The organism is Spirillospora sp. NPDC048823 (genome assembly GCF_043198445.1).
Lineage (GTDB): Bacteria > Actinomycetota > Actinomycetes > Streptosporangiales > Streptosporangiaceae > Spirillospora.
This window is the reverse complement of record NZ_JBICUT010000013.1, coordinates 54,636-167,124: the sequence shown is the minus strand read 5'-3', so window position 1 is coordinate 167,124 and position 112,489 is coordinate 54,636. Positions and strand designations below refer to the sequence as shown.

The window sequence follows — 112,489 nt, the reverse complement described above, 5'->3', positions numbered from 1 at the left end:
CCCAAAAGCTCTTCTCGCTGCGCCTCACCGCCCGCACCGCGTCCGCGCTGGCCGAGAGCGACCCCGCCCGCACCGTCAAGGAGCTGGAGCAGGTCGAGCGCCTCGCCGCCGGGGCCCTCAACGAACTGCGCGCCGTCATCTTCGAGCTGCGCCCGGCGGACCTCGCGGACGGTCTGGTCGCCTCCCTGCGCAAGCACGTCGAGGTCCTCGACCGGGCGCACGAGGCCACCGTGCGCATCGCCGCCGACGAGGCCGTCGTCCTGCCGGAGGACCATGAGGCCGTCGCCTTCCGCATCACCCAGGAGGCCCTCTACAACGCGCTGCGACACGCCGGGGCCCAGACGGTGGAGGTCCGCCTGGCCACGCAGGATGGACGCGCCGTCCTGGAGGTCGCCGACGACGGCTCGGGCTTCGACGCGTCCGACACGGCCGAGCCGCAGGGCGGGCTGGGGCTCGAGTCCATGCGGGACCGTGCGTACTCGATCGGCGGTGGCCTCACCATCGACGCCGCTCCGGGACGGGGCACGACCGTCCGGCTGGAGGTGCCGCTGTGACCGCGAACGGCGGCGGGCCGCGACATGGAACGATCAAGGTCCTGATCGCCGACGACCATCCGGTCGTCCGGCAGGGACTGCGCACCTTCCTCGGCATCCAGGAGGACATCGAGGTCGTCGGCGAGGCCGGGGACGGCGCGTCGGCCGTGACACTGGCCGAATCGCTGGAGCCCGATATCGTGCTCCTGGACCTCAAGATGCCGGGCGCCGACGGCTTGGCCGCGCTGACGGAGCTGCGGGCTCGTGGGGTGCCGGCACGCGTCCTCGTCCTGACCAGCGTCACCGAGCGCGGGCATGTGCTGCCGGCGGTCCAGGCGGGCGCGTCCGGGTACCTGTACAAGGACGTCGACCCGCAGGCGCTCGTGCAGGCGATCCGGGCGGTCCACGACGGGCACGTGCTGTTCGCGCCCGACGCGGCCGAGGCGATGCTGGCGGACGGTCCGGCGGGCCGTGGCGCCGGAGGTGACGACCGCGGCCTGGCCGCGCTGACCGAACGGGAACGGGAGGTGCTCGTGCACATCGCGCGGGGGAGGTCCAACCGGGAGATCGCCCGCGCACTCGTGGTGTCCGAGAAGACGGTCAAGACGCACGTCAGTAATCTGCTCATGAAACTGGGAGTCCAGGATCGGACGCAGGCGGCGCTGTACGCCGTCCGGCACGGCGTCGGCTCGTCCGGCGCACCCGGGGAAACCGGGGAAACCGGGGAAGCCACCGCCCGCGGCTGATACAACTCCTCTGACAGGATCGTCATCGAAATTGGTATGAACGTAGCAATCAGATACGCAGCAGGCAGCGACATCGGCTGTAACCGCGAGAACAACGAGGACTCGGGTTACGCCGGTGCGCGGTTGATCGCGGTCGCGGACGGCATGGGCGGCTACGCGGGCGGCGAGGTCGCCAGCTCCACCGTCATCGGCTCACTGCGCTCGCTCGACACCGATGCCCCTAAAGACGATCTTGTCGACATCCTGGGCCGCGCGGTGGCCGAGGCCAACGAGAAGTTGCGGATCGTCCGGGAGGAACGCCCGGACCTGAGCCGGATGGGCACCACGCTCACCGCCATGCTCTGGTCCGGCGAGTCCGTGGCGCTGGCGCACGTCGGAGACTCGCGCGGCTACATGCTGCGCGACGGCGAGCTCTACCAGATGACCCAGGACCACACGATGGACGAGCTGCTCAAGGCGGAGGCCGAGGCGGCGGGCCAGACCGCCGACCCGGCCGAGACGTCGCGGCTGTCGCACGTGCTGTACCGGGTGCTGGACGGGCGGGACGACCGCGAGCCCGACCTGCGCCTTCGCGACGCCCAGCTCGGCGACCGCTACCTGCTGTGCTCGGACGGGCTGTGCGGCCCGGTCGACGCGCAGAAGATCTACGAGGTGCTGTCCGCCGAGGCCGACCCGCAGCGCGCCGTCGACCGGCTGATCGAGATGGCCCGCGACAACGGAGGCCCCGACAACATCACCGCGGTCGTCGCCGACGTCGTGGAGTCCGATCACGTGACCGGCGCCGAACCCCCCATGGTCGTGGGCGCCGCCGCCCAGGCCTGACCTCCATTGCCCCGACTGGTGGACCGGGTGGCGAATTTCCAGACGATTCATGGAACTCGTCGGGTAAAAGAGTGCTCACGCAGGTGGCGATTTGTCCTACTCTTGCCGAGAGGTGATGTCACCGAGCACTGTGTAACGGTCCGATTGCAGACCGTTGCCAGGGCTTGACCAGCCTCGGGGTGCACCCGGTATACGGGTCACTCAGCTTTAGTCATCGAGGCGGAGGATTCGTGGGGGAAGCGCCCGGGGCGGCGGTCACCGGTGCACCGGACGGTGTGCTCGGCGGGCTCGTCAGCCGGACCCTCACCGCAGCGCGGCACGGACCCCTGGGTGCGGCTCTGCGTGTGTCGGCGATGGCCGTCGCGGCCATCGGCGCGTCATGGATCCACCGTGTCAACGACCCCGGCGTGCTCTGTCCCCTTCGGGCGCTCACCGGAATCCCGTGTCCCCTGTGCGGGGGGACCACCGTGTTCATCGAGTTCGGCTCGGGTCGTCCCGCCCAGGCCGTGCTCGCGAATCCGGTGGCCCTCACCGGCGCGATCGCCGTCGCGGTCGCGCCACTGGGGCTGGGAGGACGGTGGTGGGCACTCCAGCCGAAGACCCGTGCCTGGATGCTCGGCACCGCCCTCGTGGGGTCGGAGCTGTGGCAGCTCGTCCGGTTCGGTGTTCTGCGCGTTTGAGCCGCGGTCGATCGTCGGTCAGACTTGCGGAGCCCACCGGGTCCGGCGGGCGTCACATAACCACAGGGTCAATCAATAAGGAGCAAGTGTGGGTAACCCCTACGACCCGTACGGCCAGCAGCCGGGCTACGGGCAGCAGCAGCCCGGGTACGGCCAGCAGCCCCCGGCCCAGCCGGGCTACGGTCAGCAGCCCCCGGCCCAGCCGGGCTACGGTCAGCAGCCCCCCGCCCAGCCGGGCTACGGCCAGCCCCCGGCGCAGCCGGGCTACGGTCAGCCCGCGGCGCAGCCCGGGTACGGCCAGCAGCCTCCCGCCCAGCCCGGCTACGGTGCGCCGCCGGCGCCCCCGGCCCAGCCGGGTTACCAGGAGGTCCACCACCACCACTACGGCTCCGGCGGCCAGCTCGCCGAATGGGGCTCGCGTGCCGGTGGCTACATCATCGACTACCTGGTGATCGGCGCCCCGTTCTTCGTGCTGTACCTGATCGGCGCGCTGCTCGGCGGGTCCGGCAGCGGCGGCGCGGCCGTGATCGGCATGCTGTTCATCCTGATCGGGTTCGCCGTCTACCTCGGCGCCTTCCTGTGGATCTGCTACCAGGAGGGCACCACCGGCCAGTCGATCGGCAAGCGGCAGATGGGCATCCGTCTCGTCAGCGCGCAGACCGGCCAGCCGATCGGCTTCGGCATGGCCTTCGTCCGCAAGATCGCCCACGCCCTCGACGGCGCGCTCTGCTACATCGGCTTCCTCTGGCCGCTGTGGGACGACCGCAAGCAGACGTTCGCCGACAAGGTCTGCAACACCCTCGTGGTGCGCAACTGATCATCGGTTCGTGAGCGGGGCGTCCCTTCCGGGGGCGCCCCGTTCGCGTTCGAGGGACCGTTCCGCTCAGGGGACGTGGTCGAACGCGCTGTTGCACGCGGCCACGAGGGCCCGCCGGACGGCCCGGTCCAGCAGCCGCAGCGCCTCACCGCGGCGCCGCATCTGGTCGATGCCGAGGCCGCGGTCGTCCATCTGCCGGGCGAGCTCCACGACGAGGGAGAGCCGGCCGGCGAGCGCGGCGAGACGGTGCGCGCGGGCCGGGTAGCCGGGGGCGAGGGGATGGCCGCCGCGGTCCGGGTCGCGCATGTCGGCCAGCGCGTCGGCGATCTCCGGCGGCACGCCGGCGAAGTCGTCCACGGTCAGCAGCGCCTCGGTGGCGTCCCGCATCGCGAGGGTGAGCTGCCGGTCCGCCTCCGCGAGGGACGGGACGTCCGGCGGCGCGGGGGACGCGTCGTGGGTCGTCCAGCGGATGCCGACGTACGACGATCCGCGCCGGTCCTCGGCGGGCAGGAGGCCGATCGCCCGGTCGGCGCCGAGTACGGCGACGACGGCGGCGCCCGCCTCGATCGCCGCGCGGTTGAGGCCGGGCGGGCCGGTCAGCCCGAGCGGGTCGCCCGGTTCGGGGAGGGCCAGCCGCAGTGCCGTCATTCCGCCGACGCGCAGGTCGCCGAGCCCGCGACGCAGCGTCACCTCGGCGGGCTCGCCGCCCAGGATCTGCGGGCCCGCGTTCTTCTCGACCGCGTCCACCGCCTCGTCGAGACCGACGTGCCCGGTCAGCCAGGCGTTGCCCCAGGCGACCAGTGCCGTCGCGACGGCCGCGCTCATACACACTCCCCAACGGGCATGCGAACCACCATAAGCGTTCGGATGGCCGATGCCACCGGACGTAACCAACCTCTCGCGTCCAGGGTGCATACCGGGACCGACGTTTCGGTGGGGAGCCGGGAGGCGGCGGCCGCCCCGATCGCATAGGTTCTCTTCTGAGGATCAGGGACCACCGGGATTGGGGACGAAGGCGCGCGATGGCCGGCGAAGTACTTCAGCTCCGCGGAGTCGGGGTCAAGCGCGATGGGGCGACCCTCCTTCGCGACGTCACGTGGACGGTGAGCGAGGGCGAGCGGTGGGTCGTCGTGGGCCCGAACGGAGCGGGGAAGACCACCCTGCTCCAGATCGCCGCCGCGATGCTGCATCCGACCGAGGGCACGGTCGAGATCCTGGAGGAGGAGCTGGGCCGCACCGACGTGTTCGAGTTGCGTCCCCGTATCGGCCTGGCCAGCTCCTCGATCGCGGAGAAGATCCCGACCGGCGAGCGGGTCGTCGACCTGGTGCTGACCGGCTCGTACGCGATCCTGGGGCGCTGGCGGGAGGAGTACGACTCGACCGACGTGAGCCGCGCGGTCGCGCTGCTGGACGCGCTCGGCTGCGCCGACCTGATCCGGCGCACGTTCAGCACGCTGTCCGAGGGCGAGCGCAAGCGCGTCCAGATCGCCCGCGCGCTGATGCCCGACCCCGAACTGCTGCTGCTGGACGAGCCCGCCGCGGGCCTCGACCTCGGCGGGCGCGAGGATCTCGTCGCCCGGCTGGCCGCCCTCGCCGACGACCCGGACGCCCCCACGATGGCGATCGTCACGCACCATGTGGAGGAGGTCCCCGAGGGCTTCACCCACGCGCTGCTGCTGCGCGGCGGCGAGGTCGTCGCGCAGGGCAAGGTGGACGAGGTGTTCACCGCCGAGCGGCTGTCGGACACGTTCGGCCTCCCGCTCGCCGTGGACCGCCAGAACGGCCGCTGGTACGCCCGCGCCGCCCCCCGCTGAGGGGCGGCCTGCCGTACATGAGCCCCGCCATGCGGGATGCCGTACCGCATGACGCCGTTCACGTGCCCCGGTTTCCGGGTCGGTCCGTCCGGGTCTCTACCATCATGGAGCCCTTGCGAATTTCAGGTATCCGAACGGGTGAGATGTGGACGTCCTTGATGCGATCGCGGTGCTCGCCGCCGGGATCGCCGCCGGGGGGATCAACGCGATCGTGGGCTCCGGCTCGCTGATCACGTTCCCGACCCTTCTCGCGCTCGGGTATCCCCCGGTCGTGGCCAATGTGTCCAACAACCTCGGGCTGGTGACGGGCAATGTCAGCGGCGCCTACGGGTACCGGGAGGAGCTGAAGGGGCAGCGCGGCCGGCTGCTGCGCCTCGGCAGCGCCTCGCTCGCCGGTGCGATGGCGGGCGCGCTGCTGTTGCTGACGCTGCCGCCCGAGGCGTTCGCCGTGATCGTGCCCGGCCTGATCCTGGTCGCGCTGGTGCTGGTGGTCCTCCAGCCGAGGCTGCAGGCGTGGATGCGGGCCCGCCGGGACGAGCGTGCGGGGCACCGGCCGGACGGGGGTCCCGGGCTGTGGCTGGGCGTTTTCGGCACCGGAATGTACGGCGGCTATTTCGGTGCGGCGCAGGGGATCTTGCTGATCGCGCTGCTCGGGATCGGGCTGGACGACGACCTGCAGCGGCTGAACGGCGTGAAGAACGCGATGGTGTCGATCGTCAACGGCACGGCCGCGGTGCTGTTCATCGGGATGTGGATGCTCGGCCGGACCGAGATCGCCTGGTGGGCGGTGCTGCTGATCGCGGTCGGCTCGACGGTCGGCGGGCTGCTCGGCGCGAAGCTCGCGCGCAGGATCTCTCAGCTGCTGCTGCGCGGGGTGATCGTGGCGGTGGGGCTGGTCGCGATCGTCCAGCTGCTGTGGGGCTGACCCGAGCCCGCGCGGTTGCCCAGAGGCCTCCCCGGGTATATATCGAACATTCGTTCGGATGTCGGAGGGGTTGGCGATGAAGGGCGACTGGGTCGAGATCGTGGTCGACGTCGGCGGCGCGTCCACCAGGACCTACGAGGTGGCCGCGACCCGCGCCGGCCGCCGTGTGGAGATCGGCAACCGGCGGGGTGTGGTCGAGGTCAGCGAGGTGACGCGGACGGGCACCGCCGTCCGCACGGCCCGCTTCATGTCCAACCGTGTTCTGGCGCTGGTCGAGCATCCCGTGTCCGACGAGCGCGGAGGCCACGGGAACGACGGCACCGGCTGACCGCCGGCCGTCCCGAACCACGTTCACCTGCGGCGAGCCGCCCCCATGAGGCGGCCCATGGGGGCGACCCGCCGCAGGTCGACGTCACAGGTCGAGGGTCAGGCGGGGGGAGGTGCAGCGGCCCACGCAGATCATCATCGTCCGGCCCGCGGCCCGCTCCTCCTCGCTGAGCAGCGAGTCGCGGTGCTCGGGGTCGCCGGCCAGCACGCGCGTCTCGCACGCGCCGCAGTAGCCCTTCTCGCAGTCGTACGACAGGCCGGGCACGACCTCCTGGATCACCTCGATGAGCCGGCGGTCGGCGGGGACCCGCAGCGTGGCGCCGGTACGGGCGAGGTGGACGTCGAACTCGGTGTTGAGCGCCGGGTCGAACGCCACCTCCAGCGAGTCGTCGCCGGTGAAGCGCTCGACGTGCAACCGGGTCCGGATGCCCAGTTCGTCGCAGGCGCCCTCGGCCGCGGCGATCATCCCGGTGGGGCCGCAGCAGTAGATCGCCGTGTCCGGGCCGGTCTCCGCGAGGATGGCCTTCAAGTCCGGGATGCCGGTCTCGTCCTGCGGCAGGACGCGCAGCCGGTCGCCCGCGACGGCGGCCAGTTCGTCCCGGAAGGCCATCGACGCTCGGGTCCGGCCGCCGTACACGACCTGGAAGCCGGCGCCGCGTGCGGCCGCCGCGCGCACCATGGCCAGGATGGGCGTGACACCGATGCCGCCCGCGAGGAACAGGTAGGAGCCCGCTTCCACCAGCGGGAAGTGGTTGCGCGGGCCGCGCACACCGAACGTGACGCCGTCGCGGGCCAGCGCGTGCACCTCCTCCGAGCCGCCCCTGCCGTCCGTCTCGCGCAGCACCGCGATCCGGTAGTGCGAACGGTCCCCCGGGTCGCCGCACAGCGAGTACTGGCGCACGCGTCCTGACGGAAGCCGCAGCTCAAGGTGGGCGCCGGGTTCCCAGGCGGGTGTCTCGCCGCCGTCGGCGCGCGCCAGCGTCAGGGCGAGCACATCGTCGGCCGCCTTTTCGGCGCCCGTCACGGTCAGGTCGTACGAGGCGCCGAGGGTCGTGGCGGCCACGGTGCTCCCACCGGCGCGCGGACCCGGGGTGAAGACGGCCGGGAGCGCGTCCCAGCCCTTCTGGTTGCCGCTGGTCGGGTACTCGACGAGTCCGTCCTCCAGCACCTGGAAGTCCGGCAGCCGGGTCAGCACCTGCGTCATCATCTCGCGGAACATCGCGCGGGCCAGGTGGGCGCCGGCGCAGCGGTGCGAGCCGATCCCGAAGCTCAGGTGCCGGGACGCGTCGCGGTCGAGCCGGATCTCCTCCGGCTCGGGGAACACGGCGGGGTCGTGGTTGGCGGCCACCCACGGGAGCAGGACGCGCTCGCCCGCCCGGACCGGGCAGCCGCCGACCTCGGTGTCGGTGCGCGCCGTGCGGGCCATCGACTGGGACGGCGCGAACGCCCGCAGGAACTCCTCGGTGGCCCGTTCCAGCAGGTCGGGCGAGTCGATGAGGCGGCGCCGCTGGTCCGGGTCGCGGCTCAGGTGGACCAGCGTCGAACCGGTCAGCGAGGTCGTGGTGTCGACGCCGCCCGCGATGAGCAGCCCGATGACCGAGACCAGCTCGTCCTCGGTGAACGGCTCGCCGCCGGCGTTGCGGGCGGTGGCGAGCGCGCTGACCGCGTCCTGCCGGGGCTCGGCGCGTCGGTCGCGGATCAGCTCGCGGATGCGCTGCTCCATGTACGCGAGGCCCTCGGCTCCGCGCCGCTCCCGTTCGCTGCCGGCGGGGGCGGCGAAGATGTCGTGGATCGGCCCGGCCAGCGGCGCCCAGTCCTCCTCGGGGAAGCCGAGCCAGTCGAGGGTGACGGCGGCCGGTACCGGGTTGGTCAGGTCGCGGACGAAGTCGGCCGAGCCCAGTTCGATGAACGCGTCCACGGCCCGGGAGGCGTGGCGGGCGATCATCGGCCGCAGCCGCTCGACCGCCGCCGGGCTCAGCAGCGGGTTGATCAGGTCGCGGTAGCCGGCGGCCCGCGGCGGGTCGACCTCGATCGGGTACTGCTCCAGGCCCGGCCCGCTCGGGATGACGATGGCGACCGCGTCCACCCCGCTCGTCTCGCGCGAGGAGGAGAACGCGTCGTCGTCGCGGGCGATGCGCGTCACGTCGGCGTACCGCGTCGTGTAGACGAAGCCGCCGTGCGCGGAGGTGCGCCCGACGGGGCAGCCCTCCCGGTACGCGGCGTAGTACGCGACCGGGTCGGCGTTGCACTCGTCCGAGTGGTGGTCGAAGTGGTGGTCCTGCTGTGTCATGTGCTGCTGCGTCATTGGCACGACTCCAGATGCGCATGTCTTCCGCGCGGTGTTGCCCAGCCGCGCCTCTGGGAGATTCAGAAGGTCAGGACGGCCTTGCCGACCGTGCCCCGCTTGGCCGCCTCGACGGCCTCGCCGATCCGCTCGAACGGGAAGTGCCCGACGATCACGTCCACCGGGAACCGGCCCGCCGCGTTCAGCCGCAGCAGTTCGGGCACGAAGACCTGCGGTATCCCGCCGCCGCCGATGATGCCGGTGATCGTGCGCCCGTTCAGGACGCTGCGCCAGTCGAAGGTCATCTCCTCGCTCGGGCCGACGCCGATCACGCCGCAGCGGCCGAGCGGGGCGAGGGCCTCCACGGCGGTGCGGAGGACGTCCGCGCGGCCGGTGGTGTCGAGGACGAAGTCGAAGCCGTCCGGGGCGATCTGGTGCAGTTCGCCCGCGGCGCCCTCGCCGCCGGTGACGCCGTGCGTGGCGCCGAGGGAGCGGGCCGCGTCGAGGCGTTCCGCGTTGAGGTCGACGGCCGCGACGGTCGTGCATCCGCTGAGGACGGCCGCCAGGATCGACGCGACGCCGACGGCGCCGGCACCGAAGATCGCGATCGACGAGCCGGGCGAGGGCCGCAGCACGTTGAGGACGCCGCCGGCGCCGGTCTGGAAGCCGCAGCCGAACGGCCCGGCCAGGGTCAGGTCGGCGTCCTTGCCGATCGGCACCACGGCGCGGGCGGGCGCGATCACGTGGTCGGCGAACGACGACTGCCCGAGGAAGTGCGCGTTGATCTCGGTTCCGCCGAGCGAGACCGCGGAGGACCCGTCGGGGCGCCGCCCGCTGAAGTTGAGGGCGTCGAAGCGCAGGCAGTAGCCGGGCGACCCGGTCAGGCAGGGCCGGCACCGGCCGCACGAGGTGTACGACAGCGCCACATGGTCGCCGGGCGCGACCGAGGTGACCTGGTCGCCGGTCTTCTCCACGACGCCCGCGCCCTCGTGCCCGAGCACGGCGGGCGCGTCCATGAAGGTGGCGAACTCCAGGTCGGTGGCGCAGATGCCGACGGAGCTCAGCCGGACCAGGACCTCGTCGGGACGGGGCGGGCCGAGTTCCACGTCCCGCAGGGCCAGGGGCTCGCCCGGGCGGTCCAGGACGGCGGCGGTGACCCGCATGCGACCTCCCCAAGTCATTTCATAAAGAGATACGGCATCTTGACATGCGGGATAATTCCGGTCAAGGATTCCCGGTATGCCCGCACTTGAGATTCCGGCCGCCAGGCAGCTGATCGACGGAGCCTGGGTTCGCGCCCGTGACCAGGGAGAACTTCCCGTCCTGGACCCTGCGAACAGCAAGGCTATCCAGCAAATCGCGCGCGCCGGCCAGGCCGACGTGGACGACGCGGTCGCCGCCGCCCGGCGGGCCTTTCCCGGCTGGGCCGCGACCTCTCCGGCCGAGCGCGGCGCCCTGCTGGGACGCTGGGCCGCGCTGGTCATGAGGCGGGTCGAGGACCTGGCCCGGTACGAGGCGCGCGACGTCGGCAAGCCGCTGTCCGGCGGGCGGACGAACGCCTTCATCGCGCACGGGATCATCGAGTACTTCGCCGGCGCCGCCGACAAGCTCACCGGCGTCACGCTGCCCACCCGCACGCCCGACTATCTGGGCTTCACGATCCCCGAGCCGTTCGGGGTGTGCGCGGTGACGCTCCCCTGGAACGTGCCAATGCTGCTGTCGGCCGCCAACGCCGCGCCCGCGCTCGCGGCCGGCAACACGGTCGTGCTCAAGCCGTCCGAGATCGCCCCGCTCGGGCCGCTGGCGCTGGCGGAGCTGGCCCGCGAGGCCGGTCTCCCGCCGGGGGTCTTCAACGTCGTGACCGGCCTCGGCGCGGAGGCGGGCGTCGCGCTCACCTCCCACCCGGACGTCGACCACATCAGCTTCGTCGGTTCCACGGCCACCGGACGCGCGGTGATGCGCGCCGCGTCCGAGAACCTGGTTCCGGTCAAGCTGGAACTGGGCGGCAAGTCGCCCAACGTGGTGTTCGCGGACGCCGATCTCGACGTGGCGATCCCGGCGATCGTCGGCTCCATCACCGAGAACGCCGGCCAGAACTGCTACGCGGGCTCGCGGCTCCTGGTCGAGGAGTCGATCCGCGCCGAGGTGACCGAGCGCGTCGTGGCGGGCATGCGGGCCGTCCGGCTCGGTACCTGGGACCAGGACCTCGACATGGGGCCGCTGGTCAGCCGGGAGCAGTACGAGCGGGTGCTCGGCTTCCTGGAGGGCGCGCCCGCGGAGGGCGCCCGCGTGGTGACCGGCGGCGCGAAGGCCGAGGTGCCGGGCGGCGGCTGGTTCGTGGCGCCGACCGTCCTGGACGGGGTGGACTCCGGGATGCGGGTCGTCCGCGAGGAGGTCTTCGGGCCCGTCCTGGCCGTGCAGGGCTTCTCCGGCACCGGCCAAGCAGTCGACATGATGAACGACACTGATTTCGGGCTCCTGACCTGCATCTGGACCGACGACGTGTCGCGGGCGCTGCGCGTGGCCAAGGACGTGCGGTCCGGCCAGGTCGCGGTGAACCAGTTCCACGACGCGGGGGTCATCGGGTTCCCGTTCAACATGCAGAAGGACAGCGGGTTCAGCGCGGGCGGCGGGTACGCGGCGCTGCGCGAGTACACGCAGGAGAAGGCGGTGGCGGTGCGGCTGCTCGACCGCTGAGCGGCCCGCGCGAGGGGTGTCGCCGAGTTTCCGCCCAGGTGTTGACACATCCCGGAGGCGGGGTTCAGAGTTACCTCACATTGCGAACCGTCGGTTCACAATGCGAGATGAGTCCAGGGGTGTCCTGACCGGAGGTCACGGGTGAAAGCGCTGGTCCAGACGGGGTTCGGTGGCCCGGAGGTGGTGTCGCTGCGGCACATCGCCGACCCGGTTCCCGGTCCTCGTGACGTGCTGGTCCGGGTACGGGCCTGCGCGCTGAACCGGCTCGACGTCCTCCAGCGCCGCGGCCCCGCCGTGCTGCCCGGCTTCCGCCTCCCGCACATCGCCGGCATGGACGTGGCCGGGCACGTCGAGGCGGCCGGCGACGAGGTGCGCGGGATCGCCCCCGGCGACCGCGTCGTGATCGACCCGACGCTCGGCTGCGGAACATGCGGGCGCTGCGCAGCCGGGGACCCCGGCCACTGCGCCGACGTCCGCGTCATCGGCGGGAACACCGCCGGCGGCTTCGCCGAGTACGTCGCCGTGCCCGCGCGGCTCGCCCACCGCGTCCCCGGCCACGTCGGGCTCGCCGAGGCCGCCGCGCTGCCGTCCACCTGGAGCACCGCCTGGCACGCCACCCTCACGGTCGGCGCGGTGACCGCCGGTGAGACCGTCCTGGTGCAGGCCGCCGCCAGCGGGGTCAGCATCGCCGCCGTCCAGCTCGCCAAGCGCGCCGGGGCCCGGGTCGTCGCGGTCGCGGGCAGCGACGCCAAGCTCGCGCTCGCCGCGGACCTGGGCGCGGACCTGCTGCTGCACAACGACGCCGACGTCGTCCCGGCCGTACGCCGCTTCACCGGCGGCGAGGGCGCCGACCTCGCGCTCGACCATGTCGGCGCGGCGACCTTGAAGACGTCCCTGGACAGCCTGCGCGCGGGCGGGCGGCTGGTGACCTTCGGCAACACCACCGGCGACGAGGTCACGATCTCCCTCGCCGGCGTCTACCACCGCGGCCTGCGGCTGCTGGGCTCGGGCGCCTACACCGAGGCCGAGTTCTCCGCGATGCTGAGCGCCTACTACGGCGGCGGCCTGCGGGCCGTCCGGATGGCCGAGTACGGGCTGGACGAGCTGCCCGCCGCGTTCGCCGCCGCCGAGTCGCGCGCGGCCATCGGCAAGGTCCTGGTCCGGCCATGACCCATGACCCCCTCCTGATCACCGGCGCGACCGTGGTGACGATGGCGCCCGGACGCGAGGTCGTCACCGGCGCCACCGTCGCGGTCGCGGACGGCCGCGTCGCCGCGATCGGCCCGCACCGGACGCTCCGCGCTGACCACCCCGGCGCCGCCGAGCTGGACGCGAGCGGCTGCGTCATCGTGCCCGGCATGGTCAACGCCCACCAGCACTGCACCGTGGACCCGCTGATCCGCAGCGTGATCCCCGACGACATCGGCTCCCAGGAGGCGATCTTCGGGTGGGCGGTGCCGCTGCACGGGCTGGTCTCCGGCGACGATGACGAGGTGTCGGCGGCCCTCACCGCCGCCGAGTCCCTGACGCGCGGCGTCACCACCGTCCTGGAGGCGGGCACCGTGGCGCACCCGGAACGGGTCGCCGCCGGGCTGGCCGCGGCCGGGATCCGGGGACGGGTCGGCGGCTGGGGCTGGGACGCCCCCGGAGTGCCGCACTCCCTGCCCGCCGCCGAGGCGCTGGCCCGGCAGGAGGAGATCGTGCGGAGCCTGCCCGCCGGCGGCCTCGTCACCGGCTGGATCACGCTGGTCGGCCACGACCTGGTCAGCGACGAGCTGTTCACCGGCGCGGCCGCCCTCGCCGAGCGCCTCGGCACCACCATGACCTTCCACATGTCGCCCGGCCCCGGCGACGCCGAGTCGTACCTGAGCCGCACCGGCGCCCGCCCCCTCGTCCACCTGCGCGAGCTGGGCGTGCTCGGCCCCCGCGTCCTCCTCGGCCACGCCGTGTGGCTCGACGACGAGGAGGTCGAGGCGGTCCTCGCGACCCGCACGGCGGTGGCGTCGTGCCCGGGTGCGTACCTGCGCCTCGGCCAGGGCTACACGCGGGCCGGGCGGCACGGCGAGCTGATCCGGCGCGGCGGGCGCGTCGCGCTCGGCTGCGACGCCCACAACGCCGGCGACGCGCCCGACGTGCTGCGCACGGCCGGGCTCCTGGCCGGCCTGGAGAACGACCGGGGCGGGTGGCCGCTGCGCGCGGACGAGGCGTTCGCGCTGGCCACCTGTGCCGGCGCCGAGGCGGCCGGCCTCGGCGACCTGGTCGGGTCGATCGAGGTCGGCAAGGCCGCCGACCTCGTCGTGCTCGACACGCGAGATCTGGCCTGGACGCCGGTCGGCGACCTGGCCACGCACCTGGTGTGGGGTGCACCCGGCCACACCGTCCGCGACGTCCTGGTCGCCGGGAAGGCGGTCGTCCGCGACCGCCGGCTCACGACCGTCGACGTCGGGGACCTGCGCCGGGAGGCGGCAGAGCGGTCCGCCGCGCTGCTGCGCGCGGCGGGGCTCGACGTCCCCAGCCGCTGGCCGGTGGTCCCCGCGGCCACCGCCACAACGAGCTCCCGCTCCTTGCACGTCTCACCGTCCGATCGAAAGGACCCCTGAGGTGAAGAACCGTAAAACGGTACGGATCGCGGGCGCGGCCGTCGCGTGCGCGACCATGCTCGCCCTCGCCGGCTGCGCCGACAGCGACGCCACCGCGAACCAGAGCACCGCCGCCGGCGGGTCGGGCAGCGGCGTGCTGCCCGGCGAGCCCGACGTCAACGGCGACGGCAAGGTCGTCATCGGCGTGCTCAGCCCCGGCGACATCAACGACAACGGCTACTACGAGAGCTTCGTGACCAGCGCCGAGGCGTTCGCCAAGGAGAAGGGCTGGGAGCTCATCAAGCGCGGCAGCGTCCCCGAGAGCGAGGCGCTGAGCGCGGCCCGCGCGCTGTGCCAGCAGAAGGTCGACATGGTCGCGCTCGGCGCCTCCGAACTCAAGGACGCCATCCCCGCCTCGGAGGAGGCGGTGTGCGCGAAGACCGCCTGGTACGTCCCGAGCTCCGGCAACGTCCAGCAGACCCCCAGGATCATGCTGTCCACCGACGACCCCGCCCAGAGCATCCTGTCGGCCGGGTACGCGACCGGCGTCCTGATGCAGGAGCGCGGCACCAAGAAGGCCGCGTTCGTGGCCGGCATGGAGCTCGACTTCAACATCAACGCCTCCAAGGCGTTCAAGGCGGGCATCCGCTCGGTGATCCCGGACGCGACCGTCACCACGACCTACGCCGGTGACCAGGACGACGCCGCCAAGGCCAAGGAGGCCGTGCAGGCCCAGATGGACCAGGGTGTCGGGGCCGTCTACCCGTACCTCGGCGGCTCCACCGACGCCGCCACGAAGCTGGCCAACACCAAGAACCTCATCACGCTGACCCCGGGCACCGACCGGTGCGCCTCCACCGACCCGAAGTTCGACATCTCGGTGCTGTTCAGCCCCGGCGACTACTTCACCGAGGCGCTGAAGCTGTTCGCCGCCGGCAAGCTCGAGATGGGCGTGCAGAAGGTGTGGACGATCGGCAAGGACCCGTACCCCACGGTCAAGCTGTGCAAGGCCGGCCCCGAGGCTCAGAAGAAGATCGATGCCTTCATGAAGGACATCGCGAGCGGGAAGATCAACGCCTCCGCGGAAGTGGAGAGGCTCGGTAAGTGACATGACCGATCGTGACGGTGCTCGGGCGCCCGCGCTGGCGCTGCGCGGGATCAGCAAGACCTATGGTCAGGTCGTGGCCTGCGACGCCGTGGACCTGACCGTCCACCGCGGGGAGATCCACGGCCTGCTGGGTGAGAACGGCGCGGGCAAGTCCACGCTGATGAAGATCCTGCTCGGGCTCGTCCGGCGCGACACGGGAACGATCCACCACGACGGCCGCCCGGTCGAGGTGGCGGGGCCGCAGGAGGCGATCGCGCTCGGCATCGGCATGGTGCACCAGCACTTCAGCCTCATCGAGCCGCTCACCGTCTGGGAGAACGTCAGCCTCGGCGACACCGGCAGGGTCGACCGGGTGCGGGCATGCGAGCAGGTCGAGGAGGTCGGCGGCCGCTACGGGCTGCCGATCGACCCCCTCGCGCCGGTGTCGCGGCTGTCGGCCGGGGAGCGGCAGCGGGTCGAGCTGATCAAGTGCCTGCGCCGCGACCCGTCCGTCCTCGTCCTGGACGAGCCCACCTCGGTGCTCACCCAGGCCGAGTCGGCGGAGCTGTTCGGCGTGCTGCGCGAGGTCGTCGCCGGCGAGGACCGCGCGGTGGTCCTGATCAGCCACAAGCTGACCGAGATCACCACGGCCACCGACCGGGTGACCGTGCTGCGCCGGGGCCGCGTCGCGTTCCACAGCGCGACCGCGGAGACCGGCGCGCAGGAGCTGGCGCGGCAGATGGTCGGCCGGGACGTGTCGCTGCGCGCCGAAGCGGCCGCGCTGGGCATGCTCCCGGTCGAGCGCCGCGGCAGGCCGCAGCGGGAGCGGGACGTCCCGGAGCCGGACACCGGGCCGGCGCTGCGGCTGTCGGGCATCACCGTCCGGTCCGAGGGCGTCACGCTGCTCGACGACTTCGGCCTGGACGTGGCGCCCGGCGAGATCGTCGGCCTGTACGGGGTGGAGGGCAACGGCCAGGCGACGCTGGGCGACCTGCTGTCCGGCCTGGCCGAGCCCTCCGCCGGGACGGTCGAGGTCAACGGGGTGCGGATCGACCCGGCCAAGCCGGGCGCGCTGCACAAGGCGGGCCTCGGCATCGTCCCGGAGGACCGGCACGCCTCCGGCGTCGTCCTCGACATGAGCGTCGCCGACAACCTGGTGATGAAGTCGCTCGACTCCGTCAGCGGCCGGATGCTGATCGACCGGCGCAGGACCCACGAGGTCGCCCGGCGGCTGGCGGCGGAGTTCAACATCATCACCTCGTCGCTGGACGCGCCCGTCCGCAGCCTGTCGGGCGGCAACCAGCAGCGGGTGGTCCTCGCCCGGGAGATGTCGGCGAACCCGGCGGTCCTGGTCGCGGCCCAGCCCACCCACGGCCTGGACGTCGGCGCCATCGAGGACATGTACCTGCGCCTGCGCAAGGCCGCGTCCGGCGGGGTGGCGGTGCTGCTGATCACCACCGAGCTGGAGGAGGTCATGGCGCTGGCGTCCCGGATCGCCGTCATCTCCCGGGGCCGCGTCACCGGCCTGCTGCCCACCGCCGAGGCCACGGCCGAACGCCTCGGCATGCTCGTCGGGGGTGTGGCGGCATGACGGACGCCGATCGTTCCGGGCGGCGGCTGGCCGTCGCGTTGAATCCCGGGGCCGGCGGGGCGCAGGTGGCCCTGGCGACCGCGGTCGCGGTCGCGCTGGCGCTGGCGGTGTCGTCGGCGCTGGTGGCGGCGACCGGCGGGTCCCCGGCGGGGGCCGTGACGGCGCTGTACGACGGGAGCCTGTCGAGTCCGTCGGCCGTGAGCTCGACGCTGCTGTACACGGCGCCGCTGCTGCTGGTGGCGGTCGGGACGTGCGTGTGCGTCCGCGCGGGCGTGTTCAACCTCGGCCAGGAGGGCCAGGTGCTCATCGGCGCGCTGGCCGGGGCGGGGGTCGGTCTGCGGCTGGCCGTGCCGGGCCCTGCGCTGCTGGTGATCGCGTTGGTCGCGGCGGCGCTGGCGGGCGGGGCGTGGGCCGGGATCAGCTCGCTGATGCACCGGTTCCGCGGCGTCAACATCGTGGTGAGCACGCTGCTGATGACGTTCCTGGCGCAGCAGCTCGTCTCGTACGCGGTGAACACGCCGTGGCTGCTCCAGGAGACCCGGCGCGGGAACGCGACGGTCTCCCCGCAGTCCAACCGGCTGCCGGAGAACGGGCTGCTGAGTTCGATCGGCGAGTACCCGGGGCTGCAGGTCAACGGCGGCCTGCTGATCGCGCTGGTCCTGGCCGTGGTGATCGCGGTGCTGATCGCACGCAGCCGGTGGGGTTTCCGGCTGACGATGCTCGGCCTGAACCCGCGGGCCGCCCGGCACGCCGGGGTGCGGGTCGCGGCGCTGAGCGGGACGGCGCTGGCCGTGTCCGGAGCGTTCGCGGGCGTGGCCGGGGCGGTGCTGCTGGCCAGCCCCGTCGGCACCAACCGGCTGCAGGGCGGCATCTCCAACAACATCGGCTGGGACGGTCTGCTGGTGGCGCTGGTCGCCCGCAACCGGCCGCTGGTGGCGATCCCGGTCGCGCTGCTGTTCGGTGTGCTGCGTTCGGGGGGCGGGTTCCTCGCGTCGACCGGCGTCCCGCATTTCCTGGTGGACGTGGTCAAGTCGCTGCTGGTGCTCGCGTTCGTCGTCCCGCCGGTCCTGACCGAGGCGCTGCGCCGCCGGCGGGAGAGCCGCCGGGGCGGCGGCGCCGACGCGGGCACGGCGGCGCCCAAGGCCAAGGAGGCGGTCGCGTCATGAGCGCCGCGGACAACATCTCCACGATTCTCGCCAGCGGGGCCCGGCTGACGGTGCCGCTCGCGTTCGCCGCCTGCGGGGAGTACCTCGCGGAACGGGCCGGGACGGTCAACATCTCCGTCGAGGCGATGATGCTGGGCGGGGCGTTCGGCGCGATCGCCGGCGCGTCCGTGACCGGCAGCGCCACGACGGGGCTGGCGGCGGGGATGCTGGTCGGCCTGCTCATCGGGTTCGTGCACGGCAACCTGTCGCACCGGGCGGCCGTCAACACGTTCGTGGTCGGGCTCGTCCTGAACACGCTGGTGCTGGGGCTGACCAGCTACCTGATCGTCACCGGGACGTTCACCGGCCACCAGGTGTGGCAGGTCAGCGTGCCGGTGCTGCGCGACATCCCGATCGTCGGGCAGGTGCTGTTCGTCGAGCGCTGGCCCGTCTACCTGCTGTTCGCCGTGGTCCCGCTGACGTGGTGGCTGGTCGAGCGCAGCCGGTGGGGTCTGGAGCTCCGGGCGGTCGGCGAGGATCCGCAGGCCGCGGACGTGACCGGCATCGACGTCAACGGGCGCCGCCGGCAGGCGCTGCTGTGGTGCGGGCTGCTGGCCGGGCTCGGCGGCGCCTACCTCGCGGTGGGCGAGGTCGGCTCGTTCAGCCAGAACATGACCGCGGGCCGCGGGTTCATCGTGATCGCCGCGGTGATCTTCGGGGCGTGGCGGCTGGGCCGCACCCTGCTCGGCTGCGCGCTGTTCGGGCTGGCCGACGCGATGCGCCTGGCGCTGCCCGCGCTGGGTTTCCAGCTGAACTCGCAGCTGCTGATCGTCGCCCCGTACCTGCTGGCCCTGCTGGCGATGCTGCTGTTCGCCGCGAAGGACCGCGAGCCGCGGGCCCTGGGCAAACCGTTCGAGCGGGGTACGGCGTGATTCGTAAGTGCAATCAGGCCCGGGTGCCTTGAGCCCGGACGATTCCGAGGAGGACAACGTGACCGGACTGACCGCAGCGCGCTGGACGCACGTCGCGCTGCCCAGCGGCGACCTGGACAAGTCGATCGACTTCTACACCTCGCTCACCCCGCTGGTGGTGGTGGAGCGGTTCAAGGACGCCGACGGCGAGAGCGCCTGGCTGTCCAATGACGGCCAGGTGGAGACGCCTTTCGTGCTGGTGCTGGTGTCCTTCAACAAGGACAAGGGCGGGCAGCTCGGACTGCTGCACCCGTTCGCCCACATCGGCATCGAGGTGCCCGAACGCGCCGACGTGGACGCGTTGGCCGAGCGGGCCCGCGAGCTGGGCAGCCTGCACTGGGAGCCGCGCGACATGCCGGACCCGGTCGGCTACATCTGCGCGCTCAAGGACCCCGACGGCAACGTCATCGAGATCTCCCACAACCAGAAGGTGTTCGACACCGTCCGGGCCAAGTGGGGGCGGTCCTGACCGGCGTCCCGAGGCCGGCGGAACCGGGCGCCGCCGCGCGGGTCGAGGAACGGACCCGTGCGGCGGTGCTGCGGTACCTCGGCGCCCTCAACCGCCATGACGCCGACGCGGTCGCCGGATGCGTCGCCGAGGGCTTCGTCAGCGAGCACACCTCCCCGATGGGGCGCGGCGTCACCGGCCGCGCCGCGTACCGGGAACGGCTGGACGGCTTCCTGGCCGACTTCGCCGACCTGAAGTACGAGATGGAGGACCTGGTCGTCCGGGACGTGCGGGCCGTGCTGGCCTACACGATGTCGTTCCGGCTCGTCTCGGCCGGGAACGCGCCGGTACGGGTCCGCGGCGTGTTCCGGCTGTGGGTGGACGCGAACGGCCTGGTGGCCCGCAGGGTCGACTACTGGGACGGTTCCGAGGTGACCCGGCAGGTCGCCGGCGCCGTCCCGTCGCAGGGCGGCTGATTCCACGTTCTCCGTCGTGCCGCCCGGCCGTGCCTCTCACCGCGCCGGGCGGTGGACGCATGCTGCCCGACCACTGCTATATCGCATTATGAGATACCGTCTCTCATTTCTTGACAGGATCCATCTCGCATCGAAAGATGATGTCGTGCATGTTGTGATGACTTCGGGCGGTCTCGGCCGGATCGAGGCCGGTGGCGTCGCCGTCCTGGACACCCCGTACCCCGACGCGGGCGCCGTGATCGAGGCCACCGGCTCGCTGGACGCCCTGGCCGAGGCGAAGGTCGTCCGGCGGATCCCCCTGGACGGGGACGCCGGGACCGGCCTGCCCGCCCCCATCGCCAGGCCCCGGGCCGTGTGGGGCATCGGCATGAACTACCACTCCAAGGCCGAGCTGACGGGACGTCCCGTCCCCGACGAGCCGGTCCTCTACCTGGCCGCGCCGTCGTCGGTGTGCGGCCCCGGCGCCGCGGTCCGGCTGCCGGCCGGGCAGACCGCCGAGATGGACTACGAGGCCGAGATCGCCGTCGTGATCGGCCGCACCCTCGACCACGCCGCCGAGGACGACGCCTGGTCCGCCGTCGCGGCCGTCACCGCGGCCAACGACATGACCTGCCGCGACGTCATGAAGCGCACCGGGTGGCCCGTCCTGGCCAAGAGCTTCCCCGGCTTCACCCCGCTCGGAGCCTCCCTGCTCGGCCGCGACGAGATCACCCGCCCGGACGCGATCGGCGTCCGCTCCTGGGTCCGCGGCGAGTCGCGCCAGGACTCCAGCAGCGCCGACATGATCTTCCCGATTCCGGAGCTGCTGGCCCGGATCTCCCGGTACGCCGTGCTCCACCCCGGCGACGTGGTGCTGACCGGCACGCCCGCCGGGACCGGCCAGGACCGCGGAGACTTCCTGCGGCCCGGCGACACCGTCCGGGTCGAGATCGACGGCGTCCTGCCACTGACCATCCGGGTCCGCGCGTGAACCCGCGCCCCGCACCGCCTCACCCGCGGGCCCCGGCCCCCTTTTCCCCTCGCAGCACCTTCACAGAACCGGGAGTACCTCGATGACCCAGGACAACCAGCCCGTCTACGATCGGGTGCTCAGAGGCGGAACGGTCGTCGATCCCGCCTCCGGCACCGACGCCGTCCTCGACGTCGCGATCAACGGGACCACGATCACCGCCGTCGGCACCGGGCTGGCCGCCGACGCGGCCGAGGTCGTCGACTGCACCGGAAAGTGGGTGCTGCCCGGCCTGGTCGAGGGCCACACCCACATCTTCCAGCACGTGTCCATGGTCGGCGCCCCCGCAGACGACGCGCACCTGCGCCGCGGGGTCGTCGCCGCCGCCGACGCCGGGACCGCCGGCGCCTCCACGTTCGCCGCGTTCCGCAAGCTGGTCGTCGAGCCGACCCCGATGCGGATCGTGAACTTCCTGAACGTGTCGGTGCTCGGCCTCATCGACTTCCGCTTCGGCGAGCTGATGAACCCCGACACGCTCGTCCCGGACGACGCGCTGGAGACCGCCGCCGCCAACCCCGGCGTGGTCCGCGGCTTCAAGATCCGGCTGTCGGAGGACGTGGTCGGCGACAACTGGCAGATGCTGCTGAAGAAGTCGCTCGACGTCGCCGAGCAGGCCGGCCTGCCGCTCATGGTGCACATCGGCGAGACGTCCGAGCCGCTGCCGGTCGTCCTGGACCACCTGCGTCCCGGCGACCTCGTGGCGCACTGCTACACCGGCAAGGAGCACGGCATCCTGGACGGCGACGAGGTGCTGCCGGCGGTGGCGGCGGCCCGGGAACGCGGCGTCCTGTTCGACTCCGCGCACGGCAAGAGCAACCTCAGCTTCGAGGTCGCGCGCCGCGCCATCGCGCGCGGCTTCTACCCCGACGTCCTCAGCTCCGATACCAGCGCCCGCAACTGGCGCGGCCCGGTGTTCGACCTGCTCACCAGCATCTCCAAGCTCGTCGCGCTGGGCATGCCGCTGACCGAGGCGGTCGCCCGCGCCACCGTGCGCCCGGCGCGGCTGCTGGGGCTGGACGCGGAGGGCTACGGGCGCCTGGAGCCCGGCGGCCCCGCCCACGTGACCGTGGTCGAGGAGACCGAACCGGTCGTCCTCCCCGACGCGGCCGGCAACTCGATCACCGCCCCCCGGCTGGAGCCCGCGCTCGTCCTGCACGGCGGGGCGGAGGTCGAGACCGTGCCGTGGCGCGGCCTGTGACCTCGCCGCGGGCCCGGCTGCGGGCGGCGCTGGCGGAGGGCACCCGGGTGACCGGGACGTTCGTCAAGCTGCCCGTACCGGACGTGGTCGAGCTGTGCGGCCTCACGGGCTTCGACTTCGTCGTCGTCGACCTGGAGCACTCCACGCTGACGGAGGCCGACGCGATCGGCCTCGTCCGGCACGCCGAACGCTGCGGGGTGCCGGCGCTCGTCCGGATCCCCGAGGTGGACGCGCCGCTCATCTGCCGCCTGCTGGAGAACGGCGCGGCCGGGATGCAGCTGTCCATGCTCGGCGCGGCCGCGCAGGCCCGCGCGCTCGTCCGGGCCACGCGGTTCGCGCCCGAAGGCGCCCGGTCGGTCAGCCTGGCCAACCGGGCCGCCGGGTTCGGGCTGCGTTCGCCGGAGGGCTCGTCCGGTGGCCTGAAGGCGTTCCTGGCGGCCGAACGCGACGACCCGCCGCTGCTCGTCGGGCAGGTCGAGACCCCGTGGTGGAGGGACGGCGACTCCTGGGACGCGGTGATCGGCGCCCTGGACGTGGTCTTCGTCGGCGGCACCGACCTGGCGGTCAGCCTGGGCACCGACCCGGGCGGCGACGACCACCGCGCGGCCGTCACCGAGATCGAGAGGGCCGCCGAACGGCACGGGATCGCCTTCGGCGGCTGGGCCCCGTCCCGGGCCGCCGCGCAAGGCCAGGGGCTCGCCGCCGCGCGCTACCTGGTGACGGGCTCGGACCTGCAGATTCTGGCCGCCGGACTGGAAGCGGCGGCCGGCGAAGGAGGCAACGGATGACCGAGAAGAACGGCGCGGAGAAGAACGGCACCGAGAAGAACGGCACCAAGAAGAGCGGCGCCGGGGGAGGCCGCAACGCCAAGCTCTACAACAGGGTGATCGGCTGGGCCGACATGCCGGAGGCGGAGCTGCGCAGGGGGGTGCGGCGCCGCGTCTACTCCACCGACGAGGTGATGGTCGCGCACCACACCCTCGACGTCGGCATGGACCTCAACCCGCACAGCCACGAGGACTTCGACCAGCTCGTCTACATCGCCGAGGGCCGCTGCAACTACTACGTCGAAGGCGTCCCGCACGAGATGACGGCCGGGACGTTCCTGCTGGTGCCACGGGGAGCCGAGCACTACATAGAGCCGCTGGAAGACCCATGTGTGAACGTCGACATCTTCGTCCCGCCCCGGGAGGACTTCAGAAGCTCCCTGACCTACCTGGACGACCTACCCTGACCCGCCCCCAGCCAAGTGAACGGCGTTCAGCCGGCCTCGGCGTGGGCGGCGCCGTTGTTGCCGAGGCGCTGGGACAGGTCCCTCGTGATCTCCAGGAGCGCCTGCGCCATCGGGGAGCCGGCCTGCCGCGGGACGTCGACGGAGGTGCCCACGATCGCCATCGTGGCGATGATGGCCTCACCCTCGAAGACCGGCGCCGCGATGGTGTGCAGGCCGTTCTCGGACGGGGAGTTGACCGACAGGCCGTGCTCGCGGATCCAGTCGAGTTCCTCGCGCAGCTCCGGTGCGCGGCGCAGCAGTTTGGCCAGCGCCGGGACCTGCTCGGGCGGGAGGTGCGCGCAGAACACGCGGCCCTGCGCGGAGGTGGCCAGGTCGAGCCGCGACCCGACCCGGACGCTGATCCGGATCAGGTGGTCGGTGTTGTCGGCGGACCGGACGACGGTCGGAGACTCGCCGTCCCAGATGCTCAGCACGACGGTCTGCCCGGCGGTCTGGACGAGCCGGTCCATGTACGGTTCCGCGGCGGTCACGATGGGCAGCGCCGCGCGTGCGGCGGCGGCGAGCGTCAGGACCTGCGGGCCCAGCGAGTACAGGGCGGTGCGGTCGTCGTACCGCAGCAGGTTCGCCGCCCGCAGAGCCTTCGTGTACCGGTGGGCGGTCGCCTTGCTGGCGCCGAGGCGGGCGGTGATCTCGTTCAGGCTCAGGTGCGGCCGGCTGACCGTGAACGAGTCCAGGATCAGGGCGGCACGCTGCACCGTCTGGATCGATGAGGTGGTCTCGGCCGTGGTCTCTCGTGCGGTGCTCGTCGCCATCCGTTCCTCGCTTCTGCTTCGGTCACCGGCCGCGTTCCGCCTTGCGCGGCGGGCGCCGTGGCGGCACGACACGCCATCTCATCATGAGCGCGGCCGCCGCGGGGTGCCATTCGCTACCTACGGGTAAGGCGCCCAATACGGTACGTGTCGATGCATTGACCGAACGCCATCTCTTACTACGAGACGCAATCATGCTAACTGAGACGTAGCTAGTCAACCCGGTCGGGAACCATCCGTCCACCCCTTGACACGATGAACCGGACTGGGGAACTCTGTACACGATGCGAGATGGTATCTCGAATTACTGAACGATGCTGCTGACGAGGCGGCGTGGAAGGGGGTGAAGCCCGATGCCCGGACCGGATGGCACGGGTCTTCCGGGGCGGCTGGTCGTCGAGGACTGGGACGCCCTGACTTTCCGCGTGAATCGGGTCGCGTACCGCTCGGAAGAGATCTTCCAGGCGGAGCGGGACCGGATATGGGCGCGTACATGGCTGTACCTGGGCCACGAGACCGAGATCGCCACGCCCAACGACTTCAAGACGCGGACGCTGGGCGGCAGGCCGCTGATCTTCTGCCGCGACACCGACGGCACCGTCCGCGCGTTCCTCAACTCCTGCCCGCACCGCGGCACGATCCTGTGCCGGGAGCGGGAGGGGTCCAGCAAGCTGTTCCAGTGCTTCTACCACGCGTGGACGTTCCGTAACAACGGCGACGTCGCGGCCATCCCCGGCAAGGAGGCCTACGAGGCCGCCGGTGAGGGCTTCCTCGACTCGATGCGGCTCCGCACCGTCCCCCGGCTGGAGATCCACGAGGGCTTCGTGTTCGTCGCGTTCGACCCGGACGCGCCGCCGCTGCTCGACTACCTCGGCGACGCCGCCGACTACATGACGATGATCTCCGAGCAGCACGAGGCCGGCATGGAGGTCCTGCCGGGAACCCAGCTGTACGGCGTGCGCGGCAACTGGAAGCTCGGCGTCGAGAACGCCATGGACGGCTACCACTTCTCGCCCACGCACAACACGTTCGTCGGCTACCTGCGCGAGACGGGCTTCGCCGTCACCGACGACGACCAGTACGCCTACAACCTCGGCAACGGCCACGGCCTCCTCGTCCTCACCGGGCACGGCGGCCGGATCAGCATGCTGTGGGAGCCGCGCTTCGGCGAGGACGAGAAGGTCCGCACCGCCGAGCACCGCGCCGAGATGGACCGCAGGCTCGGCCCCGAACGGGCCCGCTACGTCGCCGACGAGAGCCACATCCTGTTCGTGTTCCCGAACCTCCTGCTGTTCGACCTCGAAGGGCTGTCGATCCGCCAGCTCGAACCGGTCGCCGCCGACCGCACCGACGTGCGCGCCTGGCAGCTCGCGCCGCGCGGCGAGGACGCCGGCACCCGCGCGCTGCGGATGAAGACCATGGTCAGCTTCGTCGGCCCCGGCGGCCTCGCCACCCCCGACGACATCGAGGCGTACGAGGCCGTGCAGCGCGGCATCGAGGCCACCGCCGCCGACGCCCGCGCCGGCATGGACTACAGCGACATGTCCCGCGGCATGGTCGACGAGGTCAAGGGCGTCCAGGGCCGCTCCATCGACGAGGGCGCCATGCGCGGCTTCTGGCGGCACTGGGTGGACGCCCTCGGCGTCGACGGCGGCCTGGACGTCGCGGGCCCCCGCCCCGAGCGCTTCCTTGAGGGGAGGAACGTGCGATGACCGCACCCGGTACCAGCGCCGTGCCCGTCGGCGGACGCGAGATCACCCGCGCCGACGTGGAGGACTTCCTCTACGCCGAGGCCGACATCCTGGACGCCTGGAAGTACGACGACTGGCTGGCGCTGTTCGAGCCCGGCGCCCGGTTCGAGGTGCCCGCCACCGATTGGAGGGGCGAGTCGCCCCACGCGTCCGGGTCGTTCGTCACCGACGACTGGGACCTGCTGCGCGCCCGCGTCAAGCGGCTCAAGTCCCGCAAGGCGCACGCGGAGAACCCGCCGTCCCTCACCCACCGGATGATCTCCAACGTGCGGCTGCGCGAGCACGACGACCCGGGCCTGCTCCGGGTGACGGCGTCCTTCATCGTCCACCGCGCCCGCGACGGCGAGTTCGACGCGTACGTGGGCCGCTACGACCACCTGCTGGTCACGGGCGCGGAGGGCCTTCGCTTCCGGTTGCGCCGCGCGATTCTCGGTCACGAACATCTGCCCGCCGGAAGCCGGCTGAGCTTCATCCTCTGAGGAAACCTGATGATCCAACACAACCTCGCGTTCCGGTTCCGGGAGGACGCGCCGGCGGAGGCCGTCGAGTCCGTCCTCGCGGAGCTGCGCACGTTCCCGCGGCGCTACCCGGCCATGCGCGACTTCACGCTCGGCCCCAACATCAGCACCCGCAGCAGCAGGTACACGCACGCGTTCTCGGTGAAGTTCGACACCGAGGCCGACCTGACGGCGTACCTGGAGAGCGAATCGCACGAGCGGTTCGTCCGCGAACGCTGGCGCCCGGTCATGGACGACCACATCATCGTCACCTACGAGACCCCCGGCAGGCCCGGCCGGCCGCGCGGCCCGTACGGCATGGAGTACGCCCGCATCGAGGTCCCCGACATGGACCGCACGATCGAGTTCCTCCAATACCACGTGGGTCTCCAGCTGGAGCAGCACACCGGCGACCACGCCTACCTGCGCGCCGACATCGAGCACCACTCGATCGAGCTGATCAGCGCCCCGGACCGGGAGGCCGGCCACACCGTCGCCATCGGCTACAGCGTGGAGAACGCCGAGGTTCTCGCCGACCTCCGCAAGCGCGTCGCCGACGCCGGACACGAGATCCTCGAACTGCAGGACCGCCAGAGGACCCTCTGCGCGGACGGGTTCGCGGTCCGCGACCCCAACGGGCTGACCGTGGAGTTGTTCACCGGCTTCCTGGAGTACGCCGAGCCGCCGGTGACGGACCTGCGCCCGGTCGACCTCGTCCACCCGTTCATCGCGACGGACAAGTACGAGGAGTCGCTGGAGTTCTACACCGGGGTGCTGGGCTTCCAGTCCTCCGACGAGATCGTCGGCTCCACGACGTTCATGCGCTGCGAGGACCGCTATCACCACAGCCTCGCCCTGCAGAACAACAAGGAGCACTTCGTCGCGCACCTGTGCTTCGCGACGAAGAGCTTCGACCACGTCATGCGGTTCCGCGCCCGCGCGCTCTACAAGGGCGAGCCGATCGCGTCGGACCTGGTGAACCACTCGGCGTCGACGTCCATCGCGTTCTACATGCACGAGCCGCTGCACGGCCCCCGCTTCGAACTGTGCGACGCGCATCGCGTGTTCACGCCGGAGGAGCACGAGACCCACGTCGCCCGCCGGATGCCGCCGGACCCGCGCAACATCGACGTGTGGCGCCCGGCCGCCGACGACTGGGGACGCTTCTGACGCCGCAGCGGGACGCGGGCGAGGAGATCGTCCGCGTCCTGGAAGTGCTGGACGGCGTCCCGTCGCCGTACGGCCACGAGTCCGCCGCCGCCGTGCGCCTCGCCTCCTGGTGCACGGCGCGGTGGCCGTGGATCGACTGGACGGTCCAGAGGTACGGCGCCGGCGGTGCCAACCTCCAAGCGGGCGGCCCGGCCGGCGTGCTGCTCTACTCGCACCTCGACACCTCACTCGGCGGCGACCCGTCCGAGGACCGGCCCATCACCGGCCGTGCCGACCCGCCGCCCCCGCTGAAGGTCACGTCCACCCACGTCGAAGGCTTCGGCCTGGGCGTGGCGAGGGCCCCGGCCGCCGCGGCCCTGTCCGGTTTCGTGTCCGCCGCATCCCGCGGTGTCCCGGCGCGCCTTCTCCTGGCCGGCTCGGGGACACACCGCAGCACCCTGCACGGCCCCGGCGGAACACCCCGCTCGACGGGCCTGGACCACTACCTCGCCACCGAGCCCCGCCCGCCCGCCGCCGTCGTCGCGAAAGGCGGCCCGCCCACGATCCTCTGGGAGGAGCCCGGCGCCCTCTACCTGCGCCTGCGCGTGCGGGGGCGGCACGGCGCCGTCCTGGCCCGCGAGTCGGCGGCCCCGCACGGCGGCGTCATCGCCCACGCCGGCCCGGTGATCGACGCCGTCGAACGCTGGCGCGCAACCTACGTCGCCGCCGGCACGGCCCCCGGCACGCAGGTGGGCCCGGCCGCGGGCATCGGCTCCCTCACGGCGGGCCGCCCGGACAAACCCGACCTCTTCCCGGCCCTCCTGGAGGCCGGGATCTACGCGGTGACCGTCCCGGGAGCCGCCCCGCAGGACATCGCCGCCGCGCTCCGAACCGGCGTCGAAGCGGCCTGCGGCACCGGCCCGCTCGCCGACTGCAAGGTCGAGGTGGACATCGACGAGATCGACCCCGCCGCCGCGACCCCGGCCGACGCACCCATCGTCCGCGAGGCCAGGGCCGCCTGGCGTGCCGAGTTCGGCGGCGACCCGCCCCCCATCACCGGCTGGACGGGCTCAACGGACGGCGTCGTCCTCAGGGCCCGCGGGATCGACACGGTGCGCCTCGGCCCCGCCTCACGTCCGTCTCCGGACGACCCGAGGTGCGACGTCCTCGACCTTGCGTCGCTGAAGGCTTACGCCCGCCTGTACGGTCGCCTCCTGACGCGAGAGTGAACCGGGCGCGGTCGGCCCACGTCTGTACAGGGGGAGGTGGGGCATTGCGAAAACTGAGTCCCGGACGCACCGTCGTCAGCTATATCTGGGCGCTGAGCCCGATCTACACACTCGGCATGGGCACGTCGATCACGATGATCATCGCGGCGGTGCGGGTGCGGTCGGTCCTGCTGTGGCTGATGCAGCCCGTCTACCTCGCGCTCGTCATCCTCGGGTTCGCCACGGCCGGAAGCGAGGACGGCACGACCGGGGACACTGTGTTCCTCGCCGTCTTCCTGACCTTGGTGACGGTCGGCACGGGCCACGCGTTCTTCCTCCGCCGCAGGGTCTTCAGCCCGGCGGAAGCCGACCTGCTGAAGCAGGCCGAACTGGACGTCCACCGCCGCCGGGAGTTGCGGGCCCAGGCGGCCGAGGTGGCCCGGCGCTCCCCGGCGCTGGCCGTGGAGATGCGCATCGGACGTCCCGACCTGGAGCGTTCCTACGACGACGGCGGGCTCATCGACGTCAACCACGCCCCGGCTTCGGTGCTGGCGGAGATCCCGGGGATGACCCCGGAACTGGCGGCACGAGTCGTCCAGGTCCGGAGCGACACGGGCGGCTTCATCTCCGCGGAGGAGGCCGCGACGCTGGCGGACCTGCCTCCCATGCTCACCCCGCAGATCGCCGAGTACGGCGTCTTCCTGAGGTGAGGACACTGAACGAGCTTCGGTGCCCCCCGCGCTGAGGAGAGTTGATGCGCAGCGGCCTTGAGCTGGCTGGACGTTACCGGCTGGAAGAGATGCTCGGCCGGGGTGGGATGGGCGAGGTGTGGCGCGGTGTCGACCAGCGCCTGCGCCGCCCGGTGGCGGTGAAGATCCTGCCGCTGAACGGTGCCGCCGACGGGGCGGAGGTGGCCCGGTTCCGGCGGGAGGCCGAGATCGCCGCGACCGTGGACCACCCCGGTGTCACCACCGTCTTCGATATCCCCCCGTCCGCACCGCTCCTGGGACGGGGGGCCACGCGCTTCGGGGAATGGCCGGTCAGAGACCCCAGGTCTCGTTGGGGACGACCGCGTCGGCGATCTGGAAACGGCCGCCGGGCAGGGGCTCCTTGGCCTTGCCATCGGGCGTGTTGATGACGTTCTTGCCGAAGCCGGGCACCATCGGGCGGCCGACCTCCCGGCGCAGCCACAGCCGCAGCAGGTGGCGGCGGCGCTCCGGCTCGGGGTGGTCGTCGTACTCGGTGCGCGAGTGCAGGGCCGCGTAGTTCAGGAGCCACTGGACGTCGCCTGGCTGGAAGTCCATGTCCAGGGGAAGGCCGGGCTCCTGCGCGATCTCGTCGAACAGGTGCAGGACCTCGATCTGCGCTTCGGTCAGCCGCGGCACCTCGGGGTAGTCCTGCGCCGAGAAGATCATCGAGGCGCCCGCATAGGTGCTGAACACGCCGTCGACATAGCTGCAGATCGGCGACCGGTAGGTGTTGGCCGGGGCGTCGGGGTCCTGCTTGCGCCAGTCCCAGTGCCACTCCTCGAACAGCAGCGGCGCGAGGTCGGGGCGGCGGCGCAGGATCTCGTTGTAGATCGTGGTGCCGCTGACCAGGCTGGACGCCCCGCCCTCGCGAGCGCCGCGCAGGCACATCAGCGCGACGACGTCGGAGCTGTCGGAGTGGAACGGCAGCCGGTCGCGGACGCGGGACGGCAGCGCGGACGGGTCTTCCAGCGTCTTGTCGGAGGTGGCGATGACATGGTCGAGGACGTCGCCGTACTGGTTCTGCGGCATCGGCGAGCCGAGGTGCAGGCCCATCAGGTAGAAGATCGCGCCCGCGACGGTGTCGCCGTAGTCCTCGGTGCGGAGCCCGCGGATCAGGATGAAGCCGCGCCCGGAGTCCATCTGCCGGGCGCACTCCTCGATGAGGCCGACGCAGGCGTCCAGCGGGTAGTCGGCGGCGGTGACGGTGCGCAGGTCCGGGGCGTCGGCGACGAAACGGCGGCCGGCCGCCTCAAGCTCGTCCCGCTCGGCGCCGGACAGGTGGTAGATCCACTCGGTGGAACCGGCCAGCTCGTCCCCGCGCCATGCGGACGGGCCGGAAATCGGGGACAGGTCAACGGTCGTGGACATGATGCCTCGCACTTCAGAATGGGTGAGCAGGCCGCGGACGGACGCCGCGGCCCGGGATGGGGCTGCGGACGTCGTGCGTTAGAAGGGCGTCTGCGGAAGACCGGCCGCCGTGCCGGGACGCATGCCGGTACGCGGCGGACGCACGCGCAGCGGCTCGGAGTAGGCGCGCACGGCAGACCCGAGCCCTTGCGAGGCTGCTCGGATCATGGCGTGCTCCCGACTGTGGAGGATCTCCCGCAAACCTAAGTCAGACCCTTCGATCCCGTCAAGCGAGATGCCGTCTCGTATTAGCGGCGATCTGAGCGATGAGGGCGTCCGTTGTCGCGGCCTCCAGCAGGCAACCGCCCGACGGCGTCGGGACATACGCCCACCAGCGGCAGGTGTGGAGTCCCCACCAGCAGTGGACGCCGGGGAAGTGCTCTCCGATGTTCGCGACCGTAGACGTCCGCACGGCGGCGGCGGGGGCAGGTCGCCGGTTCGGACGGTGGAGCGGCGCGGCCGGTGCGCCCGGGGGGACGCTCACCGGACGCGCCGCTCTCACCTCCCCCCACGGGACCGCGCTGGGGGTCGCGGTCCCCACCGGTGGCCGGGCAGCGCCGTAACGCGGCTGCCCCATCACCGGAGTCCCTTTCGCGCGGCGGCCCGCTCGGCCTCGCCGCGCAGGGCGTCACGCAGCGCGGCGGCGTCCGAGCAGATCACCGTGGGATAGATCCCGGCGGCCGGGTCATGGAGGCTCGCCACCCAGTCGCCCAGCCGCCCGTCCCAGCGAACCGCCCGCCAGATCCGATGCCCCATGAAGTCCTGACGCAGCCTGGCGAGTTCACGATCATCGATCGCGTCCTGAGCGTTCATCGGTGGCCCTTCTTCTTCCGCGTTCTTGGGACAAGGATTGCGGCTCCGCGTTACCTTCGGAAGGTTCGTACACCAGATACAACAACGGGGAGTTGTGAGTGAGCGCCAGAGAGTCATTGAATCCAGAGGGCTCGCTCTGGGATCTCATCGCGGTTCAGCTGCGCAGACATCGCGAAGAGCGCAGGATGTCCGGCAGTGCGCTGGGGGTAATACTCGATCTTGATCGATCGAGTGTTTCGCGGCTTGAATCAGGCCAGGTGAAGCTCCTGGAGAAGCACGCGCGCGTCCTCGACCGGGAATGGGGTACTCAGGATCTCTTCCAAGTTCTGCTGCTCTTCGCCAAGGCGGGCCACGACCCGGAGTGGTTCAAAGCGCACTTCGAGATGGAGGGACGCGCCTCTGAGCAGCGGGAATGGGAACTCGGCTGGGTGCCGGGGCTGTTCCAGACCGAGGAGTACGCACGAGCGGTCGCACTCGGGGCGGGCCTGCTGAACATCGACGATCGCGTTGCGGTCCGTATGCAGCGCCAGGACTGTCTGCTCCGGAACCCGCCCCCGAACCTGTGGACCATCATTGACGAGGGCGTCCTCACGCAACACGTCGGTGGGGCCGAGGTCATGCGTGGCCAGCTTCTCAGGCTGCTTGAACTGGCGAAGCAGCCGAACATCTCCATACGAGTCGTTCCTCAGCGTGCTGGGGCGCATGTGGGTCGAGACGGCTCGTTCAAGATCATGACCGTGGACGGTAACGATGCTGCATATGTCGAAGCGAGCATCTGTGGAAGACTTGTCGTGGATGCCACAGATGTACGCTCATATCGCTCGATGTTCGACCGCATCGGTGATCTGGCGCTTCCTGTAGATGCGTCCGCCGAGTTCATCCAGCAAGCGATGGAGAAGTTCTGATGACCCCCGTCTGGCGCAGGGCCAGCTACAGCGGAAGCGACCCCGCAAAGCAGAACTGCGTGGAGGTCGCCCAGCTTTCCAGAAGCGTCGGAGTGCGTGACTCCAAGGCGCCCGAGGCTCCCCACCTGGTGTTCGGTGCCGCCGACTGGCGCCTGTTCGCCGGCCGTGTGAAGCGCGGCGAGCACGACCTGACCTGACGACCGCGATCTGCGGACTCTCAGTCGGGGTCGGCTTCGGTTGTGGACTCGTCTCCGGTTTCGCGCTCGGTGGTCCGGGCCGTGGTGCCGGGCGACCCGGTGGAGGGGTCCCAGGCGGTGGCGCCGGGCTGGCGGTCCAGCCCGAGATCTTGGTAGGAGCGAGGGTCGTCGAGCGGTTCGACGTGGGTGAAGACGGTGGCCTGCGGCAGCGAGCCGCGGATGGCGTCCTCGACGTCCTCGGCGAGGTCATGGCCGTGCTGGACGGTCCAGTCGCCGGGGACCAGGATGTGGAAGGAGATGAACGCGCGGCGTCCGGACTGACGGGTGCGCAGCGCGTGGAAGACGATCCCGTCATGTTCGAAGGTCGCCAGCGCGGCGCCGATCAGCTTTCGGTCGGCGGCCGGGAGGGCGCGGTCCATGAGACCGCCGGCGGAGCGGCGGATCAGGCCGGTGCCGGTGTAGATGATGTTGGCGGCGACGACGATGGCGATGATGGGGTCCAGTCGTTGCCACCCGGTGGCGGCGACGGCGGCGACGCCGACGATGACGCCGACGGAGGTCCACACGTCGGTCATCAGGTGCTTGCCGTCGGCCTCCAGGGTGATCGACCGGTAGCGGCGGCCTGCCCGGACCAGCAACAGCCCCACGGACAGATTGATCACTGAGGCGCCGGTCGACACCGCCAGCCCGAGGCCGACGTCCTGGATCGGCTGAGGGGTGAGCAGCCGGTCGACGGCGGTGACGCCGATGGCGATCGCCGCGACGAAGATCATCATGCCTTCGGCGCCGGCGGAGAAGTACTCGGCCTTGGTGTGCCCGTAGGCGTGCTCTTCGTCGGCGGGCTTGGCGGCCCAGCGCAGCGCAGCGAGCGCCACAAGGGCGGCGACCAGGTTCACCACCGATTCCAGGGCGTCCGACAGCAGTCCGACCGACCCGGTCAGCAGCCACGCGCCGGTCTTGAGGGAAATGGTGGCCACGGCGGCGGCGACCGACAGCCACAGCAGCCGCATCAGCCGCCGCTGCGTGTCGGGCGGATCACCGGACCGACCTGCGGGCGAGGTGTCCAAGTGGTGCTCCAAGGGTAAGGACCGCCCGACCCCGGTCGAGGGCCGAGCGCCGCATCGCTCAGGGAGAGGAGGAGTCATGCCCCCGCATTGCGATTCACTGGATGGGCCTGTCGTCACCATCGCCCGTCTCGCCTTGGAGGCCGACGACGTGCAGATGGTCCTACCGTACGTACCCCATCACGACGAGGATGAGATCCGGTCGGTGTTCGACAGCGTGCGCGAGGCCCGCGCCTCGAACGGGTCGGCGCGTGAAGTGGCGGACCGCCTGTTCTTCGAGACCGTCGTCCGGCTTCACCGCATGGGTGAGGGGGCCCCGTACACCGGGCTCAAACCCGCCGGGCTGCCCGTGGGGCCGGCGATTCCACTGGCCGAACGCGCCATCGAGGCCGGCTCACCAGAGCCCGTGACGGAGTACCTCACCGAGGTGCTGAACACGCAGGTGGAACGCAGGCTGGCGGAAGTATTGCGGCTGGCCGCCACCAAGGATCGGTCCGTCGCCGATGGCCGAGCTTTCGTGGAGGCGATGTTGGGCTTCCAGGTCTACAGCCATCACCTGCTGCAGGCGATGGAGGCACCGGCACACAGCGAGCACGACGCCGTCGGACACTAGTGTCCTGAGACGCGGATGTCGGCTGCATCCGCTAGTATCGAACGTATGTTCCAGTGGGTACTTGAGTGGTCCTCACCCGAACGGATCGATGCGCTGATCGGCCTGGAGCACACCCCGGGCCGACCGAACCTTCGTCGTAAGGCGGACGTGCCGATGACAGCCTCGCCCGACGACCTCTCGACCTCCATCGACGCGATCAGGAACTCCCAGGCGCGGCAGCGCCCCGTCATCATGGTCACCTGTGCCGCGGACGGCCGGCCCCGGGTCTGCGTTCCGAACTCGGGTGAGTTGCGCGTGATCGAGGACCGGTGTCTGCGCGTGGCGATATGGCCTGACACCCCCACCGCGACCGACCTGGACCGCGGTGAGCCCGTCCTGCTGATCGTCACCGCTGCGACGGACGTCCATCTCATCCGCGCCACGGCCCGCCGGCTGGCCGACGCCGCCATGGTGTGGGCCCACTACGACCTCACCATCACCTCGGCGCAGATCGCCGACCGCGGCACCGCGCCCTACCTTCAACCCGCGCAACTAATCGGCGACATCAACACTCGCAAAGAAGTACTGAAGAGCAGCTCCCGCCGCGTCCGTGACGCTGATCGGCGCGGACGCCGCCGTGGTGCTCCCGTCGGACAGCAGCACCTTCAGGAACTGGGAGCTGTAGTCGACGGTCGAACTGACCGTGAGCGTCAGCTGTGACCAGTGCTCCGGTGCCACCTGCACGAGCCCGCGCACCGCCTCTTCGATGTACGGCGCCTGATCAGGCATACCCGATGGCACCAGCACCCCCTTGGACGTACGTATGTGCGGCCGGCGAAGCTCGTCTCCGCCCGGACTCAGGTCTTCTGTCCGAGACGTTCGCAGAAGGTCGGTCGCCGTGGGCGCGAGCGTACACGCCGCGCTCAGCGCCATCGCAGCGGTGCGGTGCGGTGCGTCGGACCATCGCCCGGTGTCCACAGCACGTCCGGGATCACGCCGACGATCCGGATACGGTGTTCGATGCCCCGCATGCCGCCCGGGTGCGCTGGGCCCAGGCGGACGGACCCGGCGGACCGTCCGCCCTGATCACGAAGGCGCTCGGTGAGAAAACTGTGAAGAAGAACAAGCGGCGGTACCGCCCCGGTTACGTCATCTGCGTCGTCATCGCCTGCATCGCGGGGTTGTTGTCGGTCACGTGGGGCGGTGGGGCGATCGCGGCATGGTTGGAGCAGTCGGGCAAGGTGAGGGCGACGGCGCGTGTCCTGTGGACGGAGGGCAACAACTCGTCCGGGCGCATCACGGTCGAGTTCACCACCGCGGATGGGCGCACGATCGAGGCGGAGGACGGGCGGCGCGGCTGGCCTCGCGGTGCCGGGCGGGGAGACGAGGTCGACATCGCCTACGACGCGGATGATCCGGCGGGCGGCGTCCAGCCTTTCCAAGATCTCGGACAGTCGCTGCCCTGGTGGGCGCTGTTCACGGTGACGGCGCTCCTGGCGGGCTTCGCCGCCTACCGCACGCGTCCCCGCACATCCGGGTGAGACTCCGGGGGCCTCTCCCGTCACGCTTTGCGGGCGACGCCCGGTTCCGTGGACGGAGCGGACGGAGGGGTGAACGTGCACGGCATGCGCTTGTAGCGCAGCCGTCGTCCTCCGCCTTGGCGAGCATCTTGGGGCTGAACGCCCGGGACACGATGCGCCGGATCTTGGCGTGCCGCGGATCGTCCATGTCGATCATCGAGTTGAAGTACTTGTCCATCCGATCACTCAGATCGATGTCCGCCAGCGTCAGATCTGGCAGGTTCTCCGTGGTCATCGGACCATCACGCTCCCGTCACACCGGGCGACCTGGACATCGATCGCGACCACCTGATCGACTACACCGTGGCCCTGGTCCTGACCACCACCGACCTGGCCGCCCCCCTCCACCACCGGCTCCCCTGACGGGACGGCGGCCTCCCGCGAGCGGCCGACACCATCAGAGGTCTTGGACGTGTCGTGCGATGAGCGCGGCGTGCGACAGCGGTGTCGACAGGTCCGCCACGTCCCCGTTGGTGGTGTAGTCGAGCAGCACGACCGTGTGCTGTGTGCTGAGATCCCGGAGTTCGGCGACGAGAGCGGCGGCCCGGTGGTCGAGCATCCAGCGATAGGCCGGTAGGTAGATCGACCGCCTGGCCTCCTCGTAGCCGAGCAGACGGCCTTCGAACCGGTGGCCGAGCGGCGGGCCGAGACGGCGGACCGTTCGTTTGATCCCCTTCATGGTCGTCACGTCGAGTTTGGAGAAATCCTCGTCCTCTGAGGCGAACACCTTCAGGGCCTGCCATACGCCCTCGACCGATTGCGCCGTACGGTCCGGATGGCCGGGTACCGGGATGCCGCCGTGCGGATAGAACGGACTGAGCCGCACCCAGGGCTCGGGGGCCCGGGATGTCACATCGAGGATCAGCGCGTCGGGGAAGTCTCGGTGGAGTGTGGTGCGGCGGCGGCTCGCGACGTGAAGGGGCATGAGCGCGAACCTGCCATCCGGGTACGACAGTTCATCTCGAAGTGAGACTGACTTCGGGGTTGGCCGGCCGCCGTTCGGTCTCTGGTCCGGAGGATCAGCCGAGGGGGCGGACCTGGACGACTCCCGCTTCGGTCACGCGGGTTTCGAAGGAGGGTTGGCGGGCGGTGGCGGGGCCGTGGACGACGGCGCCGTCGCGGACGCGGAAGGTGCTGCCGTGCCACGGGCAGATGACGCAGGTCTCGGCGTTGTCGTCGGTGACGACGCGGCCCTGGTGGAGCGGTCCGGCGAGGTGGCTGCAGCGGTCGGTGAGGACGTGGATCTCGTCGCCGGTGCGCAGCACGAACAGGCCGATGTAGCCGAGGCGACGGTGCACCGGCCAGCCGTCCGGGAGTTCTTCGGCGCTGCACAGGTCGTGCCAGCCGAGGGTGACGAGGTGTGCGGTCTGGTCGGCGTGGCTGGCGCCGCCTGCTTGGCGGAAGGCGAGGTGGCCGCCCAGGTAGCCGCCCGCCAGGAGGGCGGTGAGGCCGGCGAAGCCGAAGGCGCGTCCGGCGGCGTCCCGGCCCTGGTAGCGGGCCACGAACGACGCCGAGTACAGCGTGCTCGCCGTCGCCATGCCCGCGGCGTGGACGAGGCCGACGCGCTGCTGCTCGCGGTGCATGGCCGACCAGTCGGCGATGCCGGTCAGGACGGTCGGGACGGCGCCGGCGAGCCCGGTCGCGACGAGGGTCTGCGCGGCGCGGCGGCCGCCGGGCATCAGGTCGAGGACGGCGGCGGAGATCCAGCAGCCCATGGGCAGGTCGGTCAGCGGCGGATGCGCGGGATGCCCGACCGGGACGCCGTGCAGGGCATCCTTGACCGGCCCGGGATGCAGCGTCCGGCGTACGGCCGTGGACAGGACGCGGATCGTGCGGTCGAGACCGCGGGCGTGCTCCAGGCCCTCGGTGGCGTCGGCGAGCCGCGTCGAGCCTTGGGGCCGGGAACGCCGGAAGATGTTCGTCCTGCGGTTCATGCCCCTCCTCCGCGGCTGCCGAGACGCCTGTTGCGACACTAGTCTTCCGCGTTCTCCTGCGGCCAGTCATTCCTACCTGGAGGGGGAAGGGCCTAAACCAGGGGGTCAGCGCGCCGCGGGCTCGACGGTCACGGGGACGCCGTTGAACACGGCGTTGCCGGACAGCGGGTCGATCTCCTGTTCGTCGGTGACCGCGTTGACGTTGACGCCCGCGTGCCGGTGGGCGACTCCGGTGCGGGTGCCGGGACGGTCGTGGCCCCAGCCGTGCGGGAGGCTGACGACGCCCGGCATGACGGTGTCGGTGGGTTCGGCGACGGCCTCGACGGCACCCGTCCGGGAGGTGACGCGGACGCCGTCGCCCGCGGCGATGCCGAGCCGGTCCGCGTCGGCGGGGTTGAGCTGGAGCGTGCAGGTGTTGGATCCGCGCACCAGTTCGGGGACGTTGTGCAGCCAGCTGTTGTTGGAACGCAGGTGGCGGCGTCCGATCAGCACCATTCCGCCGGGCGGGACAGGGGCGCGCAGTGCCGAGTGGAGGCGGTCGACGTCCGCGGCGAACGTGGACGGGCAGAGCTCGACGCGGCCGGACGTGGTGCAGAGGACCTCGCCCAGGCGCGGCTCAAGGGGGCCGAGGTCGAGGCCGTGCGGGTGCTCGGTGCGGAGCTTGTCCAGCGTGAGGCCGGACGCGTCGGCGCCGAACCCGTCGCCGTACGGGCCGAGGCGCAGCATCATGTCGAGCCGCTGCTCGGTCGGCGTCCCGTCGTCGAGCATCTTCCGCAGCTCCACCGGGTCGCGGCCGTGCACCGGCGAGCCTTCGAGGGCGGTGGCCTTCTGCAGCGTCGAGGTGATGACCATCTCGTCGAGGGCGGCCGGGTCGCCGTCCGTCCCGGACGCGATCATGGCGAGCCGCGCGAGCAGGTCGGACTCGCTCGGCCGCCCGTCCGGCAGCGGCACGACCGGCGGCGAGTAACGCGAGTAGTTGCGGACGGCGAGCCCGGTCAGCGCGATGTCGTAGTGCGGCGTCTGCGCGGGACGCGGCGGCGGCAGGACCACGTGCGCGTGCCGGGTCGTCTCGTTCAGGTACGGGTCGACGCTCACCATGAACTCCAGGCCGGCGAGCGCGCGGTCGAGCCGGGCGGCGTTCGGCGCCGACAGCGCCGGGTTCCCGCCGATCGTGATCAGCGCCTTGACCTGGCCTTCGCCGGGCGTCTCGATCTCGTCGACAAGCGTCGCGATCGGGAACTCCCCGTTCACCTCCGGCAGGTCGCGGACGCGGCTGCGCCACCGCCCGGTCGTGAACGGCCTCTTGCGGCGGTACGTGGGGCTGTGCGCGGGCCGCGGGAACATCGCGCCGCCGGGACGGTCGAGGTTCCCCGTGAGGACGTTGAGGGCGTCCACGAGCCAGCTGTTGAGCGTCCCGTACGCCTGGGTGCAGGTGCCGATGCGTCCGTAGACGGCGGCGCGTTCGGCGGCGGCCAGCTCGCGGGCCGTCCGCCGGATCGTGCCGGCCGCGATGCCCGTGGTCTCCGCGGCGCGCTCGGGGGCGAAGTCCACGGCGAGGGCGCGCAGGTCGTCGAGGCCGTTGACGCGCCCGTCCAGGTGCCCGGCGGACGTGACCAGGTCCTCGGCGAACAGGGTGTGGACGAGCGCCATGAGAAGGAACGCGTCCGTCCCGGGACGGATGAAGAGGTGCTCGTCGGCCAGGGCGGCCGTCCGCGTGCGGCGCGGGTCGACGACGGTGACCTTCCCCCCGCGTGCCCGGATCGCCTTGAGCCGTCCGGGGAAGTCCGGTGCGGAGCACAGGCTCCCGTTCGACTCCAGGGGATTGGCGCCGAGCATGAGCAGATGGTCGGTGCGGTCGAGGTCGGGCACGGGAATCGCCAGGGGATCGCCGAACATGTGCCCGCACGCGACGTGCTTCGGCATCTGGTCGGCGGTGCTGGCCGTGTACAGGTTGCGGGTGCCGAGCGCCTTCACGATCGCGCCCGCGTACAGCGGCCCGGCGACCGAATGGGCGGTCGGGTTGCCGATGTAGACGGCGACGGCGTCACGCCCGTGCCGCGCGATGACGTCGGACAGGCCCGCCCGGATCGCTTCGAACGCCTCGTCCCACCCGGCCGCGGCGTGCCCGTCGCCCTGGCGGACGAGGGGTTCCGCCAGCCGGTCAGGGTCGCCGTCGAGGCTGCCGAGCGTCGCGCCCTTGGGGCAGATGAACCCCATGCTGAACGGGTCTTTCTCGTCGCCGCGGACGCGTGTCACCGTCCCCGCGTCGTCCAGGGTCAGTTCGAGGCCGCAGAGGGCTTCGCAGAGGGGGCAGGTGCGGAACGCCGTGCGGTCGCCCATCGGGACTCTCCTTGAGAACGGGACCGGGTCCCATCATGACCCGTCCCCCCAAGGCGCGCCATAACCGGGTCCGGCCGAGCATGGCCGGAACGCCGACCCTGGAGTCAAAGACGAAGAGGACTTTCGGCATGCCCCACCTCCGGGATGGTGAGCGGACGAGGAAGCGGCCGGGCGGGGGAGGCCGCCCGGCCGCTTCGGGGCGTGTCCCGCAGAGACACGCCCGGGTGAGAGGCGGCCCCGAGGCCCGGGCCGTCCCTCCGGAGTGGTCGGAAACCGGTCACGCCGAGGCCGGCGATGACGCGGCGTGCGGCGCTCGGCCGTCCGGCGTGCGGCCCAACCTATCGCCGTAAACACGAATGTCTCAAGACACTGAATCAGACACCTTTGCCAGGCGGTTCGGTGCGCATGGCATGCTTGGCCTCCGATCGAGGAGGTCCGTGGGGGACCGGGGCGGAGGTGAGGCGATGAGCATGCGGCTGAACAGGGTCGCGGCCGCGGCCGTGGCGGGGACGATGGTGCTGACGGCGGCGGCGTGCGGCAGTTCGGGAGACTCCGAGGCGAAGGGCGCCACGCCGCCCGCACCCGGCGGCTCCTCGGACGGGACGCAGCCGACGCGGCCCGCGGAGCCGCCCAAGGAACCGATCATCCTCGCGTTCGGCGGCGACGTGCATTTCGAGGGCGTCCTGCGGCCCCGTCTCAGCAATCCCTCGACGGCGCTCGGCCCGATCGCGAAGAAGCTGCGCGGCGCGGACCTCGCCATGGTCAACCTGGAGACGGCCATCACGACGGGCGGGACGCCCGCGCCCGGCAAGGCGTACACCTTCCGCGCCCCGGCGACCGCGTTCAAGGCGTTGAAGGCCGCCGGCGTGGACGTCACGTCCATGGCCAACAACCACGGCATGGACTACATGGAGGGCGGGCTGGCCGACTCCCTGGCCGCCATCAAGCGCACCAAATTCCCGACCGTCGGCATCGGCAAGAACGCCGATGCCGCCTTCCGTCCCTACCGCGTCACGGTGAAGGGCAACAAGCTCGCCATCGTGGGGGCCACGCAGGTACTGGACAACAACCTGATCCAGGCGTGGACGGCCACCGACACCAAGGGCGGGCTCGCGTCCGCGAAGAACGTCCCACGGATGGTCCAGGCGGTGAAGGAGGCGAGCAAGGGGTCCGACGTCGTCATCGTCCACCTGCACTGGGGGGCGGAACTGCAGGCCTGCCCGCTCCCGCGCCAGAAGGAACTCGCCGAGAAGCTCATCGCGGCAGGTGCGGACATCCTCGTCGGCGGCCACGCGCACATTCCGCTTGGCGGCGGCTACTCGGACGGCGCGTACGTCCACTACGGCCTGGGCAACTTCGTGTTCTACTCCGCCAACGGCAAGACGGCCGAGTCCGGTGTGCTGTACCTGCGTGTGGAGAACGGCAAGGTCACCAAGGACAAGTGGGATCCCGCCCGGATCTCCGGCGGGATCCCGATTCCGCTGAAGGGCGCCCAGGCGAAGGCCGCCGTCCAGCGGTGGAACGGCCTGCGGGAGTGCACAGGGCTCCAGGCACGCCCGTCCTGACGCCGTCCCGTTGCTTGAGGTCGTCTGTCGCCTGAGTTGGACTCTCCCACCATGGGAGACGCCAGGGTGGGGTCTGTGAGCAAAGATCTCCTGCCGATCGGGCGGTTCGCCCGGCTGTGCCGGCTGAGCGTCAAGCAACTCCGGCACTACGACGACCTGGGGCTTCTCGCCCCGGCATGGACGGACCCGGCGTCGGGCTACCGGTACTACCGGCCCGCCCAGGCCCGGGACGCGCTGATGATCGGCCTGCTGCGGGCGATGGACGTGCCGCTGCCGGTCGTGGCGCGCGTCCTGTCCGGGGACGAGGGCGGCCGGCTGAAGGCGGCGCGGGACCGGATCGAGGCCGATGTGGCCCGCCGGCAGCGCGGCCTGCGCCTTTTGGACCGCGTCCTCGCCGAGGGACTGCCGGAGAGCCCGGTGTCGGTCGTCCGGGAGCCGCCGCGGCGGGTCTTCACCGCGCGTGAGCCCGCGACCCCGGAGACGATCCCCGACGCGACCGGGGCGTGCGTGGCCCGGCTGCTGCCCCGGATGTCACCGGACGGCGTCCTGGTCGGGCTGTTCCCGCTGGACGTGGAGGAGGAGTTCGACGTCCGCGTGGTCGTCCAGGCGGCGGACGGCGACGACCTCCTGCCCGGTGGTTCGTTCGCGTCGGCCGTCCATGTCGGCCCGTACGAGGAGATCCCGCTCACGGTCCATGGCGTGCTCGCGTGGTTCGGCGACTACGGGCACACGCCCGCCGGGCCCGTCCGCGAGGTGTACCTCAACGACCCCGCGACCACCCCGCCCGAGCACCTGGAGACCCGGGTGCTGATCCGAGTGGAGGATGACCGATGAGCTGGTACGAGGCGGCGGAAGAGCCGGAGCTGGTGGAGCACGGGGCCGTGTCGGGGCTGGCCGTTACCGGCCGCGGTGAGCCGGGCGGCGCCGCCTACGGCGAGAGCGTGGGGGCGCTGTACGCGGTCATGGGCGCGCTCGGTGCGCCGATGGTGCCCCTGGAAGGACGCTGGTGGGTCGAGGACGAGCGCTCGCCGTTCGACGTGCCGCGCGACCAGTGGTGGTGGCATCTGTTCCTCCGCCTCCCGGACGACACCGAGTCGGTCGACCGTGCCTGTGAGGAGGTGCGGCCGGGAGTGCCTGCGGCGTGCCGCGTCCAGCACGTCACGTTCACCGACGGCCGATGCGTCCAGGTCCTCCACCGCGGCGCCTACTCGGACGAGCCGGCGAGCCTTGCCCGCATGGCCGCCCTGATGGAGGCCGAGGGCCTGGCGCGCAACGGCCTGCACCACGAGATCTACCTGTCCGACCCCGGTGAGACCGATCCGGAGAAGATGCGCACGATCCTCCGCCAGCCCGTCCGGTAGGCGGGCACCCGCGCTACCGGTGGCCCGCCGGAGGACGTAGTTTCACGGGAAACTCTTCTACGGACGGGCAGGCGGGGCTCATGCGAGACCAGCGGGTGAGGTCGGACGAGATCGAGCTGGCCGTGCGGGTGCGCGGCGAGGAACACCGGCCGACGGTGGTCCTCGTCCACGGCTACCCCGACACGAGCGCCATGTGGGACGAGGTGGCCGGGCAGCTCGCCGGGCGGTTCCGCGTCGTCGTCTACGACGTGCGCGGCGCCGGCGCGTCCGGCAGCCCGTCCGACCCGCTCGACTACCGGCTGGACGTGCTCATGGGCGACCTCGAAGCCGTCCTGGACGGCGTCGGCGCTGATGAGCCCGTCCACCTGGTGGGCCACGACTGGGGCTCGGTGCAGGGCTGGGAGGCCGTCATCGGGGACCGGCTGCGGGGCCGCATCGCCTCGTTCACCTCGATCTCGGGGCCGGACCGGCGGCACATGGCGCGGTGGGCGCGGCAGGCCGTCCGGTCCGGGCCGCGCGGGGTGGCGGAGGTCCTCGGGCAAGCGCGGCGGAGCGTCTACATGCCGGTGCTGATGGCGCCGAAGGTGGGGGAGACCGCGGCCCGCGTCCTGGCCGCCGGGTTCCCGCGGGTCATGGGGTTGCGGGAGGGCGCCGAGCCGCGGTCCGGCCACCCGGCGGACTCGCTGGCGTCGGACGCCCGCAACGGGCTCGGCCTGTACCGCGCCAACATGGGCCGCCGCGACGCCCGTTCCGGCGGGCCGGCGCGCGGGGCCGGCGAGGGGCGGACGGACGTGCCCGTCCAGCTCATCGTCCCGATCAAGGACAAGTACGTGTCCCCGTCGCTGCTGCTGTCCGCACGCGGACCGGTGTCACGCCTGTACGTGCGGCGCGCACCGGCCGGGCACTGGGTCGCCCGCAGCCACCCGGACCTCATCGCCCGCTGGGTCACCGAGTTCGTCGAACACATGGACGGCGGGCCGGAGACACCGGCCCTCGCCCACGCGCGCGCGGCGGGAGAGCCCGGCAAGGACTTCGGCGGCGCACTCGTCGTCGTCACCGGGGCGGGCAGCGGCATCGGACGCGCCACAGCCCACGCCTTCGCCGGCGCAGGGGCCCGCGTGGTCGTCGCGGACATCGACGAAGGCGCAGCCAAGCGCACCGTGGACGAGATCGCCGCGGCCGGAGGCGAAGCCCACGCCCACGGGGTCGATGTCGCCGACGCCGACGCGATGGAACAGTTCGCCGACCGTGTCCGTGTCTCCTTCGGCGTCCCGGACGTCGTCGTCAACAACGCGGGCATCGCCATGGCCGGATCACTCCTCGACACCAAGGAAGAGGACTGGGCGCGCATCCGCGCCATCAACGTGGACGGCATGTACCGGGGCTGCCGCCTGTTCGGGCGGCAGATGGTCGAGCGCGGCGAGGGCGGCCACATCGTCAACGTCTCGTCCATGGTGGCGTACCTGCCCAGCGCCGAACTCCCCGCGTACGCCGCCACCAAGGCCGCGGTGCTCCAGATGACCGAGTGCTTCCGCCTCGACATGGACCGCTACGGCATCGGAGTGTCCGCCATCTGCCCCGGAGCGATCGATACGCCCATCACGGGCCGGACCCGCTTCGTCGGCCTCGCACCGGACGTGGACGGCGAACTGCGTGAGCGGATGGGCCGCGCGGTAGAGCGGCGCGGGTTCCCGCCGGAGAAGGTCGCGCGGGCCGTCCTGCGTGCCGTCCGGCAGGACGCACCGGTCGCGTTCGTCGCCGCCGAAGCCCGCCTCGGCCGCGCGCTCTCCCGCGTGTCGCCCACGGCGAACCGTGCGATCGCCCGGATCGGCCGCCGCGCGGGAGACCGCATCCGCACGAACGTGGAACGCCTGCACGACTGACACCCGCACGCCCGGCGCACAACCGCGTGACGTCAGGGGACGTCCACGCTTCGCTTGAGGGTCTGTGTGGGCGTCTCCCCGAAACGCTGCCGGTAGTGGGCGGCGAAACGGCTCATGTGGAGGTATCCGGCGGCCCCGGCGACGTCCGTGACCGTGCGCGGACCGGGCCGGGCCTCGACGAGCGCGGTGCGGGCATGGTCGAGCCGCACGCCGCGCAGGAACTGCGTGGGCGTCGCACCCCACTGGTCCTGGCAGATGGCCTGGAGTTGCCGGACACCGATCCCCACCGCCGCGGCGATGTCGGTGACGCCGATCGGGCGATGGTGATGGGCCTCGACCCACTCGCGGATCGACCCCGCGAGATGGTGCGGGACGCGGGCGGGCGCCTCCGCGAGGCTCTCCGTGGCGGTGTGCGGGAGGCCCAGGAGGATGGCGGTGAGCAGGGACTCCTCCAGGCTCCGCGCCGCCAGCGGATGCAGGCCCCCTTCCGCCGTCGCGTGGTCGAGGACGTCGCAGACGTGCCGCCAGGTGCGTTCGACGATCGAGGACGGTGTGACGGCCGGCCCGTCCACGCTGTGGAAACGCAGCGGCGGGCTGTGCTCCCGTCCCAGATGGCCGTCGAGATGGTCGGCGAGACGGCCGGTGCTCGTGGCGATGACGAGGCAGCCCAGCGTCGGGTGCGGCGTCATCCGCATCGCCTCGTCGTGGGACAGGACGAGACTGCCGCCCGCCGTGTCCCGGCTGCGGGTCGCCCGGTACTCGACGCCCATCGGTGCGATCGGCGCGCACATGGCGAAGTGTCCGCCGGTCGGAGGCGTGTCCACGATGACTCCACCGCCCCCGTAGCGCACCCAGACGAGATTGACCGAGCCCACACCGACGGCGTTGACGAGACCGTCCAGCGCGACGCCCGGCTCACGGGCGTGGAGGTCGTGCCCGACGGCGAACGGCTCGACCGTGTCGTGCAGGACATCGATGTCCTTGCTGACGACCCGCTGATAGCCCGACAGGGGCGGCGAGGTCTCGGGAGAAGTCATGGTCGTGTCGGTGGAGCCGTTTCGTTGAGGTCGGCGGACAGGACACCGCGGGCTCGCAGCCGCGGCATGACCTCGGCGGCGAAGTAGCCCAGCTCATCAGCGTAATTGAGGAACGACAGAGCGATACCGTCGAATCCCGCATCGGCGAACTCCGCGAGTCCGTCCGCGACGTCGTCGGGGTCGCCGACCAGGGGGCAGCTTCCGTGGCCGGCCGCGAAGCGGTCCCGGTAGACCTGCAGCATCTCGGGCGTGAACGACTGCGCGTGCAACCCCTGCAACCGCATCACCTCGTCGACGGCGGGCCAGTCGGCGTGCTCGTCGGCGTAGTAGCGCAGGAAGTCCTCCGCCTCCGATCGCGTCGGCCGGCACACGACGTGCCCGAGCGTGAAGACCCCGACCGTCCGGTCGTGGGACGCGGCCTCCGCGCGGATGGCCTTTACGATCTCCGCCCCGTCCCCGGGGCCTCCGACGACGGTGAACGCACGGTCGGCGTTGCGGGCGGCGAACGACCGTCCCTGCGTGGACGACCCGGCGTTGATCACCGGAAGGCTGTGCCCGTTGTACGGCTTCGGCCTCCCCACCACATGCTTGAGCTGGAAGAACTGCCCCTCATGGTCGAACGGCTCGTCCGCCGACCAGATGCGTTTGACGACGTCCCACCATTCCTGCGCGAGCGCGTAACGCGTGTCGTGGTCGTTGGGCAGGGTGAGCCCGAACATCTCGTACTCGGGGGCGTGCCAGCCCGCGACGATGTTCAGCCCGATCCGCCCCTTGCTGAGATGGTCGGCGGTCGCGAGCTGCTTGGCCGCGACGACCGGGTGGTGGAACGCGGTGTGGACGGTGCTGAACACGCGGATCCGGCTGGTGGCGGCGAGGAGACCGGACGCCCACACGAGCGGGTCGAGGGCACTCCGGTGAAAGTCGGTGTCGGGCCCCCAGTCCGTCCACCGCGCGACGGGGAGCAGGAAGTCGATGCCCGCCTCATCCGCGAGACGTGCGAGACGGAGATTGTTGTCCCAGGTAGCGTGCCACCTTTCCGGAGCGGTCGTGATCGCGAGTCCCGATTCGGTGTTGGGTGAGAACAAGCCAAGCTGGAATCCCATGCCGACCCCTTGTCGTCCGTCCGCGTTCGGCATTGCCCGCCCAGTATGGAAAGCCGCCGGGCGGCGGGCAATGCCCGGATGCAGCCACGCTGCGTAATGTCATACCGGGATCGTGCGAGGGCGAGCCGGTCGAAAGATCTCACCGGCTCCCCGGCCGCGGCAGGTCGTCGGAGACGGCGCCCGTCTCCAGCCGCACATGAAAGCACGACAAACGACCACAGCGTGGCATCGAACAGGGCTGCTTGCCGTTGAGGGGAAGACGGGCAAGGGGCATCAATGATGCCCGAGGCCACCGCGCTCTTCAACGCGAACGAGATAGTCCACCGCGTCGACGAGATAGTCCCAAATGTGTGCTATCAACTGATTAATGCAGACATGAGGACACTGCACTGGAGCGCGCGACATCAGCGAACCGTCCCGTAGAGTGGCGTGCATGGCCACGTGGGACGACGTGCGACGCCCGCCCGACGAATACCTCCTGCGATGAAGGCCCGCGTCCTCACCTTCAACACGCTGTTCCGAGGCCGTTCCCGAGCGCGCCTGGGCGTGCTGGCCCAGATCATGGAGCGATCGGACTACGACGTCGTCTGCCTGCAAGAGGTCATATCGCCGCGGAATCTGGTCCACCTGCGGAGCGCCGCGAAATCGTACCCGTACACCGCCCACGCATCGACCTTCCCGGTGGTGCGCGGCGGCCTGATCACTCTCTCCCGACGGCCGATCACCCGCCTCCACTTCCAGCCGTTCACCCCCACCCGCCCGGCCCGCCCCGAATGGCTGCTGCGCAAGGGCGCCCTGTTCACACGCGTCCAACTCCCCGGCGGCTTCCTGACGGTCGTGAACACACACCTCTCCGCGAACATGGACATGCACTGGGCCCCGTCCAACGCGTACACGAAGGCCGAGGAATCCGAACTGCGCGAACTCGCCGCCCTCATCGGCAGGATCGACCCGGCCGAACCCATGGTGGTCATGGGCGACTTCAACGTCCCCCGCGACTACCCCCTGTTCAAGGACTTCGCGTCCGCCACCGGCCTCCAGGACGCTTTGGCCGGCGACACGCAACCGACCTATCGCCCTGAGTACGCGGACCTCAAGCCAATAGACCAGATCCTCGTCCGACCCGGCATGGAAGCAGCTCCGCGCCTGGTCTTCAAAGAGAAGATCCGCCTACCCGGCGGCCACACGACGGCCTTGTCCGACCACTACGGCATAGAAGCGACCCTCACCGTCCGCCGTCCGCCGCCCTGACGCTTCACCGCCGGCCGCGAATATTCAGATCGACCGCGGCCGACGCGGCGGCCAGGATGAGGAGATGCTCGCTGATCATTTCCCGTTGCTGAACCTACGACTGAGCACGCCGCGGCTTGAACTACGGCTGCCGTCGCCCGAGGAACTGTCCGCCCTCGCCGAGCTGGCCGCCGAAGGCATCCATGTCCCCGAAGAGATGCCGTTTCTGACCCCGTGGACCGACCAGCCGCCGGCCGAGGTCGCGCGGAATGTCATCCAGCACCACTGGCAGAACCTGGGGGCGTGGAAGCCGGGCGAATGGACACTCGACCTCTGCGTCCTCCATGCCGGCGCCGTGGTCGGGATGCAGAGCATCGGCGCGAGTGAACTGGCGATCACCCGTGAGGTGGCCACCGGCTCCTGGCTCGGTCAGCGTCACCAGGGCCAGGGGATCGGCACTGAGATGCGCGCGGCGGTGCTGCACCTGGCCTTCGACGGCCTGGACGCCGAAGAGGCGACCTCCGTGGCCTTCGTGACCAACCACGCCTCCCATGCCGTCTCACGCAAACTCGGCTATCGACCCGACGGCGTCGACCGGCGCGTGGTCCGGGGAGCGTTGGTCCCCGATGGCCGTCTGCGCCTCAGCCGCGCCGACTGGGATCGTCACCGCACCGTCCCCGTCACCATCGAGGGCCTGCCGCCATGCCTGCCCCTGCTGGGCCTCACCACCCCGTGACCCGACGACCGGATGCCCGGTGCCGAGGTGGGCCATCCCGGCGTTCACTCGGCAGCGGTAACGGTCACCCACCCTGTGACCTGGTCGCCCTTGCGGACCAGTTCCACGTTCGACGCCGTGAGCAGTTTCTGCGCGGCGATATTGTCCGGCGTCGTACTGACGAAGACGGATTCGAATCCGTCCGCCTGCGCGATGGCCAGGAGTTGCTTCAGGACGGCACCGCCGAAACCGGCGCCCCGATGCGAACGTCCGATCCACGCCCCGGCCTCGGCCGCCCTCTTCGCATCCTCCATCGGGCACAGCCGGGCAGCACCGACCACCGCCTCCCCCGTGACGATGGCGTACGTGGCCTCCACCGGTTCGGCCGCCAATGCCCTCGAACGATGAAACCGCAAGAACGCGTCCCGCCGCTCCGCAGTCCACCCCGGCGGCCCGGCCACCGGTGGCATCACCTCAAGAGGGTCCGCGTCCGCCACTGCGGCATCCAGCAACCGCAGCAGCAGACGATCATCAAGCCGCCGAAGCGTCATATCGGTACGCACGCCTCGATCCTGTCATTCACATCGCGCCGGGCGGACGTGTCGTTCCGCTGGATCCCCCTGCGGGGCGTCGGCGGCATGGCCTTCCTGCTGGGCCTCGGCCTCCTGATCGGCTGACGCCTTCCGAACAGTTTCGGACATCTGCCGTCCTGCGTTCGTGGACGATGAGACGTCCAGGCCTCCGCAGGCTGAGGTTAGGGTGCTGGTATGTGCGAGACAGCGGGCACACAAGGGGAAGCGGCGGCGTCCATGCCGCGTCCGGCGGCCGGGGCGGCGGTCGACCCCATTGCGCTGGAGCCGGTGGACGAGGTCGAGATCGTCACCCTGGTGGACAACGTCTATGACGCGTTGCTGACCGATGACGAGCGCACCCGGCGGGCCGGTTTCGGGGCCGGCATGGTGGAGGCGCCGCAGTTCGAGGACGGGCGCACCCCCACCGGGATGATCGCGGAGCATGGGTTCTCGGCGCTGGTGACGGTGCGCCGGGCCGGTCGCTCGCACACGCTGCTGTTCGACACGGGCCTGTCACCGCACGCGATGGTCACCAACGCCGGACGGCTAGGCATCGACCTCGGCGACGTCCACGCCGTCGTGCTCAGCCACGGTCATTTCGATCACGCGGGTGGGCTGGCCGGGCTGGCGGGCGCGCGCGGCGTCCGGTCGCTGCCGATGGTGCTGCACCCGCGGGCGTGGACGAAACGCAGGATCGCGGTACCCGGCCGGGAGACGGAGGACCTCCCGACCCTGAGCAGGCGGGCGCTGGACGGGGAGGGCTTCGAGGTCGTCGAACGCCGTGAGCCCTCGCTCCTGCTGGACGGCAGTGTGCTGATCACCGGCGAGGTGGACCGCACGACGGAGTTCGAGCGCGGTATGCCGCCCCCGCACCAGGCCTGGACGGGTACCGACTGGGTCCACGACCCGCTGGTCACCGATGATCAGGCTCTCGTCGTGAACGTCCGCGACCGGGGCCTGGTCGTGCTGACGGGCTGCGGCCACGCGGGCGCGATCAACATCGTCCGGCATGCGCGGCGGTTGACGGGAGTGGACCGGTTGCACGCCCTCGTCGGCGGGCTGCACCTGGGCGGCCCGGCGTTCGAACCGGTCATCGAGCCCACCGTCCACGCCCTGACGGAGTTCGCCCCGAGTTTCGTCGTCCCAGGTCACTGCACCGGCTGGCGTGCCCAGCACGCATTGGCCGCGGCGCTGCCCGACGCCTGGGTGCAGGGAAGCAGCGGCACCACATACCGGCTGGCCGCCGCAGACCACCACTGATCGCCGCGTAGGCGGCGCGGTCGCTTGGGTAACTTGGTGGTGTCCCATTTGTGAGAGGAGGAGCCGTGTCGTCCTCGCTCCTGCCGGGTGTCACCGGCATGAGACGGCAGGTTCCACCGGCGACCGGGCAACTCAGACTCGGAACCCTGCTGCGTGAGGTGCACCGGGATGGGGCGGTGTCGCGCACCGAACTGGCCGACCGGATGGGCGTGAACCGGAGCACGATCCTGACACTGATCGCCAAGCTCGCCGCGACGGGCCTGGTGCGCGAGGAGACGTCGGCGACGACGGGCCGGGCGGGCCGGCCGTCGCTGGTGGTCCGTCCCGCGACCGGTCAGGTGTACGTGCTGGCCTTCGACGTCGCGGTGGACCGGCTCGTCGCCGCCAGGGTCGGGCTCGGCGGCACGGTTCTGGAGCGCAGGGAGACGGCACGGCGCCGCGGCCAGGACGACCTGGACGAGGTGGTCACCGCCCTCGCCGAATTCGGCGGCGCGCTCGTGGCGGCCGCTCCCCCCGGCGCGAAATGCGTGGGTGTCGGCGCGTCGTACTGCGGCCTGATCGGGGCCGCCGACGGGAAGGTGCGCCTGGAACCCACCATCGGCTGGACGGACGTCGACTTCGGTCCGGCCCTCGGCCGGCGGCTGGGACTGGGGCTGCCCGTCGCCGTCGGCAACGAAGCCCATCTGGGCGCACTCGCCGAACACGAACGCGGTGCGGGCGTCGGCAGCCGGAACCTCGTCTACCTCCACGGGGACGTCGGGGTGGGCGGCGGCATCATCGTCGGCGGCAGGCTGCTGGACGGCGACGACGGCTACGCCGCCGAACTCGGGCACATGATCGTCAATCCGTATGGCGGCCGTCCCTGCAACTGCGGTTCTCGTGGCTGCCTGGAGGCGGAGGTGGGCGAATCGGCGCTGCTGGAGGCGGCCGGACGCACCGGCGGGCCGATCGGGCGCGAGGGCGTGCGCGCCGTCGTGGAGGCGGCGGAGAACGGGGACGCGGCCGCCCGCGCGGCCCTGGACCGCGTCGGCGACTGGCTCGGCATCGGCGTGACCAACCTGATCAACCTGTTCAATCCCGGCGTCGTCGTCTTCGGCGGCATGCTGAGCGAGATCTACCGGGGGTCGGCGGCGCAGGTCAGTGCCCGCGTGAACGCCGGCGTCCTGCCCGTCTCCCGCGAACGCGTCGCGCTCCGGACGGCCGCACTCGGCTACGACTCCACCCTGGCGGGCGCCGCCGAACTGGGTTTCGCCGCCCTCCTCACCGACCCCCTGGGCACGACGCGCGCCGACCAGGATCCCACTGTGCCGGCGGCCCTGCCGGAGTGACGAGAACGTCCGGGACGCGCCGCCCGGCACGCTCCCGCCGTCGCCGGGGCGTCAGGCGTCCTTCGTGGATGGCCGAGCCGGCGGATCCGCGTTCGTCGCGGTGCGGTCCGGTTCGCGCCGGGTGAGAACCAGGGGGCCGTCCTCGGTGATGGCGACCGTGTGCTCGGAGTGGGCCGTGCGCGAGCCGTCGGCCGACCGGATGGTCCAGCCGTCGGGGTCGTAGACGATCCGGTCGGTCGTCCGGGCGAGCCAGGGTTCGATCGCGAGGGTCAGGCCGGGGCGGAGGGTGAGGCCGCGCCCCGCCTTGCCCTTGTTCGACACGTGGGGGTCCTCGTGCATGGTGCGGCCGAGGCCGTGGCCGCCGAACTCGTTGTTGACCGGATAGCCGTGGTCGCGGGCCACCGCCCAGATCGCCGCCGAGATGTCGCCCAGGCGGTTGCCCGGGCGTGCCTTCTCGATCGCCGCCTCCAGTGCCTCCTCGGTGGCGCGGATGATCCGCAGGTCCTCCTCGTCGGCGGTGCCGACGACGACCGTGCGCGCCGAGTCGGCCACCCAGCCGTCGATGCCGACCGCGAGGTCCGCGCTGAGGACGTCCCCGTCGCGCAGCGTGTAGTCGTGGGGCAGGCCGTGCAGGACGGCGTCGTTGACCGACAGGCAGATGACGTTGCGGAACGGGCCGCGGCCGAAGGACGGCGCGTAGTCCCAGTAGCACGACTGCGCCCCGCGTTGCTTGATCATCGCGCGCGCGTGGTGTTCCAGGTCCAGGAGGTTGACGCCCACCGCGGCGAGCCGGCCGACCTCGGAGAGCACCTCGGCGACGAAACGCCCGGCCACGTGCATGCGCTCGATCTCCGCGGGCGTCTTCAGTTCGATCACGAGTACCTCACGTACAAGGGGGTGCTGGTATTTGTATACCGGCACTCTAGTGATTGACGGTATAGAAATACCAGTCTACTTTGGGGGACATGGTCCGCCAGCCGCTCACGCCCGAACAGATCGAAGCCGGCAGGCGTCTCGGTGCACTGCTGCGCCACATGCGGGCAGAACGCGACCTCGCGGACGTCGCGGACGCGGCCGGCATCTCACCGGAAACCCTGCGCAAGATCGAGACCGGCCGCCTGCCCTCACCCGGGTTCGGCACGATCGTCCGCCTCGGCGAGGCGCTCGACGTGCCGGTGCAGGAGCTGGCGGCCACCTGGCGCGGCGGCGACCTGCCACTGGAAGCCGCCTCGTAGCCGCTGATCGTCGGCGGCCAGTTCCAGCAGCCGGGGTGTGAAGTAGCGGAACTCCTGGGGGCCGCCCCACGTGTTCAACGCCTTGGCCGCGTACCGGGCCAGGTCTTCGGCGGTGAGGTCGCGGAGCGGCGCGGCGAGCAGCGGCCTTCCCTCGTCGGCGGCGACACAGCACGGGCATCCGTGCAATTCCGCAGGCCGCGGAACATCTGCGAACGCCGCGTACAGATCCACGTCAACCCCATCAAGCCGCAGTCGGTAAGCCACAGCAGCATGCCATGCGGGACCGCAGTGCCGCCCCGGCCGAGTATCGGGGTCAACTCGCGGGTGTCCGGAACTCGGTGATGGTGATCTTCTGTTTCGGTGCGCCGTCGGCGCCGCCGTCACCCGCTCCCGCGCCGGCGACCTTGTCTACGATCTCCATGCCGGAGGTGACGCGGCCGATGACGGGATAGTCGGCGGGCAGATCCGGTGCGTCCTCGTAAAGGATGAAGAACTGGCTGCCGTTGGTGTCCGGACCTGCGTTGGCCATGGCGACCGTCCCCCGGGTGTAGCGGACGCCGGTCGTGTTCTCGTTGGCGAACTCGTAGCCGGGGCCACCGGTTCCGGTGCCCGACGGATCGCCGCATTGCAGGACCTTCAGTGCCGGGCTCGTCGTGAGCCGGTGGCATGCCGTGTTGTCGTAGAACCTCTTCCTTGCGAGGTGGGCGAGGGAGTTCACCGAGCACGGGGCCTTTTCGGCGTCCAGCTCCAGTTCGAGCGTGCCGAGGTTGGTCTTGACGGTCGCGCCGACCGGCAGCGCCGATGACGCGGGCGGCGTCCCGACGTCCTTCACCTGCCCGTCCTTCACGGGCTCATAGCCGCAGCCGTTCGCGGTGGCGGCGGCGGTGGCGGGGGCCGACCGGGCCACCGGCCTGCCGCCCTCGGCTTCGGCCCCCTCGCGGTCCCCGAGCAGGATCGTGGCGACGCCGCTGCCGATGCTCAACACCACAACGGTCACGGCTGCGGCGGCGATGAGCAGCGGGCGGCCGCTCCGTCCAGATGCCGCCGGACGCGTGGGATGCGGGAACCCCGGTGGAGGCGGAGGCTGGGGCGGAAGCGGTACGGCGGGCGGAAACGCGCCGTCCGGCGCTGCGAACGGAGGCGCCCCTGCGGGAGGCGGCGGGGCAGCGGGGAGGGCGGCGGCCGAGGTGCCTTCCGCCAGGAGGTTCGCGTCCGTCCCGGTGCCGAGCAGCCGTTGCAGCACCTGCAGCGCGGTCGGGCGGGCCGCCGGGTCCTTGGCCAGGCAGGACGCGGCCAGCTCGCGCAGGTCCCCGGTCAGCGCGCCCAGGTTCGGCTCGCCGTGCAGGATCCGGTGCATGATCGCCGGCACGGAGTCGCTGCCGAACGGCGGGACCCCGTTCGCGGCGAACGCCATCGTGCAGCCCCACGCGAACATGTCCAGCGGCGCGCCGCCGGTGGTCCCGGCCACCTGTTCCGGCGCCATGTAGGCGGGCGTGCCGACGGCGCCGGTCATGGTCGCGGACGTGGCGTCCAGCGGCCGGGCGATGCCGAAGTCGATGACCTTCGGACCGTCCGCGGCGAGCAGCACGTTGGCCGGTTTGAAGTCGCGGTGGACGACGTCCGCCTCGTGGATCGCCGCGAGCGCCGTCGCGGTGCCGATGGCGAGCCGGGTCAGTTCGCCGGCGGTGAACGCGCCGCGCTCCGAGACCAGGTCACGCAGCGTCGGCCCGTCGATGTACTCGCTGACGATGTACGGCGTGTCCCCGTCCGCCTCCGCGGCGAGGACGGGCGCGGTGCAGAACGCGGCGACGCGACGGGCCGCGGCCAGCTCCCGCTCGAAACCGGTGCGTGCACGGGCGTCCCGTCCGAAGTCGGCGTGCAGGAGCTTGACCGCGACCCGCCGCCCGGTGTCCGATTCGCCCAGGAAGACGCTGCCCTGGGCCCCCTCTCCGATCCGGGCGGTCAGCCGGAACCCGCCGACCTCGCGAGGGTCGTTCGGACGTAGCGGACGGGGGTCGTGCATTCGGGACCTCCACGGCGTGAGCAGAGCGGGGGGACTGTCCGCGGGCGTTCTGACCTCGTGTCCGAGACCGGCCCGGAAGCGCGCGGCCGTGTGTTCAGGACCGGCGTGCGGCTGTGTGGTGTGCGAGTTCCAGGTCGATGAAGGCGCTGATCATCGCCCGCCACACCGACTCGGCGACCTCCGGTGCGAGGCCCGCGCGGGCGGCGCGCTCGCGTGCCAGCGCGACGACCTTCTCCACTCGGTCGGGTGCGCGGACGGCCTGCTCGTCGGCCTTGAACGCGGCCGCCGCCCGCACCAGGCCCTGCCGTTCGGCCAGCAGCCGGACGAGTTCACCGTCGATGCCGTCGATGCGGGCCCGCACGTCCGCGAGTGATTCGGGGGTGTCCATGCGCCGAGCATGCCACCGCTCGTCCGGTGGCGTCGCCGCGACCGGTGGTGTCACCGTGAGCCGGCGTGCTTCCGAGAGGAGGCGATGAGGTCGCGGTACCAGGTGTAGGACCTCTTCGGTGTGCGCTTCTGCGTCTCGTAGTCGACGTGGACGAGGCCGAAGCGCGGGTGGTAGCCCTCCGACCATTCGAAGTTGTCCAAGAGTGACCACGCGTAGTAGCCCCGGATGTCGATGCCCTCGTCGATGGCGGTTCGCATGGACTTGATGTGGGCGTCCAGGAAGTCGATGCGGGACGAGTCGTCCACGACGCCGTCCGGGCCGATCTCGTCGGGGAACGAGCAGCCGTTCTCGGTGATGTAGAGCGGCGGCAGGTCGTACCTGGAGTCGAGCGTACGCAGCAGTGAAAGGAACGCGTCGGGGACGATCGGCCAGCCCATGCCGGTCGTGGGGTACTCGGTGATGTCGGTGATGTCGAAGGGGAGCGGCCCCTCGGACGGCGTGGTCAGCCGCGTCGGCTGGTAGTAGTTCACTCCGAGGAAGTCGATGGGCGTGGCGATGACGTTGAGGTCCTCGGGGCGGATGAACGGCGCGTCGTCCATGATGCCGGGGTAGCGCCCAAGGAGGACGGGGTCGGTGAACAGCCGGTTCATGAACGTGTCGAAGGCGTCCGCGGCCGGCTGGTCGGCGGGGGACGCGGCCCAGGCCGGGGAGTAGTGGTTCGTCAGGCCGATCTTGCGGGCGTTCCGGCTGCGCAGGGCGTGGACGGCGAGTCCGTGGCCGAGGAGCTGGTGGTGCGCGGTGGGGAGCGCGTCGAGCATGAGGGCCCTACCGGGGGCGTAGACCCCGAACGCGTAGCCGTAGGCCATGACGACCACCGGCTCGTTCAGGGTTATCCACATGTCCACGCGGTCGGCGAGCCGCTCGGCGGCGAGGTAGGAGAATTCGGCGAACCGGTAGGCGGTGTCACGTTCCATCCAGCCGCCTGCGTCTTCGAGGGGCTGCGGGAGGTCCCAGTGGTAGAGGGTCGCGGCGGGGGCGATGCCTTCGGCGAGCAGGCCGTCGACCAGGCGGTCGTAGAAGTCGAGTCCCCGGGTGTTGACGGCGCCGCTTCCGGACGGCTGCACGCGCGGCCACGCGATCGAGAACCGGTAGGAGTCGACGCCGAGACCGGCCATGAGCGCGACGTCCTCGGGCCAGCGGTGATAGTGGTCACAGGCGACGTCGCCGGTGTGGCCGTCGCGGACGCATCCCGGCGTGTGGGAGAACGTGTCCCAGGTGGACGGTCCCCGCCCGTCCTCGTCCACCGCGCCCTCGACCTGGTAGGCGGCGGTGGCGACACCCCAGCGGAAGCCTTCCGGAAGCCCCATCGCGTCCCTCTCCCCTGTCCTGGCCCAAAATGCGAATAGCTTTCGGATATTAGGTGCTCGGGTGGTGTGCACGGAAGACTCCCGTGACCTGCCGGTGGGGAACGGCAGGTCGCGCATGCCGAGCGGCGTCACGTTCGGGTGACAATGGTGGGGTGACCGAGATCCGGACCCCGCTCCGCCGTCGTCCCGCCCAGCGCCGCAGTGCCGAACGCGTCCAGCGGATGCTCGACGCATGCGCGGGCATCCTCGACGAGGACGGCTACGACGGCCTCACCACGACGCGCATCGCGCAGCGCGCCGACGTGGCCATCGGCTCGGTGTACCAGTTCTTCCCCGACAAGCGCGCTGTCGCGCAGGCCCTCGCCCTGCGCAACCTGGAGGTGTTCGGGGAGCGGATCTCGGCGCGGCTGGCCGAGGACGACTTCGCCGACTGGTCCGACACGGTCGGCGCGATCATCGAGATCTTCGTGGAGATGCACCGCACCGTCCCCGGCTTCCGGGTGCTGCGGTTCGGCGACGTCGCGGACGTCAACCTGCTCGACTCCGACGCCGACAACAACGCGGTCGTCGCCGACCGGCTCCGCCAGATGATCATCGAGACGTTCGACCTGCGCGACACCCCGGGCCTCGCCACGGCTCTCGCCATCTCGGTCGAGGCCGGCGACGCCGTGCTGAAGATGGCGTTCCGCAGCGACCCGAACGGCGACCCGATGATCGTCGCCGAGGCGGAGCGGCTGATCCACGGCTATCTGGCCTCGCACATCGAAGAGTCCTGACCGAAGACTTCGTCTGTGCCAGACTCCCCAAAACGCTACAGAACGGGTGAGTCCGCTGGACGACGAACGGCTTCAGGCGCAGAACAGGCTGCTGATCCGGCAGCGGATCCGCCTGATGGTGAACCAGTACGAGGTGCACGCCGAGGCGCCGGGCGGCGGGGAGGGCGAGCTCCTCGCGTTCGCGCAGCAGAAGCGCCTGGCGTTCAAGGAGCAGGTGACCCTGTACGCGGACGACGCCAAGACCCGTCCGATCCTCGGTTTCAAGGCCCGCAAGCGCATCGACCTCGCGTCCGCGTACGACGTCACGGACGCGGACGGCCGGCCGATCGGCGTCTTCCGCAAGGACTTCAAGAAGTCGCTGCTCGCCTCCACCTGGCACCTGGAGCAGCCGGGCCTCGGCGTCACGACGGGCAGTGAGCGCAACAAGGCCATCGCGCTGCTGCGCCGCGTCTGGCAGATCATCCCCTACGTCGACGCCCTGCCGTTCGCCTGGCCGTACCACTTCGACTTCTACGCCGGTGACGAGGTCGTCTTCTCGGTCGACAAGAAGTTCGGCATCCGCGACCGCTACGTCGTCGAGATCAGGGAACCGCGCCTCGACCGCCGCCTGGTCATCGCCCAGGCCGTGGGCCTGGACGCGCTCCAGTCCCGCTGACCGCCGCCTTGCCGGGGCGGTCCGGCGGTGGATTTCGTCAGTGGGTTCTTGCATGAGGCTGGCCTCGTGGCGCTTTACATGTTACGAAGGTATGTAAAGCCGTGGGCGGAGCACACCCGCGTCGCGATCGCGGCGTCATCCCCCGAGGAGGATCCCCCCGTGAGTTCCTACGACCTCTACTCCACGCCTGTCCCGACGGAGACGTGGAACGTCCCGATGGCGGGCGATACCCGCTTCACCTGGGAGTACGACGAGGGCCGCGACCGGCTGCTGAACCTGTACCAGAAGGGCAAGGACAAGCAGTGGGACGCGCAGAAGCGCATCGACTGGAACCTTGAGGTCGACCCGAACAACGTCGCCGGCCTGCCGGAGAACTTCAACCCGCTCTTCGGCTCCGACATCTGGGAGAAGATGTCGCAGAAGGAGCGCGACGAGTTCGGGCGGCACCAGGGCTCGTGGCTGTTCAGCCAGTTCCTGCACGGCGAGCAGGGCGCGCTGAACGTGTCGGCGCGCATCGTCCAGTCCGTCCCCGACCTGGACTCCAAGTTCTACGCCGCCACCCAGACGATGGACGAGGCGCGGCACGTCGAGCTCTACACGAAGTTCGTGCACGAGAAGATCGGCATGTACTACCCGGTCAACCAGGACCTGGCGAAGCTGCTCGCCGAGTCGCTGGAGGACAGCCGATGGGACCTGCCGTACCTCGGAATGCAGGTCCTCATCGAGGGCCTCGCCCTCGCCGCGTTCGGCCTCTACCGCGACATGTCGACCAACCCGCTGGTCAAGCAGCTCCTCGCCTACGTCATGCAGGACGAGGCGCGGCACGTGGCGTTCGGACGGCTCGCGCTCAAGGACTACTACGCGGAGCTCACCGACAAGGAGCGGGCCGAGCGTGAGGAGTTCGTCGTCGAGGGCTGTTACCTGATGCGGGACCGTTTCAAGGGACGCGAGGTCTTCGAGCAGCTGGACATGCCCGTCGACAAGTGCATGGAATTCGTCGACAACTCCGACATGTACACGCTCTATCAGTCGCTGCTGTTCAGCCGCATCGTCCCGTGCGTCCGGGACGTGGGGCTGTGGGGCGACAAGGTGCAGGCCGCCTACACGGACATGGGCGTCCTCGACAACGCCAAGGCCGACCTTGAGGCGCTGATGAAACAGGACGAGGAGATCGCCGAAAAGGTCGACGAGGAGCGTTACGCGGCCGAGCTCGCCGCCCGCAAGAACGAGGTCGACGACGCCATCACCCTCGGCGGCGCCGTGGAGTAGTCGGCCCGCAGGCCAGTACGGGGGCGCCCGCCGGGCGCCCCCGTTCGCGTTCCCGGGGTCGCGGCCCTGGGTCGCTCATGGGTTCGCGTGGCGGATTCAGGTGGCGGTCTCGCGTCTCTGGGGTGACTTTATCGAATCTTGTCACCATTTGATTCGCGCGGGGATGTCGCCGATCAATTTCCGTAGATCTATATGGTGTTTACCAGTTGCTTCTCCAATTGGCCGTGGAGTCCTCCGGGCTGTACTAATGTCGCCGGTCGACGGTGCGCCGGATTCTGCAAGCCGCGCGGGCGCACATCACACGTGCAGGGTCAATCCGAAAACCCCGGGGGGAAGCATGAACCGATCCGTCAGAAATCTGCTGAGCGTCTCCGTCCTCGCTCCGGTCGCCGCCGCGTTCGCGGTCGCGGCCGCACCGGCGAACGCCGCGCCGGGCCCGTCCACCACGCTCCTCTACGAGGCGTACGCCGCGGCCGCGCCGGTCGCCCAGACGCTCCCCGAACCCGTCACCATGGCCGCCGGGCAGACCGCGGAGCTGACCACGGGAGCGGTCGACGGTGTCCTCCAGAGCGCCCCGGCCGGGCCCGGCTACCGCACTGCGGCACGACGATGCACGCTGAACCCGGGCAAGGCGGTCAACTCCCACGCCGGTACGACGCTTCCGGAAACCTCGCTCCTGGTCCCCGGCCAGACCCCGCTGGGTGCGCTGCCCGACGGCGACTGCCTTGGAGCGACGCCCCAGGCCGGCCAGCGTACGGCGGGGGACGCGCCCGTCCCGCCCGGCAGCGGGGGCGAGCTCCCCGCCGCGACGGGCGACCTGCCCGGAATGCTCCTGGGGAGCCTCACCGACCTCGGCGGGACCCTGGGTGGCGGCGGCCCGCTCGGCGGCCTTCCGGGCGGGGGGACGGCCCTCCCCAACGGCCGCTACGCCGAGGCGCCGCTGAGCACGGCTCTGCCCGACCTCCTGTCCAGGCTGGGCTCCGCGCAGCCCGCCGGGCTCGCGGTCGGCACGACGCTCTTCCCGCCCGCCGGACGCCACGCGCGGCCGGGGCCGGCCGACGACGTCCTCGGCCAGGCGAACGACGCGGTCAACGAGGCCGGGGCCGGCCTCGATGCCGAGAACGGTGTCGGCCAGGTGGTGGAGGTGCTGAAGTCGCGGGACCGCGTCGCCGCCCCGGCCGATGGCCCGCTGGACGGCCCGGTGTCCCTGCTGGACACGTCCGGGCTCGGGCTGCCGGGGGTACCCGGCCTCGGCTGAACCAGGCGAGGAAACGGGGCGTTCCGCGGGTGCCGGACGGCATCCGCGGAACGCCCCGTTTCGTTTGACCAAGCGGTTGTTATTTGCCCGAGATCAGACCTTCTTGTGCGGGTAAATGCGATCTTCAAACCTGGTTACCCCATGCGGTTGATCCACTTCAGAGGGCAAAAGGTCGGGTGACAAACCCCACAAACCAGGGCCCTGAGGCTCGATTCACACGGGACACAACGTACGGTCAAGGACTTGTGCGGCGTCTTAGAGATCAAAAGTGAAGATGCCTTTCCAGCCGCACCTGCCGGACGCCGCGACCGCGATGACGCGCAAGCGCCCAGACCACGATGCGCAGGCGCCATGAAGATCGGTGCGGAGGCGGGCCTGTGAGCCCGCGGGCGGCGCGGGATTCGGGGACGAGAACGATCGACGTCGCCTGAACGCGCCGCGAGAACGGCGGTACGACACGCCGGGCGTCCGGGGCCCTGTCCCCGATCAAAGGACACCTCTGTGGGTAGCCCTGTCAGGCGTCTTCTTCGAGCACGCCTACGCACCATCATGATCATCTCTGGCGCCACCGCCGCCGTTCTCGCCCTGGGCGCGTTCGCCCTGGTCAACGGCGACGCCACCGCGAAGTCGGCCCAGGCCGCGCAGACCGCGCCACCGGCCACGGCACCGCCGGCGGACCAGCGGCGATCGGAACAGCCGCGGGCGAGCCGCGGCAAGACCCGCTCACCGGAGCCGTCACCGACGAAGACGAAGACTCCGGAGCGCAAGGCCGACACCCAGGCCGGCCACGTGCCCGAACCCGAGAAGAAGAAGCAGAAGAAGAAGAACAAAGCCGTGGAGTCGGGCTCCTGTGAGGCCTCCTACTACTGGCAGGGGCAGATGACCGCCAGCGGAGAGCCGTTCGACCCGAGCGAGCTGACGGCCGCGCACAAGACGCTGCCGATGGGCTCCAAGGTCCGCGTGACCAACAAGAACAACGGCCGTTCGGTGACCGTCCGCATCAACGACCGCGGACCGTACGCCGGTGGACGCTGCCTGGACCTCTCCAGGGCCGCGATGAAGAAGGTCGGCGGCACGGGCGCGGGCGTCATCCCCGTCCGGTACGAGGTCCTGTCGCGCGGCTGATCCCTGAAACGAACGAACCCGCCCGGCGGGCGCTCGACCGCGCCCGCCGGGCGGTCCCACACCGGTTCAGGCACCCCACATCCTTCGATGGGCCGCAGTGTTCAGCGTCTGGTGCTGAACTCCGCGTGATGCGCCTGGACCGTGTCCTGAGTCTCGGGGACGCCGCCGGCCGCGCCCGGGGACCAGGCTCCATGCCCACCGTCCACCGGCTCCGCCTCCCCGGAGGGCGCGTCCGCACGCTGCTCGTCCTTCGCGCGCGTGTTCACCGGTGTGTGCGGCGATGGGGCGGCGAGGCGCTCGCGGAACCAGTCGGTGAGGACGCCGTCCACGCGCACGGCTTCGGTGATGGGCGCGCGGGCCTCGGTGCCCGGTTCCGCGGCCAGGGCGTGCCCCATGCGGAACGTGGCGGACTCCACGGGGCCGGTGACGTGGCGGCGCAGCTCGTCGCGCAGGGCGGTGATCTCACGTGCGGGGACGACGCGGTCCTTGGCGCCGCCGATGAGGAGCGTCGCGACGTCCCGTCCGGCGATGTCGGCGGCGAGGGCGCCGAGGTCGAGCCGGTCGGCGAGCGCGGCGGCGCGGTCGGTCCAGGACCGTTCGAGGCCGGAGCGCTTCTCCACCGCACGTGCGGCGCGTGCGGGCGCCACGACGGGCGCCACGAGCGCGACGGTGCTCACCGGTACGGCGTCGCGCGCCACGGCCAGCAGCGCGGCGGCGCCGCCCGCGCTGAAGCCGACCAGGCCGATGGGGCCGTCCGGCAGTGCGAGGTCGCGGCGGATGTCCGCCAGGGCGGCGGGGAGGCGCTGCGCGGCGTCATCGACCGCCGTGCAGTACGTCTCGATGGTCTCGCTCTGCAGGATCGCGCCCGATTCGAGCCCGCCGTCCGGGCGGGCGGGCAGATCGAGGTAGACGCGCCATACCGGGACGCCCGTCATCGGGATCGAGGACGCGAGCGCGCTCGCGGTGCGCGGAGGATCGAAGCCGGGCCAGGCCACGATCAGCCGGGTCGGGCCCGTGGCGGTTCCGTCGACCGCGGTCGGGGGCAGCGCGACGTAGGGGTCGCCCCCCGCGATGCCATGGACGGGGCGATGCGCGTCGTCGCCGCTCATCGGATACCGCGCCTCATCGGATAGGCCGCTCATCGGGTACTGCCGCTCATCGGGTGCCTCGGCTCATCGGGTACTTCGGCTCCTGCGATGTCGAAGGGCGATGCCGGTCGTGCCGGGGGAGGCGGCGCTCCTCCCGCGCGTCGGCCCATGCTGCCAGCGCATGCCGGTCAACACGCCGTGAATCCGCTGCGCGTCGCCTACGAGTGATGAAGAACTCACCTGTGGTGACGCCTGGTCGCATCCTCAGGTCAGTGTCCGTCCGGGGCGTTTCACGATCGTTCCGGCGCCGGTCCGGACGCCACGGCTGTGACACCCGCCTCATGATCGGTTCAGTGGAACATTTCCGGCACTTGCCGCGTCATAGATAAGCGTGGGCGCCGCGGGGGCGCGCCCTCATGAACGTCCGTATGAGGAGTGCTCGTGGACAGGAAGCGCAGTGCGGCCGCCGCAGGGCAGGCCTGGCAGATCTATCGCGAGACCCTGGAACCCGAAGCCCCTGGGCTCTGGGAGCGCGTACGCGCGGTCCCCCGGATGCTCAAGTCGGTCCTTCGCGGGCAGTACAAGGGCATGTCCTTCGGGACGCTCGGACTGCTCGCCCTGGGCCTCGTCTACATCGTCTCCCCGATCGACGCGATCCCCGACATGATTCCCATCGCGGGCATCGCCGACGACACCGGACTGGCTCTCTGGATGGCGACGATCCTCGTCAAGGCCGCGGGCGACTTCGTCGCCTGGGAGCGCGGCGGGCGTCCGACCGTCCTCGTGGGCGAACCCGTCGACTGAGATTCCGTTGAAGGCGAGGCCATCCGCGCGATGGTCTCGCCTTTCACGTGTTCGGGCCCAGTTCCTTGGCGAAGCGCTCGGCGGCCTCCCGCATGATGGGGACGACGTTCGGGACGGCCTCGCGGGTCATGCGCCCTGAGGGGCCGGACACCGAGATCGCGGTCAACGCCGGAGCGCCCCGCAGCGGCACCGCGAGGCAGCGGACACCGAGTTCCTGCTCCTCGTCGTCCAGCGCGTACCCCTGCTCGCGGATCCGTTCCAGTTCGACCAGGAGGGCTTCCGGGTCGGTGAGCGTGTTGGGCGTGTGCGCGTCCATGCCGGTGCGGCCGAGGATCTCCCGGACCCGCTGGTCGGAAAGCTGCGACAGAAGCGCCTTCCCCACGCCGGTGCAGTGCGGCTGGACGCGCCGTCCCACTTCGGTGAACATCCGCATCGAGTGCTTGGACGGCACCTGCGCGACGTACACGGCCTCATCGCCTTCCAGCACCGCCATGTTGGCCGTCTCGCCCACCTCGTCCACGAGACGGGACAGCACCGGGCGCGCCCACGTGCCCAGCAGGCGGCTGGCGCCCTCGCCGAGCCGGACGAGCCGCGGCCCCAGGGCGTACCGCTTGGACGGCTCCTGGCGCACGTACCCCTGGTTCACCAGTGTCCGCATCAGGCGGTAGATCGTCGGCATCGGCAGGCCGGACACCTCCGTCAACTCCGACAGAGCCATCTCGCCCCCCGCGTCCGCCAGATGCTCCAGCAGGTCGAACGCACGCTCCAATGACCGAACGGCCTCCGCCACCCCGTCTCCTTCCCTCGGACTCACCCGGATTCTACGGAGAGCCGATTTCACTATGCGAAAGAGGGCCTGTTGGTGGAGTGATGCACGTTACACATGCGGAGACATGGCAATAACTGTCTGTGCCCGGCGTCGCGTCGCCGCCCCCCTGGCAGCCGTAGAGAGAGCAAACGCGAGAGGGGATCGGGTGCAAACGGGGCGCCGTAGGACCCACTGGGGTGCGGTCGCACTGGCCGTACCGGCACTGACACTCGTCGGCCCGGCCGCCGACGCCGTACCGGACGAACGCCCGGCCGCCGTCCGGTTACTCATGGACATGACGGCGACGGCGAGAACGACATCCGGCCCCGACCTTGCGTTGGCGTACACGGTCCGAGTGCACGCACAGGGCGGGATCGCGAAGGACGCGACGTTGCGTCTGGTGGCGGAACATCCGTTGTCCTGGACGAAGCACTCGCCGGCATGCACGGAGATGGACGCAGGGCACGAACTGCGATGCGCCCTGGGTGACCTTGGTGAGACGGCGGTTGAGCGAACGGCCACCGTCCGAGTGCCGAGTTCGACGGCTTCGGGCCCGTCCGCGAGGCCGTTGAGCGTCCTCGCCGTGGCAGACGCCGCGAACGTGGAACGCCGGTCGATCCGCGCGGTCATCGACCATGCGGGGGAGGCCGGCGGAGAGGAACCGAGCGCCGGTGGTCAGTCCGATGGGACCGAAGACCCCACGGACGCGGGAACGCCCAGCGGCGGCGAGCCGACCATGGGTGGTCAGGAGAGCACTCCTTCGTGTGGTGACGATGCGGACGGCGAACCCTGTCAGGAGGGCAAGCCCAGTCCGAGTGGTCAGGCCGATGCGGACGGCGGGCCTTCCGGTCCCTCTGGGGAGACCGGTGGTGCTGCCGAATCCGGTCCGAGCGGTCGGCCTGAGGAGCCGGAGCCGGAGCCGGAGCCGGCCGATGGCAAGCCGACTCCGGCCGATGGCAAGCCGACTCCGGCCGGTCAGTCCGGTGCGGACGGTAAGCCCACCGGCAAGCCGTCATGCGAGGCGGGCAGCGGCAAGGCGTGCCACGACGCCGCGCCGTCCGCCGGAGCGGGTGCGAAGCCCGGGGCGGCAAGTGAGCCGGGCGCGCACGACCAGGCGGACGCGGGTGCGAAGCCCGGAACGGCGAGTGGTCCCGGTGTTCCTGACGGTCCAGCCGGTTCCGGCGGGACGGGGGCGGGAGCGTCCGGACCCGGAGGGCAGGGCGTTCAGGAGTTCGCCGTGCCGGACCTGCCGACCGCGGCGCCGTCGGCGCCGTCGGCACCCGAGCCGGGCGCGGTCGTCCTGCCGCCGCTGACCGTCCCGGACCAGGCGCGGTCAGCAGCCGGTGAGAGCCAGATGACGCTGATGTCCCCGACCGCGATGAGCGAACGGGACGAGACGGACTGGGCGATCGTCATCGGCATTGCGCTCGTGGCCGAGATCGGGCTGCTGTGGGGTGCGGCCTGTGTCGGTCTGTGGCGGCGGCGGATCGCCCTGGACCGCGCCGCGTCGAGGGCGGCGGAGGCCGGTCCGGCAGTGGGCTGACTCAGGCCGGGCACGGTCGGTGACCGCGCGGACGCCCACCTGTGAAAGGGGATTTCCTCTTGTCACGGCGGTGACAAACACGGGTTTGCCGAATGTGACCGAGAGCTAATATCGCTCACTGACTACCATCCGGTAGCTTCACGATCATCGCCGGTTGCCGGGGGGCGCCAGACACAGTCGTCCGGCCGGCGCGCGCCACATCCACCGACGGCGCCCAACCCTCAGATGGCCCCCGCCCGGCTCGTCCCCTCGGGAGAATGATCAATGGCATTGGGCTCGCTGCTTCCCGACCTCCTTCCCGGAGGCTCCGGCCGCACCCCGCTGATCGAGCGTGTCGCGAGGTGGGCGAAGGAGAAGCCGGACGCCCCGGCGTACACCTTCGTCGACTACTCGACCGACCCGTCCGGCGCCCATGTCACGCTGACCTGGGCCGAGACCGACCGTCGCGCGCGGGCGGTGGCCGCGACCCTCCGGCAGGTCACCGGTCCCGGCGAACGCGCCGCGTTGCTGTTGCCGCAGACTCTCGAATACATGATGACCATGCTCGGCGCCATGTACGCCCACGTCATCGCCGTGCCGCTGTTCTCACCCGACCTGCCGGGGCACGCCGACCGGCTGATCGGCGCCTACGCCGACGCCGAGCCCGCGGTCATCGTCACGACGCGGAACGCGCTGCCGCACGTCGAGAAGTTCCTCGCCGACCACGACGTCCCGCAGCCGAAGGAGATCGTGTTCGCCGAGGAGATCGACCTCTCCCTGGCCGGACGGTGGGACGACGAGCCGATCGCGTTCGACGACCTCGCGTACCTGCAGTACACGTCGGGTTCCACCCGCCGCCCCGCCGGAGTGGAGATCACCCACGGGAACGTGACGGCGAACGCCGCGCAGCTCTGGGCCGGGTGGGCGCCCGACAGGCCCGATCCCGAACTGGTGAGCTGGCTGCCGCTGTTCCACGACATGGGGCTGATCGCGACGATGGCCCTGCCACTCGTGAACGGCGACCACGCCATCTTCACCGACCCCGTCTCGTTCATCATGAACCCGATGCGGTGGCTCAAGCTGATCTCGGAACGTCCGGGCAAGAACGTCTACACGGCGGGGCCGAACTTCGCCTACGAGTACGTGGCGTCCCAGGCGACGCCGGAGAAGATCGCCGGCCTGGACCTGTCCGGGCTGACGACGTGCCTGAACGGCGCGGAACCGATCCGGACGTCCACGCTGTCGATGTTCGCGGACGCGTTCGCGTCCGCCGGTCTGCGGCCGGGCGCGCAGGCGCCGGGGTACGGGCTGGCCGAGGCGACCGTGTTCGTCACCGCGGCCGCCGAGGACGTCCCGCCGAAGGTCGTCTTCGCGGACCGCGACATCCTGACCCAGGGCGACCTGCTGCTCTGCGACGAGGCGTCCGAGCGGGCCAGCGCGCTCGTGTCGTGCGGGCGGCCCTCCGGGCAGATCGTCGCGATCGTCGACCCGGACACGTGCGTCGAGCAGCCTGACGGCAAGGTCGGCGAGATCTGGGTGCACGGCCCGAACACGGCACCCGGCTACTGGCGCAACTCCGAACGCAGCCAGGACACGTTCGGCGGCGAACTGTCGGAACCGGGTGAGCTTCCGTCCGGCCCCTGGATGAAGACCGGTGACTACGGCGTCGTCCACGAGGGCGAGCTGTATGTGACAGGCCGCATCAAGGACCTCATCATCGTGGACGGCCGCAACCACTACCCGCAGGACATCGAGGTCACCACACAGGAGGCGCACGCGGCGATCCGCCCCGATCACGTCGCCGCGTTCGCGTTGCCTGGGGAGGAGACCGAGCGGCTGGTGGTCGTCGCCGAGCGCAACCGCCGCGTCCCCCTCGGCCGGGTGGACGTCGAGGAGGTGGAGTCGGCGGTAAGGGGCGCCATCAACGTCGAGCACGAGATGAGCGTCCACGAGTTCGTGTTGATCGAACCGGGTGGCGTGTCCCGTACGTCCAGCGGAAAGATCGCACGTGCGGCCACCCGGCAGCGCTACCTTGACGGCGCGCTGTCAACGACAGAGGCTCGTCTGGCGTCTCGTAGGTAGACGTGTGACGTCACCCCCGTCCCGGCTGGGCGGGCGTGCCCTTCCGGGTGGGCTGTTCCCGGCGGGCGGCCGGTGGTTGAGAATGGGAGCCGGCGTCCACCCCGGGTCGTTCCGGGACGGGCGACGTGCCGCCGGGCGACGCAGTTCCCCGGCGGCCGTGACGAAACAGGAGGATCATGCTTTCGGGGCTGGGGCGTCTCATCCACCGGCGACGCTGGACCAGCCTTGTCCTGATCCTGGTCACGACGATCCTCGCCGGGGGCTGGGGCCTCGGTGTGCTCTCCAAGTTCAAGGAGGGCGGCTTCGAGGACCCGGACGCGTCCTCGACCCTGGTCGCCAAGCTGGGCGCCACCTACTTCGGCAGCACCAACCCCGACGTCCTCGTCCTCTACAGCAGCGACACCATGACGGTGGACGACCCGCGCTACCAGACGAGCGTGGTCACCACGATCGCGCGGCTGCCCAAGGCCAACGTCGAAGAGATCATCTCGTACTGGTCGTTCGACGGTAAGGCCGCGAACTCGTTCGCGTCCCACGACCGGCGCTCGACGTTCGTCGCCGTGAAACTGCAGGGCGACGACGGCGCGACGATGATGGAGAACTACCACGCCATCAAGGAGCAGCTCGTCGCGCCCGGGCTGGAGGTCCAGTACGGCGGCGCCATCCCCCTGGGCGAGGAGTTCGGCGAACAGGTCGTCGCCGACATCGTGCGCGCCGAGCTCATGACCGCGCTGCCCCTGTTCCTGTTGCTCATCGTCCTGTTCGGTGCGCTCACCGCCTCGTTCCTGCCGCTCATCGTCGCCATGTTCTCGATGATCGGCGGACTGGCCGTCCTGCACGTGGTCACCTACACCACCGACGTGACGTCCTTCGCCCTGGAAGTCGTCACGATGATGGGCGTCGGCCTGGCGATCGACTACTCGCTGTTCATCATCAGCCGTTTCCGTGAAGAGCTGGCACGCGACATGGCCGCGCAGGGGATCGCGGCGGGCAAACCGTGGAAACGAGAACGCGACAGGAGATCTCGCAGGTCCGCGAGGAAGGCGCACAGAACGGCGATGCGTCCGGTCAGGCAGGGCGCGCTGTCCGCGACCATGGCCACCGCCGGCCGCACCATCGTGGTCAGCGGCATCACCGTGTCGGCCGCCCTCGCGGGGCTTCTGCTCTTCCCGCAGATGTTCCTCCGGACGATCGGGCTCGCGGGCATCGCCACCGTCATGGTCGCCGTCTTCGGTGCGACCGTCCTGCTGCCGACGCTCCTCGCGCTCCTGGGCCCGCGCGTCGAGTTCGGCCGGATGCCATGGCGGCGTCCCACGTCCAAGCGCGCGCAGCGGGACCCCAACAGCGGCTTCTGGTACCGCCTCGGCCACAGCGTGATGAAGCATCCGCTGCCGTACTTCACGGTCGTGCTCGTCATCCTGGGCGTGATGTTCGTGCCGTTCATGAACGTGCAGTTCGGCAGCGTGGACGCCCGCGTCCTGCCCGAGGACAGCCCCACCCGCGCCGTGGTGGAGACCGTCAAGCGGGACTTCCCCAACGGATCCGCCGAACCCATCGACGTCGTCGTCTCCGGGGACCTCATCCCGCGCAACTGGAAGCCCGACGACAACGACCCCATCCCGCCCTACCTGGACGAGTTCAGAAAGGAACTGGGGGCGCTGCCGGGCGTGTCGGACGCCCAGTTCACCGGCTACTCCGGCACGTACGGCGGCGTGCGCATCTCCGTCACGCACAAGTACGAGCCGATGGACCAGGAGGCCCAGGACCTCGTCACGAAGATCCGGGATATGACGCTGTCCAAGGACGGCCACCCGATGCACATCGACGTCGGCGGCAGCACGGCGGCGCAGATGGACCTGATGTCGAGCCTGATGGAAACGCTGCCCAAGATGGCGATGGTCGTCGGGATCGCCACGTTCATCCTGCTGTTCATGTTCTTCGGCTCCATCGTGCTGCCGCTGAAGGCCATCGTCATGAACGTCCTGTCGATCGGAGCGTCCTTCGGCGCGATCGTCTGGGGTTTCCAGTACGGCCACCTCGCCGGCGTGCTCAACTTCACCCCCACGGGCGGCGTCGAGGCGACGAGCATGATCCTCATCCTCGCGGTCGTGTTCGGCCTGTCCATGGACTACGAGGTCTTCCTGCTCAGCCGCATCCGCGAGGAATGGGACCTCTCCCACGACAACCGCGCCGCGGTCGCGCGCGGCATGCAGCACACCGGCAGCATCATCACCAGCGCCGCCCTGCTCTTCCTCGTCGTCATCGGCGCGTTCAGCACGGCCGGCATCACCGTCGTCAAACTCATCGGCGTCGGCATGTTCGTCGCCGTCGTCGTGGACGCCATGCTCGTCCGCTCCCTCCTCGTCCCGGCCACGATGCGGTTCATGGGCGCCGCCAACTGGTGGTTGCCGGGCTTCCTCGCCGGCCTGCACGCCCGCATGGACCTGCGCGAACGCAGCAGCCCCCTCGCCGCGGCCGGCCCCGCCGTCCCGCCCCGCCTGCCGGACGAGCAGCCCTTCCCGTACGCTCTCCACTGGGAGGAGGCCGGCCCCGCCCCGGCCCGCCGTGCCGCTCACCCCACGGCCGCCCCCGCAGCCCCGAGGGCCGCCGCACCGCCCGCCGGACGTCCCAGGAGGCCCGGTCGCGGGCCCGCGCCGCAAAGGCCGCCCGCTGCGCCGCAAAGGCCGCCCGCCGCGCCTCCGATGCCGCCTGCCGCGCGTCCCGAGCCGTCAGCCGCCCCGCGGGCGCACACGCCGCCGCCCCAGCAGGTGGACGCGAACGACGCCTTCAGGCTCGTCACACCACCCGCCGCGCAGGAGCCACCGAGGCTGGTCTTCCAGACGCCCCCCGGTTCGGAGGCGGCGTCACGCCAGGAGAACGGCGGATACAGGCCGGCCGAGGAGCCGTGGACCCCCTGGGCGGACGGCCCGCCGCAACCGGCGCCTCCGCACACTCCCCGAACCAAGCGGGCGATCGTCCCCAACCCGGACGGCAGCGGATGGCATTGGGGCGAGGTACAGGACGACGCCTGATCTCACCGGAGGAGCGAGTCGATGATCTCCCGGGCCTGCCCGACACCGTCCTCGTCGCGGATCCGCCGGCCCAGCTCACCCGCCTGGTCCGCCATCCCCTGGTCCCGGACGGCACGCCGGATCTTCGACGCGAGCCGGGGCACCGTCAGCGCGCGGAACGGCAGCGGAACCGGCCCCGCCCCCAGCGACGCGACGCGCTCCCCCCAGTAGGGCTGGTCGCCGAAGAACGGGCACACCACGGTCGGCACACCCGCCCGCAGGCCCGCCGCGGTCGTTCCCGCACCGCCGTGATGCACCACCGCGGCCATTCGCGGGAACAGCCACGAGTGCGGGACGTCCCGGACGGCGAGAACCTGATCATCCGAAGTGTCCGGATCGCCCTGCACGATGCCCCGCACTCCGGCGAGCTTCAACGCCGTCCGTACCACCATTCCGGTCATTTCGGAGTCCTTCGGCACCATGCTCCCGAACCCGGCGTACACCGGTGCGGGGCCCGCCGCCAGAAACTCCGCGAGCTCCGCCGGAGGCTCCCAATCGGGCTCGTCGAGGAACCAGTACCCGGTGAGGTTCACATTGGACGGCCAGTCCTTCGGCCGCGGAACCACGACGGGGCTGAAACACGCCAGCACCGTCCCGCCGTCCGCCCGTCTGCCCCGCACCGGCAGCCGCGGCAACCCCAGCGCCTCGTCCCGCCACGGGTTGATGAACGGCCGCGACAACTGCCACGCGATCTGGTCGACCGCCCGGAAACTCGCCCGGTTCGCCCACGGCCCGAACATCCGCGCCTGCGGGACGAACGGATGCGGGAACGCACCCGTAGCCCGGCTGGGTTGAAAATGAATCAGCGCCCAAGGAATACCGAGATGCTCGCCGATATGCTGGGGGAGAAAACCGAGAGTGGGGCCCAATATCAGGTCGGCGCCCTTACAGGCGTCCAAACACTCCGCCAATAGCCTCTCGGCCATCGGCCCCAGTATCCGCCGGAAACCGCCGAGGAACTTCACCGGGTTGCGCCCGCCCGCCAGCAACTCCTGACCGGCATCCGATTCGAGGATCTCCGTCGGATCCGCGGTCAGCGGCGCGAGTTCCAGCCCCGCGGCGACGACCATCGGCGAGTACCGCGCACTCGCCACCAGCCGCACCTCGTCCCCCCGTCGGCGCAGCACCCGTCCCAGCGCCACACACGGCTGGATGTCCCCCCGCGACCCCGCCGCGAAGATCACGATTCTGCTCACGCTGTCCTCCTACCAGGCGTCGCTACCAGGCGTCGCCACGCGGCTCGATCTTGGGCTCGTCCACCGGGGTCTCCTCCGGGAGATAAGGCTCGTACCACCCGTCCGGAGGCGTCGGCCGCTCACCGTCCTCCTCCGCGGAGAGCCCGGCCGCACCTTCGCCGCCCACGACCTCGTCCACCGGCGACGCACCCGGCGCGCCGGCTTCGTCGACCGCGACGGGCCGGGCGGTCACACGAAGCGTCCTGACGCCCTCGCTCGGGCGCTCACCGGTGCCCGCCACCGGCTGGGAGTCGCTCTGCGGCGCACCGGTGTCCCCGGCGGGGGTGCCCTCAGCGGTCGCGGGCAGCGTCCCCGGTTCGTCGGCGGGCCGTGCCGGGGTGTCCTTCCGGGTACCCGTCACGCGTGGGGGCGGGGTCACGGGGACGGTGACGCCCTGTGCGCCCTCGCCGGGGGGCGCGGCGCCGGCCGCGGCGGGCCAGTCGTCCCAGGCGTTCGCCGGAGCGGGCGGGGGGTCGGAGGGAGGCGCCGGCCAGGGAGTCGGCGGGCCGATGTCCTTCTGCCAGCTGAACGTGTCGTCGCTGGGCTTGGTCTCGGTGTCGGCGTCGTCGTCGGTGTCGGTCCACCAGTGGGGGCCGGGGGTGGAGACGCGGTCGTCCGGCATGGGTTCGTCCTCCCAGGCGGTTGGGAGCGGAACGTGGGCGGTGGGCAGGGATGCGCTGACGACGGCCAGGTCGACGGGGGCACCCAGAGGGGTCACCGGGATGGGGTCGGGGTGGGTCTCGCGGGGGCCGGGGTGGGTCTCGCGGGGGCCGGGCTCGGTGATGACGGGGGGCTGCTTGCCGTGCTTGGGGCCGAGCCACCCGCGCCGGCTGGGGAGGGTGAGGGCGCTGATCATGCCGCCGATGAGGACGAGGCCGGCGCCGAGGACGAGGCCGGACGAGGTGCCGTCGCGGAACGTCTCCAGTTCGGCGGCGCTCGCGCGCTCGTCGGGGATGGTGTGGATGAGCAGGCCGATGATGGCGATGCCGAAGGCGCCGGACGCCTCGCGGATGACGTTGATGACGCCGCTGGCCACACCCGCCCGCCGCTCGGGGACGGCCTTCAGCACGTACATCACCAGCGGCATGCCCAGGGCGGCTCCGACGCCGACGAGCATGACGCCGGGCATCAGGTCGGCGTAGCCGTCGCCGGTCCGCAGCGTGGAGAACAGGAACATCCCGAGGCCCATCAGGACCATGCCGGCGCCGATCGCCGGCCGCGGGCCGACCTTGGCCGCGAGCAGGAACGCCACCGGGGTCAGCACCATGATCGCGATGGCGGGGGGCAGCATGACGAGGCCCGCCTCGGGGGGCGAGAAACCGAGGAATCGCTGCAGGAACGGCTGCGAGTAGAACATCATGCCGTTGAAGCCGATGCCGTAGAGCATTTGCGACATCAGCCCGCCGCTGAAGACGCGGTTGCGGAAGAACCGCAGGTCGATCATCGGGTCGGGGGCCCAGCTCTCCACCAGGACGAAGCAGACCAGAGCGATCGCGCCGAGGGCGAAGACGCTGAGCACCGACGGGTTGGACCAGCCGTACCTGTTGCCGGACTCCAGCCCGTAGATGAACGCGAACAGCATCGTCGCGGAGATCAGCACGCCGGGCAGGTCGATGCGGGCGTGCTTGTTGTCGCCGTGGGAGGTGAGGACGAACAGCCCGAGGATGATCACCAAGATGCCGGGCAGGATGTTGATCAGGAAGATCCAGCCCCAGTGCCAGTGCTGGACGATGATGCCGCCGATGGTGGGGCCGAGCGCGGTCGCGCTGGACGCGGCGCCGATGAAGGCGATGTTGCCGATGGAGCGCTGCTTGTCGGTGCGTCCGACGGTCACCATCACCTGCGTGGCGGGCAGCACGAGCGCGGCCCCGGCGCCCTGCACGATGCGGGCGAGGATGAGCACGTCGGAGCTCTGCGCGAGCCCGCAGACGGCCGACGCGGCGGTGAAGACGACCATGCCGGAGGTGAACGTGACGCGGCAGCCGTAGACGTCGGCGAGCCTCCCGCCCATGATCATCAGGCAGGAGAACATCAGGATGTAGCCGGTGGCGACCCAGTCCTTGGCCGATGACGACATGTCGAGGTCGGCCATGATCGTGGGCAGCGCCGTGAAGACCACCGTGTTGTCCATGGTGGTCATGAACGCGCTGACGGCCACGACCGCCAGCGCCCATCGGTACCGGCCCCGGGTCACTGTGCGTACGGCGTGAAATCCCCACAGTCAGGAATCCGCCGCTTCCCCCTAAAGCGCTCGTCGCTATTGTTACTATTGGTTGGCAGGTCGTTACTCCACCCTGACTGTGGCCAAGGCGCCTCAACTATCCCATCAGGCCACAATGGTTACTCCCGAGTCTTGTCATCACCGTGACAAGTAGCTGATGAGAAAAGTGGTCTGGGTGCGCATCGTGAGTTCGTCATCGTAGGACAAAGTGGGTTCCTCCGCTTCGCTGAACGATCCCGGTTTTGGGGGGAACCCACCGCATGCAGAGCAATGATCGTTCCGGAGCCGCGCAGCACAACGCGCAGGACGAGACTCGGATCAGTGAGGATTCGATCCGCCGGCACCTGATCGAGCAGATCGCGCGTCGCTCCCGGATCACCGTCACCGAAATCGACCCCGACCGGCCGCTTGAAGAGTTCGGGCTGGCGTCCCGGGACGCCGTCGCGATCGCGGGCGAGCTCGAGCAGATGCTGGGACGGTCCCTCCCCGCCACCCTCGTCTGGGAACATCCGACGATCAACAAGCTCTCCCTGGCGCTCGCGGGCGGTGCCGCCGAGACGACGCGTCCGGAACCCGCACCGGCCGCCGTGCGGGAGGCCGCGAACGACGAGCCGATCGCCGTCGTCGGCATCGGCTGCCGCTTCCCCGGCGGGGAACGCGACCTCACCGGACCCGAAGACTACTGGCGGTTCCTGACCGGCCGGGGCGACGCGATCCGCGAGGTGCCCGACGGCCGCTGGGACCCGTTCGACGACGGTTCCCCCGAGGTCGGAGACCTGCTCGCCAAGACGACCCGGCTCGGCGGTTTCCTCGGCGACATCGCCGGGTTCGACGCGCAGTTCTTCGGCATCACCCCGCGCGAGGCGGCGGTGATGGACCCCCAGCAGCGCCTCGTCCTGGAGGTCGCCTGGGAGGCGTTCGAGCACGCGGGCATCGGGCCGGCGTCGCTGCGCGGCAGCCGGACCGGCGTGTTCGTCGGCGTGTCCGCACCCGAGTACGCGGCGTTCACCGCGTCCGACCTGGTGTCCCTCGAACCGTTCACGGCGACCGGCGCCGCGCTCAGCATCATCGCGAACCGGCTGTCGTACCTGCTGGACCTGCGCGGCCCCAGCATGATCGTCGACACGGCGTGCTCGTCGTCGCTGGTCTCCACCCACCTCGCCGTGCAGGCGCTCCGCAGCGGCGAGGCCGACGTGGCGCTCGCCGGCGGCGTGAACCTCCTGCTGTCGCCGACCGTCACGATGACGTTCGACCTCGCGGGCGGGACGGCGTCCGACGGGCACTGCAAGGCGTTCGACGCGTCCGCCGACGGCATGGTCCGCGCCGAGGGCTGCGGCGCCGTCGTCATGAAGCGGCTGTCGGACGCGGTGCGGGACGGCGACCGGATCCTCGCGGTCGTGAAGGGCTCCGGCGTCAACTCCGACGGACGGTCCAACGGCCTCGTCGCTCCGAACTCCGACGCGCAGCGCGCCCTGCTCCGCGACGTGTACGCGAGCGCGGGCATCGACACGCGTGAGGTCGACTACGTCGAAGCCCACGGGACGGGCACGTTCCTCGGCGACCCGATCGAAGCGAAGGCGGTCGGTGACGTCCTCGGCGCCGGACGTGAACCGGATGCGCCCCTCCTGCTCGGCTCCGCGAAGTCCAACCTCGGGCACATGGAGTCGGCGGCGGGCATAGCCGGGCTCATCAAGACCGTTCTCGCGCTTCATCACCGGGTCATCCCGCCTAGCGCGCACTACAAGGAACCCAACCCGCACATCCCGTTCGACGAACTGCGCCTCGCGGTCGTCGCGGAAGAGACGCCGTGGCCTGAGCGGAGTCACCCCGCGCGTGCCGGCGTGTCCGGGTTCGGCTTCGGCGGGACGAACGCACACGTCCTTCTGGAAGAGGCCCCCGCGCAGGAGGCGACCGTCCAGCCGACCGTCGTCCGGACGTTCCCGCTGTCCGACACCAGCGACGACCGCATACGCGACCACGCGGCCGCCCTCGCCGAGTGGCTCCCGGACCGGGACGCCAAGCTTTCCGACGTCGCGCGGACCCTGCACCGGCGCCGTGGCCGTGGACGAGCCCGCGCCGCCGTCGCCGCCCGGGACCGCGCCGGGCTCATCGACGGGCTGACCGCTCTGGCGGAGGGCCGGCCCCACCCCGGAGTGGTGAACGGCACCGCGTTCGGCGCTCCGGGCCGTCCCGTGTGGGTGTTCTCCGGGTACGGCGCGCAACGCGCGGGCATGGCCCAGCGGCTCCTGGAGGAGGAGCCCGCGTTCGCCGAGGCCATCGACGATCTGGACGGCCTGTTCGCCGAGGAGGGCGGCCCGGAACTGTGGTCGCTGCTCGAAGCGGGCGAGAAGCCGGACGGCCCGGTCGTCACGATGCCGCTGCTGTTCGGGATCCAGATCGGCCTGGCCCGGATGTGGAAGTCGTACGGCGTCACGCCCGGCGCGGTCATCGGCCACTCGATGGGCGAGGTCGCTGCGGCGGTCGTCGCCGGCGCGATCACGCTGGAGGACGGCGTCCGCGTCATCTGCCGCCGGTCCCGCCTGCTGACGCGGCTCGTCGGCGGCGGCGCGATGGCCGTCCTCGGCGCGTCCGCCGACGAGGTCGCGCGCCTGGGTGAGGGACTGCCCGAGGTGTACGCGGCCGTGCACTCGTCCCCGAAGCAGACCGTCGTCACCGGCGACGCCGGCCAGGTCGCCGAGATCGTCGAGCGCGCGGAGGCCGAGGGCCGGCTCGCCCGGATGGTCCAGGCCGAGGGCGCCGGACATTCGCCCCAGGTCGACCCGCTGCTCCCCGAGCTGCGCGAACTCCTCGCCGAGGTGGGCGCCGAACGCGGCACGCCCCTCGCCGAAGGCATCAAGCTCTACACGGCGGCCCTGGACGACCCCCGCGCCCTCATCGAGCGTGAGGACGGGCTCGGGGTCTCCCACTGGGCGGCGAACCTGCGCAACCCCGTCCGGCTCACGGACGCCGTGGCGGCGGCCGCCGACGACGGGTTCCGGACGTTCGTCGAGGTCAACGCGCACCCCATCCTCGCGCACGCGGTCGGGGAGACCCTTGAGGGGACGGGCGCGCTCGTCACCCACACGCTCAAACGGGCGCCCAAGGGTCAGGAGACCGACGACACCCTGACCTTCCACGCGCAGCTCGCCACCCTGGCCGCGTACGGCCACGCGGTCGCCGCGCCCGCGGACGGGCGGATCATCGACGTCCCGCAGTCGCCGTGGCGGCACGAGCGGCACTGGGTCGACCTGTCGGCGCGCGCGTCCGGCGGACGGGACGAGCACCCCCTGCTCGGGGCGCACGTGGAGATGCCCGGCGAGGAACGGCACGCCTGGCGCGCCGATGTGGGCCTCGCCGCGCAGCCGTGGCTCGGAGGGGCGGCCGTCCACGGCCTGCCGACGCTTCCGGCGGCGGCGTTCGCGGAGATGGCGCTCGCCGCCGGTGCGACGGCGCTCGGCACCGACGACGTCCGCGTCAACAGCCTGTGGATCGAGCGGCCGCTCGCGCTCGCCGACCACACGACCGTGACGACGACGTTCACGGAGGCCGAGCAGCGGGTGGAGATCCACACGCTGACGCCCGCCGGGACATGGACGCGGCTGGCCAGCGCCGACGTCGGCGAGGACCACCGCCCCCCGGCGGCGTCCGAGCCCGGCGCCGCCACCGAGGTCGCGGGGGCCGAGCGCGGCAGCCGCCACTACCGGCTGCACCCCGAGGTGTTCGGCCGCTGCCTGTCCGTCCTGTCGGACGAGGCGGCCGCCCTCGCCGAGGGGACGTGGCTGGCCGAGACCATCGGCAGCCTGCGCGTGCACGGGCCGACGCATCGCGGCGGGCATGTCCGGGCCGCGGTGTCCCACGACGACGAGGGCATCACGGGTTCGGTCCTGCTGCTCGCGGCGGACGGCCAGGTCCTCGCCGAGGCCACCGGCATCGTGCTGCGCCGCGTCGAACGCCATGACGTGCCCGTCCCGGTGGCCGCCAAGCTCGTCGAACTCGTCTGGGACGAGGCCCCGCTGCCCGGTACGGACACGTCCGAACTCGACACCCCCGCGCCGGACACGGGCCGGGCACCCGCCGAGACCGGCGGCGACGAGGCCGACGGCGGCGGGGGCACCTGGCTGGTGCTCTCCGACGAGCAGGACGCGCTCGCGTCCGCGGCCGTCGCCGGCCTGGAGGGACGCGGGCGCCGGGTCGTCCGGCACCGGCTGACGAACCGCCCGCCCGACGAGCATCCGGCGATGGACGACCCGGTCGACGGCGTCGTTCTCGTCCCGTCCGCGGATCTGGTGGACGAAGACCTGGTCCTCACCGTCGCCGGTGTGAGCCGTGCGCTCCCGGACGGCCCGCGGCTCTACGTCGCGACGCACAGGGCGCTCCCCGTGAAGGACGGGGAGCCGGGCGAACCCGGCCACGCCTTCATCAGCGCGCTCACCCGCGTGCTGGCGTTCGAGCGGACCGTCCAGCGGGCCACGCATGTGGACGTCGACCGTCCCGCCGATCTGGTCGCGGAGCTTCTCAGCGACGACGACGCGCGGGAGGTCGCCTGGCGCGGCGGCGTACGCCATGTGGCGCGCCTCGCGCAGGCGCGGCTGCCGGAGGCGGCGGCCAAGCCGAAGCGGGTCGTCCGGCGCGGCGGCGCCTACGTGATCACCGGCGGTTACGGCGGGATCGGGCTCGTCACCGCGCGGCTGCTGGCCGAACGCGGCGCCGGACGCATCGTGCTGTCCGGGCGGAGCGGCCCCGACGCCGACGCCGAGAAGGTGATCGCCCGCCTGCGCGAGGACGGCGTGGACGTCGGCGTCGTCCTCGGCGACATCGCCAAGCCGGGCATGGCCGAGCGGCTCATCAGGGTCGCCCAGGAGGGCGGCGCCCGGCTGCGCGGCATCGTGCACGGCGCCGGGGCCATCGACGACCGGCTGATCGCCGACCTCGGCGCCGACGATCTCCACAGGGTGTGGACGGCGAAGGTCGAGGGTGCGCGGCGGCTCAGCGAGGCCGCCTGGGACCTCGACCTCGACTGGCTCGTCATGCACTCGTCGGCCGCGGCGCTGCTCGGCTCGCCCGGCCAGGCCGCCTATGCCGCCGCGAACGCCGCGATCGACGCGCTGATGGCGTACCGGCGGGCAGGCGGACGCCCAGGAACCACCATCAACTGGGGCACCTGGTCACAGGTCGGCGGGGCGGCCGGAATGGCGGTCACCGTCATCGATCCGATCAGCCCGGCGGAGGGCGCGGAGGCGCTGGAGGCGCTGCTCGTCCACGACATGCCGGCGACGGGTGTGCTGCGTTTCGACCCCGCCACGGCGGTCGGGCTGTTCCCCGAGATCCGCAACATGCCGTACTTCGCCGCGCTGACGGAGGCGGCCGACGACGCCGGCGCGGGCGACGCGGGCGACTGGCCCGGCGTCGAGGCGCTCAAGGACGTCGACCCCGCCACCGCCCGCCAGATGATCGCCACGCAGGTGAAGCACCGGATCGCGGCCGTTCTCGGCTTCGACCCGCAGCGCCTCGACCCGGCCGTCCCGCTCACCGACCTCGGACTCGACTCCCTCGTCGCCGTCCGGATCAAGAGCGGAGTCGAACACGACCTGGGGCTGACCGTCCCCGCGTCGGTGCTGCTGCAGGGCGCGAGCGTCAACGTCTTCGAGGAGTGGGCGGCCGGCGAACTGGGCCTGTCGGACGCCCCGGCCCCCGCCCCGGCCGCCGCCGTCTCCAACGCCGAAGCCGGATACGTCATGCCGCGCGACGCCGCCGAACGCCTCGCCGTCCGCATCTTCGAGGACGTCCTGGGCGTCGACCGCGTCAGCGTCACGGCCGACTTCTTCGCCGAACTCGGAGGCCGAGACGACCAGGCCGACCAGGTCGTCGCCAAGGTCGCGACCGAACTGGGCGGCGAGGTCACCCGCGGTGAGCTGTTCGAAGTGCCGACGGCGGAGAACGTCGCCGAGTTCATCCGCGCCGCCGACGAGGAGGCCGCGCGGCAGACCGTCCGGCCGCTGACACCGGGCCGTTGCGGGGGGCGTGGGGGGTCGTCCCCCCACAGTGACGCGTCCGGCGGCCGCCGCCCGATCTTCATCGCGCATCCCGCCGGCGGCACCACCGCCTGCTACCGGCAGCTCATCGACCTGCTCGGCGACGACCAGCCGGTGTACGGCCTGGAGCGGTTCGAGGACGCGCCGTCCGTCGAGGAACGCGCCGCCCGGTACGTCCAGCACCTCCTGGAGGCGCAGCCCGACGGCGCGTTCCGGCTCGGCGGCTGGTCGTTCGGCGGCGTCCTCGCCTACGAGACGGCGCGGCAGCTCACCGCCGCCGGACGCGACGTCGAGTTCGTCGCGCTGTTCGACGCGGGCCTCCCGCTGGCCGTGGACGACGAGTCCGACACCCTCGCCCGCCGGTTCTCCGCGTTCGCCGACTACATCAACGAAACGTACGGCCTGGACGTCGCCCTCACCTACGAGGAACTGTCCGGGCTGGACGAGGAGGCGCAGTTCGCGCTGGTCATGGAGCGTGCGGCCCCGCTCGTGGACTACATCCCCCCGGCGGCCCTCACCCACCAGCTCACGTCCCACCAGGACACCCGCTCCCTGGAGGCGTACCAGCCGGGGCCGTACGACGGCCGCGTCATCCTCTACTACGCACCCGAGGAAACCCCCTGGGCCGTCCGCGATGCCCGCTACGTGCTCGACGGCACCAACGGGTTCGGCGGGCTCTGCTCCGACCTGGAGATCGTCACGGTCCCCGGGGTGCACCACCTCAACCTGCTGGACCCGCCCGGTGTGGAGGCTCTCGCCGCGCACCTGGAGGGCCGGCTGGCAGGGCGGCGGGAGCACGCTGCCCCGACCGACACGTCGAACCAGGCCCGCTGAGGGCCCACCCCCCGAACCCCGTCGTTCCACGGAGGACACCCCCATGGCCCAGTCCCATGACCTGCTCGACGCCGTACGGTCCGGCGCGACCGGACCCGAGCTGCAGGACATCGACCTGCCGACCCGTTTCCGTGCCGCGTTCACCCGCAAGGACGAGGTCGGGATCTTCGAGGGCCAGGCCGACAAGGACGTGCGCCGCTCCATGCACGTCGGCGAGGTCGACATGCCCGAACTCGCGCCCGACGAGTGCGTCGTCGCGGTGATGTCCGCCGCGATCAACTTCAACACCGTCTGGTCGGCGATCTTCGAGCCCATCCCCACGTTCGCGTTCCTGGAGAAGTTCGGCAGGCAGGGCTGGTACGGCGCCAGGCACGACCTGCCCTACCACATCCTCGGCTCCGACGGCTCCGGCGTCATCGTCCGCACCGGCAGCGGCGTGAAGAGCTGGAAGGTCGGGGACAAGGTCGTCCTGTCCCCGTCCTATGTGGACGAGGAGGACCACGGCTCCTACGACGACGGCATGATGAGCGAGACGCAGCTCGCGTGGGGCTTCGAGACGAACTTCGGTTCGCTCGGCGAGTACTGCATCGTCAAGGCGAACCAGCTCATCCCCAAGCCCGCGCACCTCACCTGGGAGGAGGCGGGCTCCAACACCCTCTGCGCCGCCACCGCCTACCGGATGCTCGTCGGGACGCACGGCGCCCGGATGAAGCAGGGCGACGTCGTGCTGATCTGGGGCGCCACCGGCGGCCTCGGCTCGTACGCGACCCAGCTCGTCAAGAACGGCGGCGGCATTCCCGTCGGGGTCGTGTCGTCCGACGAGAAGGCCGACATCGTCCGCTCCCAGGGCTGTGAGAACGTCATCAACCGCAACGACCTGGACCTCGGCGAGCAGGGCCTCCGCCACCCCAAGGCCGGCCGGATGCTGGGCGAGGCGATCCGCCGCCTCGTCGGCGAGGACCCGGGCATCGTCTTCGAGTACCTCGGCCGGGAGACGTTCGGCGCGTCCGTCTACGTCGCCAAGCGCGGCGGCAAGGTCGTCACCTGCGGCTCCTCCACGGGCTACAAGCACGAGTACGACAACCGGTTCCTCTGGATGCGCCTCAAGAGCATCATCGGCTCGCACGGCTTCAACTACCACGAGGCCGTCGAGGTGAACCGCCTCATCGGCCTCGGCATGATCCACCCGACGCTGTCGGCGGTGTTCCCGCTGGACGAGGCCGGCGCCGCGACCCGCGCCGTCCAGACCAACCAGCACATCGGCAAGGTCGCCGTCCTGTGCGGCGCCACCGGCGAAGGCCAGGGCGTGGACGACCCGGCCCTCCGCGAACGCATCGGCGAGGACAAGCTGAACCTCTACCGCCGCTGAAGCCCCGCTCCTGGACGGGCCTCACCGCCGGGCCGCCGTCCACAGAAGAGACCGCCCGCCCCTCCACAGCCGTGGACGGGCGGGCGGTCGCGTTCAGCTGGTCAGGAACCGGCCAGCTTGGCGTACACGATCACGTTGTCCTTGTAGTGGCCCGACTTGGGGTCGAAAGCTCCCCCGCAGGTCACCAGGCGAAGGGACGCGTGGTCCAGTTGCTCGCCGAACACCTTCTTGTGCGGGAAGGCGTTCTTGTCGACGCGCTGGATCTGCTGCACGGCGAACGTGGCGGTGGTGCCGTCCTTGCGCGCCACCTGGATCTTGTCTCCCGCCTTGAGTTCCTTCAGGCGGTAGAACACGGCCTGCTTGCCGTTGGCGTCGACGTGGCCCAGGAGGACCGACGGGCCGATTTCGCCCGGCGTGACGCCCTCCTTGTACCAGCCGACGAGGTTCGGCTTGCTCAGCGGCGGTTCCTCTACGCGCCCGTTGGGCAGGAGCCCGATCTCGCCGACGGGAGCCGACACGCCGAGCTTCTCGATGGTGATCTTCGTTGGCTGCGAATGGGTGAGCGGCGCGGACACCGCCGCGGCGGTGGTGCCGGAGGAGGGGGTCGCCGCAGGGCTGCCCTCCGAGGTGACCTTGCCGTCATCGCCACCGCAGCCGCTCAACAGGAGTCCGGTGAGCAGCGCGCCGGTCGCCACGCCCATGGCGCGGCGACCGGCGGCCGTTGCTGAGAAGTCAGGCAACTTACGACCGCTCCGAGACCGTCCGGCGGCGCAGCGCGACCGCGCCGAGGCCCAGGAACATGAACGCGCCCCAGGCGGCGGCCATCATCGGCGAGCCATCGGTGCCCAGCGAGCTGCCGTCACCGGTGTTGATGGGGCCGGTGGGGATCTTCGGCGTCTTCGGCTTCATGCCGGTGCCGGTGCCGTTGCCGGTGCCCTTCTCCGGGCTGGTGCTGTACTTCACCGACCCGAAGTCCTTGCAGACCACCGTGACGGTGGTCGGGTCCGGCGGGTTGCTGCGGTACGTGCCCTGGGCGGTCCAGGTGGCGTCGCCCGTCTTCTTCACCGGCAGCGGGTTCTTGGTGTAGCCGTTACCCGAAACGGTGACCGCGGTCGGGCAGTTGACCGTGAACGTGACCTTCTGGCCGGGGGCGACGCGCGTGGTGGACAGCTTCACCTTGTCGTACCCGAACTTGAACGTCGGCGTCGTGGGCGTCGGCGTCGGGTCGTTGCCGTCGGGCTTGGCGACCGTGAGCGGCAGCGTCAGCGTCAGCTTCTTGTTGTTCGGGTCGTAGCAGGTGACCTTGTAGTCGTAGCTCTGGCCGGCCTTCAGGTGCCTGCTGTCGAACGTCGCGACCGGGGCGCTGGTCCAGGTGGTGCCGCTCTGGGTGAACTTCACCAGCCCGTTGAAGACCATGGTGCCCTGGTGCGCGAGCACCGGCTTGGTCTCGCAGCCTTCCACCGTGACGGTGATCTTCGAGCCCGCCGTGAACGGGTTGGGGGAAGCCGAGGCCTTGCCGTCGGCGAGTGCCGGGCCCGCCATCCCGAGCACCATTGCCCCCGCGGCGACTCCTGCCGCGGCCAGCCGGGTTGAGCGCATTGTGTTTCTCCTCATGATCGGGGAACCCTCATGTCCCTCGGGTGGGATTCACACCTAGCGATGGCGGGGGATGCCGCACGACGCGGCAGACAAGGCGGGTGTGCTCGCAGTTAGCGAAGCCCGGGGAGACGTAGGAGGACGATGAGGCAGCAGTGTAGTGATAACCGGTTGCGGCGCAACCCGAAATGCAGGAGAACAGCTGGTGAATGGCCTGACTCGGTCATGCTGAGATTCGTGTAAACCCTCCGCATTGGTCGAGCGACCGCCTCTCCGAAACAATTTCGATAGAGCTCTGACCTGCGAAAACATGGCCCGAAGGCAAGCGACGCGGAGTCGGCCACCCTCATGCCGGCGGGGTCTGCGGCACCCGGGCCGCAGGGTCTTCAAATGCTGAAAATCACGCTGGCGTGACCTTCCGTAGCGCCCGTCCGGGGTCACTGTAAAGAGTGAAGTCGATCACACCGGGTCGCACCGCGGAACCAGAACCGGCGACAGAGCGTCACCGTCGGCCGGTCGGGAGAACGGTCGTGTCGAATGCCACGTGGCGTCACCGCTCACCCTCCGAAATGTTCTCCCGACGCATTCAAATGGCCTAGCGGACACCGCAAAGATTCAACCGGTCTGATCATCGCTTCGTTGTGAAATTTCCTGGGACGCGCACTCCTCGTCGTCGGAAGGGACGGGCGCAGTCCCACCGAGGGCGCGGACGATCCATGGAACGAGGAGAGCGGCGAGCCTGACCGCCGCGCGCTCCGGATCGTCGCAAAGCCCCAGCCGCTCTCCGGTGCTCGAAACGAACCACCACCCGTCGGCGTCCCGGACGGCCGCGACGTGTTCCCCGATGCACGGAACCCGCGAATCGAACACGCGCAGCCGCGACAGGCGACCGTCCCGGCGACCCTGAACCCTCCAGCCGCGCCGTCGCAGCCGACGAGCCAACCGGTTCAGACGACGCCGCGCCCGAAGGCCGTCCAGCGGAGACGGCGCGACCTCCGTCACCTGAGGTTCCGAGTGGTACCGCGCGCCCGGAACGCCTCCCTCATCAGCTCGGCCCGGAGCTCGACCGGGTCGGGACGCATCACGGTCGCGTCCACGCCGGCCCTCGGGTCGATGAGCGTGGCCACGTATTCCCCGAAATGTCCGTCCCAGCGCCGGGACCGCCAAATGTGGTGTCCGGGAAAGTCCTCACGGAGCCGATCGAGAGCCGGGTTATCGAACGAAGATGTGTCTTTCACGGATGGCCCCAGGGTCGGATTCGCTGTCGGGATATGTGTTATAAGAATCACAGCAGCGCATTGTTCCCGGCCAGCAAGTCGAACGGATCAATGCCGACCCCCCGAAAGATCAACGAAACCCGGCGACGGGTTTCACAAGGAGTTCCCATGGGATCGAGGAGTGAACCATATGAAGCCCCCGCAATTCAGACATTCGCCTGCGAAATGGCGGAGTGGCGCTCACAGGCCGGACTGACCAGGACTGGCCTCGCCGAGGTCCTCGGCTACACCCCGCAGTGGATCAGCCAGGTCGAGGCGGCCAAGAGCATCCCGTCCAGGGACTTCGCCGAGAACCTCGACACCTACTTCAAGACCAACGGCCTCTTCCACCGCCTGTGGAAGCGCATCATCGACACCCGTTACCAGGCCGTCCTCCCACCAGGCTTCCCCGAGTACCAGGAGCGCGAGGCCGAAGCCAGCCAGCTACGAAACTTCGAACTGACGCTGATCTACGGCCTCCTCCAGACCGAGAACTACATCCGTGCTGTGGTCGGCCACGACCAAGACCCGGACACCGCCGAACGGCTCGTCGCAGAACGCCTCGGACGACAGAAGCTCCTCACTCGCGAGAATGCGCCGCACGCGTGGTTCACCCTCGATGAGGCGGCGCTACGCCGTGAGATCTCGGGCCCGGAGGTCATGCGGGAGCAACTCGCCCACATCCTCGCCTTGGGTGAACGCTCCAATATCTCGATCGACGTCGTGCCGTTGAGTGAGGGGTACTACCCCGGCCTCACAGGAGGCTTCACCATTCTCAGCTTCTCCAACGCGCCGGACGTCGTCTACGGCGAGATAGCGGGGCAGGGGATGCTCCTCCAGGAGCCGCGAATCGTCGCGCGCTTCGCAGTAAGGTACAACTCACTGCGAGGTAACGCGCTTCGGGTCGAGGAATCACGGACCCTGATCAAGAGCATCATGGAGGAGTACGGATGACCAAACCTGATTTGTCAGCCGTGAACTGGCGTAAGTCGAGCCGTAGCGGCCACGAGGGTGGCGCCTGTGTTGAAGTCGCGAGTGCGGCGCCGGGTTTCGCTGTCCGGGACTCCAAGAACCCTGACGGCCCGAAGTTGACCTTCGGCAACGCAGCTTGGCGCGAGTTCACGAGCCACATCAAGGCCAACGCCCACGACCTTCCCTGAGCCGACCTGCCAGCCCCCGGAAGGAGCCCCCGCCCTCATTGGACGGGGGCTCGTCTCGGGAGGGAATCACCAGGATGACCCGTCCGCTGCTCCTCCTCGACGTCGACGGAGTGCTCAACCCGTTCGGTGCCTCCCGCTGCCCCTCGGGCTTCGCCGAACATGCTCTCTTCCCAGGTGAAGAACCCGTCCGGATCAATCCAGGGCACGGGACGTGGATCACCGAACTCCTCGACGACGAGCCCACCCTGCTGATCCCCATCGGCCCCGCGACCGGCCTCACCCGCCGCTCCGTCGATCAAGCCCTCGACTGGGCAGGCGACCTGTGACCCGCTGCCGCCCATCGGGAGACGAGCCCCGCATCGCTGACAGTCCGACCGAAGTAAGCCCTACGTGGTCATCCAATTACTGTTAGTTTGTAGTTCGTGCCCACGAACAAGCACGAGCTGCCGCTTGAGATGGTCCGCAACCGGCCGCAGCTCGTTCCCGAGCTCTTGCGCAGCGTCTTCGGCCTCGACGTGCCCGACCTTGTGTCGACCACGTTGACGTCGGAGTCCTACGCCGACGTCAACCCGGCCGAGTTGAGGTGTGACGCCACCGTCCTGCTCGGGGATCCCAAGCGCCCCAAGCTGGGTGTGGTTGTGGAGTCGCAGCTACGCCCACGGGATCAGAAGTCCTACAGTTGGCCGGCCTACCTCGCCTCACTGCGCCAGCGCCGTAAATGTCCCGTGATGCTTCTCGTCCTCTGCCCGGACAAGGTCACCGCGCGCGGTTGCGCCGCCCCGATCGACATGGGTCACCCCGGCTGGGTGCTCAATCCCCTGACCGTCCACCCGGGCATGCTCCCACCGATCGTGGACCCCGGGCAGGCGCGGCGGCTCCCCGAACTCGCGGTGCTCGCTGCCCCCGTTCATGCGGAAGGACCAGAGGTCAGAGCCGTCCTCGACAGCCTGACCGACGCTCTTCACTCGGTGGCCGGTGACACACGCAAGCTCTACTATGACTACGTAACGTCGCGGTTGTCTGACGCGGCCCGCAAGCTCCTGGAGGAGACCATGTCGGTCAAAGGCTACGAATGGGAGTCGGACTTCGCTAAGAGCCACCGCGAGGAGGGCCGCGCCGAAGGCCGCGAGGAGGGCCACACAGAAGGTGAGGTCAGGGCGCTCTTGCTGGTCCTGCAGAGCCGTGGCATTGCCGTCACCGATGATGTCCGCGGCCGGGTCGAAGGTTGCACCGATCTCGACCAGATCGAGCGCTGGGTTCAGCGCGCCTCCACCGCCGACACCGCTGACGACCTCTTCGACTAAACCTCCGCCTCCGGCATTCCTGGCGGCCAGACTCCCTGCTGCCGCCCCAAGCTCCTGGAGGAGACCTTGACGGTCAAGGAAGATCTTTTCGTCTAGGTCCCACGCTCGGCGCTACCCGAGTCGGTTAGCCGCGGTTCTCCGGGTGCCCCGGGTCTGCCGCAGGGGCGGTGCAGAGCTGGGCGGTCAAAGTGGCGTAGGCCCACTCTTCCCACTCTTCCGGCGACCAGTTGCGGTCCTGGACGAAGAGTAGGTACAGCTGCGGGCTGAGCAGCCCGAACAGTACGTCGGCGGCCGTCTCGACGGAGACGTCGGGGCGGGCTCCGGGCTTGCCGGCCAGCGCCTGGGCCGCGGCGTGCTGCACGGTGTAGCGCGGGTCGGGGTCGTCGGGCCATTGCGCGGCGATCTGCGGATCGGTGGCCGCGGCGGCCGCGATCAGCGGCATGATCGGGGCGACCCGGCCCAGGATCTCGCAGGTGCCGTGGACGTGGGCGCGCAATTGCCCGGCTGCGGTCGGCTCGGCGCACGCGGCGCGGAACCACTCACGATCCATGGTGGCGACCGGCTCGATGTCGCCGGCGATGGACGTGTCGACGACGTCCTTGAACAGCGTGCGCTTGTTGCCGAAGACGAAGTAGACCGTCTGGACGGCGACGCCCGCCCGGTCCGCGACCTCCTGCAGGCTCGTCGCCCCGTAACCCTGCGCGGCGAACAGCTCGCGAGCCGCCTCGACGACCTTCTCACGGGTGCGGCGTGAGCGCTCGGCTCGCTTGTCCGGCCGCTTGACTTCGTCCATTTTGCGAGTATATCTCTAGAGTACATCACTAGAGTTCAACTCTAGATACTTGGAGGAGACGATGGACCAGCCCAAGGCCACCCAGCGGCCGGAATCGGACCTGGCCTCAACGCAGCGAGACCCTGAGGAGGAGTCCGTCCGCCGCGCGCTGGAGGGCTACTACCGCACCGGCAAGCCACCGTGGGACACCGGCGTGACGCCGCCCGAGCTGGTCGCCCTGGTAGAGGGGCACGGCGCGCTGCCGCCCGGCCGCGCCCTGGAACTCGGCTGCGGCACGGGGACCAACGCCGTCTACCTCGCACGGCACGGCTGGGAGGTGACGGGCGTCGACCTGATCGACCGAGCCGTCGACCAGGCCAGGGAGAAGGCCGCGGCGGAGGGAGCGGAGGTACGGCTGCTGCACGGGGACGTCACCCGTCTCGACGAGCTGGACGTGCCGGGCCCCTTCGACCTGTTCTTCGACCTGAGCTGCTACTGCGGGGTCCCGCTGCACCGCCGCGACTCCTACGCCGCCGGGCTCACCCACCGCGCCGCTCCCGGAGCACGGCTGCTGATGTTCGGGTACGGTCCCGAGCCGCTCGGCAATCCGGTTCCCGAGGTCACGTCGTGGGCGGCGGGCGTCACAGCCGACGAGCTCCGCGCCAGGTTCTCCGGCTGGGAGCTGCTCGACGTCACCCCGGGCACCAACTCGGTGCCGACCTTCTGGTTCACGCTGCGCCGCGGCGCCTAGGAAGCATCAGCCGGCCGGTGCTCTCCCGAGGCCACGAGCCCGCCGTAGTTGCGGGCGGACACCGGTCGGCATCACGCGCGCTGCGTCGGCTCGCAGGACAGCGGCTGGACGGTGAGTCGCGACCCACAACACGGTGCGGCTGCAGCGGCCAGGCCCTGAGCGCCCGCCGCCACCGGCCCCACGAACTCCCGGCTATTCCGGTGCTGGATCAGGGTCGGTGAAGCCCTCCCCAGGATCGACGTTCTGGACGCCGTAGGCCTCGTGCATGAGTTCCTGAACGCCGTAGTAGATCTTGCAGTAGTCATCGTCGATGTCTTCGCCCTCCTCCTCATCCAAGAGATCACGGGGTTGGATGCAGATCTCCAGGTAGGTGTCGTCCGCGGCCTCTGGCGCTGGGTGCACGGCGGGCTGCTCGATGCGTAGCTGCTGGCGGTGCTGCAGCAGCGGTTCTTCTAGATGGGGAAGAACGCTGCTCAGGCCCTCCCAGTCGACCGAGATGAATGCAGCGTGGATGCTGCCGTGACCGGTGGCGTCAATGGTGATGTTCCGGTCGTAGATCTGTTTGAGCTCGGCTATGTCGCTGTCTTGGTCATGCAGGCCATGGTCGAAGGCTCGCCACAGGGCCGCCATGGTGTGCACCGTGCCGTCCGGGCAGGTGATCTGCAGAAAGTCGTGTATGTCGACGCCCCAGGTGAGTCGGCCGCGTTGCACCGCCCAGAGGTATTCGGTCTCCTTGGCGCCGAAGCCGATGTCGATCGGCCGTGGAGGGCCATCGGTCGGGCCGTAGATTTGATCAAGACAGCTTTGAATGTGTTCGGGCTGGTTGTAGACGAGCATGATGGCCCACTCGGCGGAGCCGTTGAAGGATCGTTCGAGCACGTAGGCGCTGGCACTGAGAGGTTGGCCAGGCAGGCGCCGTTGCCGTTTCGACATGGGTCGGCACGATAGCGGCGCGTCCCTTCGCCTGTCTTAATGATCTTGTGGCGGCTGCGCCCTCGGGTCCGGCCGCGGTGAGCAGAACCCGTTTCGTAGCAGCGGCAGCCGGGCTCGGCCGAACATTTGCCTTTTGATCATCTTGGTGTGGGTTGACGTTCGTTGGTATCCCCGACGACTGTCCAGCGCGACGAGCAGGCGAGGCGACCGTGTGAATGTGCTGGTTCGCCGTTCCGGTGCGGCACTAGCTTGCCGGGGTGGATCTTTTCTCGCGTTCCTGGACGGCGTTGCGCGCCGCGGTCGACGAACTTTCCGAGCAGGACTGGGAACGGCCGTCCGGCTGTACCGGCTGGCTCGTGCGGGACCTGGTGTGCCACCTGATCATCGACGCCCAGGACGTCCTGATCACGCTGGTCACGCCCGCCGACACCGAACCGACCGCGGACTCGGTCACCTACTGGGACCTTGTCGAACCCCCGACCGGCGAGGACCCGCTCGACGCACTGATCCCCCGGCTGGCCGCCGCGTACGGCGAGCCGAGGTTGCTCAAGTTCCATTTCGACGACGTCGGGTCCGCCGCCGGGCGCGCCGCCGAACTCGCCGACCCCGGCGTCCGCGTCAGCACCCAGGACAAGGTGCTGACCGCCGGCGACTACCTGTCCGCGTACGTCCTCGAATGGACGTTGCACCACCTCGACCTGATCGCGCACCTGCCCTCGGCCGCCGGACCGCCCGCCGAGACCCTCGCCGCCGCCCGCGCGGCACTGGACAAGATCGCCGGGGCACGGATTCCGGTGGCGTTCTCCGACACGGACGCCCTGCTGGTCGGCACCGGACGTCGAGCGCCGACGGACGCGGAGACCGCCGAACTGGGCGACCTGGCCGTGACGATCCCACTGATTCTCGGCTGACCGAGCCACGCCGGCGGCGGGAGGAACCGGACGTTCGCCGTGTTCGGTGGACGGCGGGGAATAGCAGACGGTTCTCCCTGTGCTTGACCTTGAGTGGCGAACGTCGTGGATATCGCACGTGCCGGGGTGGACGGGGCCGCGTCGCCGGCAGCGGTGTGGGAGATGTCGAGCTCGCACCATGTCCGGCTGTGGGCCCGCACGGCGCTCAGGACACCGTCGGGCTCGTGGTGGGGGCTGGTGCTGGCGGGTGAGGTCACGCTTGAGGCGGCATCGGGGTCCAGCGTTCTCGCCGAAGGCGACGCGGTCCTCGTGGACGCCCGTATCGCTCACCGGGCCATCGCGTCGAACCGGCACGAGCGGTCCGTTCTGGTCGTCGGGGATCTGCGCTTGGCCGTACCGGTCCATCGGCTGCCGAACCCCCTGATCGTTCGCGGCTTCGGCACCCGGCACACGGGCGTCGCGGAGCTCGTCGGGAAGTGCCCGCTTGAGCGCGTGTGCGAGCCCTCCCTCTTCGCCGCCAGCTACGGAAATCTGATCGGCGCGGCGATGACCGCTTCGTGGATCGAGGACCAGGGCGGCAGCGACAACGTCCGGATGGACGAGGCCGTCGCCGCCGTGGTGGCCGCGGTGACGGCCAGACCGGGGGAGCCGTGGACCGTCGAGGAAATGGCGCGCCTGGTCCATCTGTCGCGTTCCGCGCTGGGCGAGCGGTTCCGCCGCGCGCTCGGCCGCGGACCCGCGGAGGTGCTCCGGGAGGTGCGGATGCGGGAGGCGCGCCGACTGCTCGACGATCCCTCGCGTCCGGTGGAGTACGTCGCGTATGCCGTCGGGTACGGTTCCGCGGCCGCCTTCAGCCGGGCGTTCTCGTCCCACCATGGCGTCGCGCCGCAGGCCTGGCGCGACATGTCACCCACGCGGAACGCGCAGGGCGGCGAAGACCGTCCCGGACGCCGCGGCGAATCCGGTGCCGAGCAGGAAGGCGGCCGTGACGCCGTGCGCGTCCAGGAGCGCGCCTCCTGACGCCGACCCAAGCGTGATCGCCACCTGGAACGCGGTCACCTGCAACGACAGAGCCGATTCGGCGCGCTTGGGCTCGACGCGGGTCACCCACAACTGGGTGGCGACCGGGACCATGTTGAAGCCCAGACCCCACACGACGATCCCCACGGCCAGCACCGGAAGGGACGTCGCGGTCACGGTGGCGAGGAGGCCGGCGCCCAGCAGCAGCGGTGCCGCGGCGGCCACGATCCGCAACCGGCCCGCGAACCGTCCGGCCGCGAGGTTGCCGGCCATTCCGCCCACGCCCCAGGCGAGCAGCAGCCATACCGTGGCGTCCGCGTCGACCCCTTCGATCGCGAGCTTGATGTAGGGGTAGGCGGTGAAGTTGCCGAACGCGACCAGGACCACTCCCAGGACCCCGGCCATCAGCCACCTGTTGGCGAGCGCCGACCTGAGCATGGTGAATCCTGCGGCCGGATGCGGAGGCACCCGCGGCAGCGTCGCGGCGACGGCCAGGGCCGCGGCGGCGCTGAGGACGGCCGCGGCGCCGAACACCGAGCGCCAGCCGACCGCGTCACCGACCAGGGACGCCAGCGGGACGCCGGCGATGGTCGCGATGGTGACGCCGAGCGCGATCGACGTGGAGACCACGCTGTCCCGTCCCGGCACGGCGCGGGTGCCCGCGCCGAACGCGAACGACCAGTATCCCGCGATGGCGATGCCGAGTACGAGGCGGCCGAGGAGCAGGACGGCGAAGCCCGGCGCGATCGCCACGGCCAGGTTCGCGACGGCGGCCGCCACCAGGAGCCCGACGAGCACGGTACGCCGGTCGGTCCGCGGCAGCAGCGCCGCGATGCTCGGCGCCGTGACCGCGCCCGCGATCGCGGTGGCCGCCACGGAAAGGCCGACGGTGCCCTCGCTGAGCCCGAGGTCGGCGGCCATCGCGGGCAGCACGCTGGCGGGCAGGAACTCGCTGGCCACGAGCACCGCGATCCCGGCGGCGAGCGCGACGATCGGTGACCAGTTCGAACGGGTTCCCGGCGGAGCCGAGACCTCGGGCGGCGAAGAGCCGGGGGACGTTGGTGACGACTGGGCGGCTGTCATGGGGTCCAGCTTCGCCACGTCCCCGTCATCGTGGTTGATCGTGTGAAGCGTGCGATTGATCGCTCGACCGGCCTTGCGCCGGCCACGCTCCCGTCCGCGTCAGGCGGCGGCGTCCGTGAACTTCACGTGGGGTCAGCGGGTGGGGCGGGAGGCTCGGCGGTGGCCGAAGCGGATTCCGCTCAGGACGAGGTCGGCCAGGAACAGCAGCACACCGATGATCAGTAGGTAGAACAGGCCCTTCACGACGAATCCGATGATTCCTAGCGCAATCGCCACCAAGAGGATGAACAGGAACAATGCCACGGCGATCCCTCCCTGGTGACGTGGTGGCCGGTCAGCGGCGTGCCAGGCGGCGCTCGTCCGGGGCCGCCTGGTAGGGCAGGTCGTAGTAGTCGAAGACCGCCTGCTCATCGCCGGCGAGAAGCTCTCCGTCGGTACTGATCGCGGGAGCGTTCCTGATCTCCTTCTTCGCGTGCGCGACACGGACGTACTCCGGCCCCACCGACGCCCCGGAGAGCGGAGCGAACACGAGGCGCTGCCGGGTCGGCAGGCCGGTCTTGATGGTGGCGAAGGAAGGCTGATCGGTCGCGGTGTCGACGTAGATGGCCTCCAGTTGGCCGACCTTGCTTCCGCTCTCGTCGATCACTTCGCGGCCGCGCCACTGCCGAATGTCCTCGATCTCGAACATGTCACGTCCAGCCGTTGGGTCCCGAACCCTGGTCAGGTCACTGCCCCTACCCGGCTCGCGGAAGTTATGCCTCCCGCCGCGCCGGACCCGTCGCAGGTGGGGGGGTGCGGTGACCGGGATGGCGGCCTAGCGTGGTCTGACATGCTCAGGTCCACTCAACCCCGGGATCGGGAGGCGGAATGATGGCCGGCCGGACGCAGGTGATCGCCTACCGGTTCGCCGCGCACGGGCTCGGCCCCGAGGGGCGGGCGGAGACGGTGCTGGCGACCGGCGTCCAGGACTATCCGCCGGGGCGGAGCGCGTCACTCGCCCTGCGGCTGCGGACGGGCCAGGCGCCGGACGCGGTGCTCGTTCATTCGATACGGGCCGCCATGCACATGCACCGTGCCGCCGACCTGGCACGGCTGGCGGCGGCGCTGCGGGTCGAGGACGGGGCCGATCTGCCTCCGCAGTCGATCGGGCCGTTCGGTGCCGGACTCGCCCAGGAGGGGATCGCCTTCGGCGCCGCGCTGGACGAGGTCGCCACGGCGATGCGGGCGGTGGTCGCGGACGGGCGGTCGCCGACGAAGGGTGAACTCAGCGGCGCCGTGAGCCCGGAGGTGGACCGGCGGCTCACGCCGTGGTGTGAGGGTTGCGGGGTGTTCCACGTCCAGGATCAGTTGTTCCGGCGGGCGACGCTTCAGGCCGGGCTCGTCATCGAGGTCGACACCGCGGCTCCGAGCCGGTTCCGTTACCGTCCGGCCGAGCCGTTCCCGCCTGCGGATCCACCCGGCTGCCGCACCGAGCTGGTTCGGTGTTTCCTGGCGACGTCCGGTCCGGCGAAACCGGCTCAGCTTGCGTCCTGGCTGGGCATCACGCCGGGCGCTGCGCGTCGTTGGTGGAAACCCGTCGAGGATGAGCTGCGTCCCGTCGAGGTGGACGGGGCCCAGTACTGGGCGCATGCCGAGCAGATCGATGCGCTCGGGGCGGCGGCTGATCCGAGTGGTGTCCGTCTGCTGCCGCCGTACGATCCGCTCACCGAACTGGGCGACCGGCATCTCCTGGTGCCCGACCCGGCCCTGCGGAAGGCGGTGTGGCGGCCGGCGGCCAATCCGGGCATCGTGCTGGTCGACGGTGAGATCGCCGGGGTGTGGCGGCAACGGCGGAAACGGGACCGGCTGGCGTTGACGGTCGAGCCGTTCGATGCGCTGGATCCCCGGCAGCGTGCTGCGGCGGGGTCCGATGCGGCCACGATCGCCGGCAGTGTCGGCGCCTCCGGCTTCGACCTGGATTTCGGGCCGGCATTCCGGTCGTGACGCATCGTGAACGGCCGATGGTGCGGCCGGGTCCCGGCGGGTCGCCGGGGCGAGTCCCGCCGCGGACGGAATCTTCGCAGGTGGTGCTTCCGGTGATCGGGTGGTCCCTGACAGTGGCGGGCCGGAGGGTTTCGCCGGGCGAACCGGCCGGAGTTCCCCGATGTGTTGACTCTTTGTAACGATCCCGGCCGAATTAGGTCGAATATCGACCTACACTTTGCTCCCGGGCTCCACACGGGTCATGATTTGCCTCACACGAGTAACGTAAGTAAGTAATTACCCCCCGTGTACGGCGCGCAACGCAGGGGCACGAGAGCTGGGAGGTTCTGTGGCGGACGATGGTTCGACCACGAACGGGCGCCTGTGGCCGGATCTGCCGAGGGAACTGGCAGACCACATGCGGCCGCACCTCGACGAGGTGGCGGACGACATGATCCAGGAGATCCAGACGCGCGTCAGGGAGTACGACCGGCCGGGAGACGGCTCCTACTCGGGAACACTGCGGCTCGCCGTCGAGCGCGTGCTCCACTACTTCGTCGACCGGGTGGCCGACCCCGGGCACGACTCCGCGCCGGTGGTGGACTTCTTCCGCGCCATAGGCCGGGGCGAGGCCGGGGAGGGGCGCAGCCTCGACGCCATGCAGAGCGCGATGCGGGTCGGCGGCATGATCGCCTGGCGCCGGCTCAGCGAGGGCGCCGACGTCCTGAAGGTCTCGCCGCGCACCCTCGGTGCCGTCGGCGAGGTGATGATGGAGTTCCAGAACGACCTGGCGCACGCGGCGGCCGAGGGGTTCTCCCAGGCCAAGGCCGCCGTCGCGGGTGAGATGCAGCGCCGCCGCAAGCGCCTGCTCGACCTGCTGTTCGCCGACCCGCCCGCCGCACAGGAGGCCATCGCCGACCTTGCCGCCGCCGCGCACTGGCCCGTCCCCCGGACGGTCGCCGCGGTGGCGCTCGGCCGCCACCACCAGGGCGCCCGGCAGCCCGCGTTCCCGCCCGACGTCCTCGCCGACCTCACCCGCCGCACGCCCAGCCTGATCATCCCCGATCCGGACGGCCCCGGACGCGCCAAGCTCGTCGACCGCGCCCTGGCCGGGACGCTCGCCGTCGTCGGCCCGACCGTCCCGCTGATGGAGGCGGCGCGTTCGATCCAGTGGGCCCGCAAGACGCTCTGTCTCGTCCAGCGCGGCGTGATCGAGACGGAGAGCGGCGTGATCCGCAGCGTGGAGCACATGTCCACGCTGATCCTGTTCCAGGACGAGGGGCTCATCACCTCGCTGGCCGACCTGCGTCTCGCGCCGCTGGCGCACCTGCGGCCCAGCCAGCAGGACCGGCTGGCCGAGACGCTGCTGGCGTGGCTGCAGTCGGGCCGCAACGCCAACGAGGTCGCGATGCGGCTGCACGTCCACCCGCAGACCGTCCGGTACCGGCTGCGTCAGCTGGAGGAGCTGTTCGGCGACCAGCTTCTCGACCGGGACCTGCGGTTCGACCTGGAGATCGTGCTGCGCGCCCGCGCGCTGCTGGCGGACAACGCCGGCGAACGCCTGATCCAGCCACCCAGCGAGGCCGTCGGCGGCTCCGGCGAGGTGGTCACCTTCCGCCGGACCTGACCGTCCCGGCCCGGCCGCCCGTCCCCGGCCCGGCCGGCCCGGCGCGGAGCCGCTCGGCGGTGGCGACGCGCTCGGCCAGCCGGGTCTGGGCGTCGCAGAGCAGCCACAGTTCGCCCTCGTCCGCCGCGACGATCTCCTCCAGGCAGCCGTTCAGCAGCTGGTAGTCCGAGAGGGGGTTGACCCGGGTGGCCCGCAGGCCGCTGTTCGAGCGTTCGCTGTGCCAGCCGGGCATGCACATGATCACCGACATCGCGCGGGCTCCTTCGGTGGGCCTATGGTAGGTCTACCATAGGACGGTCTAGCACCGGTCACAACGCGTTCGGCATAACCCCAAAAGACGTCCGTTCGGTGTGGCATCTGTACGGTGTGAGGTCAACACATCGACCCGGAGCAGGATCTGGTATGCCCCGACCCCCCACGAAGGCACAGGCGATCAGCAACGCGCTGGCCGCCCGGATCATCGAGGGTGAGCTCGATCCGGGCGTGTGGCTGCCGTCCGAGCGGGAGCTGGCGCGGGAGTACGAGGCCGACCGCTCGACCGTCCGGCGGGCCCTGCGGATGCTGTCCGACCAGGGGCTCGTGCAGCCGCGTCCCGGCGCCGGCACCCAGGTGCGGACGGCGCAGCGGGTGCGGCGCGCGGCCGCCGACATCACCCGGCAGGACGGGGCGTGGCGCGGATTCCACGTCTCGGCGCGCAAGGACGGCCGCACGCCGTTCACCCGGACGACCGTCACCGAGGTCGAGGCCGGCGAGCGGCTCGCGCCCCGGCTGGACGTGCCGCCCGGGACGCGTGTCCTGGAACGTGCCCGCGTCCAGGGAGTGGAAGGCGAACCGCCCGTCCAGACGGCGACGACCTGGGTGATCCCCGAGATCGTCGAGCAGATCCCGGTGCTGCGCCAGGTCGACACCGGTCCGGGCGGCATCTACTCGCGGCTGGAGGAGGTCGGCCACCGCATCACGTTCGAGGAGTCGGTGACGTGCCGGCTGCCGTGCGCGGACGAGCAGGAGGTGCTGGAGATCGGTCCCGACCAGCCCGTCCTCACGCTGTGGCGCCGCGCGTACGACAAGGATGGCCGCGTCGTCGAGGTAACCCACCGGGTGGTGGTCGGCGACCGGCACGAACTCGTCTACCGCTACGGGTCGGGAGCCTGAGCATGCATGACACCGGAAAGCCCGGCGAGCCCGCGGTCCGCCAGGTCGGCACGCGGGTCGTCTACGAGAACCCCTGGATGGTCGTCCGGGAGGACGAGGTCGAACGGCTGGACGGCTCGCGCGGCATCTACGGAGTCGTCGACAAACCCGACTTCGTACTCGTCATCCCCGTCGAAGGGGACGGGTTCCACCTCGTGGAGGAGTTCCGGTACCCGATCGGGAAACGCACCTGGAACTTCCCGCAGGGCTCCCTCCCCGGCCGGCAGGACGCCGACCCCGAGGAACTGGCCCGCCTGGAACTCGCGCAGGAGACCGGGCTGCGCGCGGGGACGCTGAAGCACCTCGGCCACCTGCACTGCTCGCACGGGACGAGCGGCCAGGGCTTCAACGTCTTCGTCGCGTCCGACCTGCGCGCCGGGGAGACCGACCGGGAGCCCGAGGAGCAGGACATGCGGCAGCGGTGGTTCTCCAGGGACGAGTTCACGGCGCTGGTGCGGGAGGGCCGCATCACCGACGACTCGACCCTCGCCGCATTCGCCCTGCTCACCATGGACGACCAGGCGACCGCGGACGACAGCGTCAACCGGAACGGTACGAGTCGGTAGCGCAGCTCGCCGAGTCGTCCACGGGGCGGCGCTTCAGGATCTCGCGGGCCCTGCTCCGCGCGTAGTTCGCGCCCATCGCCGGCTCGTCGTCGTTCAGGTCGAGGGCGATGGAGCGCAGGGCGCAGGACCGCTGCGGCTCGGGCAGCCGGTCCAGCGCCGGGACGGCGTCGGCGGACAGCCCCCGCAGGTACTCGACGTCGACCTTGCCGGTGTCCTCGTAGCGGTCGACGTTGTGCTCGGCGATGAACCCGTCCGGGCTGATCGACACCAGCGCGATCATCGCGACGGCGCCACCGGCCGCGACCGCCCGCGGCAGCCACGCGACACGTCCCTTCACGACGCCCGCGACCGCGACCAGCACCACCACGCCGCCGAGCCAGAACTCGAACGCGTGCACCCACAGCCGCAGCCGCGTCCAGCCGAAGGTCTCCTCGTACAGGTAGAGGCGCCGCAGCGCGACCGCGACGACGACGAGGGTCAGCGCGCACAGCAGCCCGAGCAGGCCCCGGACGGTGACGCGGTCGCCGCGCCCGCCGGACGGCGCGTACCGCATGGCGACCGCGACGACCGCGAGGACGAGGACCGTCACGACGACGAGCTGGAAGAAGCCCTGCCGCGCGTACTCGGCGTAGGTGAGGCCGGTCGACGCGAGCAGCTTGTCCTTGTCGCCGGCGAGGAACACACCGGCCTGGATCGCGCAGAACACCAGGAACAGCAGGTCGAGCGCGGCGATCGGCACGGCCCACGACCAGCGTCCGGCCGGTTTGGCGGGGTCGGGGTTCAGCATCCGCAGCGGCGGCGGCGCCTGCCCGAGGTACGCGGCGGCGGACGCCACCGCCAGCGTCGCGGCACCCGCGAACGCGTACACGAAGACGGAGAGCGGCGAGATCTCGGGGACGAGACCGGAGGCGAGGCTGCCGAACGCCGCGTCCGCCCCCATGAACAGGCCGCCGAACACCGCGAGCAGCCCGGTCACGATCAGGCCCGTCCGGATGACCGGCCAGGCGTTGCCCCGGCTCGGCGACGCCGCCTGATACGCGCCGCGTCCCGCCCACGGGATCATGTAGCCGACGGCCGGCACGACCGCGAGCCCCCCGCCGAGGACCTCCACCCAGGAGCGTCCGCCGCACGCCGCGTACGAGCCGGCGGCGACGGCGAGCAGCAACGCCGGCAGGACGATCCAGTCCGCGTCCCGGACCGCCGCGCTCGCCGACAGCAGCACCGCGAGCAGCAGGAACACGACCCCGGTCCGGTTGAACCACGAACCCCCCTTCCCGGGCCCGCTCCGGACGAGACGCCCCGCCGACCAGGCCGACGCCCCGGTCACGTACGCGACGGCGGTGGCGGTGATGAGGACCCCCACGCCGAGATGCCCGCCGAGCAGCGACGGCCCGACCGTGACGGCGCCGATCAGCCCGGCGATGGCCGCGCCCGCCGCCAGCGCGGGCGACATCGGAAGCGCGGGACGCTTCCAGGCCGTGACGGCCCGGTCCAGCTTCGTCGGCGTGTAGACCATCGGAGGAGGCGGCGGATACCCGCGGACACCGTGAGGCGCCGAGTAGGGCGGGCGCCCCTGACCGGCCGGATAGTGGCCGGCCCCGTGACCCGCCGGATACTGCGCGGCCCCATAAGGCGCCTGCGGCGGCGCACCCCCCGCCGGCCCGGCGCCCATCTCCCCCGACCCCCGGGGAGGAGCAGCCTTCCTTCCGGGACCCGTCGGCGCCGCCCATCCGGCCCCCGCCTTGGCGGAGGCCGCGGTCGCCTCTCCGGGGCCGGTGTCCGCCTCCTCCGGGCCGGAGTCCGCCTCATCTGCGGGGCCGGTGTCCGCCTCGCCGGGGGCGGCGGCCGGCTCCTTGTCCGGCGGAGAGGGCTCTTCGGGCCGGCCGGACGGGTCCTGCGGAGGTTTCGTCATGCGGTTTCTCCGATGTTCGGGGGGATCACCACGCGGATGCGGCAGCCGCTCGGTGTGTCCAGGACGGTGATGTCGCCGCCGTGCAGGTCGGTCGCCCAGCTCGCGATGGCGAGGCCGAGGCCGGTGCCGCCGCCCGGCGTCCCGGCGCGGGGGCCGGACGCGGAACCGCGGGTGAAGCGTTCGAAGACACGGGCGCGTTCCTCCGGGGGAATGCCGGGTCCCTCATCGGCTACTTCGATGGCGAGACCGCCCGGCAGGTTTGCCGGACGCGCCGTCACGGTGACGGGACTGCCGTCCGGGCCGTGCCGGGCCGCGTTGTCGAGCAGGTTCGCGATGATCTGGTGGAGCCGGTCGCGGTCGGCGACGGCGTGCAGGCCGGGCGCGACATCGGCCTCGAACAGGGCGTCCGGATGCCCGGCGGTGGCTTCCGCCAGGACGTCTGCGACGAACGCCGCCACGTCGATGTCGGCCACGTCCAGCGCCGCCGCGCCCGCCTCGACCCGCGACAGGTCCAGGAGTTGCGTGACGAGGCGTCCGAGCCTCTCGGTCTGGTCCAGGGCCGATTCGAGGACGTCGGGTGTCGCGGGCGTGACACCGTCCGCGACGTTCTCCAGGACGGCCCGCAGCGCGCTGATCGGGGTGCGCAGCTCGTGTGACACGTTCGCGACGAACTCGCGCCGCTGCCGGTCGACCTCGGCGAGGTCGGCGGCCATCCGGTTGAAGGCCTGCGCCAGTTCGCCGACCTCGTCCCGCGACGTGGCCCGCACCCGGCGGCTGTAGTCGCCGCGCGCCATCGCCCGCGCCGCCGTCGTCATCTCCCGCAGCGGCGCGGTCATGCCGTGCGCGACGAGCTGTATCACCACGACCGAGATGAGCAGGCCGACCGGCATCGTCTCCCGCGCCCGGAACCCCAGCGGGTACCCCCACAGAACGATCAGCACGGCGACGCAGGCGGTGACGACCACCACGACGCCGAACTTCACCTTGATCGACCGGAGTGGGTCCAGGGGGCGGGGAAGCCTTGTCCACAGCCTGTGGACGACCCCTCGTTCGACGGCCGTCACGACGTTCCCTCCAGGCTGTAGCCGACACCGTGGACGGTCCGGATCAGGCCTTGCCCGAGTTTCCGCCGCAGCGCCTTGACGTGGCTGTCGACGACCCGCGTCCCGGACGCGTCGGCCCAATCCCACACCTGTTCGAGCAGGACGGCGCGCGTCAGCACCGTCCCGCGGTTCCGCAAGAGGCAGGCGAGCAGGTCGAACTCGGTGGGCGTGAGATGCACTTCGCGGCCGTCCCGGCGAACCCGGCGGGCCCGCGGATCGACCTCCAGCGCGCCCATCCGCACGGGCTCGTCCGCCACGGCGTCCGCCGCCGGCCGGTCGACGCGCCGCAGCACCGCGCGGATGCGGGCCACGAGCTCCCGCATGCTGAACGGCTTGGTCACGTAGTCGTCGGCGCCGACGCCGAGCCCGACGATGAGGTCCGTCTCGTCGTCGCGGGCGGTCAGCATCAGCACCGGCACGGGCCGTGCCGCCTGCACCCGCCGGCAGACCTCCAGCCCGTCGAACCCGGGCAGCATCACGTCCAGCACGATCAGGTGCGGCTCGTACGCGCGGGCGCGTTCGACCGCCGACGGCCCGTCCCCGGCGACCTCGACGCCGAACCCCTCCGCCACCAGCCGGTCGGCCACCGCCCGCGCGATCGTCGGCTCGTCCTCGACGACGAGGATCCGCGTCTCGTTCCCAGTCACGAAACAGACTCTAGAAGCCTGTTATGTGCGCATCGAGCGTGAAATGTGCAGGACTTGTGAAGAACTACGGCCCGAGGGGCCAGGTGTGGACGGGGTCGTTGTGGCCCATGTGGTCCACGTAGGAGCGGGTCATCATGCGCAGGGCCTCGTGTCTCGGGGTGCCGAAGGAGTCCTCGATCGCCTGGACGGTGTTGATCTGCCAGGCGGCGCCGGTCTGGCCGGTGACGCAGCGACGCTCGACGATCCCGAGGAGGCGGTCGCGGCGGGCCGGGTCGACGCCCCAGCGTTGGAGGCCTTCGTGGGCCAGGGGGAGGAGTTTGCGGAGGATGAGTTCGGCGGCGGGGACCTCGCCCAGGCCGGGCCAGTAAAGGTCGGCGTCGAGGCCGTCGCGGGCGGCGCGGTGGAGGTTCTCTTCCGCCGTGGCGAAGGACATGCGCGTCCAGACCGGACGTTCGTCTTCGGCGAGCATGCGGACGACGCCGTAGTAGAAGGCGCCGTTGGCGATGACGTCGGCGACGGAGGGGCCGGCGGGGAGGACGCGGTTCTCCACGCGTAGATGGGGGCGGCCCTTGACGACCGCGTAGATGGGACGGTTCCAGCGGTAGATCGTGCCGTTGTGGAGGGTGAGTTCGTCCAGCTCGGGGATTCCGCCGTCGTCGAGGACGGCGCGCGGGTCTTCGTCCTCGCAGAGGGGCAGCAGGGCGGGGAAGTAGCGGGCGTTCTCCTCGAACAGGTCGAAGACGGAGGTGATCCAGCGTTCGCCGAACCAGACCCGGGGCCTGACGCCCTGGGCCTTGAGTTCGTCCGGGCGGGTGTCGGTGGCCTGTTCGAACAGGCTGATCCGGGTCTCGTGGAAGAGCCGGTGGCCGAACAGGTAGGGGGAGTTGGCGCCCATGGCGACCTGCGGGCCCGCGATGGCCTGGGCGGCGTTCCAGTACGCGCCGAACTGGTCGGGGCTCACCTGCAGGTGGAACTGGACGCTGGTGCAGGCGGCCTCGGGGAGGATCGTGTCGGCGTGCATGTGCAGCGGTTCGGGGCCGTCGATGGCGATGCGCATCTCTTCGCCGCGGGCCGCGAAGATCTGGTCGTTCAGCATCTTGTAGCGGCTGTTGGCGGAGAGGGTCTCCTCGCCGATGTCGGTGCGCCGCAGGGTGGGCAGGATGCCGATCATGGCGAGCCGGCCGCCGACCTCCCGGGCCCGGTCGTCGGCGTGCTGGAGGTGGCCGCGGACCTCCGTCTCCAGCTCGCCGGTGCTTTCGCCGCCGAGTTCCCGGGGCGGAATGTTGATCTCCAGGTTGAACTGGCCGAGCTCGGTGGCCCAGGCCGGGTCGGCGATCGCCTTGAGCACGTCCGCGTTGCGCATCAGCGGGTCGCCGATCGTGTCGATCAGGTTCAGCTCGATCTCCAGGCCGATGTGGGGGTGCTCGAAGTCGAACTGGGATTCACCCAGCATGCGGGCCAGCACGTCCAGGCACCTGCGTACCTTGTCGCGGTACCGTCGCCGGTCCTCGCCGCTGATGGTGACCGAAGCCACGTCCCTGCCCATGTGTCCGTCCCTGTGCTCCGGAAGAACCGTCATAAAACGGGATGTCCCGGTGAGGGGAGGTGAAAACCCGGCACCAGATTTCGGGCTTCCCGATTGATGACCGGCGGGTAGCGTTGTGCCTCGTCCGGAAACCGGCATTTCCCTCGGGGAGGGGCCATGAGCCTGCGCCCCCGGTCCATCCGGGGCAGGGACACGCTCGTCGCCTCCGTGATCGCCGCCCTCGTGTTCGGCATCACCGCGATCGGCGTCGACGTCGCCGTGCGCAGCGCGGTCAACGCCGACGTCCTCCGCCAGACACAGGTCGAGGGCCGGCGGGTCAGCGGCGGTGTCCGCGACGGCACGCTGGAAGGGCCCATCGCGGACGACACCCGCGGCGGCGTCCTGATCCAGGTCGTCGCGCCCGGCGGGCGTGTGACGAACGCGACACCCGAGGTAGCGGGCAGACCGCCGGTGAGCAGACTCTGGCCGTCGAGCAACCTGCGGGTCCGCGACTACACCGAGTGCCACGGCGGCTGGCCGGACCGCCGGTGCTACGTCCTGGAGGCCATCCGCGCCACGACGGCGTCCGACTCCGTGGTCGTGTACGCGGCGTCGCCGCTGCCGTCCTATCTGGTGAACGGGCTGCTGGAGGCGCTGCTCGCCGGGAGCGTCCTGCTGCTCGCCGGGGCCGTCGCGTGGATCACCTGGCGGGTCGTCGGCCGTACCCTCGGCCCGGTCGAGGCGATCCGCGCCCAGCTCGCCGAGATCAGCGCCACCGACCTGAGCCGCCGCGTCCCGCAGCCGCCCGGGCACGACGAGATCGCCCAGCTCGCCCGGACCGCCAACGCGACACTCGACCGGCTGGAACGCGCGGTCGGACGGCAGCGGCAGTTCGCGTCCGACGCGTCCCATGAGCTGCGGACCCCGATCGCGGGACTGCGGGCCAACCTGGAGGACGCGTCGATGCACCCCGACGACAACGACCTGCGGGCCGTCATCGAGTCGGCGCTGCACGACACCGACCGGCTGGAGTCGATCGTCGCCGACCTTCTCCTGCTCGCCCGCATCGGCACCGGCGGGACCGCCGCGCAGGAGCCGATCGACCTGTCCGCGCTGGCGGACGCCGAGGTCGGCCGCCGCACCTTCGCCCTGAAGATCGCCACGGAGGTCACCCGGGACGTGGCGGTGCGCGGCGTCCGCATGCAGCTGGTCCGGCTGCTGGGCAACCTGCTGGACAACGCCGAACGCTACGCCGACTCGTCCATCACGGTCGAGGTGGCGCGGCGGGACGGCCGGGCACTGCTCACCGTCACCGACGACGGGCCGGGCATCGCGCCCGCCGACCGCGAGCGGATCTTCGAACGCTTCACCCGCCTCGACACCGCCCGCAGCCGCGGCGCCGGCGGCACCGGCCTCGGCCTCGCGATCGCGCGGGAGATCGCCCAGGCGCACGGCGGTACCCTCCGCGTCGAGGACCGTCCCGCCGGGGCCCGTTTCGCCCTCTGCCTCCCGCTCGCCGCGGCGTCCCCCGACCGGCGTCCGAACCGCGCCTGAGCCTTGGCCCGCCAAAGGGCCGCGGCAGGCCAAAGGGCCGCCCACAGCCTGTGGACGGCCCTTCTCGGTTCGGGTCAGGCGAGGACGGCCTGGACCTCAAGCTGAAGGTCGACCTTGTCGCTGAGCAGGGCCTTCTCGCCACCCTTGATCGGGATGTTGAACTCGATGCCCCAGTCCTTGCGGTTGATCGTGGCCTCGGCGGAGAACCCGGCGCGCGTCCCGCCCCAGGGGTCCTCGCCGACGCCGTTGAACTCGACGCGGAGGCTCAGCGGACGGGTGACGTCCTTGATGGTCAGGTCGCCGTCCAGGTAGTACTCGCCGCCCTCGGTGCGCACGCCCGTGGTGGTGAAGGCCATGGTCGGGTACTTCTCGACGTCCAGGACGTCGGACGTCCGCACGTGCGCGTCCCGGTCGGGGTTGCGGGTGTCGAGCGAAGCCATCTTGATCTCGGCCGTGGCCGTCGACTCGCTGAGCTCCTCGGCGATCTGCACGGCGCCGGTGAACTCGGTGAACGTCCCCCGCACCTTGGTCATCAGGTGGCGGATGACAAAGGTGACCTCGGAGTGCCCGGGGTCGATGTTCCAGGTTCCGGCGGTCAGTCCGGGGGCGACGGTGGCGATGCTCATGGGAACTCCTGCGCTAGATGTGCTTGAAAGTTCAACGACTCTGCAGAGTTTAGTTGAGGGTTCAAACACTTGTCAAACCCCGTTTGTTCCGGGCGCCCGTCAATGCCCGGCAATGGTCCGCCACCGGCCCCGGAACACGGTCCGCAACTTGTTCCACACACCGTGCAACCCCATGGCGGCCTCGTGCGTAATCAGCGGGCACAGAGGCGAACCGGAAGGACGGGAAGGGACGCGGAGACCCCGTCCACCCGGCATCCATGACATCGGGAGTCTTCTTGAGCGACGAAACCGTGAGGGACGAAACACCGCACGGCACGGTTCTCCGGGCCCGCCGGCCCGCGGCCGGCACGGCCGCACTGGCGGTCATCGCGATCCTCGTGAGCGGCTGCGGGGGAGGACAGGAGCCGGCCGGCGCCAAGGCGTCGCCGGCGGGCGGCGCGGGCGAACTGCCCCAGGCCACCACCTACACCACCCTGGACGACCTGCCGCGCGACTCGGCGCCGTCCGCCAAGGTGGACGGGACGGTGGTGCACCCGAACGAGGCGGCGCCCGTGTCGGCCAAACCCGGCGCGCCCGCCGTCGCCGAACTGCCGGCCACCCAGCTCAAGGGCCCGACCTGGGTTCCCGTGCTGGAGAGCCGTCCCGGCTGGCGGCGCGTGCTGCTCCCGAGCCGCCCCAACGGCGTCACCGGCTGGATCCCCGACGCCGGGCTGAAGACCGCGCGCAGCACCCACGTCATCAAGGTGGACCTCAGCGAACGCAAGCTGACCCTCCTCGACTCCGGACGCCCGAAGGGAACCTGGCAGGTGGCGGTCGGCACGCGCAAGACGCCCACCCCGACCGGCCGGACGTTCCTGCTCGCCTCCCTCGCCCCGGCCAAGCCGACCTACAGCCCGCTGATCCTGCCGGTCGGCGCGCACTCCGCGACGCTCGACACCTACGGGGGCGGCCCCGGGACGGTGGCGTTCCACGGCTGGCCGTCCACGTCCGTCTTCGGCAAGGCCGTCACGCACGGCTGCGTTCGCGTCCCCGCGGACGCCCTCAAGCGCCTCGCCAAGATCCCGCTCGGTACGCCCGTCCACATCACGGACTGACGTTCCCCGATTCTCCGGCCGTGAGGCCGGTTTCCCCGCTCACACCCCAACCAGTTCAGAATCAAGGAGAACCATCGTGCGTTTGCAGGCACTCACCAAGTGCGTGGCCACCGTCGGCGCGCTCGCCCTGCCCTTCGCTGTCGCCGTCCCCGCCGCGTCCGCGACCAGCGGCGGCGCCGGCTCCGCGTTCGCCGTCTCCGCCAGCGGGCCCATCGCGATCCCGGCGACCCCGTCGGTGACCTCCACCGCCCAGAAGCCGGAGCGCAAGAGCGTCGCCGAACTGCCGGCCAACCCCCTCGTCCAGGCTGGCGTGCTCAACGCCGCCGCCTGGTCCGGGCACGCCCGCGCCTCGGTCGCCGACCTCAAGATCGCCAAGCTCGGACTCAGCGCGAGCGCGGTCACCGCCAAGTGCGAGAACGGCAACGGCGTCTCCCACCTGGTCAAGGCGTCGCTGAACGGCAAGAAGCTCAAGGCCGCCGCGACGCCCAACAGCTCGGTCAAGGTCGACCTGCCGAGCCTCGGCAACGCCACGGTCACGCTCAACAGGCACGTCCGCGACAAGGACGGCAGCCTCACCATCACGGCCATCGAGGTGAGCCTGGTCGTCGCCGGCAAGACCCAGACGATCAGCATCGCGTCCGTCACCTGCGGCAAGGACGGCGGCAAGCCCGGCGAGCCGTCCGACCCGGGCAAGCCGGGCGGCGACCCGTCCGCGTCCCCGGCGCCCGCCCCGTCGGGCCCGCCGAGCGCCGCCCCGGTGCCCACCCCCGTGACCGGCGACCTCCCCGTGACCGGCTGACCCCGTGACCGGCTGACACGTCCACGCCCGGAAGGACCCGCACCCCACGGCGCGGGTCCTTCTCGTCGCCACCCGGTTGGTCGCCGGATCAGGTCAGGACCCGGTGGCCTGTCAGCGCAGCCGGTCGTAGACCATGGCCATCTCGCCCAGCTCGCCGGTCTCCTGGTGGGCGAGCGTCCACCTGGAAGCCGGCAGGCCGTCGTCGAACAGCCGCTGCCCGCCCCCGGTGATCTCGGGGGAGATCATGAGGTACAGCCGGTCGAGCAGGTCCGCCGAGAGAAGCGCCTTGATGAGGCTCGCGCTGCTGTTGACGAGGATGTCGCCTCCGCCGGTGGCCTTGAGTTCGGCGACGACGTCCGCGGCGGGGGCGTTCACCACTCGGGTGCGTTCCCACGGCGCTTCGTCCAAGGTGGTCGAGAAGACCACCTTTTCTACGCCGACCAGCCACGTCGCGTATCCGCGATCACGCGGGTCGGCGTTCTCGTCCGAGGCGACCGATGGCCAGTACCCCAGGAACCCTTCGGCGTTGACCCGGCCGAGCAGCGCCGTCGTCGCGCCCTCCCAGATGCGGCTGAGGTGGCCCCGCGCGACCTCGGTGGTCGCATACGGGACGATCGCGCCCAGGTCGGCGGCCCCGCCAGGGCCGTTGTAACGCCCGTCGAGGGTGAGGTTGATGTTCGCGGTCACCCTGCGTCCGGGGATCTGCTCCGTCATCTGGTGCTCCTTGTATCGATGTCGTGGTCGGTGCCGTGCGTGTCCGCCGCGAGGGCGGCCGCGAGCTTGTCGAGGCTCTGGCCGAAGCCGATCTCGATGCCCGCGATGAAGTCCGCCGACTCGACGGTGCTGTCGGTGATCCGCAAGTGGACGTCGAGGTCGGTGCCGCCGCCGGTGGGCCGGAGGTCGAGGTCGACGTGGGCGGTGAAGGCGACGCCGCCGCCGGGAAGCAGAGGGGAGAGCCGGTAGGCGAGGCGCTCACCGGGGCGTACCTCGTCGACGACTCCCTCCGCGCGTCCGGCGACCATGTCGGAGCCGTCGGCGTCCTCGGCATCGCGGTACTCGTGGACGATCCGTCCAGCCGGTCGCGCCTCGAAGACGAGTTCGGAGACGCGGAGGTCGTCGGGCGTCCACCACCGGGAGAGCAGGGAAACCTCGGTCAGGTGGCGCCAGACCACATCGGGGCGCCCCGGCAGCGACCGGGGGAACCTGAACGAGCGGCCGTCGGCCCATCCCGGCGCCTTCGCGGCGAGTCGCTCCGCCTGGAGGCTGCGCCCATGGCGGTCGTAGGTCTCACGCATGCCGCCCGCCTGGTCCGCGGCGTCGGCGAGCCGGCCGAGCGCGGCCGCCAGTTCCCGCAGGGGGCCGGGCTGGAGTGCGTAGATGCGGCGCTGGCCGTTGCGCCGGGAGGTGACGACACCGGCCCGCTCAAGGGCTTGCAGGTGCTTGGTCGTCTGCGGCTGGCGCGCCCCGGCGAGCTGCGCCAGCACGCCGACCGAGCGGGGCCGCTCGGCCAGCAGGCCCACGAGCCGCCAGCGTGCCGTGTCGGCCAACGCGCTGAGAAGTGCCTCCATGAGAAGAAGTATTCTCCACGACGAATATTCGTGTCAAGGAATATTCTTACCCATGCCACCGGCCTCGTGTGACGCGGAGTCGTGCCTCCATCTGGGCGAATGGTCCGAACGCGGCGTTCGGACCGTGGGACGAATCCGGCGGCAGCCGTCACCCTGAGAACCCGGACCCTGAGAACCCGGACCCCTGAGATGAATGAACCCGAAGTAGACAGCCTTCTGCGCCGTCGGCCACAAGCCCTAATGGGCGGCCGCCTATGCAAGGAATGCGACGAGTACAACCGACGAGGACCAGGCCCCCGTGCCGGTGCCGACGAGCGCGGCGTGGACCATTCCAAGCGCGTACCGGTCCGGTGCCCCTGGCCGTAGGGTTGAGGTGGAGGTGAAGATCATGCGCACCGAGCAGGGCTACCAGCCGATGACCATGGTCGGCCTGGCCCATCACCTGGTCGGCACACGAGACGACGAGACCCGGTGGCGGCTGATCGCCGAGTTTCTCGAAGAGTACCGGCACGAGCCCCGGACCGAACGCCTGGTGCTCCTCACTGACGAACCCACATCCACGGGCGATGAGCATTGGGACGTGTTCCTGGCGGCGCTCGCCGAGCACCTGGCAGCCCGGGACGGGCTCGGTGCCCCCTCCTGGGCCGAGTCTCGCCGTCTGTACCGTTTCTGGTTCCCGTTCAACACTCCTGCCGCCAGGGCCGACGCCATCGTTCACGCGCCGGCCGCCTTCCGCCGACGTGGCGTGTTCGTCGCACCGCAGGAACTGGAGGTCGCGTGAGTGACGTGGAACCGCTCCTGGACCGCGGTGGCTGGCGCGACTGATCTTGGAGGACCTCTTCGAGGCCGGCCGAGGATCCGTCTGAGCCAGGGTGAAGCTCGCGTCCAAGGTCGCGATGATCCCCTGCTATGGGCCCAGCCCGCTTCAAGGGCCCGGCAGGGCGCTTGAGCGGCCGAGCGCGTCCGGCCGCCCCCGCGCCGGGTAGGCCCGGGTGACCTCTGGGGCATCTCGCGGGGCGCATCTGACGGACGTCGCCCAGGCAGGGCTCGATGCCGATGGCAGACCCGCCGTCTCCGATACCGGACGCTGTCGCCCATCGGCACGGCGAGGCGACCGGTTCCCGGCGGGCGGTCGCTGGTTGGTCGGGCCGGGTACGACCTGGTCGAGGCGGTCGACGGCCCCCGGACGGAGGCGCCTCCCGTTCCGTTCGTCGCAGGCCCTAACAGGGAGCACGTATGGCTGATCCACGTCAGGGGCACGGTCCCGGCGACGGCGTGCACAACGTGATCACCTGGAGGGAGCGGCGCCGCTACAGCCCGGTCCAGGACAGGGCCGGGATCCGGCGCCCCCGGGACATCGAGTTCCCTCCCGCCACCGAACGCGTCACCCAGACTCCCGCGCCGTCCGGTCACACCTGGGCCGACGAGGGGGAGATCATGCGGGCCACCTACCAGGGCGACGACCGCTGCCAGCTGGCCTGTCCGGGCTGCTACACCCGCGACCTGCTGCAGATCAGCCCGGCGCAGGCGGCCCGGGACGGGCGCCGCAAGACCGCGCCGCTGCCGGAGTTCATCGCGCACGTCGACGCCCTCGGCCCCGGCATGCAGGACCTGTACGTGCTGGGCGCCGAGCCGACGATGGACCCGGCCGGGACCGCCGCCAAGCTCGATCACGCACGCAGGCGCGGCTGGCCGCAGCAGATCATCACCCACGGGGCGGTCACCGTTCAGCGGTTCGAGGAGACCTTCGGCGCCGCCCTGGACTCCGGTCAGGTGTACATGCTGGTCATCAGCCTCGACTCCATGGACGCCGCCGTGAACGACCGGCTGCGCGGCCGCCCGTACGCGCACCGGCGGACCCTGCGCATCATCCGGCACTGCCTGGCGCGGGGCGCCCCCTTCAAGGTGCAGATGACGGTGTGGCCCATCAACTAT

General features: G+C 71.0%; 106 protein-coding genes (2 of these 106 only partly in view). 68 read left to right on the top strand and 38 right to left on the bottom strand.

From position 1 onward, the window contains the following. From ACGFK0_RS27200 to ACGFK0_RS27180, 5 genes are all read left to right on the top strand, one after another. A protein-coding gene (locus tag ACGFK0_RS27200; RefSeq protein ID WP_392909621.1) for a GAF domain-containing sensor histidine kinase crosses the window boundary here: on the top strand, positions 1-554 show its end. It extends 589 nt beyond the left edge of the window; 554 of the gene's 1,143 nt are visible here — the last part of the coding sequence; its start codon lies off the left edge, out of view; it ends in the stop codon at positions 552-554. Beyond that, a complete protein-coding gene (locus ACGFK0_RS27195) occupies positions 551-1,279 on the top strand; it encodes a response regulator (RefSeq protein ID WP_392909617.1) in 729 nt (242 codons plus the stop codon). The genes ACGFK0_RS27200 and ACGFK0_RS27195 overlap by 4 nt, the downstream gene beginning before the upstream one ends. A gap of 36 nt (positions 1,280-1,315) precedes the next feature. Next, entirely contained in the window at positions 1,316-2,101 is a 786-nt protein-coding gene (locus ACGFK0_RS27190; RefSeq protein WP_392909614.1) for a PP2C family protein-serine/threonine phosphatase, read from the top strand. A 230-nt stretch (positions 2,102-2,331) separates the two neighbouring features. Then, complete coding sequence (locus ACGFK0_RS27185) at positions 2,332-2,781, top strand: DUF2752 domain-containing protein (protein WP_392909611.1); 450 nt, start codon at positions 2,332-2,334, stop codon at positions 2,779-2,781. Between the two features lie 88 nt (positions 2,782-2,869). Next, positions 2,870-3,598, top strand: coding sequence for an RDD family protein (locus ACGFK0_RS27180; RefSeq protein ID WP_392909608.1), 729 nt, complete (start codon positions 2,870-2,872; stop codon positions 3,596-3,598). 66 nt (positions 3,599-3,664) lie between these two features. Here ACGFK0_RS27180 and ACGFK0_RS27175 read toward each other — a convergent pair whose 3' ends face one another. After that, a complete protein-coding gene (locus ACGFK0_RS27175) occupies positions 3,665-4,423 on the bottom strand; it encodes a hypothetical protein (protein WP_392909605.1) in 759 nt (252 codons plus the stop codon). Between the two features lie 197 nt (positions 4,424-4,620). On the opposite strand from ACGFK0_RS27175, the gene ACGFK0_RS27170 reads away from it, so the two are divergent. From ACGFK0_RS27170 to ACGFK0_RS27160, 3 genes are all read left to right on the top strand, one after another. Next, on the top strand, positions 4,621-5,412 hold the full coding sequence (locus ACGFK0_RS27170; protein ID WP_392909602.1) for an ABC transporter ATP-binding protein: 792 nt from the start codon (positions 4,621-4,623) through the stop codon (positions 5,410-5,412). Between the two features lie 145 nt (positions 5,413-5,557). Further along, positions 5,558-6,337: a sulfite exporter TauE/SafE family protein gene (locus ACGFK0_RS27165; protein WP_392909599.1), complete on the top strand. Its 780-nt coding sequence runs from the start codon at positions 5,558-5,560 to the stop codon at positions 6,335-6,337. A 58-nt stretch (positions 6,338-6,395) separates the two neighbouring features. Beyond that, positions 6,396-6,665, top strand: a complete 270-nt coding sequence (locus ACGFK0_RS27160) for a hypothetical protein (RefSeq protein WP_392909596.1) — start codon at positions 6,396-6,398, stop codon at positions 6,663-6,665. Positions 6,666-6,749: 84 nt separating this feature from the next. Here the strand turns inward: ACGFK0_RS27160 and ACGFK0_RS27155 are convergent, their stop codons facing one another. Together ACGFK0_RS27155 and ACGFK0_RS27150 are read right to left on the bottom strand one after the other, a co-directional pair. Then, entirely contained in the window at positions 6,750-8,969 is a 2,220-nt protein-coding gene (locus tag ACGFK0_RS27155; RefSeq protein ID WP_392909592.1) for a cytochrome P450, read from the bottom strand. 62 nt (positions 8,970-9,031) lie between these two features. Then, on the bottom strand, positions 9,032-10,111 hold the full coding sequence (locus ACGFK0_RS27150; RefSeq protein ID WP_392909588.1) for an NAD(P)-dependent alcohol dehydrogenase: 1,080 nt from the start codon (positions 10,109-10,111) through the stop codon (positions 9,032-9,034). 76 nt (positions 10,112-10,187) lie between these two features. Between ACGFK0_RS27150 and ACGFK0_RS27145 the strand changes: the two genes are divergently transcribed. The 13 genes from ACGFK0_RS27145 to ACGFK0_RS27085 all read left to right on the top strand — a co-directional run bounded on the left by ACGFK0_RS27145 (position 10,188) and on the right by ACGFK0_RS27085 (position 23,383). After that, entirely contained in the window at positions 10,188-11,645 is a 1,458-nt protein-coding gene (locus ACGFK0_RS27145) for an aldehyde dehydrogenase family protein (RefSeq protein WP_392909585.1), read from the top strand. Between the two features lie 141 nt (positions 11,646-11,786). Beyond that, complete coding sequence (locus ACGFK0_RS27140; protein ID WP_392909582.1) at positions 11,787-12,815, top strand: zinc-binding dehydrogenase; 1,029 nt, start codon at positions 11,787-11,789, stop codon at positions 12,813-12,815. Beyond that, entirely contained in the window at positions 12,812-14,245 is a 1,434-nt protein-coding gene (locus ACGFK0_RS27135) for an amidohydrolase family protein (RefSeq protein WP_392909579.1), read from the top strand. Before ACGFK0_RS27140 ends, ACGFK0_RS27135 begins: the two co-directional genes overlap by 4 nt. A gap of 1 nt (position 14,246) precedes the next feature. Further along, positions 14,247-15,332: a BMP family ABC transporter substrate-binding protein gene (locus ACGFK0_RS27130; RefSeq protein ID WP_392909576.1), complete on the top strand. Its 1,086-nt coding sequence runs from the start codon at positions 14,247-14,249 to the stop codon at positions 15,330-15,332. 1 nt (position 15,333) lies between these two features. Further along, positions 15,334-16,902 carry an ABC transporter ATP-binding protein gene (locus ACGFK0_RS27125; RefSeq protein ID WP_392909573.1) on the top strand — a complete coding sequence of 523 codons (1,569 nt, stop codon included), beginning with the start codon at positions 15,334-15,336 and terminating at the stop codon, positions 16,900-16,902. Further along, positions 16,899-18,068, top strand: coding sequence for an ABC transporter permease (locus ACGFK0_RS27120; protein WP_392909569.1), 1,170 nt, complete (start codon positions 16,899-16,901; stop codon positions 18,066-18,068). Before ACGFK0_RS27125 ends, ACGFK0_RS27120 begins: the two co-directional genes overlap by 4 nt. Further along, positions 18,065-18,979: an ABC transporter permease gene (locus ACGFK0_RS27115; RefSeq protein ID WP_392909566.1), complete on the top strand. Its 915-nt coding sequence runs from the start codon at positions 18,065-18,067 to the stop codon at positions 18,977-18,979. The genes ACGFK0_RS27120 and ACGFK0_RS27115 overlap by 4 nt, the downstream gene beginning before the upstream one ends. Before the next feature lie 58 nt (positions 18,980-19,037). Continuing rightward, positions 19,038-19,487 (top strand): VOC family protein, encoded by a 450-nt coding sequence (locus tag ACGFK0_RS27110; RefSeq protein WP_392909564.1) that lies wholly within the window; start codon positions 19,038-19,040, stop codon positions 19,485-19,487. Then, the gene (locus tag ACGFK0_RS27105; RefSeq protein WP_392909561.1) at positions 19,472-19,942 is read left to right on the top strand and encodes a nuclear transport factor 2 family protein; all 471 of its coding nucleotides are present in this window, start codon (positions 19,472-19,474) and stop codon (positions 19,940-19,942) included. The genes ACGFK0_RS27110 and ACGFK0_RS27105 overlap by 16 nt, the downstream gene beginning before the upstream one ends. 157 nt (positions 19,943-20,099) lie before the next feature. Continuing rightward, positions 20,100-20,912 carry a fumarylacetoacetate hydrolase family protein gene (locus ACGFK0_RS27100; protein ID WP_392909558.1) on the top strand — a complete coding sequence of 271 codons (813 nt, stop codon included), beginning with the start codon at positions 20,100-20,102 and terminating at the stop codon, positions 20,910-20,912. Between the two features lie 82 nt (positions 20,913-20,994). Next, positions 20,995-22,149 carry an amidohydrolase family protein gene (locus ACGFK0_RS27095; protein ID WP_392909555.1) on the top strand — a complete coding sequence of 385 codons (1,155 nt, stop codon included), beginning with the start codon at positions 20,995-20,997 and terminating at the stop codon, positions 22,147-22,149. Continuing rightward, on the top strand, positions 22,134-22,937 hold the full coding sequence (locus ACGFK0_RS27090; protein ID WP_392909552.1) for an HpcH/HpaI aldolase/citrate lyase family protein: 804 nt from the start codon (positions 22,134-22,136) through the stop codon (positions 22,935-22,937). The genes ACGFK0_RS27095 and ACGFK0_RS27090 overlap by 16 nt, the downstream gene beginning before the upstream one ends. After that, a complete protein-coding gene (locus tag ACGFK0_RS27085) occupies positions 22,934-23,383 on the top strand; it encodes a cupin domain-containing protein (protein WP_392909550.1) in 450 nt (149 codons plus the stop codon). Before ACGFK0_RS27090 ends, ACGFK0_RS27085 begins: the two co-directional genes overlap by 4 nt. A 26-nt stretch (positions 23,384-23,409) precedes the next feature. On the opposite strand, the gene ACGFK0_RS27080 is transcribed toward ACGFK0_RS27085, so the two are convergent. Beyond that, positions 23,410-24,195: an IclR family transcriptional regulator gene (locus tag ACGFK0_RS27080; RefSeq protein WP_392909548.1), complete on the bottom strand. Its 786-nt coding sequence runs from the start codon at positions 24,193-24,195 to the stop codon at positions 23,410-23,412. A 350-nt stretch (positions 24,196-24,545) separates the two neighbouring features. On the opposite strand from ACGFK0_RS27080, the gene ACGFK0_RS27075 reads away from it, so the two are divergent. Genes ACGFK0_RS27075 through ACGFK0_RS27055 form a run of 5 tightly spaced genes read left to right on the top strand, consistent with a single transcriptional unit; the run spans position 24,546 to position 29,507 of the window. Further along, positions 24,546-25,904, top strand: coding sequence for a Rieske 2Fe-2S domain-containing protein (locus tag ACGFK0_RS27075; protein ID WP_392909545.1), 1,359 nt, complete (start codon positions 24,546-24,548; stop codon positions 25,902-25,904). Continuing rightward, positions 25,901-26,422 carry an aromatic-ring-hydroxylating dioxygenase subunit beta gene (locus tag ACGFK0_RS27070; RefSeq protein WP_392909542.1) on the top strand — a complete coding sequence of 174 codons (522 nt, stop codon included), beginning with the start codon at positions 25,901-25,903 and terminating at the stop codon, positions 26,420-26,422. The genes ACGFK0_RS27075 and ACGFK0_RS27070 overlap by 4 nt, the downstream gene beginning before the upstream one ends. A 9-nt stretch (positions 26,423-26,431) precedes the next feature. Beyond that, positions 26,432-27,610 (top strand): Dabb family protein, encoded by a 1,179-nt coding sequence (locus tag ACGFK0_RS27065; RefSeq protein WP_392909540.1) that lies wholly within the window; start codon positions 26,432-26,434, stop codon positions 27,608-27,610. Then, positions 27,574-28,818 carry a hypothetical protein gene (locus ACGFK0_RS27060; RefSeq protein ID WP_392909538.1) on the top strand — a complete coding sequence of 415 codons (1,245 nt, stop codon included), beginning with the start codon at positions 27,574-27,576 and terminating at the stop codon, positions 28,816-28,818. The genes ACGFK0_RS27065 and ACGFK0_RS27060 overlap by 37 nt, the downstream gene beginning before the upstream one ends. Before the next feature lie 44 nt (positions 28,819-28,862). After that, complete coding sequence (locus tag ACGFK0_RS27055) at positions 28,863-29,507, top strand: ComEA family DNA-binding protein (RefSeq protein WP_392909536.1); 645 nt, start codon at positions 28,863-28,865, stop codon at positions 29,505-29,507. A 330-nt stretch (positions 29,508-29,837) separates the two neighbouring features. Here ACGFK0_RS27055 and ACGFK0_RS27050 read toward each other — a convergent pair whose 3' ends face one another. After that, complete coding sequence (locus ACGFK0_RS27050; RefSeq protein WP_392909534.1) at positions 29,838-30,914, bottom strand: TauD/TfdA family dioxygenase; 1,077 nt, start codon at positions 30,912-30,914, stop codon at positions 29,838-29,840. A gap of 615 nt (positions 30,915-31,529) precedes the next feature. Then, complete coding sequence (locus tag ACGFK0_RS27045; RefSeq protein ID WP_392909532.1) at positions 31,530-31,766, bottom strand: hypothetical protein; 237 nt, start codon at positions 31,764-31,766, stop codon at positions 31,530-31,532. A 98-nt stretch (positions 31,767-31,864) separates the two neighbouring features. Between ACGFK0_RS27045 and ACGFK0_RS27040 the strand changes: the two genes are divergently transcribed. Both ACGFK0_RS27040 and ACGFK0_RS27035 read left to right on the top strand, forming a co-directional pair. Further along, positions 31,865-32,671 carry a helix-turn-helix domain-containing protein gene (locus ACGFK0_RS27040; protein WP_392909530.1) on the top strand — a complete coding sequence of 269 codons (807 nt, stop codon included), beginning with the start codon at positions 31,865-31,867 and terminating at the stop codon, positions 32,669-32,671. Continuing rightward, positions 32,671-32,868, top strand: coding sequence for a DUF397 domain-containing protein (locus ACGFK0_RS27035; RefSeq protein ID WP_392909528.1), 198 nt, complete (start codon positions 32,671-32,673; stop codon positions 32,866-32,868). The genes ACGFK0_RS27040 and ACGFK0_RS27035 overlap by 1 nt, the downstream gene beginning before the upstream one ends. 20 nt (positions 32,869-32,888) lie before the next feature. Here ACGFK0_RS27035 and ACGFK0_RS27030 read toward each other — a convergent pair whose 3' ends face one another. Further along, positions 32,889-33,935: a cation diffusion facilitator family transporter gene (locus ACGFK0_RS27030; protein WP_392909526.1), complete on the bottom strand. Its 1,047-nt coding sequence runs from the start codon at positions 33,933-33,935 to the stop codon at positions 32,889-32,891. On the opposite strand from ACGFK0_RS27030, the gene ACGFK0_RS27025 reads away from it, so the two are divergent. The 3 genes from ACGFK0_RS27025 (at position 33,835) to ACGFK0_RS27015 (ending at position 36,065) form a co-directional block, all read left to right on the top strand. Further along, positions 33,835-34,545, top strand: a complete 711-nt coding sequence (locus tag ACGFK0_RS27025) for a DUF6448 family protein (RefSeq protein ID WP_392909524.1) — start codon at positions 33,835-33,837, stop codon at positions 34,543-34,545. The genes ACGFK0_RS27030 and ACGFK0_RS27025 overlap by 101 nt on opposite strands. A 15-nt stretch (positions 34,546-34,560) precedes the next feature. Beyond that, a complete protein-coding gene (locus ACGFK0_RS27020) occupies positions 34,561-35,244 on the top strand; it encodes a hypothetical protein (RefSeq protein ID WP_392909522.1) in 684 nt (227 codons plus the stop codon). Between the two features lie 293 nt (positions 35,245-35,537). Continuing rightward, positions 35,538-36,065 carry a DUF3592 domain-containing protein gene (locus ACGFK0_RS27015; protein ID WP_392909520.1) on the top strand — a complete coding sequence of 176 codons (528 nt, stop codon included), beginning with the start codon at positions 35,538-35,540 and terminating at the stop codon, positions 36,063-36,065. A gap of 436 nt (positions 36,066-36,501) precedes the next feature. Here ACGFK0_RS27015 and ACGFK0_RS27010 read toward each other — a convergent pair whose 3' ends face one another. From ACGFK0_RS27010 to ACGFK0_RS27000, 3 genes are all read right to left on the bottom strand, one after another. Beyond that, the gene (locus ACGFK0_RS27010) at positions 36,502-37,029 is read right to left on the bottom strand and encodes a DUF6939 family protein (RefSeq protein ID WP_392909518.1); all 528 of its coding nucleotides are present in this window, start codon (positions 37,027-37,029) and stop codon (positions 36,502-36,504) included. 94 nt (positions 37,030-37,123) lie between these two features. After that, a complete protein-coding gene (locus ACGFK0_RS27005; RefSeq protein WP_392909515.1) occupies positions 37,124-38,038 on the bottom strand; it encodes a Rieske 2Fe-2S domain-containing protein in 915 nt (304 codons plus the stop codon). A gap of 105 nt (positions 38,039-38,143) precedes the next feature. After that, positions 38,144-40,378: a molybdopterin oxidoreductase family protein gene (locus tag ACGFK0_RS27000; RefSeq protein WP_392909513.1), complete on the bottom strand. Its 2,235-nt coding sequence runs from the start codon at positions 40,376-40,378 to the stop codon at positions 38,144-38,146. Positions 40,379-40,848: 470 nt separating this feature from the next. Between ACGFK0_RS27000 and ACGFK0_RS26995 the strand changes: the two genes are divergently transcribed. The 4 genes from ACGFK0_RS26995 to ACGFK0_RS26980 all read left to right on the top strand — a co-directional run bounded on the left by ACGFK0_RS26995 (position 40,849) and on the right by ACGFK0_RS26980 (position 45,187). Further along, a complete protein-coding gene (locus tag ACGFK0_RS26995) occupies positions 40,849-41,943 on the top strand; it encodes a CapA family protein (RefSeq protein WP_392909795.1) in 1,095 nt (364 codons plus the stop codon). 75 nt (positions 41,944-42,018) lie between these two features. After that, positions 42,019-42,777 (top strand): MerR family transcriptional regulator, encoded by a 759-nt coding sequence (locus tag ACGFK0_RS26990; protein ID WP_392909511.1) that lies wholly within the window; start codon positions 42,019-42,021, stop codon positions 42,775-42,777. After that, on the top strand, positions 42,774-43,304 hold the full coding sequence (locus ACGFK0_RS26985) for a GyrI-like domain-containing protein (protein ID WP_392909509.1): 531 nt from the start codon (positions 42,774-42,776) through the stop codon (positions 43,302-43,304). Before ACGFK0_RS26990 ends, ACGFK0_RS26985 begins: the two co-directional genes overlap by 4 nt. Before the next feature lie 80 nt (positions 43,305-43,384). Beyond that, a complete protein-coding gene (locus ACGFK0_RS26980; RefSeq protein WP_392909507.1) occupies positions 43,385-45,187 on the top strand; it encodes an SDR family oxidoreductase in 1,803 nt (600 codons plus the stop codon). A 32-nt stretch (positions 45,188-45,219) separates the two neighbouring features. Here the strand turns inward: ACGFK0_RS26980 and ACGFK0_RS26975 are convergent, their stop codons facing one another. After that, a complete protein-coding gene (locus tag ACGFK0_RS26975; protein WP_392909505.1) occupies positions 45,220-46,224 on the bottom strand; it encodes an AraC family transcriptional regulator in 1,005 nt (334 codons plus the stop codon). Then, the gene (locus ACGFK0_RS26970) at positions 46,221-47,327 is read right to left on the bottom strand and encodes an LLM class flavin-dependent oxidoreductase (protein ID WP_392909503.1); all 1,107 of its coding nucleotides are present in this window, start codon (positions 47,325-47,327) and stop codon (positions 46,221-46,223) included. The genes ACGFK0_RS26975 and ACGFK0_RS26970 overlap by 4 nt, the downstream gene beginning before the upstream one ends. A 483-nt stretch (positions 47,328-47,810) precedes the next feature. On the opposite strand from ACGFK0_RS26970, the gene ACGFK0_RS26965 reads away from it, so the two are divergent. Beyond that, entirely contained in the window at positions 47,811-48,578 is a 768-nt protein-coding gene (locus ACGFK0_RS26965; RefSeq protein ID WP_392909501.1) for an endonuclease/exonuclease/phosphatase family protein, read from the top strand. A 64-nt stretch (positions 48,579-48,642) separates the two neighbouring features. Beyond that, a complete protein-coding gene (locus tag ACGFK0_RS26960; protein ID WP_392909499.1) occupies positions 48,643-49,293 on the top strand; it encodes a GNAT family N-acetyltransferase in 651 nt (216 codons plus the stop codon). 44 nt (positions 49,294-49,337) lie between these two features. Here the strand turns inward: ACGFK0_RS26960 and ACGFK0_RS26955 are convergent, their stop codons facing one another. After that, positions 49,338-49,742 (bottom strand): GNAT family N-acetyltransferase, encoded by a 405-nt coding sequence (locus tag ACGFK0_RS26955; protein ID WP_392909793.1) that lies wholly within the window; start codon positions 49,740-49,742, stop codon positions 49,338-49,340. Here ACGFK0_RS26955 and ACGFK0_RS26950 point away from each other — a divergent pair. The 3 genes from ACGFK0_RS26950 (at position 49,677) to ACGFK0_RS26940 (ending at position 52,432) form a co-directional block, all read left to right on the top strand. Beyond that, positions 49,677-49,949 (top strand): hypothetical protein, encoded by a 273-nt coding sequence (locus ACGFK0_RS26950; protein ID WP_392909803.1) that lies wholly within the window; start codon positions 49,677-49,679, stop codon positions 49,947-49,949. The two genes, ACGFK0_RS26955 and ACGFK0_RS26950, sit on opposite strands and share 66 nt — an antisense overlap. 90 nt (positions 49,950-50,039) lie before the next feature. Then, on the top strand, positions 50,040-51,104 hold the full coding sequence (locus ACGFK0_RS26945; RefSeq protein WP_392909497.1) for an MBL fold metallo-hydrolase: 1,065 nt from the start codon (positions 50,040-50,042) through the stop codon (positions 51,102-51,104). Between the two features lie 98 nt (positions 51,105-51,202). Next, positions 51,203-52,432: an ROK family protein gene (locus tag ACGFK0_RS26940; RefSeq protein ID WP_392909791.1), complete on the top strand. Its 1,230-nt coding sequence runs from the start codon at positions 51,203-51,205 to the stop codon at positions 52,430-52,432. A gap of 51 nt (positions 52,433-52,483) precedes the next feature. On the opposite strand, the gene map is transcribed toward ACGFK0_RS26940, so the two are convergent. Further along, entirely contained in the window at positions 52,484-53,308 is an 825-nt protein-coding gene (map, locus tag ACGFK0_RS26935; protein WP_392909495.1) for a type I methionyl aminopeptidase, read from the bottom strand. 89 nt (positions 53,309-53,397) lie between these two features. Here map and ACGFK0_RS26930 point away from each other — a divergent pair, with 89 nt between their 5' ends. After that, entirely contained in the window at positions 53,398-53,667 is a 270-nt protein-coding gene (locus ACGFK0_RS26930; RefSeq protein WP_392909493.1) for a helix-turn-helix transcriptional regulator, read from the top strand. On the opposite strand, the gene ACGFK0_RS26925 is transcribed toward ACGFK0_RS26930, so the two are convergent. The 4 genes from ACGFK0_RS26925 to ACGFK0_RS26910 form a co-directional block, all read right to left on the bottom strand. Further along, positions 53,557-53,898: a hypothetical protein gene (locus tag ACGFK0_RS26925; protein WP_392909801.1), complete on the bottom strand. Its 342-nt coding sequence runs from the start codon at positions 53,896-53,898 to the stop codon at positions 53,557-53,559. The genes ACGFK0_RS26930 and ACGFK0_RS26925 overlap by 111 nt on opposite strands. An 82-nt stretch (positions 53,899-53,980) precedes the next feature. After that, entirely contained in the window at positions 53,981-55,690 is a 1,710-nt protein-coding gene (locus tag ACGFK0_RS26920; RefSeq protein WP_392909490.1) for a peptidylprolyl isomerase, read from the bottom strand. Between the two features lie 94 nt (positions 55,691-55,784). Beyond that, positions 55,785-56,078: a chorismate mutase gene (locus tag ACGFK0_RS26915; RefSeq protein ID WP_392909488.1), complete on the bottom strand. Its 294-nt coding sequence runs from the start codon at positions 56,076-56,078 to the stop codon at positions 55,785-55,787. A 50-nt stretch (positions 56,079-56,128) separates the two neighbouring features. Further along, a complete protein-coding gene (locus ACGFK0_RS26910) occupies positions 56,129-57,445 on the bottom strand; it encodes a GH1 family beta-glucosidase (RefSeq protein WP_392909486.1) in 1,317 nt (438 codons plus the stop codon). A 152-nt stretch (positions 57,446-57,597) separates the two neighbouring features. Between ACGFK0_RS26910 and ACGFK0_RS26905 the strand changes: the two genes are divergently transcribed. The 5 genes from ACGFK0_RS26905 (at position 57,598) to ACGFK0_RS26885 (ending at position 62,528) form a co-directional block, all read left to right on the top strand. Next, on the top strand, positions 57,598-58,221 hold the full coding sequence (locus ACGFK0_RS26905) for a TetR family transcriptional regulator (RefSeq protein ID WP_392909484.1): 624 nt from the start codon (positions 57,598-57,600) through the stop codon (positions 58,219-58,221). Positions 58,222-58,267: 46 nt separating this feature from the next. Then, positions 58,268-58,876: a hypothetical protein gene (locus ACGFK0_RS26900; protein WP_392909482.1), complete on the top strand. Its 609-nt coding sequence runs from the start codon at positions 58,268-58,270 to the stop codon at positions 58,874-58,876. 159 nt (positions 58,877-59,035) lie between these two features. Then, the gene (locus ACGFK0_RS26895; RefSeq protein ID WP_392909480.1) at positions 59,036-60,145 is read left to right on the top strand and encodes a ferritin-like domain-containing protein; all 1,110 of its coding nucleotides are present in this window, start codon (positions 59,036-59,038) and stop codon (positions 60,143-60,145) included. 337 nt (positions 60,146-60,482) lie between these two features. Beyond that, on the top strand, positions 60,483-61,403 hold the full coding sequence (locus ACGFK0_RS26890; RefSeq protein WP_392909478.1) for a hypothetical protein: 921 nt from the start codon (positions 60,483-60,485) through the stop codon (positions 61,401-61,403). A gap of 549 nt (positions 61,404-61,952) precedes the next feature. Continuing rightward, positions 61,953-62,528 carry a septal ring lytic transglycosylase RlpA family protein gene (locus ACGFK0_RS26885; RefSeq protein ID WP_392909476.1) on the top strand — a complete coding sequence of 192 codons (576 nt, stop codon included), beginning with the start codon at positions 61,953-61,955 and terminating at the stop codon, positions 62,526-62,528. Positions 62,529-62,629: 101 nt separating this feature from the next. Here ACGFK0_RS26885 and ACGFK0_RS26880 read toward each other — a convergent pair whose 3' ends face one another. Continuing rightward, the gene (locus ACGFK0_RS26880; RefSeq protein WP_392909474.1) at positions 62,630-63,637 is read right to left on the bottom strand and encodes a hypothetical protein; all 1,008 of its coding nucleotides are present in this window, start codon (positions 63,635-63,637) and stop codon (positions 62,630-62,632) included. A 420-nt stretch (positions 63,638-64,057) separates the two neighbouring features. On the opposite strand from ACGFK0_RS26880, the gene ACGFK0_RS26875 reads away from it, so the two are divergent. Continuing rightward, the gene (locus ACGFK0_RS26875; RefSeq protein WP_392909472.1) at positions 64,058-64,420 is read left to right on the top strand and encodes a YkvA family protein; all 363 of its coding nucleotides are present in this window, start codon (positions 64,058-64,060) and stop codon (positions 64,418-64,420) included. A 43-nt stretch (positions 64,421-64,463) separates the two neighbouring features. Here ACGFK0_RS26875 and ACGFK0_RS26870 read toward each other — a convergent pair whose 3' ends face one another. Beyond that, entirely contained in the window at positions 64,464-65,210 is a 747-nt protein-coding gene (locus ACGFK0_RS26870) for an IclR family transcriptional regulator (RefSeq protein WP_392909470.1), read from the bottom strand. 1,255 nt (positions 65,211-66,465) lie between these two features. On the opposite strand from ACGFK0_RS26870, the gene ACGFK0_RS26865 reads away from it, so the two are divergent. From ACGFK0_RS26865 to ACGFK0_RS26855, 3 genes are all read left to right on the top strand, one after another. After that, entirely contained in the window at positions 66,466-66,771 is a 306-nt protein-coding gene (locus tag ACGFK0_RS26865) for a hypothetical protein (RefSeq protein ID WP_392909467.1), read from the top strand. Positions 66,772-67,035: 264 nt separating this feature from the next. Further along, the gene (locus ACGFK0_RS26860) at positions 67,036-68,832 is read left to right on the top strand and encodes a fatty acyl-AMP ligase (RefSeq protein ID WP_392909465.1); all 1,797 of its coding nucleotides are present in this window, start codon (positions 67,036-67,038) and stop codon (positions 68,830-68,832) included. A gap of 176 nt (positions 68,833-69,008) precedes the next feature. Next, positions 69,009-71,864, top strand: a complete 2,856-nt coding sequence (locus tag ACGFK0_RS26855) for an MMPL family transporter (protein WP_392909462.1) — start codon at positions 69,009-69,011, stop codon at positions 71,862-71,864. Positions 71,865-71,866: 2 nt separating this feature from the next. On the opposite strand, the gene ACGFK0_RS26850 is transcribed toward ACGFK0_RS26855, so the two are convergent. After that, positions 71,867-73,099, bottom strand: coding sequence for a glycosyltransferase (locus tag ACGFK0_RS26850; RefSeq protein ID WP_392909460.1), 1,233 nt, complete (start codon positions 73,097-73,099; stop codon positions 71,867-71,869). 22 nt (positions 73,100-73,121) lie between these two features. Continuing rightward, positions 73,122-75,332: a DHA2 family efflux MFS transporter permease subunit gene (locus ACGFK0_RS26845; protein WP_392909458.1), complete on the bottom strand. Its 2,211-nt coding sequence runs from the start codon at positions 75,330-75,332 to the stop codon at positions 73,122-73,124. A 287-nt stretch (positions 75,333-75,619) separates the two neighbouring features. On the opposite strand from ACGFK0_RS26845, the gene ACGFK0_RS26840 reads away from it, so the two are divergent. Both ACGFK0_RS26840 and ccrA read left to right on the top strand, forming a co-directional pair. Then, positions 75,620-82,225, top strand: a complete 6,606-nt coding sequence (locus ACGFK0_RS26840) for an SDR family NAD(P)-dependent oxidoreductase (RefSeq protein ID WP_392909455.1) — start codon at positions 75,620-75,622, stop codon at positions 82,223-82,225. Positions 82,226-82,268: 43 nt separating this feature from the next. Beyond that, on the top strand, positions 82,269-83,594 hold the full coding sequence (gene ccrA, locus ACGFK0_RS26835) for a crotonyl-CoA carboxylase/reductase (RefSeq protein ID WP_392909453.1): 1,326 nt from the start codon (positions 82,269-82,271) through the stop codon (positions 83,592-83,594). Between the two features lie 101 nt (positions 83,595-83,695). On the opposite strand, the gene ACGFK0_RS26830 is transcribed toward ccrA, so the two are convergent. The 3 genes from ACGFK0_RS26830 to ACGFK0_RS26820 all read right to left on the bottom strand — a co-directional run bounded on the left by ACGFK0_RS26830 (position 83,696) and on the right by ACGFK0_RS26820 (position 86,317). Further along, positions 83,696-84,295 carry a class F sortase gene (locus ACGFK0_RS26830; RefSeq protein ID WP_392909450.1) on the bottom strand — a complete coding sequence of 200 codons (600 nt, stop codon included), beginning with the start codon at positions 84,293-84,295 and terminating at the stop codon, positions 83,696-83,698. Positions 84,296-84,335: 40 nt separating this feature from the next. After that, positions 84,336-85,193, bottom strand: a complete 858-nt coding sequence (locus ACGFK0_RS26825; RefSeq protein ID WP_392909448.1) for a hypothetical protein — start codon at positions 85,191-85,193, stop codon at positions 84,336-84,338. A gap of 995 nt (positions 85,194-86,188) precedes the next feature. Further along, positions 86,189-86,317, bottom strand: a complete 129-nt coding sequence (locus tag ACGFK0_RS26820) for a hypothetical protein (RefSeq protein ID WP_392909446.1) — start codon at positions 86,315-86,317, stop codon at positions 86,189-86,191. 315 nt (positions 86,318-86,632) lie between these two features. On the opposite strand from ACGFK0_RS26820, the gene ACGFK0_RS26815 reads away from it, so the two are divergent. The 4 genes from ACGFK0_RS26815 (at position 86,633) to ACGFK0_RS26800 (ending at position 88,910) form a co-directional block, all read left to right on the top strand. Continuing rightward, on the top strand, positions 86,633-87,400 hold the full coding sequence (locus ACGFK0_RS26815; protein WP_392909443.1) for a helix-turn-helix domain-containing protein: 768 nt from the start codon (positions 86,633-86,635) through the stop codon (positions 87,398-87,400). Then, on the top strand, positions 87,397-87,606 hold the full coding sequence (locus ACGFK0_RS26810) for a DUF397 domain-containing protein (RefSeq protein ID WP_392909441.1): 210 nt from the start codon (positions 87,397-87,399) through the stop codon (positions 87,604-87,606). The genes ACGFK0_RS26815 and ACGFK0_RS26810 overlap by 4 nt, the downstream gene beginning before the upstream one ends. A gap of 74 nt (positions 87,607-87,680) precedes the next feature. After that, entirely contained in the window at positions 87,681-87,932 is a 252-nt protein-coding gene (locus ACGFK0_RS26805; RefSeq protein ID WP_392909438.1) for a hypothetical protein, read from the top strand. Between the two features lie 96 nt (positions 87,933-88,028). Beyond that, on the top strand, positions 88,029-88,910 hold the full coding sequence (locus ACGFK0_RS26800; protein ID WP_392909436.1) for a hypothetical protein: 882 nt from the start codon (positions 88,029-88,031) through the stop codon (positions 88,908-88,910). Positions 88,911-89,034: 124 nt separating this feature from the next. Here the strand turns inward: ACGFK0_RS26800 and ACGFK0_RS26795 are convergent, their stop codons facing one another. Beyond that, on the bottom strand, positions 89,035-89,703 hold the full coding sequence (locus ACGFK0_RS26795) for a TetR/AcrR family transcriptional regulator (RefSeq protein WP_392909434.1): 669 nt from the start codon (positions 89,701-89,703) through the stop codon (positions 89,035-89,037). Between the two features lie 61 nt (positions 89,704-89,764). Between ACGFK0_RS26795 and ACGFK0_RS26790 the strand changes: the two genes are divergently transcribed. Then, positions 89,765-90,433 carry a class I SAM-dependent methyltransferase gene (locus ACGFK0_RS26790; RefSeq protein WP_392909432.1) on the top strand — a complete coding sequence of 223 codons (669 nt, stop codon included), beginning with the start codon at positions 89,765-89,767 and terminating at the stop codon, positions 90,431-90,433. A gap of 192 nt (positions 90,434-90,625) precedes the next feature. Here ACGFK0_RS26790 and ACGFK0_RS26785 read toward each other — a convergent pair whose 3' ends face one another. After that, the gene (locus ACGFK0_RS26785; protein WP_392909430.1) at positions 90,626-91,366 is read right to left on the bottom strand and encodes a hypothetical protein; all 741 of its coding nucleotides are present in this window, start codon (positions 91,364-91,366) and stop codon (positions 90,626-90,628) included. A gap of 257 nt (positions 91,367-91,623) precedes the next feature. Between ACGFK0_RS26785 and ACGFK0_RS26780 the strand changes: the two genes are divergently transcribed. Continuing rightward, complete coding sequence (locus ACGFK0_RS26780) at positions 91,624-92,277, top strand: maleylpyruvate isomerase N-terminal domain-containing protein (RefSeq protein ID WP_392909428.1); 654 nt, start codon at positions 91,624-91,626, stop codon at positions 92,275-92,277. A 162-nt stretch (positions 92,278-92,439) separates the two neighbouring features. Continuing rightward, positions 92,440-93,297 (top strand): helix-turn-helix domain-containing protein, encoded by an 858-nt coding sequence (locus ACGFK0_RS26775; protein ID WP_392909426.1) that lies wholly within the window; start codon positions 92,440-92,442, stop codon positions 93,295-93,297. Here ACGFK0_RS26775 and ACGFK0_RS26770 read toward each other — a convergent pair. The 3 genes from ACGFK0_RS26770 to ACGFK0_RS26760 form a co-directional block, all read right to left on the bottom strand. After that, the gene (locus ACGFK0_RS26770) at positions 93,184-94,380 is read right to left on the bottom strand and encodes an MFS transporter (RefSeq protein ID WP_392909424.1); all 1,197 of its coding nucleotides are present in this window, start codon (positions 94,378-94,380) and stop codon (positions 93,184-93,186) included. The two genes, ACGFK0_RS26775 and ACGFK0_RS26770, sit on opposite strands and share 114 nt — an antisense overlap. A 132-nt stretch (positions 94,381-94,512) precedes the next feature. Next, on the bottom strand, positions 94,513-94,683 hold the full coding sequence (locus tag ACGFK0_RS26765) for a hypothetical protein (protein ID WP_392909422.1): 171 nt from the start codon (positions 94,681-94,683) through the stop codon (positions 94,513-94,515). 31 nt (positions 94,684-94,714) lie between these two features. Continuing rightward, positions 94,715-95,068: a PRC-barrel domain-containing protein gene (locus ACGFK0_RS26760; protein ID WP_392909420.1), complete on the bottom strand. Its 354-nt coding sequence runs from the start codon at positions 95,066-95,068 to the stop codon at positions 94,715-94,717. Positions 95,069-95,250: 182 nt separating this feature from the next. Here ACGFK0_RS26760 and ACGFK0_RS26755 point away from each other — a divergent pair, with 182 nt between their 5' ends. Beyond that, positions 95,251-96,363, top strand: a complete 1,113-nt coding sequence (locus tag ACGFK0_RS26755) for a winged helix DNA-binding domain-containing protein (protein ID WP_392909418.1) — start codon at positions 95,251-95,253, stop codon at positions 96,361-96,363. 328 nt (positions 96,364-96,691) lie between these two features. Next, on the top strand, positions 96,692-97,969 hold the full coding sequence (locus ACGFK0_RS26750; RefSeq protein ID WP_392909416.1) for a helix-turn-helix domain-containing protein: 1,278 nt from the start codon (positions 96,692-96,694) through the stop codon (positions 97,967-97,969). On the opposite strand, the gene ACGFK0_RS26745 is transcribed toward ACGFK0_RS26750, so the two are convergent. Beyond that, positions 97,950-98,219, bottom strand: a complete 270-nt coding sequence (locus tag ACGFK0_RS26745) for a hypothetical protein (protein WP_392909414.1) — start codon at positions 98,217-98,219, stop codon at positions 97,950-97,952. The genes ACGFK0_RS26750 and ACGFK0_RS26745 overlap by 20 nt on opposite strands. A 152-nt stretch (positions 98,220-98,371) precedes the next feature. Between ACGFK0_RS26745 and ACGFK0_RS26740 the strand changes: the two genes are divergently transcribed. Further along, positions 98,372-99,121, top strand: coding sequence for a GntR family transcriptional regulator (locus ACGFK0_RS26740; RefSeq protein WP_392909412.1), 750 nt, complete (start codon positions 98,372-98,374; stop codon positions 99,119-99,121). Between the two features lie 2 nt (positions 99,122-99,123). Next, positions 99,124-99,726 (top strand): NUDIX domain-containing protein, encoded by a 603-nt coding sequence (locus tag ACGFK0_RS26735; protein ID WP_392909410.1) that lies wholly within the window; start codon positions 99,124-99,126, stop codon positions 99,724-99,726. Here the strand turns inward: ACGFK0_RS26735 and ACGFK0_RS26730 are convergent. The 4 genes from ACGFK0_RS26730 to ACGFK0_RS26715 form a co-directional block, all read right to left on the bottom strand. Then, the gene (locus ACGFK0_RS26730; protein WP_392909408.1) at positions 99,701-101,638 is read right to left on the bottom strand and encodes a DUF4153 domain-containing protein; all 1,938 of its coding nucleotides are present in this window, start codon (positions 101,636-101,638) and stop codon (positions 99,701-99,703) included. The two genes, ACGFK0_RS26735 and ACGFK0_RS26730, sit on opposite strands and share 26 nt — an antisense overlap. Continuing rightward, positions 101,635-102,702 (bottom strand): ATP-binding protein, encoded by a 1,068-nt coding sequence (locus ACGFK0_RS26725; RefSeq protein ID WP_392909406.1) that lies wholly within the window; start codon positions 102,700-102,702, stop codon positions 101,635-101,637. The genes ACGFK0_RS26730 and ACGFK0_RS26725 overlap by 4 nt, the downstream gene beginning before the upstream one ends. After that, entirely contained in the window at positions 102,699-103,388 is a 690-nt protein-coding gene (locus ACGFK0_RS26720) for a response regulator transcription factor (protein WP_392909404.1), read from the bottom strand. The genes ACGFK0_RS26725 and ACGFK0_RS26720 overlap by 4 nt, the downstream gene beginning before the upstream one ends. A 64-nt stretch (positions 103,389-103,452) precedes the next feature. Next, positions 103,453-104,934: a glutamate--cysteine ligase gene (locus tag ACGFK0_RS26715; protein ID WP_392909402.1), complete on the bottom strand. Its 1,482-nt coding sequence runs from the start codon at positions 104,932-104,934 to the stop codon at positions 103,453-103,455. Between the two features lie 156 nt (positions 104,935-105,090). Here ACGFK0_RS26715 and ACGFK0_RS26710 point away from each other — a divergent pair, with 156 nt between their 5' ends. After that, positions 105,091-106,467 carry a sensor histidine kinase gene (locus ACGFK0_RS26710; RefSeq protein ID WP_392909400.1) on the top strand — a complete coding sequence of 459 codons (1,377 nt, stop codon included), beginning with the start codon at positions 105,091-105,093 and terminating at the stop codon, positions 106,465-106,467. Positions 106,468-106,541: 74 nt separating this feature from the next. Here ACGFK0_RS26710 and ACGFK0_RS26705 read toward each other — a convergent pair whose 3' ends face one another. After that, positions 106,542-107,093 (bottom strand): YceI family protein, encoded by a 552-nt coding sequence (locus tag ACGFK0_RS26705; RefSeq protein ID WP_392909398.1) that lies wholly within the window; start codon positions 107,091-107,093, stop codon positions 106,542-106,544. Positions 107,094-107,368: 275 nt separating this feature from the next. Here ACGFK0_RS26705 and ACGFK0_RS26700 point away from each other — a divergent pair, with 275 nt between their 5' ends. Both ACGFK0_RS26700 and ACGFK0_RS26695 read left to right on the top strand, forming a co-directional pair. Continuing rightward, entirely contained in the window at positions 107,369-108,187 is an 819-nt protein-coding gene (locus tag ACGFK0_RS26700) for a L,D-transpeptidase (RefSeq protein ID WP_392909396.1), read from the top strand. Positions 108,188-108,263: 76 nt separating this feature from the next. Then, the gene (locus ACGFK0_RS26695) at positions 108,264-108,986 is read left to right on the top strand and encodes a hypothetical protein (RefSeq protein ID WP_392909394.1); all 723 of its coding nucleotides are present in this window, start codon (positions 108,264-108,266) and stop codon (positions 108,984-108,986) included. Between the two features lie 111 nt (positions 108,987-109,097). On the opposite strand, the gene ACGFK0_RS26690 is transcribed toward ACGFK0_RS26695, so the two are convergent. Both ACGFK0_RS26690 and ACGFK0_RS26685 read right to left on the bottom strand, forming a co-directional pair. Next, positions 109,098-109,700 carry a dihydrofolate reductase family protein gene (locus tag ACGFK0_RS26690; protein WP_392909392.1) on the bottom strand — a complete coding sequence of 201 codons (603 nt, stop codon included), beginning with the start codon at positions 109,698-109,700 and terminating at the stop codon, positions 109,098-109,100. Continuing rightward, positions 109,697-110,554, bottom strand: coding sequence for a metalloregulator ArsR/SmtB family transcription factor (locus ACGFK0_RS26685; RefSeq protein ID WP_392909390.1), 858 nt, complete (start codon positions 110,552-110,554; stop codon positions 109,697-109,699). Before ACGFK0_RS26685 ends, ACGFK0_RS26690 begins: the two co-directional genes overlap by 4 nt. A gap of 373 nt (positions 110,555-110,927) precedes the next feature. Here ACGFK0_RS26685 and ACGFK0_RS26680 point away from each other — a divergent pair, with 373 nt between their 5' ends. Together ACGFK0_RS26680 and ACGFK0_RS26675 are read left to right on the top strand one after the other, a co-directional pair. Continuing rightward, positions 110,928-111,335, top strand: a complete 408-nt coding sequence (locus tag ACGFK0_RS26680) for a hypothetical protein (protein WP_392909388.1) — start codon at positions 110,928-110,930, stop codon at positions 111,333-111,335. Positions 111,336-111,790: 455 nt separating this feature from the next. Continuing rightward, positions 111,791-112,489, top strand: the beginning of a protein-coding gene (locus tag ACGFK0_RS26675; RefSeq protein WP_392909386.1) for a radical SAM protein. It continues 891 nt past the right edge of the window; only the first 699 of its 1,590 coding nucleotides appear in the window; its start codon is at positions 111,791-111,793; its stop codon lies off the right edge, out of view.

Excerpts from the sequence above, each read along its gene's own strand:
- ACGFK0_RS27190 (WP_392909614.1), top strand. The coding sequence starts at position 1,316 with ATGAACGTAGCAATCAGATACGCAGCAGGCAGCGACATCGGCTGTAAC.
- ACGFK0_RS27175 (WP_392909605.1), bottom strand. The coding sequence starts at position 4,423 with ATGAGCGCGGCCGTCGCGACGGCACTGGTCGCCTGGGGCAACGCCTGG.
- ACGFK0_RS27170 (WP_392909602.1), top strand. The coding sequence starts at position 4,621 with ATGGCCGGCGAAGTACTTCAGCTCCGCGGAGTCGGGGTCAAGCGCGAT.
- ACGFK0_RS27160 (WP_392909596.1), top strand. The coding sequence starts at position 6,396 with ATGTCGGAGGGGTTGGCGATGAAGGGCGACTGGGTCGAGATCGTGGTC.
- ACGFK0_RS27155 (WP_392909592.1), bottom strand. The coding sequence starts at position 8,969 with ATGACGCAGCAGCACATGACACAGCAGGACCACCACTTCGACCACCAC.
- ACGFK0_RS27150 (WP_392909588.1), bottom strand. The coding sequence starts at position 10,111 with ATGCGGGTCACCGCCGCCGTCCTGGACCGCCCGGGCGAGCCCCTGGCC.
- ACGFK0_RS27145 (WP_392909585.1), top strand. The coding sequence starts at position 10,188 with ATGCCCGCACTTGAGATTCCGGCCGCCAGGCAGCTGATCGACGGAGCC.
- ACGFK0_RS27135 (WP_392909579.1), top strand. The coding sequence starts at position 12,812 with ATGACCCATGACCCCCTCCTGATCACCGGCGCGACCGTGGTGACGATG.
- ACGFK0_RS27125 (WP_392909573.1), top strand. The coding sequence starts at position 15,334 with ATGACCGATCGTGACGGTGCTCGGGCGCCCGCGCTGGCGCTGCGCGGG.
- ACGFK0_RS27120 (WP_392909569.1), top strand. The coding sequence starts at position 16,899 with ATGACGGACGCCGATCGTTCCGGGCGGCGGCTGGCCGTCGCGTTGAAT.
- ACGFK0_RS27115 (WP_392909566.1), top strand. The coding sequence starts at position 18,065 with ATGAGCGCCGCGGACAACATCTCCACGATTCTCGCCAGCGGGGCCCGG.
- ACGFK0_RS27100 (WP_392909558.1), top strand. The coding sequence starts at position 20,100 with ATGACTTCGGGCGGTCTCGGCCGGATCGAGGCCGGTGGCGTCGCCGTC.
- ACGFK0_RS27095 (WP_392909555.1), top strand. The coding sequence starts at position 20,995 with ATGACCCAGGACAACCAGCCCGTCTACGATCGGGTGCTCAGAGGCGGA.
- ACGFK0_RS27085 (WP_392909550.1), top strand. The coding sequence starts at position 22,934 with ATGACCGAGAAGAACGGCGCGGAGAAGAACGGCACCGAGAAGAACGGC.
- ACGFK0_RS27080 (WP_392909548.1), bottom strand. The coding sequence starts at position 24,195 with ATGGCGACGAGCACCGCACGAGAGACCACGGCCGAGACCACCTCATCG.
- ACGFK0_RS27075 (WP_392909545.1), top strand. The coding sequence starts at position 24,546 with ATGCCCGGACCGGATGGCACGGGTCTTCCGGGGCGGCTGGTCGTCGAG.
- ACGFK0_RS27070 (WP_392909542.1), top strand. The coding sequence starts at position 25,901 with ATGACCGCACCCGGTACCAGCGCCGTGCCCGTCGGCGGACGCGAGATC.
- ACGFK0_RS27065 (WP_392909540.1), top strand. The coding sequence starts at position 26,432 with ATGATCCAACACAACCTCGCGTTCCGGTTCCGGGAGGACGCGCCGGCG.
- ACGFK0_RS27050 (WP_392909534.1), bottom strand. The coding sequence starts at position 30,914 with ATGTCCACGACCGTTGACCTGTCCCCGATTTCCGGCCCGTCCGCATGG.
- ACGFK0_RS27045 (WP_392909532.1), bottom strand. The coding sequence starts at position 31,766 with ATGAACGCTCAGGACGCGATCGATGATCGTGAACTCGCCAGGCTGCGT.
- ACGFK0_RS27035 (WP_392909528.1), top strand. The coding sequence starts at position 32,671 with ATGACCCCCGTCTGGCGCAGGGCCAGCTACAGCGGAAGCGACCCCGCA.
- ACGFK0_RS27025 (WP_392909524.1), top strand. The coding sequence starts at position 33,835 with ATGGTGGCCACGGCGGCGGCGACCGACAGCCACAGCAGCCGCATCAGC.
- ACGFK0_RS27020 (WP_392909522.1), top strand. The coding sequence starts at position 34,561 with ATGTCGGCTGCATCCGCTAGTATCGAACGTATGTTCCAGTGGGTACTT.
- ACGFK0_RS27010 (WP_392909518.1), bottom strand. The coding sequence starts at position 37,029 with ATGCCCCTTCACGTCGCGAGCCGCCGCCGCACCACACTCCACCGAGAC.
- ACGFK0_RS27005 (WP_392909515.1), bottom strand. The coding sequence starts at position 38,038 with ATGAACCGCAGGACGAACATCTTCCGGCGTTCCCGGCCCCAAGGCTCG.
- ACGFK0_RS27000 (WP_392909513.1), bottom strand. The coding sequence starts at position 40,378 with ATGGGCGACCGCACGGCGTTCCGCACCTGCCCCCTCTGCGAAGCCCTC.
- ACGFK0_RS26995 (WP_392909795.1), top strand. The coding sequence starts at position 40,849 with ATGCGGCTGAACAGGGTCGCGGCCGCGGCCGTGGCGGGGACGATGGTG.
- ACGFK0_RS26985 (WP_392909509.1), top strand. The coding sequence starts at position 42,774 with ATGAGCTGGTACGAGGCGGCGGAAGAGCCGGAGCTGGTGGAGCACGGG.
- ACGFK0_RS26980 (WP_392909507.1), top strand. The coding sequence starts at position 43,385 with ATGCGAGACCAGCGGGTGAGGTCGGACGAGATCGAGCTGGCCGTGCGG.
- ACGFK0_RS26975 (WP_392909505.1), bottom strand. The coding sequence starts at position 46,224 with ATGACTTCTCCCGAGACCTCGCCGCCCCTGTCGGGCTATCAGCGGGTC.
- ACGFK0_RS26970 (WP_392909503.1), bottom strand. The coding sequence starts at position 47,327 with ATGGGATTCCAGCTTGGCTTGTTCTCACCCAACACCGAATCGGGACTC.
- ACGFK0_RS26965 (WP_392909501.1), top strand. The coding sequence starts at position 47,811 with ATGAAGGCCCGCGTCCTCACCTTCAACACGCTGTTCCGAGGCCGTTCC.
- ACGFK0_RS26960 (WP_392909499.1), top strand. The coding sequence starts at position 48,643 with ATGCTCGCTGATCATTTCCCGTTGCTGAACCTACGACTGAGCACGCCG.
- ACGFK0_RS26950 (WP_392909803.1), top strand. The coding sequence starts at position 49,677 with ATGAAACCGCAAGAACGCGTCCCGCCGCTCCGCAGTCCACCCCGGCGG.
- ACGFK0_RS26955 (WP_392909793.1), bottom strand. The coding sequence starts at position 49,742 with ATGCCACCGGTGGCCGGGCCGCCGGGGTGGACTGCGGAGCGGCGGGAC.
- ACGFK0_RS26945 (WP_392909497.1), top strand. The coding sequence starts at position 50,040 with ATGTGCGAGACAGCGGGCACACAAGGGGAAGCGGCGGCGTCCATGCCG.
- ACGFK0_RS26940 (WP_392909791.1), top strand. The coding sequence starts at position 51,203 with ATGAGACGGCAGGTTCCACCGGCGACCGGGCAACTCAGACTCGGAACC.
- ACGFK0_RS26930 (WP_392909493.1), top strand. The coding sequence starts at position 53,398 with ATGGTCCGCCAGCCGCTCACGCCCGAACAGATCGAAGCCGGCAGGCGT.
- ACGFK0_RS26920 (WP_392909490.1), bottom strand. The coding sequence starts at position 55,690 with ATGCACGACCCCCGTCCGCTACGTCCGAACGACCCTCGCGAGGTCGGC.
- ACGFK0_RS26915 (WP_392909488.1), bottom strand. The coding sequence starts at position 56,078 with ATGGACACCCCCGAATCACTCGCGGACGTGCGGGCCCGCATCGACGGC.
- ACGFK0_RS26910 (WP_392909486.1), bottom strand. The coding sequence starts at position 57,445 with ATGGGGCTTCCGGAAGGCTTCCGCTGGGGTGTCGCCACCGCCGCCTAC.
- ACGFK0_RS26890 (WP_392909478.1), top strand. The coding sequence starts at position 60,483 with ATGAACCGATCCGTCAGAAATCTGCTGAGCGTCTCCGTCCTCGCTCCG.
- ACGFK0_RS26885 (WP_392909476.1), top strand. The coding sequence starts at position 61,953 with ATGATCATCTCTGGCGCCACCGCCGCCGTTCTCGCCCTGGGCGCGTTC.
- ACGFK0_RS26880 (WP_392909474.1), bottom strand. The coding sequence starts at position 63,637 with ATGAGCGGCGACGACGCGCATCGCCCCGTCCATGGCATCGCGGGGGGC.
- ACGFK0_RS26860 (WP_392909465.1), top strand. The coding sequence starts at position 67,036 with ATGGCATTGGGCTCGCTGCTTCCCGACCTCCTTCCCGGAGGCTCCGGC.
- ACGFK0_RS26855 (WP_392909462.1), top strand. The coding sequence starts at position 69,009 with ATGCTTTCGGGGCTGGGGCGTCTCATCCACCGGCGACGCTGGACCAGC.
- ACGFK0_RS26840 (WP_392909455.1), top strand. The coding sequence starts at position 75,620 with ATGCAGAGCAATGATCGTTCCGGAGCCGCGCAGCACAACGCGCAGGAC.
- ccrA (WP_392909453.1), top strand. The coding sequence starts at position 82,269 with ATGGCCCAGTCCCATGACCTGCTCGACGCCGTACGGTCCGGCGCGACC.
- ACGFK0_RS26830 (WP_392909450.1), bottom strand. The coding sequence starts at position 84,295 with ATGGGCGTGGCGACCGGCGCGCTGCTCACCGGACTCCTGTTGAGCGGC.
- ACGFK0_RS26825 (WP_392909448.1), bottom strand. The coding sequence starts at position 85,193 with ATGCGCTCAACCCGGCTGGCCGCGGCAGGAGTCGCCGCGGGGGCAATG.
- ACGFK0_RS26815 (WP_392909443.1), top strand. The coding sequence starts at position 86,633 with ATGGCGGAGTGGCGCTCACAGGCCGGACTGACCAGGACTGGCCTCGCC.
- ACGFK0_RS26810 (WP_392909441.1), top strand. The coding sequence starts at position 87,397 with ATGACCAAACCTGATTTGTCAGCCGTGAACTGGCGTAAGTCGAGCCGT.
- ACGFK0_RS26805 (WP_392909438.1), top strand. The coding sequence starts at position 87,681 with ATGACCCGTCCGCTGCTCCTCCTCGACGTCGACGGAGTGCTCAACCCG.
- ACGFK0_RS26795 (WP_392909434.1), bottom strand. The coding sequence starts at position 89,703 with ATGGACGAAGTCAAGCGGCCGGACAAGCGAGCCGAGCGCTCACGCCGC.
- ACGFK0_RS26790 (WP_392909432.1), top strand. The coding sequence starts at position 89,765 with ATGGACCAGCCCAAGGCCACCCAGCGGCCGGAATCGGACCTGGCCTCA.
- ACGFK0_RS26785 (WP_392909430.1), bottom strand. The coding sequence starts at position 91,366 with ATGTCGAAACGGCAACGGCGCCTGCCTGGCCAACCTCTCAGTGCCAGC.
- ACGFK0_RS26775 (WP_392909426.1), top strand. The coding sequence starts at position 92,440 with ATGTCGAGCTCGCACCATGTCCGGCTGTGGGCCCGCACGGCGCTCAGG.
- ACGFK0_RS26770 (WP_392909424.1), bottom strand. The coding sequence starts at position 94,380 with ATGACAGCCGCCCAGTCGTCACCAACGTCCCCCGGCTCTTCGCCGCCC.
- ACGFK0_RS26760 (WP_392909420.1), bottom strand. The coding sequence starts at position 95,068 with ATGTTCGAGATCGAGGACATTCGGCAGTGGCGCGGCCGCGAAGTGATC.
- ACGFK0_RS26755 (WP_392909418.1), top strand. The coding sequence starts at position 95,251 with ATGGCCGGCCGGACGCAGGTGATCGCCTACCGGTTCGCCGCGCACGGG.
- ACGFK0_RS26745 (WP_392909414.1), bottom strand. The coding sequence starts at position 98,219 with ATGTCGGTGATCATGTGCATGCCCGGCTGGCACAGCGAACGCTCGAAC.
- ACGFK0_RS26740 (WP_392909412.1), top strand. The coding sequence starts at position 98,372 with ATGCCCCGACCCCCCACGAAGGCACAGGCGATCAGCAACGCGCTGGCC.
- ACGFK0_RS26735 (WP_392909410.1), top strand. The coding sequence starts at position 99,124 with ATGCATGACACCGGAAAGCCCGGCGAGCCCGCGGTCCGCCAGGTCGGC.
- ACGFK0_RS26730 (WP_392909408.1), bottom strand. The coding sequence starts at position 101,638 with ATGACGAAACCTCCGCAGGACCCGTCCGGCCGGCCCGAAGAGCCCTCT.
- ACGFK0_RS26715 (WP_392909402.1), bottom strand. The coding sequence starts at position 104,934 with ATGGGCAGGGACGTGGCTTCGGTCACCATCAGCGGCGAGGACCGGCGA.
- ACGFK0_RS26710 (WP_392909400.1), top strand. The coding sequence starts at position 105,091 with ATGAGCCTGCGCCCCCGGTCCATCCGGGGCAGGGACACGCTCGTCGCC.
- ACGFK0_RS26705 (WP_392909398.1), bottom strand. The coding sequence starts at position 107,093 with ATGAGCATCGCCACCGTCGCCCCCGGACTGACCGCCGGAACCTGGAAC.
- ACGFK0_RS26690 (WP_392909392.1), bottom strand. The coding sequence starts at position 109,700 with ATGACGGAGCAGATCCCCGGACGCAGGGTGACCGCGAACATCAACCTC.
- ACGFK0_RS26685 (WP_392909390.1), bottom strand. The coding sequence starts at position 110,554 with ATGGAGGCACTTCTCAGCGCGTTGGCCGACACGGCACGCTGGCGGCTC.